The 115,343-nt window shown below is 46.3% G+C and carries 98 protein-coding genes, 3 rRNA genes and 2 riboswitches (2 of these 103 cut by a window edge); of the genes, 77 read left to right on the forward strand and 24 right to left on the reverse strand.

Annotated elements, in window-relative coordinates; all coding sequences use genetic code 11:
- A protein-coding gene (locus tag V6668_RS03745) for a DUF58 domain-containing protein (protein ID WP_338707737.1) crosses the window boundary here: on the forward strand, window positions 1-205 show its 3' end. 1,067 nt of this gene lie to the left of the window's left edge; the window shows 205 of its 1,272 coding nt (coding positions 1,068-1,272); its start codon lies beyond the left edge, outside the window; the stop codon is at window positions 203-205.
- Entirely contained in the window at window positions 192-2,555 is a 2,364-nt protein-coding gene (locus V6668_RS03750) for a transglutaminase-like domain-containing protein (RefSeq protein WP_338707738.1), read from the forward strand. Before V6668_RS03745 ends, V6668_RS03750 begins: the two co-directional genes overlap by 14 nt.
- Window positions 2,556-2,573: 18 nt before the next feature.
- On the opposite strand, the gene V6668_RS03755 is transcribed toward V6668_RS03750, so the two are convergent.
- A complete protein-coding gene (locus V6668_RS03755; RefSeq protein ID WP_338707739.1) occupies window positions 2,574-2,759 on the reverse strand; it encodes a hypothetical protein in 186 nt (61 codons plus the stop codon).
- Between the two features lie 174 nt (window positions 2,760-2,933).
- Between V6668_RS03755 and guaA the strand changes: the two genes are divergently transcribed.
- From guaA to rrf, 6 genes are all read left to right on the forward strand, one after another.
- Entirely contained in the window at window positions 2,934-4,472 is a 1,539-nt protein-coding gene (gene guaA, locus V6668_RS03760; RefSeq protein WP_076329825.1) for a glutamine-hydrolyzing GMP synthase, read from the forward strand.
- Between the two features lie 241 nt (window positions 4,473-4,713).
- Window positions 4,714-4,965, forward strand: coding sequence for a hypothetical protein (locus tag V6668_RS03765; protein ID WP_338707740.1), 252 nt, complete (start codon window positions 4,714-4,716; stop codon window positions 4,963-4,965).
- Window positions 4,966-5,366: 401 nt separating this feature from the next.
- A riboswitch (purine riboswitch) is annotated at window positions 5,367-5,466 on the forward strand.
- Window positions 5,467-5,637: 171 nt separating this feature from the next.
- The gene (locus V6668_RS03770; RefSeq protein ID WP_047841443.1) at window positions 5,638-7,014 is read left to right on the forward strand and encodes an NCS2 family permease; all 1,377 of its coding nucleotides are present in this window, start codon (window positions 5,638-5,640) and stop codon (window positions 7,012-7,014) included.
- A gap of 770 nt (window positions 7,015-7,784) precedes the next feature.
- A 16S ribosomal RNA gene (locus V6668_RS03775) occupies window positions 7,785-9,337 on the forward strand.
- 369 nt (window positions 9,338-9,706) lie between these two features.
- Window positions 9,707-12,632: ribosomal RNA gene (locus V6668_RS03780) — 23S ribosomal RNA — on the forward strand.
- Window positions 12,633-12,708: 76 nt separating this feature from the next.
- Window positions 12,709-12,825, forward strand: a 5S ribosomal RNA gene (rrf, locus tag V6668_RS03785).
- Together the 16S, 23S and 5S rRNA genes form the textbook arrangement of a ribosomal RNA operon.
- A 183-nt stretch (window positions 12,826-13,008) precedes the next feature.
- Here rrf and V6668_RS03790 read toward each other — a convergent pair.
- Window positions 13,009-13,563, reverse strand: a complete 555-nt coding sequence (locus tag V6668_RS03790; RefSeq protein ID WP_036668406.1) for an NADPH-dependent FMN reductase — start codon at window positions 13,561-13,563, stop codon at window positions 13,009-13,011.
- Between the two features lie 301 nt (window positions 13,564-13,864).
- On the opposite strand from V6668_RS03790, the gene V6668_RS03795 reads away from it, so the two are divergent.
- The gene (locus tag V6668_RS03795) at window positions 13,865-14,872 is read left to right on the forward strand and encodes a ketoacyl-ACP synthase III (protein ID WP_338707741.1); all 1,008 of its coding nucleotides are present in this window, start codon (window positions 13,865-13,867) and stop codon (window positions 14,870-14,872) included.
- Between the two features lie 174 nt (window positions 14,873-15,046).
- Here V6668_RS03795 and V6668_RS03800 read toward each other — a convergent pair whose 3' ends face one another.
- Window positions 15,047-16,981, reverse strand: a complete 1,935-nt coding sequence (locus V6668_RS03800) for an amidase family protein (RefSeq protein WP_338707742.1) — start codon at window positions 16,979-16,981, stop codon at window positions 15,047-15,049.
- 368 nt (window positions 16,982-17,349) lie between these two features.
- On the opposite strand from V6668_RS03800, the gene V6668_RS03805 reads away from it, so the two are divergent.
- The 25 genes from V6668_RS03805 (at window position 17,350) to V6668_RS03925 (ending at window position 47,011) form a co-directional block, all read left to right on the forward strand.
- A complete protein-coding gene (locus V6668_RS03805; RefSeq protein WP_338707743.1) occupies window positions 17,350-19,479 on the forward strand; it encodes a DNA topoisomerase III in 2,130 nt (709 codons plus the stop codon).
- 74 nt (window positions 19,480-19,553) lie between these two features.
- Window positions 19,554-19,691: a hypothetical protein gene (locus tag V6668_RS03810; protein ID WP_017690703.1), complete on the forward strand. Its 138-nt coding sequence runs from the start codon at window positions 19,554-19,556 to the stop codon at window positions 19,689-19,691.
- Window positions 19,692-19,817: 126 nt separating this feature from the next.
- The gene (locus tag V6668_RS03815) at window positions 19,818-20,081 is read left to right on the forward strand and encodes a DUF1294 domain-containing protein (protein ID WP_017690702.1); all 264 of its coding nucleotides are present in this window, start codon (window positions 19,818-19,820) and stop codon (window positions 20,079-20,081) included.
- Between the two features lie 169 nt (window positions 20,082-20,250).
- The gene (locus V6668_RS03820) at window positions 20,251-20,685 is read left to right on the forward strand and encodes a universal stress protein (RefSeq protein WP_017690701.1); all 435 of its coding nucleotides are present in this window, start codon (window positions 20,251-20,253) and stop codon (window positions 20,683-20,685) included.
- 270 nt (window positions 20,686-20,955) lie between these two features.
- A riboswitch (purine riboswitch) is annotated at window positions 20,956-21,057 on the forward strand.
- Between the two features lie 193 nt (window positions 21,058-21,250).
- Window positions 21,251-21,736: a 5-(carboxyamino)imidazole ribonucleotide mutase gene (gene purE / locus V6668_RS03825; RefSeq protein ID WP_017690699.1), complete on the forward strand. Its 486-nt coding sequence runs from the start codon at window positions 21,251-21,253 to the stop codon at window positions 21,734-21,736.
- Entirely contained in the window at window positions 21,733-22,935 is a 1,203-nt protein-coding gene (purK, locus tag V6668_RS03830) for a 5-(carboxyamino)imidazole ribonucleotide synthase (protein WP_338707744.1), read from the forward strand. Before purE ends, purK begins: the two co-directional genes overlap by 4 nt.
- Entirely contained in the window at window positions 22,932-24,230 is a 1,299-nt protein-coding gene (purB, locus tag V6668_RS03835) for an adenylosuccinate lyase (RefSeq protein ID WP_036668399.1), read from the forward strand. Before purK ends, purB begins: the two co-directional genes overlap by 4 nt.
- A 252-nt stretch (window positions 24,231-24,482) precedes the next feature.
- Entirely contained in the window at window positions 24,483-25,355 is an 873-nt protein-coding gene (locus V6668_RS03840; protein WP_076253839.1) for a phosphoribosylaminoimidazolesuccinocarboxamide synthase, read from the forward strand.
- 554 nt (window positions 25,356-25,909) lie between these two features.
- A complete protein-coding gene (gene purS / locus V6668_RS03845) occupies window positions 25,910-26,155 on the forward strand; it encodes a phosphoribosylformylglycinamidine synthase subunit PurS (RefSeq protein ID WP_017690695.1) in 246 nt (81 codons plus the stop codon).
- A gap of 4 nt (window positions 26,156-26,159) precedes the next feature.
- Window positions 26,160-26,849 (forward strand): phosphoribosylformylglycinamidine synthase subunit PurQ, encoded by a 690-nt coding sequence (purQ, locus tag V6668_RS03850; RefSeq protein ID WP_253505581.1) that lies wholly within the window; start codon window positions 26,160-26,162, stop codon window positions 26,847-26,849.
- The gene (purL, locus tag V6668_RS03855) at window positions 26,827-29,070 is read left to right on the forward strand and encodes a phosphoribosylformylglycinamidine synthase subunit PurL (RefSeq protein WP_127551762.1); all 2,244 of its coding nucleotides are present in this window, start codon (window positions 26,827-26,829) and stop codon (window positions 29,068-29,070) included. The genes purQ and purL overlap by 23 nt, the downstream gene beginning before the upstream one ends.
- Window positions 29,055-30,533, forward strand: a complete 1,479-nt coding sequence (purF, locus tag V6668_RS03860; RefSeq protein ID WP_036606069.1) for an amidophosphoribosyltransferase — start codon at window positions 29,055-29,057, stop codon at window positions 30,531-30,533. Before purL ends, purF begins: the two co-directional genes overlap by 16 nt.
- The gene (locus V6668_RS03865) at window positions 30,499-30,690 is read left to right on the forward strand and encodes a hypothetical protein (protein ID WP_338707745.1); all 192 of its coding nucleotides are present in this window, start codon (window positions 30,499-30,501) and stop codon (window positions 30,688-30,690) included. Before purF ends, V6668_RS03865 begins: the two co-directional genes overlap by 35 nt.
- A 283-nt stretch (window positions 30,691-30,973) precedes the next feature.
- Window positions 30,974-32,014, forward strand: a complete 1,041-nt coding sequence (gene purM / locus V6668_RS03870; RefSeq protein WP_100526313.1) for a phosphoribosylformylglycinamidine cyclo-ligase — start codon at window positions 30,974-30,976, stop codon at window positions 32,012-32,014.
- Window positions 32,014-32,631: a phosphoribosylglycinamide formyltransferase gene (gene purN / locus V6668_RS03875; RefSeq protein WP_036606067.1), complete on the forward strand. Its 618-nt coding sequence runs from the start codon at window positions 32,014-32,016 to the stop codon at window positions 32,629-32,631. The genes purM and purN overlap by 1 nt, the downstream gene beginning before the upstream one ends.
- Before the next feature lie 295 nt (window positions 32,632-32,926).
- The gene (gene purH / locus V6668_RS03880) at window positions 32,927-34,474 is read left to right on the forward strand and encodes a bifunctional phosphoribosylaminoimidazolecarboxamide formyltransferase/IMP cyclohydrolase (RefSeq protein ID WP_338707746.1); all 1,548 of its coding nucleotides are present in this window, start codon (window positions 32,927-32,929) and stop codon (window positions 34,472-34,474) included.
- Between the two features lie 130 nt (window positions 34,475-34,604).
- A complete protein-coding gene (purD, locus tag V6668_RS03885) occupies window positions 34,605-35,870 on the forward strand; it encodes a phosphoribosylamine--glycine ligase (RefSeq protein WP_338707747.1) in 1,266 nt (421 codons plus the stop codon).
- A 719-nt stretch (window positions 35,871-36,589) separates the two neighbouring features.
- The gene (locus tag V6668_RS03890; protein WP_338707748.1) at window positions 36,590-37,927 is read left to right on the forward strand and encodes a hemolysin family protein; all 1,338 of its coding nucleotides are present in this window, start codon (window positions 36,590-36,592) and stop codon (window positions 37,925-37,927) included.
- 231 nt (window positions 37,928-38,158) lie between these two features.
- Complete coding sequence (locus V6668_RS03895) at window positions 38,159-39,241, forward strand: hemolysin family protein (RefSeq protein ID WP_036606063.1); 1,083 nt, start codon at window positions 38,159-38,161, stop codon at window positions 39,239-39,241.
- 254 nt (window positions 39,242-39,495) lie between these two features.
- Window positions 39,496-40,446: a ring-cleaving dioxygenase gene (locus tag V6668_RS03900; RefSeq protein WP_036668391.1), complete on the forward strand. Its 951-nt coding sequence runs from the start codon at window positions 39,496-39,498 to the stop codon at window positions 40,444-40,446.
- A 14-nt stretch (window positions 40,447-40,460) separates the two neighbouring features.
- A complete protein-coding gene (locus tag V6668_RS03905) occupies window positions 40,461-41,066 on the forward strand; it encodes an alpha/beta hydrolase (RefSeq protein WP_036668429.1) in 606 nt (201 codons plus the stop codon).
- Between the two features lie 216 nt (window positions 41,067-41,282).
- On the forward strand, window positions 41,283-43,574 hold the full coding sequence (locus V6668_RS03910; protein ID WP_036668390.1) for a beta-glucosidase family protein: 2,292 nt from the start codon (window positions 41,283-41,285) through the stop codon (window positions 43,572-43,574).
- 358 nt (window positions 43,575-43,932) lie between these two features.
- A complete protein-coding gene (locus V6668_RS03915; RefSeq protein WP_076320038.1) occupies window positions 43,933-44,823 on the forward strand; it encodes an alpha/beta fold hydrolase in 891 nt (296 codons plus the stop codon).
- Between the two features lie 293 nt (window positions 44,824-45,116).
- On the forward strand, window positions 45,117-46,409 hold the full coding sequence (gene ilvA, locus V6668_RS03920) for a threonine ammonia-lyase IlvA (RefSeq protein ID WP_036606060.1): 1,293 nt from the start codon (window positions 45,117-45,119) through the stop codon (window positions 46,407-46,409).
- 14 nt (window positions 46,410-46,423) lie between these two features.
- On the forward strand, window positions 46,424-47,011 hold the full coding sequence (locus V6668_RS03925; RefSeq protein WP_036668426.1) for a GNAT family N-acetyltransferase: 588 nt from the start codon (window positions 46,424-46,426) through the stop codon (window positions 47,009-47,011).
- A 149-nt stretch (window positions 47,012-47,160) separates the two neighbouring features.
- Here the strand turns inward: V6668_RS03925 and V6668_RS03930 are convergent, their stop codons facing one another.
- The gene (locus tag V6668_RS03930) at window positions 47,161-48,129 is read right to left on the reverse strand and encodes a hypothetical protein (RefSeq protein WP_051449576.1); all 969 of its coding nucleotides are present in this window, start codon (window positions 48,127-48,129) and stop codon (window positions 47,161-47,163) included.
- A 316-nt stretch (window positions 48,130-48,445) separates the two neighbouring features.
- Here V6668_RS03930 and V6668_RS03935 point away from each other — a divergent pair, with 316 nt between their 5' ends.
- Entirely contained in the window at window positions 48,446-51,520 is a 3,075-nt protein-coding gene (locus tag V6668_RS03935) for a copper amine oxidase N-terminal domain-containing protein (protein ID WP_036668389.1), read from the forward strand.
- A gap of 405 nt (window positions 51,521-51,925) precedes the next feature.
- Window positions 51,926-52,831 (forward strand): AraC family transcriptional regulator, encoded by a 906-nt coding sequence (locus tag V6668_RS03940; protein WP_338707749.1) that lies wholly within the window; start codon window positions 51,926-51,928, stop codon window positions 52,829-52,831.
- 26 nt (window positions 52,832-52,857) lie between these two features.
- Here the strand turns inward: V6668_RS03940 and V6668_RS03945 are convergent, their stop codons facing one another.
- Window positions 52,858-53,670 carry a hypothetical protein gene (locus V6668_RS03945; RefSeq protein WP_338707750.1) on the reverse strand — a complete coding sequence of 271 codons (813 nt, stop codon included), beginning with the start codon at window positions 53,668-53,670 and terminating at the stop codon, window positions 52,858-52,860.
- Window positions 53,671-54,082: 412 nt separating this feature from the next.
- Here V6668_RS03945 and V6668_RS03950 point away from each other — a divergent pair, with 412 nt between their 5' ends.
- From V6668_RS03950 to V6668_RS03960, 3 genes are all read left to right on the forward strand, one after another.
- Window positions 54,083-54,316 (forward strand): hypothetical protein, encoded by a 234-nt coding sequence (locus V6668_RS03950; RefSeq protein WP_036606058.1) that lies wholly within the window; start codon window positions 54,083-54,085, stop codon window positions 54,314-54,316.
- Between the two features lie 254 nt (window positions 54,317-54,570).
- Window positions 54,571-55,401: an alpha/beta hydrolase gene (locus V6668_RS03955; RefSeq protein WP_036606057.1), complete on the forward strand. Its 831-nt coding sequence runs from the start codon at window positions 54,571-54,573 to the stop codon at window positions 55,399-55,401.
- Between the two features lie 103 nt (window positions 55,402-55,504).
- Entirely contained in the window at window positions 55,505-56,290 is a 786-nt protein-coding gene (locus tag V6668_RS03960; RefSeq protein WP_017690674.1) for a DODA-type extradiol aromatic ring-opening family dioxygenase, read from the forward strand.
- A gap of 173 nt (window positions 56,291-56,463) precedes the next feature.
- Here V6668_RS03960 and V6668_RS03965 read toward each other — a convergent pair whose 3' ends face one another.
- Both V6668_RS03965 and V6668_RS03970 read right to left on the reverse strand, forming a co-directional pair.
- The gene (locus V6668_RS03965) at window positions 56,464-56,676 is read right to left on the reverse strand and encodes a hypothetical protein (protein ID WP_017690673.1); all 213 of its coding nucleotides are present in this window, start codon (window positions 56,674-56,676) and stop codon (window positions 56,464-56,466) included.
- A gap of 161 nt (window positions 56,677-56,837) precedes the next feature.
- Window positions 56,838-57,380, reverse strand: a complete 543-nt coding sequence (locus V6668_RS03970) for a DoxX family protein (protein ID WP_036606056.1) — start codon at window positions 57,378-57,380, stop codon at window positions 56,838-56,840.
- 337 nt (window positions 57,381-57,717) lie between these two features.
- Between V6668_RS03970 and V6668_RS03975 the strand changes: the two genes are divergently transcribed.
- The 5 genes from V6668_RS03975 to V6668_RS03995 all read left to right on the forward strand — a co-directional run bounded on the left by V6668_RS03975 (window position 57,718) and on the right by V6668_RS03995 (window position 62,632).
- Entirely contained in the window at window positions 57,718-58,791 is a 1,074-nt protein-coding gene (locus tag V6668_RS03975; RefSeq protein ID WP_338707751.1) for a DUF3048 domain-containing protein, read from the forward strand.
- Window positions 58,792-59,108: 317 nt separating this feature from the next.
- Window positions 59,109-59,729, forward strand: coding sequence for a DUF47 domain-containing protein (locus V6668_RS03980; protein WP_017690670.1), 621 nt, complete (start codon window positions 59,109-59,111; stop codon window positions 59,727-59,729).
- A gap of 14 nt (window positions 59,730-59,743) precedes the next feature.
- Window positions 59,744-60,733 (forward strand): inorganic phosphate transporter, encoded by a 990-nt coding sequence (locus V6668_RS03985; protein ID WP_036668387.1) that lies wholly within the window; start codon window positions 59,744-59,746, stop codon window positions 60,731-60,733.
- A gap of 349 nt (window positions 60,734-61,082) precedes the next feature.
- Window positions 61,083-62,042 carry a magnesium/cobalt transporter CorA gene (corA, locus tag V6668_RS03990; RefSeq protein WP_036668386.1) on the forward strand — a complete coding sequence of 320 codons (960 nt, stop codon included), beginning with the start codon at window positions 61,083-61,085 and terminating at the stop codon, window positions 62,040-62,042.
- Window positions 62,043-62,170: 128 nt separating this feature from the next.
- Window positions 62,171-62,632 carry a DIP1984 family protein gene (locus tag V6668_RS03995; RefSeq protein ID WP_036668384.1) on the forward strand — a complete coding sequence of 154 codons (462 nt, stop codon included), beginning with the start codon at window positions 62,171-62,173 and terminating at the stop codon, window positions 62,630-62,632.
- Window positions 62,633-63,027: 395 nt separating this feature from the next.
- Here the strand turns inward: V6668_RS03995 and V6668_RS04000 are convergent, their stop codons facing one another.
- Window positions 63,028-64,116: a DNA alkylation repair protein gene (locus V6668_RS04000; RefSeq protein WP_338707752.1), complete on the reverse strand. Its 1,089-nt coding sequence runs from the start codon at window positions 64,114-64,116 to the stop codon at window positions 63,028-63,030.
- Between the two features lie 133 nt (window positions 64,117-64,249).
- Complete coding sequence (locus tag V6668_RS04005; protein WP_338707753.1) at window positions 64,250-64,885, reverse strand: hypothetical protein; 636 nt, start codon at window positions 64,883-64,885, stop codon at window positions 64,250-64,252.
- Window positions 64,886-65,337: 452 nt separating this feature from the next.
- Here V6668_RS04005 and V6668_RS04010 point away from each other — a divergent pair, with 452 nt between their 5' ends.
- Together V6668_RS04010 and V6668_RS04015 are read left to right on the forward strand one after the other, a co-directional pair.
- Complete coding sequence (locus V6668_RS04010; protein ID WP_017690665.1) at window positions 65,338-65,628, forward strand: YerC/YecD family TrpR-related protein; 291 nt, start codon at window positions 65,338-65,340, stop codon at window positions 65,626-65,628.
- Between the two features lies 1 nt (window position 65,629).
- Entirely contained in the window at window positions 65,630-66,415 is a 786-nt protein-coding gene (locus V6668_RS04015; RefSeq protein ID WP_036606050.1) for a sirohydrochlorin chelatase, read from the forward strand.
- 145 nt (window positions 66,416-66,560) lie between these two features.
- Here V6668_RS04015 and V6668_RS04020 read toward each other — a convergent pair whose 3' ends face one another.
- Window positions 66,561-67,130, reverse strand: a complete 570-nt coding sequence (locus V6668_RS04020) for a TetR/AcrR family transcriptional regulator (protein WP_036606049.1) — start codon at window positions 67,128-67,130, stop codon at window positions 66,561-66,563.
- Window positions 67,131-67,298: 168 nt separating this feature from the next.
- Here V6668_RS04020 and V6668_RS04025 point away from each other — a divergent pair, with 168 nt between their 5' ends.
- Together V6668_RS04025 and V6668_RS04030 are read left to right on the forward strand one after the other, a co-directional pair.
- Entirely contained in the window at window positions 67,299-68,225 is a 927-nt protein-coding gene (locus tag V6668_RS04025) for a ketopantoate reductase family protein (protein ID WP_076320031.1), read from the forward strand.
- A gap of 71 nt (window positions 68,226-68,296) precedes the next feature.
- Window positions 68,297-68,713: a DUF4395 domain-containing protein gene (locus V6668_RS04030; protein ID WP_017690661.1), complete on the forward strand. Its 417-nt coding sequence runs from the start codon at window positions 68,297-68,299 to the stop codon at window positions 68,711-68,713.
- Window positions 68,714-68,894: 181 nt separating this feature from the next.
- Here V6668_RS04030 and V6668_RS04035 read toward each other — a convergent pair whose 3' ends face one another.
- Complete coding sequence (locus tag V6668_RS04035; RefSeq protein WP_036668377.1) at window positions 68,895-69,611, reverse strand: NPP1 family protein; 717 nt, start codon at window positions 69,609-69,611, stop codon at window positions 68,895-68,897.
- A 525-nt stretch (window positions 69,612-70,136) separates the two neighbouring features.
- On the opposite strand from V6668_RS04035, the gene V6668_RS04040 reads away from it, so the two are divergent.
- The 17 genes from V6668_RS04040 (at window position 70,137) to V6668_RS04120 (ending at window position 89,483) form a co-directional block, all read left to right on the forward strand.
- Window positions 70,137-71,018, forward strand: a complete 882-nt coding sequence (locus tag V6668_RS04040; RefSeq protein ID WP_017690659.1) for a diacylglycerol kinase — start codon at window positions 70,137-70,139, stop codon at window positions 71,016-71,018.
- Window positions 71,019-71,541: 523 nt separating this feature from the next.
- On the forward strand, window positions 71,542-73,263 hold the full coding sequence (rlmD, locus tag V6668_RS04045; protein WP_338707754.1) for a 23S rRNA (uracil(1939)-C(5))-methyltransferase RlmD: 1,722 nt from the start codon (window positions 71,542-71,544) through the stop codon (window positions 73,261-73,263).
- A gap of 1,397 nt (window positions 73,264-74,660) precedes the next feature.
- Window positions 74,661-74,876, forward strand: a complete 216-nt coding sequence (locus V6668_RS04050; protein ID WP_164783195.1) for a phosphopantetheine-binding protein — start codon at window positions 74,661-74,663, stop codon at window positions 74,874-74,876.
- Window positions 74,873-76,366: a class I adenylate-forming enzyme family protein gene (locus V6668_RS04055; protein ID WP_338707755.1), complete on the forward strand. Its 1,494-nt coding sequence runs from the start codon at window positions 74,873-74,875 to the stop codon at window positions 76,364-76,366. The genes V6668_RS04050 and V6668_RS04055 overlap by 4 nt, the downstream gene beginning before the upstream one ends.
- 49 nt (window positions 76,367-76,415) lie before the next feature.
- Entirely contained in the window at window positions 76,416-77,471 is a 1,056-nt protein-coding gene (locus V6668_RS04060; protein ID WP_338707756.1) for a hypothetical protein, read from the forward strand.
- 389 nt (window positions 77,472-77,860) lie between these two features.
- Window positions 77,861-78,790 (forward strand): NAD-dependent epimerase/dehydratase family protein, encoded by a 930-nt coding sequence (locus V6668_RS04065; RefSeq protein ID WP_211083169.1) that lies wholly within the window; start codon window positions 77,861-77,863, stop codon window positions 78,788-78,790.
- Between the two features lie 13 nt (window positions 78,791-78,803).
- Window positions 78,804-79,055 (forward strand): acyl carrier protein, encoded by a 252-nt coding sequence (locus tag V6668_RS04070; RefSeq protein WP_036668367.1) that lies wholly within the window; start codon window positions 78,804-78,806, stop codon window positions 79,053-79,055.
- A gap of 182 nt (window positions 79,056-79,237) precedes the next feature.
- A complete protein-coding gene (locus tag V6668_RS04075) occupies window positions 79,238-80,410 on the forward strand; it encodes a hypothetical protein (RefSeq protein ID WP_338707757.1) in 1,173 nt (390 codons plus the stop codon).
- Window positions 80,411-80,454: 44 nt separating this feature from the next.
- Entirely contained in the window at window positions 80,455-81,570 is a 1,116-nt protein-coding gene (locus V6668_RS04080; protein ID WP_338707758.1) for a UDP-glucuronosyltransferase, read from the forward strand.
- A 27-nt stretch (window positions 81,571-81,597) separates the two neighbouring features.
- On the forward strand, window positions 81,598-82,692 hold the full coding sequence (locus tag V6668_RS04085; protein WP_338707759.1) for a radical SAM protein: 1,095 nt from the start codon (window positions 81,598-81,600) through the stop codon (window positions 82,690-82,692).
- Between the two features lie 42 nt (window positions 82,693-82,734).
- Window positions 82,735-83,913: a radical SAM/SPASM domain-containing protein gene (locus tag V6668_RS04090; RefSeq protein ID WP_338707760.1), complete on the forward strand. Its 1,179-nt coding sequence runs from the start codon at window positions 82,735-82,737 to the stop codon at window positions 83,911-83,913.
- 32 nt (window positions 83,914-83,945) lie between these two features.
- On the forward strand, window positions 83,946-84,950 hold the full coding sequence (locus V6668_RS04095) for an ABC transporter ATP-binding protein (protein ID WP_338707761.1): 1,005 nt from the start codon (window positions 83,946-83,948) through the stop codon (window positions 84,948-84,950).
- A gap of 55 nt (window positions 84,951-85,005) precedes the next feature.
- Window positions 85,006-85,737, forward strand: a complete 732-nt coding sequence (locus V6668_RS04100) for an ABC transporter permease (protein WP_338707762.1) — start codon at window positions 85,006-85,008, stop codon at window positions 85,735-85,737.
- Between the two features lie 4 nt (window positions 85,738-85,741).
- Entirely contained in the window at window positions 85,742-86,554 is an 813-nt protein-coding gene (locus tag V6668_RS04105) for an ABC transporter permease (RefSeq protein ID WP_017690645.1), read from the forward strand.
- Between the two features lie 40 nt (window positions 86,555-86,594).
- Window positions 86,595-87,443, forward strand: coding sequence for an FkbM family methyltransferase (locus V6668_RS04110; RefSeq protein ID WP_036606035.1), 849 nt, complete (start codon window positions 86,595-86,597; stop codon window positions 87,441-87,443).
- Window positions 87,444-87,448: 5 nt separating this feature from the next.
- A complete protein-coding gene (locus tag V6668_RS04115) occupies window positions 87,449-88,402 on the forward strand; it encodes a class I SAM-dependent methyltransferase (RefSeq protein ID WP_051446948.1) in 954 nt (317 codons plus the stop codon).
- A gap of 46 nt (window positions 88,403-88,448) precedes the next feature.
- Window positions 88,449-89,483 (forward strand): hypothetical protein, encoded by a 1,035-nt coding sequence (locus V6668_RS04120; RefSeq protein ID WP_036606034.1) that lies wholly within the window; start codon window positions 88,449-88,451, stop codon window positions 89,481-89,483.
- A 316-nt stretch (window positions 89,484-89,799) separates the two neighbouring features.
- Here the strand turns inward: V6668_RS04120 and V6668_RS04125 are convergent, their stop codons facing one another.
- Window positions 89,800-90,738 (reverse strand): ketopantoate reductase family protein, encoded by a 939-nt coding sequence (locus tag V6668_RS04125; protein ID WP_036606033.1) that lies wholly within the window; start codon window positions 90,736-90,738, stop codon window positions 89,800-89,802.
- A gap of 149 nt (window positions 90,739-90,887) precedes the next feature.
- On the opposite strand from V6668_RS04125, the gene V6668_RS04130 reads away from it, so the two are divergent.
- On the forward strand, window positions 90,888-91,469 hold the full coding sequence (locus V6668_RS04130; protein ID WP_017690637.1) for a TetR/AcrR family transcriptional regulator: 582 nt from the start codon (window positions 90,888-90,890) through the stop codon (window positions 91,467-91,469).
- A 138-nt stretch (window positions 91,470-91,607) separates the two neighbouring features.
- Here the strand turns inward: V6668_RS04130 and V6668_RS04135 are convergent, their stop codons facing one another.
- The 3 genes from V6668_RS04135 to V6668_RS04145 form a co-directional block, all read right to left on the reverse strand.
- Window positions 91,608-93,263, reverse strand: a complete 1,656-nt coding sequence (locus tag V6668_RS04135; RefSeq protein WP_235200700.1) for a leucine-rich repeat domain-containing protein — start codon at window positions 93,261-93,263, stop codon at window positions 91,608-91,610.
- Window positions 93,264-93,657: 394 nt separating this feature from the next.
- On the reverse strand, window positions 93,658-94,536 hold the full coding sequence (locus tag V6668_RS04140) for a GNAT family N-acetyltransferase (protein WP_338707763.1): 879 nt from the start codon (window positions 94,534-94,536) through the stop codon (window positions 93,658-93,660).
- Between the two features lie 260 nt (window positions 94,537-94,796).
- Window positions 94,797-95,003 carry a DUF2536 family protein gene (locus V6668_RS04145; RefSeq protein WP_076329555.1) on the reverse strand — a complete coding sequence of 69 codons (207 nt, stop codon included), beginning with the start codon at window positions 95,001-95,003 and terminating at the stop codon, window positions 94,797-94,799.
- 389 nt (window positions 95,004-95,392) lie between these two features.
- On the opposite strand from V6668_RS04145, the gene V6668_RS04150 reads away from it, so the two are divergent.
- Window positions 95,393-96,367 carry a tRNA dihydrouridine synthase gene (locus tag V6668_RS04150; RefSeq protein ID WP_076253803.1) on the forward strand — a complete coding sequence of 325 codons (975 nt, stop codon included), beginning with the start codon at window positions 95,393-95,395 and terminating at the stop codon, window positions 96,365-96,367.
- 95 nt (window positions 96,368-96,462) lie between these two features.
- On the opposite strand, the gene V6668_RS04155 is transcribed toward V6668_RS04150, so the two are convergent.
- Window positions 96,463-97,518: an ankyrin repeat domain-containing protein gene (locus tag V6668_RS04155; protein ID WP_338707764.1), complete on the reverse strand. Its 1,056-nt coding sequence runs from the start codon at window positions 97,516-97,518 to the stop codon at window positions 96,463-96,465.
- 252 nt (window positions 97,519-97,770) lie between these two features.
- Here V6668_RS04155 and V6668_RS04160 point away from each other — a divergent pair, with 252 nt between their 5' ends.
- Window positions 97,771-98,340 carry an SF0329 family protein gene (locus V6668_RS04160; RefSeq protein ID WP_338707765.1) on the forward strand — a complete coding sequence of 190 codons (570 nt, stop codon included), beginning with the start codon at window positions 97,771-97,773 and terminating at the stop codon, window positions 98,338-98,340.
- Window positions 98,341-98,510: 170 nt separating this feature from the next.
- The gene (locus tag V6668_RS04165; RefSeq protein WP_338707766.1) at window positions 98,511-99,677 is read left to right on the forward strand and encodes a cobalamin-independent methionine synthase II family protein; all 1,167 of its coding nucleotides are present in this window, start codon (window positions 98,511-98,513) and stop codon (window positions 99,675-99,677) included.
- 191 nt (window positions 99,678-99,868) lie between these two features.
- Here the strand turns inward: V6668_RS04165 and V6668_RS04170 are convergent, their stop codons facing one another.
- Window positions 99,869-100,447 (reverse strand): GNAT family N-acetyltransferase, encoded by a 579-nt coding sequence (locus V6668_RS04170; RefSeq protein WP_076329551.1) that lies wholly within the window; start codon window positions 100,445-100,447, stop codon window positions 99,869-99,871.
- Between the two features lie 44 nt (window positions 100,448-100,491).
- Complete coding sequence (locus V6668_RS04175; protein ID WP_076320008.1) at window positions 100,492-101,259, reverse strand: TVP38/TMEM64 family protein; 768 nt, start codon at window positions 101,257-101,259, stop codon at window positions 100,492-100,494.
- 159 nt (window positions 101,260-101,418) lie between these two features.
- On the opposite strand from V6668_RS04175, the gene V6668_RS04180 reads away from it, so the two are divergent.
- Entirely contained in the window at window positions 101,419-102,111 is a 693-nt protein-coding gene (locus tag V6668_RS04180; RefSeq protein WP_036668346.1) for a response regulator transcription factor, read from the forward strand.
- The gene (locus tag V6668_RS04185; RefSeq protein ID WP_338707767.1) at window positions 102,104-103,447 is read left to right on the forward strand and encodes a HAMP domain-containing sensor histidine kinase; all 1,344 of its coding nucleotides are present in this window, start codon (window positions 102,104-102,106) and stop codon (window positions 103,445-103,447) included. Before V6668_RS04180 ends, V6668_RS04185 begins: the two co-directional genes overlap by 8 nt.
- A gap of 199 nt (window positions 103,448-103,646) precedes the next feature.
- On the opposite strand, the gene V6668_RS04190 is transcribed toward V6668_RS04185, so the two are convergent.
- Window positions 103,647-105,182 carry a carboxylesterase/lipase family protein gene (locus tag V6668_RS04190; protein ID WP_338707768.1) on the reverse strand — a complete coding sequence of 512 codons (1,536 nt, stop codon included), beginning with the start codon at window positions 105,180-105,182 and terminating at the stop codon, window positions 103,647-103,649.
- 81 nt (window positions 105,183-105,263) lie between these two features.
- Between V6668_RS04190 and V6668_RS04195 the strand changes: the two genes are divergently transcribed.
- Window positions 105,264-106,073, forward strand: a complete 810-nt coding sequence (locus tag V6668_RS04195) for a helix-turn-helix transcriptional regulator (RefSeq protein WP_017690624.1) — start codon at window positions 105,264-105,266, stop codon at window positions 106,071-106,073.
- Window positions 106,074-106,075: 2 nt separating this feature from the next.
- On the opposite strand, the gene V6668_RS04200 is transcribed toward V6668_RS04195, so the two are convergent.
- Together V6668_RS04200 and V6668_RS04205 are read right to left on the reverse strand one after the other, a co-directional pair.
- Window positions 106,076-106,279, reverse strand: coding sequence for a hypothetical protein (locus tag V6668_RS04200; RefSeq protein WP_074093540.1), 204 nt, complete (start codon window positions 106,277-106,279; stop codon window positions 106,076-106,078).
- Window positions 106,280-107,443, reverse strand: coding sequence for a glycoside hydrolase family 27 protein (locus tag V6668_RS04205; protein ID WP_338707769.1), 1,164 nt, complete (start codon window positions 107,441-107,443; stop codon window positions 106,280-106,282).
- 517 nt (window positions 107,444-107,960) lie between these two features.
- Between V6668_RS04205 and V6668_RS04210 the strand changes: the two genes are divergently transcribed.
- The gene (locus V6668_RS04210) at window positions 107,961-108,668 is read left to right on the forward strand and encodes a DNA alkylation repair protein (protein ID WP_338707770.1); all 708 of its coding nucleotides are present in this window, start codon (window positions 107,961-107,963) and stop codon (window positions 108,666-108,668) included.
- Between the two features lie 219 nt (window positions 108,669-108,887).
- Here V6668_RS04210 and V6668_RS32195 read toward each other — a convergent pair whose 3' ends face one another.
- Entirely contained in the window at window positions 108,888-108,968 is an 81-nt protein-coding gene (locus V6668_RS32195) for a putative holin-like toxin (protein ID WP_370739116.1), read from the reverse strand.
- Window positions 108,969-109,245: 277 nt separating this feature from the next.
- On the reverse strand, window positions 109,246-109,821 hold the full coding sequence (locus V6668_RS04215; protein ID WP_100526358.1) for a TetR/AcrR family transcriptional regulator: 576 nt from the start codon (window positions 109,819-109,821) through the stop codon (window positions 109,246-109,248).
- Window positions 109,822-110,021: 200 nt separating this feature from the next.
- On the opposite strand from V6668_RS04215, the gene lpdA reads away from it, so the two are divergent.
- The 4 genes from lpdA to V6668_RS04235 all read left to right on the forward strand — a co-directional run bounded on the left by lpdA (window position 110,022) and on the right by V6668_RS04235 (window position 114,790).
- The gene (gene lpdA, locus V6668_RS04220) at window positions 110,022-111,407 is read left to right on the forward strand and encodes a dihydrolipoyl dehydrogenase (protein ID WP_338707771.1); all 1,386 of its coding nucleotides are present in this window, start codon (window positions 110,022-110,024) and stop codon (window positions 111,405-111,407) included.
- 49 nt (window positions 111,408-111,456) lie between these two features.
- Entirely contained in the window at window positions 111,457-112,089 is a 633-nt protein-coding gene (locus V6668_RS04225; protein WP_338707772.1) for an HlyD family efflux transporter periplasmic adaptor subunit, read from the forward strand.
- Window positions 112,073-113,245 carry an ABC transporter permease gene (locus tag V6668_RS04230; RefSeq protein WP_338707773.1) on the forward strand — a complete coding sequence of 391 codons (1,173 nt, stop codon included), beginning with the start codon at window positions 112,073-112,075 and terminating at the stop codon, window positions 113,243-113,245. Before V6668_RS04225 ends, V6668_RS04230 begins: the two co-directional genes overlap by 17 nt.
- A 363-nt stretch (window positions 113,246-113,608) precedes the next feature.
- Window positions 113,609-114,790: a DUF4317 domain-containing protein gene (locus tag V6668_RS04235; RefSeq protein WP_036668338.1), complete on the forward strand. Its 1,182-nt coding sequence runs from the start codon at window positions 113,609-113,611 to the stop codon at window positions 114,788-114,790.
- 174 nt (window positions 114,791-114,964) lie between these two features.
- On the opposite strand, the gene V6668_RS04240 is transcribed toward V6668_RS04235, so the two are convergent.
- Window positions 114,965-115,343: the final stretch of a response regulator gene (locus V6668_RS04240; RefSeq protein WP_053061355.1), read on the reverse strand. 743 nt of this gene lie beyond the right edge of the window; 379 of the gene's 1,122 nt are visible here — the last part of the coding sequence; its start codon lies off the right edge, out of view; its stop codon occupies window positions 114,965-114,967.

Consider the following 115,343-nt stretch of genomic DNA (forward strand, 5'->3'; position numbering starts at 1 on the left):
GTCGGGTTATCGTGTAGAGGTGCAATTGACTGAAGTAAACCAGAATCAAAACCAATTAGGATCAACGGATAGATTGATGAATGGATTGGGATATGACAGCTTAAGTTTGGAGCGGCTTCGTCACAGCGGGGTGCCGATCCACGCGGTTACAGACGTTGCGTTATCTTCATTGGGAAAGGTGGAGGTAACGGATGTGGGAGCGTAATGGTAACCAGCAACCCAATTCCACTGTGGCCGACTTAGAGTCAACGGACCGTACGAGAATAGAATCGGCCTATTCCGTCTATAAAGCTGTGAACCAGAATTCTGTGACGGACATAAAGGATGAGGGATATGTTAGCGTACCTGTCCTGTACAAAATTTTTATTTCGGCCATTTTACTTATACTGTCTCTGGAGTGGATATATCCGGTTACATCATCAGATCAGCAGGGCAGTGAACGGTTCTTGTCCGTAATGGCGGGATTAACGGGAGCATTGTTGCTTGCGGGGTTGATTCGTACAGGATGGATCACCGGAGTACTGATCCGATTATTCATTGCAGTCGCTGCTTTATGTCTGATGTACGGAGGAAGTGATCCTGTCCGTTGGGCCGTCGCGTATCCGGGAATATTTTCAGCGGATATGGACACGTTTATAAATAACTGGCGATTCCACTCGATTAGTACAGAAACGAGAGGATTGTTCATGATGTGCGGCTGGAGCATGCTCATGGCTTCTGTGCAATCCCTTGTATTGTTACGTCGAAGCGTTATGCTGTTTGGCAGTGCAACACTGCTCTATTTGCTTTTGCTTGAATCCTTTGCGGGGCTGGATGTGTATGCTTCTGTAATAAGGTCTGTCCTATGGACTTTTCTTATTCAGGCTCTGCTCCAGCTACTACGTCTCAATGGAGGAGTCACGACTCCGAGTTATCGCGGCAGCCCCTATGGCCGTTGGAGTGCAGTAACTATCGTTGCTTCCGCAGGTATGGTGTTTCTCTCAGCGTTACCTGGCCAGTTTGCTTCCATTCCTCAACCGGAACGCATATCTTTGGAGCAGATGGGTGAACGCCTAGCTCGCTGGGCAGGTTATACACAGCACAGTAGTATCCCTGCTGCAACGGCAGTCACGGGATATAGCACAGCGGACGCGCCTATGGGAGCACCGTTGGTGCAGGGCAACTCCATCTTTTTTATAGCAAAGAGTCCAAAAGTGACGTATTGGCGAGGGGAGACCCGTTCATATTATAACGGTAGTACTTGGAGTGACCCGGGTCAAAGCTTCGAAACGGCAAGTCCATCCGGAATGCTGCGTGCTGATGGTTGGGAGAATCCAACCTATTGGAGTCGCATTCGCCAAACTGTCACGATGCAGCGAGAGTGGAAAGGACCAAATCCACTCTTTACCGGGGGCATACCGGTTAATGTATCATTCCAGGATAAGAACAAGGATAATCAGGAAAACATGTTTTCTTTGCTGTCTAACCGCGATTCGGCAACATTGTGGCTCGCGAGCTCAGGGAACGATAAGATGGTTAAACATTATTCGGCAGACGTCATGGTTCCTGTCGCAACACCTGAACAGTTACGTCTGCTTAAGGAAACGAATAAAGGGAAAGATCCGGCAGCCATTCGGAGGGACTATCTGCAATTGCCTGCATCACTCCCTGGTAGAGTGCAGACGCTTGCCAAGGAAATCATTCAAGGCAGTGAGACCCGGTATGACGCTGTGCAAGCCGTCAAGACTTATCTGGCTGCTCATGCCGAGTATACGTTGGATACCCGTATGCCACCGCGAGGAACGGATTTTGTGGATGATTTTCTATTCGTCACCCGGCAGGGGTATTGCAATCATTTCTCTACAGCTATGATTGTGTTGCTGCGTGCAGAGGGCATCCCCGCACGCTGGGTTAAAGGTTTTGGCCCCGGAGTTGCTGACCCGGATGTGCCCAGTCAGTATGTGATTTCACAGGGAGATGCACATTCCTGGGTAGAGGTATATTTTCCGGGTGCAGGCTGGATGCCGTTTGAGGCCACGCCGGGCTTCACCATGGCGCAAGGCGCGGGCGAAGGTGTCGTAGCACTCGCCGGGCCGCAGCCTGTTGCGGAGAATCCGCCGTATATGAGCGGCGGATTGGGTTACGCGGGCGCATGGCTGCTCGCCCGCGCACGGGCCATTGCCGTGGAGCCATGGCTCGCGGCAGCCCTTGTGGCAGCGGCCCTGCTGGGCGCCGCTGCTCTGGTCCGCATGCGGCGGCTACGCCCCGCGCTGCGGTTAGGGCTGCTGCTGGCGTGGCCACGCAACAGCTTTCCAGACCGCGAGCGGTTGCTGCGCGCCGCCGCTCCGGTCTGGGCCGCGCTCGCGCGCCGGTACGGCCCGCGGCCGCCGGGTATGACGCTGCGTGAATATGCAGCGTCACCGGCTTTGGCCGCAGGCGCGGACGGCGCGGACATCGCGCGGTTTGCAGCCGACTGGGAACGGCTGCTGTACGGGCCAGACCGTCCGCTTCGCGCGGACAGTCTGAACTTCCTGCGCCGGGCACTGCGTTTGGCCCGGCGGTTGCAGGCGTTGTAACACAAGGATGTTACAACGTTACACCAAAGTTCGAAGCAGCTGCCATACAGTCGCTATCGCTTTCCAATAGAGCTTGGCCACTTGTGGGCAGATGAAGATCTCCATTGCTGGCGCATTGTTATCTAAATGAAGCGTTTGGTTCATCGCTGCATGCCATACATAAGACGCCTTTCGCGCTGCGCTGCGAACGAGGCGTCTTTCCACGATCATACACTTGAACCAGCATCTTGTTGCCAAGCTTTTCTGTTCGAAATTTCATATTTAGAGGCATTTGGTAATCCTGTTTTGAGATGTCGAAAAAAGGAGTTTCGCCTTTCCTTGACGGTATGTTTTGTCGTTGCGTATAATTAGTTTCATTGAATTGAGGGAGGCACGGTTATGAATAAACAGAATGAAATTGTAGTTGTCCTTGACTTCGGGGGTCAATACAATCAGTTAATCGCCAGAAGAATCCGGGATCTTGGCGTATACAGCGAGCTTTTGCCGTATAACACACCGGCGGAAAAGATCGCAGAAATGGCACCAAAAGGAATCGTATTTTCAGGTGGGCCGTCCAGCGTATACGCTGAGAATGCTCCACACGTGGACCCAGGTGTCTATGACCTAGGCTTGCCAATCTTCGGTATCTGCTACGGAATGCAGCTTATGGCCCAACAGCTCGAAGGTAAAGTAGAACGTTCCGAGAAGCGAGAGTACGGTAAAGCAGACCTTGAGTTTGCCGCTGGATCTACATTGGCAAAAGGCATTGAAGGCGAACATACGGTATGGATGAGTCACGGTGACCACGTGGTTACACTTCCTCCAGGTTTCAAATTGGATGCAGGTACGGAAAGTGCGCCAATCGCTGCCATGAGTGACGATGAGCGTAAATTGTATGCTGTTCAGTTCCATCCGGAGGTACGTCACTCTGTTCGCGGTAACGACATGATTCGTAACTTCCTGTTCGAAATCTGTGGTTGCGAAGGCAACTGGACGATGGAGACATTCATTGATGACACCATCAGAGACATTCGTGAAAAAGTGGGCGACAGTAAAGTACTGTGTGCACTGAGCGGCGGTGTAGATTCTTCCGTTGTAGCTGCATTGCTTCACAAAGCCATTGGTGATCAACTGACATGTATGTTTATCGACCACGGTCTGTTGCGTAAAGGTGAAGCAGAAAGTGTAATGGAGACGTTTGTCGGCAAATTCGACATGAAAGTTGTCAAAATTGATGCACAAGAGCGCTTCATGTCCAAACTGGCTGGCGTGGATGATCCAGAACAAAAACGTAAAATCATCGGTAACGAGTTTATTTACGTATTTGATGAAGAGTCCAAGCAGTTCGATGATTTTGCATTCCTGGCGCAAGGTACACTGTATACGGACATCGTAGAAAGTGGTACAGCGACTGCACAGACCATCAAATCCCACCACAACGTGGGCGGTCTGCCTGAGGACATGAACTTCAAACTGATCGAGCCACTGAGCACGTTGTTCAAGGATGAAGTACGTAAAGTCGGTACCGAGTGTGGCTTGCCGGACGAAATTGTACACCGTCAGCCGTTCCCTGGTCCAGGTCTTGCAATTCGTGTGCTTGGTGAGGTTACTGAAGAGAAACTTACTATCGTTCGTGATTCAGACTACATCCTGCGTGAAGAGATTGCCAAAGCCGGTCTCGACCGCGAAATCTGGCAGTACTTCACAGCCCTGCCTAACATGAAGAGTGTCGGCGTTATGGGTGATGCGCGTACGTATTCCTACACAGTAGGTATCCGTGCTGTAACATCCATCGACGGTATGACTGCGGACTGGGCACGTATCCCTTGGGATGTGCTGGAGAAAATCTCCGTACGGATCGTTAACGAAGTTGATAACGTAAACCGTATTGTGTATGACGTAACTTCCAAACCACCTGCAACAATCGAGTGGGAATAGGATATAGACTCTTAACGATAGGTTTAAAAAATGCTCTTTTATCTGCGGTATTTCGCAAATAAAAGGGCGTTTTTTTATTAAGAAGAATATTGTGATCAAATTTTCATTGGGTTACTTTTACAAATAATATACTCTCAAAATTAATCCCATTTTAAAGTTCACTTCATGATCCTTTCAGGTCGGGCCTGTACAATAAGTACATACTAAGAGCTATATGGCTACTGAAAGGAGAATTGAATGTATGCGTAAAACCGACTATATGAGCAAATGGAAGATGGGCATTGGAAGTGCGTTTCTGATGGTGATGCTGGCAGGATGCGGTTCAGGTATGCAAGATCTGGCCTCCGGTTCGGGGGACTTTCCATTTGTGAATTTAGAGGCAGCGGATGCTTCTTCCGACCAGTCCAGTAACCAGGAGTTATCCTCTGACTCAACAACAAACACAAATCAGGAACAACAAGATATACAGAATACTCCGCAGACAGAGATATAATTAACATAGGACTGATCCGGCAAAAAAATGCTCCGGAACATGTCGCAAATTGCTCCATATACCTAATGAGTATAAGTCTTCGGAATACGAGATATCGTTATTCCTAGATCATCATTCACCTGATTGCTAAAACGCATCAGAAATATAAGCTAGCCTGATTAGAGCGCTTCTGCTCTTTGATCAGGCTAGCTTTTTATGTTATCCTGCGGAACTTTCAGTCTGAAAGAATGGACATATCCCATTGAGATTACACCGAAAAAAGCGTATTCAATTGGGTTGTAAACCGCTGAACTGGTTCAATCTGTTAAATAATACGAACGATATTCTAAAAGCGTGATATTAATATTCGTTTTTCTCATTGACAAAAACATACTGCCCTCCTAAAATAGTGATGGGAAACAAACAAATAGCGCATACTTATTCGTATAATCCTGGGGATTGGCCCGGGAGTCTCTACGAGATCACCCTAATGATCTGGCTACGAAGAGGAGAAGGCTAAGCACATGAATTCTACATGATTGCGGGGACATCACGCACATTAGAATTTTTTTTGTTCTTAGTAAAGGCATCATGCCACTCCTTGTCAGCTGAACCCTGGGTGAAGAATCTTCATCAGGGTCATTTGTCGTTTTTCAATATGGCTTCAACATCTCTAAGGGGGAGTTAGTAATTATGGATCGTTTCTTTAAATTAAAAGAAAATGGAACAAACGTTAGAACGGAGATTGTTGCGGGTCTCACTACGTTTATGACAATGGCTTACATTCTTTTTGTAAATACGTTGTTCTTGGGACAAGCCGGTGCGGGGATGTCGGATAATGCAGTATTCTTTGCAACAGCCGTCGGCGCCGGATTAATGACTATTATTATGGGATTGTTCGTGAATATTCCGATCGCACTTGCACCAGGTATGGGGCTGAATGCGTACTTCATGACTGTCGTTCTAAGTTCGAATGGAGCGATTACTTGGCAAGCAGCTCTCGGAGCGGTATTCCTTTCCGGTATTGTGTTCATTATTTTGACCGTGACGAAGATTCGTCAAATGCTGCTTGTTGCAGTTCCGCAGTCAATCAAAATGGCCATTACGGTGGGTATCGGTCTCTTTATTACCATTATTGGTTTCAAACTTGCTAATCTCGTGGCTGTAACAGTTAATGTTGCACCAGACGCAGATCTGAGTCAGCCGATTCCGGGTAGCAGTTTTAACTTGTCATTGGGCAACTTTGTAACACATCACGATGCGTTGCTGGCCCTGATTGGTTTGCTCCTTATTGCTATTCTGATGGTTATGCGCGTCAAAGGCGCTCTGCTGATCGGGATCGTAGCAACAACGCTGATTGGTATTCCGATGGGAGTTACGAATCTGAGTGGTCTTTCAGGCGCAAGCTGGTTGCCTAACTTCAGTGATCTGGCGGTTGGACAGCTGGATTTGAAAGGTGCCATCAGTCTCGGATTGTTCGAGATCATCTTCATCTTTACCTTCGTTGAATTGTTCGACACGTTTGGTACGATGGTAGGTACTGCAACACGTATGGGGATTATGAAGGATAAGAAAAAAGGCGAGAAAACGATCGGTAAAGCGATGCTCGTCGATGCAGTTGGTGTCAGCGCAGGTGCTGCACTAGGTACAAGTACCATTACGGCATACGTTGAAAGTGCTTCAGGTGTTGAGGCAGGTGGACGTACAGGACTGACTTCGGTAACGACAGGTTTGTTGTTCATTTTAGCCCTGTTTATCGCACCGCTTGCGCTGGTTGTTCCATCCGCTGCGACGGCTCCGGCATTGATCATCGTGGGTGTACTTATGATGAGTCAAGTGCGCAGCATTGAGTGGGATGATTTCCTGCAAGCTTTCCCTGCATTCCTTACCATTGTATTGATGCCTTTCACAGGTGGAATCGCAAACGGGATCTCCGCAGGTATCGTATCTTATGTGATTCTGGCGGTGTTCAGTAACTTGGTTACAGAGCGTAAAGTGAAAATTCACTGGCTTATGTGGATCTTGGCGCTCATTGTAGTCTGCCGATACGTATTTATTGGCGGGGAGTAAGCGTACATTAGGTTTAATGAAGAATACGGAGATAAGTTTGATACCTTATATATGAAAGAAGCGGAAGCCACGGGATTAGACCCGGAGCTTTCGCTTTTTTTGTATTCTTTTCTTGAGCAAAATGAATTTCAAAAATGTTTTCCTTCTATATAGAAGGAATGAGTATAATGTTCTATGATCTGTTGGTTGTTTAACCGATGAAATCATCGGTTAATAGGTTCTATAACGCGATGAGTCTGTACTGTATACAACTTGATTTCTCTATAATTGGATTAGGAATCATATGAAAAACTTTTTTGGGTATGTGAGTTAATTACTTCGATCATTAAAGTTAATGCGCAGATGTATCATTTAGCTGGTTATAAGGAGATACTTGTTAAAAGGTCTACAGGGTACTCATTTCATAAGAATTTAATGTTTATCGAAAAAAGACTTGCGTTCCACAACTGTACATGGTATATTCTATTTCCGGCCAAAAAAACACGAGATACACGGTGCGGCAAGCGATTGAAATAAGCTTCGAAAGAAACTTAAAAAAAGAGCTTGCAAAGTTGGTTCGGACATGATATTATATAAGAGTTGCTGAAGAGAACAACATTCGGTAACGAAATAAGTTTGATCTTTGAAAACTGAACAACGAGTGAGTAAACATTCTGTTTGCAGAATGAATGCGAAAGTTTGAGACAAGCCTTGGCTTGGATCGACTGGAGCACAAATGAGATTTTTAATCTCGTCAGATTCAAAATGAGCTTATCGCTCTTTTCAATACTTTATTGGAGAGTTTGATCCTGGCTCAGGACGAACGCTGGCGGCATGCCTAATACATGCAAGTCGAGCGGACTTGAAGAGAAGCTTGCTTCTCTGATGGTTAGCGGCGGACGGGTGAGTAACACGTAGGCAACCTGCCCTCAAGTTTGGGACAACTACCGGAAACGGTAGCTAATACCGAATAATTGTTTTCTTCGCCTGAAGAGAACTGGAAAGACGGAGCAATCTGTCACTTGGGGATGGGCCTGCGGCGCATTAGCTAGTTGGTGAGGTAACGGCTCACCAAGGCGACGATGCGTAGCCGACCTGAGAGGGTGATCGGCCACACTGGGACTGAGACACGGCCCAGACTCCTACGGGAGGCAGCAGTAGGGAATCTTCCGCAATGGGCGAAAGCCTGACGGAGCAATGCCGCGTGAGTGATGAAGGTTTTCGGATCGTAAAGCTCTGTTGCCAGGGAAGAACGCTTGGGAGAGTAACTGCTCTCAAGGTGACGGTACCTGAGAAGAAAGCCCCGGCTAACTACGTGCCAGCAGCCGCGGTAATACGTAGGGGGCAAGCGTTGTCCGGAATTATTGGGCGTAAAGCGCGCGCAGGCGGTCATTTAAGTCTGGTGTTTAATCCCGGGGCTCAACCCCGGATCGCACTGGAAACTGGGTGACTTGAGTGCAGAAGAGGAGAGTGGAATTCCACGTGTAGCGGTGAAATGCGTAGATATGTGGAGGAACACCAGTGGCGAAGGCGACTCTCTGGGCTGTAACTGACGCTGAGGCGCGAAAGCGTGGGGAGCAAACAGGATTAGATACCCTGGTAGTCCACGCCGTAAACGATGAGTGCTAGGTGTTAGGGGTTTCGATACCCTTGGTGCCGAAGTTAACACATTAAGCACTCCGCCTGGGGAGTACGGTCGCAAGACTGAAACTCAAAGGAATTGACGGGGACCCGCACAAGCAGTGGAGTATGTGGTTTAATTCGAAGCAACGCGAAGAACCTTACCAGGTCTTGACATCCCTCTGATCGATGCAGAGATGTATCTTTCCTTCGGGACAGAGGAGACAGGTGGTGCATGGTTGTCGTCAGCTCGTGTCGTGAGATGTTGGGTTAAGTCCCGCAACGAGCGCAACCCTTATATTTAGTTGCCAGCATTTCGGATGGGCACTCTAGATAGACTGCCGGTGACAAACCGGAGGAAGGTGGGGATGACGTCAAATCATCATGCCCCTTATGACCTGGGCTACACACGTACTACAATGGCCGGTACAACGGGCTGCGAAATCGCGAGATGGAGCCAATCCCAACAAAGCCGGTCTCAGTTCGGATTGCAGGCTGCAACTCGCCTGCATGAAGTCGGAATTGCTAGTAATCGCGGATCAGCATGCCGCGGTGAATACGTTCCCGGGTCTTGTACACACCGCCCGTCACACCACGAGAGTTTATAACACCCGAAGTCGGTGGGGTAACCGCAAGGAGCCAGCCGCCGAAGGTGGGATAGATGATTGGGGTGAAGTCGTAACAAGGTAGCCGTATCGGAAGGTGCGGCTGGATCACCTCCTTTCTATGGAGAATCGTTTCCTGCAACGGAAACATTCAAATAAGCAGGTTCTTAGAACCTGCAACAGCGATTCATTTCGGTCCGTCACTTCGGTGTGGATGAAATGAAGAGCACAAAACACTCACTCGTTGTTCGGTTTTGAGAGCTCAAACTCTCAAACAGCTTGCTTTTGCATGGAGCTTGTTCTTTGAAAACTAGATATCGAAACGAAACAAACGCGAATTAGAACATTCCTTTAAGCTGATCTTGTGTAAACAAGTGAAGTGTTTATAAAGGTAGTTAAATTGCTTTTGTGATGGTATCGGGTGAGAGCGACTTTTGGCTTTGCGCAAGCAAAACAAGGGAAGCGAGCGACCGAAACCGGAACAAAATGGTTAAGCTACTAAGAGCACACGGAGGATGCCTAGGCGCTAGGAGCCGATGAAGGACGTGGCGAACAACGAAACTGCCTCGGGGAGCTGTAAGCAAGCTTTGATCCGGGGGTGTCCGAATGGGGAAACCCAGCTGGGGTAATTTCCAGTTACTCACAACTGAATACATAGGTTGTGTAGAGGCATACCAGGGGAACTGAAACATCTAAGTACCCTGAGGAAGAGAAAACAATAGTGATTCCGTCAGTAGCGGCGAGCGAACGCGGAGAAGCCCAAACCAGAGAGCTTGCTCTTTGGGGTTGTGGGACGTCTCACATGGAGTTACAAAGGAACCGGTTAAGCGAAGAGGTCTGGAAAGGCCCGCCAAAGAAGGTAAAAGCCCTGTAGTTGAAAGTCTGTTCCCTCCGAGACGGATCCCGAGTAGTGCGGGGCACGTGAAACCCCGTATGAATCCGGCAGGACCATCTGCCAAGGCTAAATACTTCCTAGCGACCGATAGTGAAGCAGTACCGTGAGGGAAAGGTGAAAAGCACCCCGGAAGGGGAGTGAAATAGAACCTGAAACCGTGTGCTTACAAAAAGTCAGAGCCCGTTTTAGGGGTGATGGCGTGCCTTTTGTAGAATGAACCGGCGAGTTACGTTCCCGTGCAAGGTTAAGGTGAAGAGCCGGAGCCGCAGCGAAAGCGAGTCTGAATAGGGCGATGTAGTACGTGGACGTAGACCCGAAACCGGGTGATCTACCCCTGTCCAGGGTGAAGGTGCGGTAACACGCACTGGAGGCCCGAACCCACGCATGTTGAAAAATGCGGGGATGAGGTGGGGGTAGCGGAGAAATTCCAATCGAACTCGGAGATAGCTGGTTCTCCCCGAAATAGCTTTAGGGCTAGCCTCGGAAAACAGAGTCGTGGAGGTAGAGCACTGATTGGGTGCGGGGCCCGCAAGGGTTACCAAGCTCAGTCAAACTCCGAATGCCATAGACTTACTTCCGGGAGTCAGACAGTGAGTGCTAAGATCCATTGTCAAAAGGGAAACAGCCCAGACCATCAGCTAAGGTCCCCAAGTGTGTGTTAAGTGGGAAAGGATGTGGAGTTGCACAGACAACCAGGATGTTGGCTTAGAAGCAGCCATCATTGAAAGAGTGCGTAATAGCTCACTGGTCGAGTGACTCTGCGCCGAAAATGTAACGGGGCTAAACACACCACCGAAGCTATGGCTTGATGCTTTGCATCAGGGGTAGGGGAGCGTTGTATAAGGGTTGAAGGTGTACCGTAAGGAGCGCTGGACATTATACAAGTGAGAATGCCGGTATGAGTAACGAAAAGATCAGTGAGAATCTGATCCGCCGAAAGCCTAAGGGTTCCTGAGGAAGGCTCGTCCGCTCAGGGTAAGTCGGGACCTAAGGCGAGGCCGAAAGGCGTAGTCGAAGGACAACAGGTCGAAATTCCTGTACCACCGTAAGCCGTTATGAGCAATGGGGGGACGCAGTAGGGTAGTGACGCGGACTGATGGATGTCCGTCTAAGCAGTGAGGCTGATGTGTAGGCAAATCCGCACATTGTAAGGCTGAGCTGTGATGGGGAGCGAAAATTGTAGTAGCGAAGGTCATGATCTCACACTGCCAAGAAAAGCCTCTAGCCAGGTGATGGTGCCCGTACCGCAAACCGACACAGGTAGGCGAGAAGAGTATTCTAAGGCGCGCGGAAGAACTCTCGTTAAGGAACTCGGCAAAATGACCCCGTAACTTCGGGAGAAGGGGTGCCCCGGTAGTGTGAATAGCACGAGGGGGCCGCAGTGAAAAGGCCCAAGCGACTGTTTAGCAAAAACACAGGTCTGTGCGAAGCCGTAAGGCGAAGTATACGGGCTGACGCCTGCCCGGTGCTGGAAGGTTAAGGGGAGTGGTTAGGAGCAATCCGAAGCTGTGAACCGAAGCCCCAGTAAACGGCGGCCGTAACTATAACGGTCCTAAGGTAGCGAAATTCCTTGTCAGGTAAATTCTGACCCGCACGAATGGCGTAACGACTTGGGCGCTGTCTCAACGAGAGATCCGGTGAAATTTTAATACCTGTGAAGATGCAGGTTACCCGCGACAAGACGGAAAGACCCCATGGAGCTTTACTGCAGCTTGATATTGAATTTGGGTACGATCTGTACAGGATAGGTGGGAGCCTTTGAAACGTGAGCGCCAGCTTGCGTGGAGGCAACGTTGGGATACCACCCTGATCGTATCTAGGTTCTAACCTGGTACCGTAATCCGGTGCGGGGACAGTGTCAGGTGGGCAGTTTGACTGGGGCGGTCGCCTCCTAAAGAGTAACGGAGGCGCCCAAAGGTTCCCTCAGAATGGTTGGAAATCATTCGAAGAGTGCAAAGGCATAAGGGAGCTTGACTGCGAGACCTACAAGTCGAGCAGGGACGAAAGTCGGGCTTAGTGATCCGGTGGTACCGCATGGAAGGGCCATCGCTCAACGGATAAAAGCTACCCTGGGGATAACAGGCTTATCTCCCCCAAGAGTCCACATCGACGGGGAGGTTTGGCACCTCGATGTCGGCTCATCGCATCCTGGGGCTGAAGTAGGTCCCAAGGGTTGGGCTGTTCGCCCATTAAAGCGGTACGCGAGCTGGGTTCAGAACGTCGTGAGACAGTTCGGTCCCTATCTGTCGTGGGCGTAGGAAATTTGAGAGGAGCTGTCCTTAGTACGAGAGGACCGGGATGGACGTACCGCTGGTGTACCAGTTGTTCCGCCAGGAGCACCGCTGGGTAGCTATGTACGGACGGGATAAACGCTGAAAGCATCTAAGCGTGAAGCCCCCCTCAAGATGAGATTTCCCAGTATGTAAGACCCCTTGAAGACGACGAGGTAGATAGGCTGGGGGTGGAAGTGCAGCAATGCATGGAGCTGACCAGTACTAATCGGTCGAGGGCTTATCCAATAGCAAGTTCTAAATCGCATGTTTCGTTTCGAATCTAGTTTTCAGAGAACAACAACTCTGAAATGTAAGCTACGCGTTTGGTGGCGATGGCGGAGGGGTTCCACACGTACCCATCCCGAACACGACCGTTAAGCCCTCTAGCGCCGATGGTACTTGGACCGCAGGGTCCTGGGAGAGTAGGACGCCGCCAAGCAATCTAAAGACACACTTGATGATATTGAGTGTGTCTTTTTTATTTTAATCTTAAATACTTGTATAAACCTTAACAGCCCTGGTAAATAACCAAGGCTGTTTACTATTTCAATATTTATGAGAATGTTAAATAACTTTAAAAGGATCATTTCTTCTCTATCATCGATTTAAGTACAACATCTGTCTATACTTTCATTTGGTTGCAAGCCTCCCCAAGGATTGTAAGGGAGTTCTGCAATGCATGCTGGGTTTCCGAATCAATGATGACGCCTTGTTTGTTCATTTTCAATGTAATATGAGGAATGGTTAAACAGCCCTCCTGTAGAACTTGTGCATTAATCATGTTTAGTGTGAGCAATAAGGAAGCATGGGCTTTGTCACCTCCCATGGGGCTTGGGGAAGCAGCAATGACAATGGTGGGTTTATTGAGCCATTCTCCAGAAGATACAACCCAATCTAGTGCGTTTTTTAAGACCCCAGGAACGCCGTTTCCATACTCTGGCGTGCAGATAAGGACACCGTCCGAATGCTTAAGTTGGGCTCTCAAGTTCTGTACGGACACTGGACCCTCCTCGACATCGAGGTCAGGGTTAAAATGCGGCAGATCATTTAATCCATCATATACTTCAAACTTAAGGTTAGTGTGAGCCAGTTTAATCATGGCGTGCATTAGTAACGTATTGGAGGACTGATTGCGCAGACTTCCGGAAATGGCAAGGATATTTAATTCTTTTTTCATGGATATAGATCATCTCTATTCTTTAGTAATGTAGGGCAATTTGTTTATTTTCCTCCTGTTGGAATGAGCTGTCTATAAAAAATGCATATAATTAAGGCATTCTTCATGTTAGTTAGGGGATATCCACAATTCTTCATCAAAAATGCATGCCATCGTTTGTATTGCTCTGGGTAATAGAATGAAGAGATCACTTTAAAATAAACAACTAACGAAAGAATCATAATAAAAATTTTATAAAATTAGTACCAAGTACTAAGACTTAGTGCTATAATGATAAAAAACAAGTGAGGTGACTACCGGTATGAATCATCAATCAAAGGCAACCATCACGGCAATGGGGACGTATGTACCGGATCGAATATTAACGAATGCTGATCTGGAGAAATTGGTCGAGACAAGTGACGAATGGATTGTACAGCGTACTGGTATGAGAGAACGGCGAATTGCAGCTGAAGATGAATTTGTATCTGACCTGGCTACGAAGGCTGTAGAAGATATGATACGTCGTTATGATGTAAGTGTAGAAGATGTGGATATGATCCTTGTGGCTACAAGTACACCTGAATATGCTTTCCCAAGTACGGCATCCAGAGTACAGGCTAATCTTAAGATCCCACACACAGGCGTACTCGATTTAAATGCTGCATGCGCAGGTTTTACCTACGGATTACAGCTAGCCGACAGTCTGGTGACCAGTGGAATGTACCGTAAAGTACTGGTTATAGGAGCAGAGACATTATCCAAAATTACGGATTACACAGACCGCACGACTTGTGTACTGTTTGGTGATGGAGCGGGGGCCTTCTTGGTGGAGAGATCATCGGGTGCTGAAGGTGACTTTATGGCAGCCATATCAGGTACACATGGAGAAGGCGGTGTACATCTCTATAAGAGTGGTCTGTCTTCGGAGATGAATGGTGTGCCTTTACAGGGCGAAGGTTGTTTAGTTCAGAATGGGCGAGAGATTTATAAGTGGGCTGTACGGACGATTCCAGAGCAATTGGGTAAACTTATAACGAAAGCTGAATTAAGCCCTGACCAGATTGACTGGTTTGTCCCGCATAGTGCCAACATGAGAATGATTGAAGCTGTTTGCGAACGTGGTCCGGTTCCTTTGGAACGTACTTTAACCAGTGTCGAGTATCGGGGGAACACATCTGCTGCTTCCATTCCGCTTGCTTTACAGCTTGCAGTGGATGAAGGGAAATTGAAAAAAGGACAGAACGTAGCTCTCTTTGGCTTTGGCGGTGGTCTGACGTACGCAGGTCTGGTGCTGAAATGGGGCGTGCCAGACAACGTTCAGGAATGAGTAACATCCGACGGTATGCAACATAAAAATAAATAGAGAACATAAAAGAGACCACCCAAACTTCATGCTGTCATGAAGAAGGTGGTCTCTTTAGTGGGTTAACTCGTTTCAAAAAAGTGATATGATTGCATCTATTTTTTGTGTTAACCGGAATTGCTTAATCCCATAAATATTTTACGGCGTAAGCTTAGGCGCTTGGCGGTGATGTGTACCTTGTTCGTAGCTGTAAGCCAGCTTGATCAAGGTTCCTTCATCAAAGGCACGACCAAGGAATTCCATGCCTACTGGCAAACCATCAGTTGTGAAACCAGCAGGGACCGTAATCGCCGGGAAGCCGGAGAAAGGACTCAATCGGTTGTTACCACCGGAGTTTTGTCCTTCGCCAATAACACCAGCGGCTTGTGTGGACGTAGGATAGATGATGGCATCCAGGTTGTTGTCTGCCATAACTTTCAGCAGGGACTCACGTGTAACTTGGGTGCGTTTCAGGACGATGTCCTTGTATTCGGTAGTCTCCAACGTTTGGCGTGCATCCCGAGTCTTCATGGATTGCTCCTGAGATTTGTCGAACTCTCCGGAAGCGATGATCTCGGACAGACTGTGATATGGAGCGTCTGCACCCAATGAGTCCAGATAGTCATTCAGTTGGAACTTGAATTCATATCCGCTGAGACTTGGGTATTTGTTGATCTCAGTCAAGTTCGGGATGGAAATGGGAACTGCGGTAGCGCCCAGTGACTTCAATTCTTCCACAGCGGTGTTGATGACGTCAGCAACGGCTTTTTCTTCAGCTTTGGTACTTGGGATGAGTTCTGTAGCCACACCGATGCGTGCACCTTTCAGTCCGTTTACATCCAGGAAGTCTGTATAGCTGGAAGGGATTTTTCCGACCGCGTAAGCTGTAGCGACATCTTTTTTATCATATCCGGCTGTAGCATCCAACATGATTGCAGCGTCACTAACCGTACGAGCCATAGGTCCACCTACATCCTGTGTCAAAGCCAATGGGATAATGCCTTCGCGGCTAGACAGTCCGATGGTTGGACGGATACCTACAAGGCTGTTGAAGCTGGATGGGATTCGGATCGAACCGCCAGTGTCTGTACCCATGCCGGCTGCAGCAAAGTTAGATGCAATGGCTGCACCTGTTCCACCGCTTGATCCACCTGGATAGTGATCCAGGGCGTAAGGGTTAAGCGTTTGTCCACCCAATGAGCTGGATGTCGTGATGCCAAATGCGAATTCATGCAGGTTTGTTTTGCCCAAAATAATGGCGCCAGCTGCTTTGAGTTTCTTCACTTGTTCAGCATCGTGAGCAGGGACCGAATCTTTCAGACAGATACAGCCTGCGGTTGTCGGCATGTCATTGGTATCAAAGTTATCTTTCACCAGAATCGGAACGCCATGCAGAGGCCCGCGAGCACCTTGAGCTGCACGTTCTTCATCCAGTTGCTCTGCAATTTGGAGTGCATCCGGGTTCAGGGTTAATACGGCGTTGATGCTTACACCTTGATCATCGTATTTTTCAATGCGGTCCAGATATTTCTGAACCAGCTCTTTTGATGTCAGTTTTCCTTGCGTCATTGCGGCCTGGAGATCCATAATGGTTGCTTCCTCCAGGACAAACGGTTTTATGTAGTTATAAATGCGGTCTTTCAGTATGGAGAGGTCATTCTCGGTAAGTACAGCGTTTGGAAGGAAGAGGGATTCCGTATAACCTTTCATCAACCCCGCAGTGTTCAATGCACCAACAGCACCTGCGAAAGTGGCTTCATCTGGAACATCCTTGAATGACTCGGAAGTCGAATCCAGCTTGAGCCATTGTTGCAAGGCGACCGCAGCATCTTTACGTTGTACGGTTGTGCCAGAGAGCTTGTCCATGGTAAAAGGAACACCTGCAAGTGTAGCCGCTTCTTCCATAGCCTGAACAAATGCTGCCGGAGTTGCTGGCGCTTTTCCTTTGGATACAGCTGCTACTGTTGTTTTACTCGTAGGCGTTGCCGTTGCGGCTGATGCCGAAGGTACCGTTCCTCCCCATGTTGTGGCAACAACAGCACCTGCCAGTAACAAAGCCCCACTTTTTTTCAATACAGATCCATGATAAGTCATGCATCCACGCTCCCTTCCTGTGTCTCATTGATGTGTTAGCAGCGATTCTGTTTCTATGCTTTGACACATTGTATAGTTATGTCAGGTAATCTTACAAGGTTTATACTTATCCAAAAAAACGTATACATCAATACTTTACAGTGTTAATACTTATTCATGCTTCTGTTTACATGTACTCAGAAAAACTATTACATATTATAATGTGAAGAAATATAACACGAACTCGATATATTGATTAAACATGAGGTTACATGATGCGATTAGTTAGGAAGTAGAGATGACAGAGCATACCTTTAGTGTGAAATGATATAATGAAAAGATAGGGATAAAAGAGACATAACGTTCTACCAGAGAGGAAGAGATATGAAGTGAAGACATTGGTACTCGCAGAAAAACCATCTGTAGCACGCGAAATAGCCAGAGTTATGGGTGCGCGTGATAAACATAAAAGTTATATGGAAGGTCCGAAATATATCGTTACCTGGGCGCTTGGACATCTGGTTGGATTAGCTGAACCGGAGGATTACGACAAAAAGTATGCAACATGGAATCTGGAGGACCTGCCCATTCTGCCAGATCGTACGAAATTGAAAGTACTTAAAGAGACCAATCATCAATATAAAGCCGTGCAGCAGTTAATGAAACGTCAGGATGTGGGTGAGCTTGTCATTGCGACGGATGCAGCCCGTGAGGGAGAATTGCTGGCCCGTTGGATCATGCAGATGGCAGGGTGGAAAAAACCTTTTAAACGCCTGTGGATTTCATCCCAGACAGATAAGGCGATCAAAGACGGATTTGCTTCGCTGAAACCAGGTAGTCAGTTCGACCGTCTTTATGAATCTGCACGCTGCCGGGCGGAAGCCGACTGGATGATTGGACTTAACGTGACCCGTGCACTAACCGTTCGTTTCAATGCACAGTTATCTGCTGGACGTGTACAAACCCCGACATTAGGCATGATTATGGATAGGGAAAATGAAATTACCGGTTTCCGCTCGCAGGAGTATGAGACGTTAACGGCAGATTTGGGAGATTTTCAGGCTGTGTGGCGGGCAACTGGGGGAGATTCGCGAATCTTTGACCCTCAGGAAACGCAGGAATTGAAGAAACGGGTAGATGGGCGCAAGGGCACGATTGCCCAAGTGAAGAAAAGCGAGAAAGTAGAGCCGCATCCACTGGCATATGACCTGACGGAACTGCAACGGGATGCCAACCGGAAATATGGTTTCTCTGCAAAGCAAACATCAAATGTCCTGCAACGTCTGTACGAACAGCATAAACTCGTCACGTACCCACGTACGGACAGTCGATACCTGACTTCGGACATGACAGCTACGTTGAAAGAACGGCTGGATAGTGTAGCCATTGGACCTTATGCGTCTTTGGCACGTCCTTTACTGCGCAAAAATCTGAATATGACCAAACGGATTGTGGATGACAGCAAAGTTACGGATCACCATGCGATTATCCCAACGGAGCAGACGGTGCTTCTGAATCAATTGAATCCAGAGGAACGCAAACTGTACGATCTGATCGTACGTCGTTTTATCAGCCTATTCTATCCGGCAGCGAAGTACGATTCGGTTGCGATCACGGTTCAGGTGGGGAATGACTCCTTCCATGTTAAAGGTACAACGGTGAAAGAAAGTGGATGGCGTGAAGTATACGGCGGCGATTACAGCGATGATGACGATGACCGTACTGATGATGCAGCAGACCATGAGCGTGCGCTTTTGCCAGATGTGCAGCAAGGGCAGTCCGTGACGGTTCAGCGTTGCCATATTAAAAGTGGACGGACGATGCCGCCCAAACGGTATACCGAAGCTGCTTTGCTTTCCCAGATGGAAAAGCATGGACTCGGCACTCCAGCTACACGTGCGGATATTATCGAGAAGCTGGTCAGTTCCGATACAATAGATCGTCAAGGCAGCAGCATGCATCCAACCGGTAAAGGGAAACAGTTGATTGAACTGGCTGCCCCGCAGCTTCGTTCACCGGATCTGACTGCCCGCTGGGAAGCTGAACTGGAACGCATCGCTCGTGGGCAAGGGAAACCGGGGCCGTTTCTGGATAGTATCCGATCCATGGCAAAAGAGTTGGTGTCTACGGTAAAAGGCAGCAAAGCAGAGTACAAGCCGCATAATGTGTCCAATAGCCATTGTCCGGACTGTAATGCACGTTTGCTGGAGAAGAAGGGCAAGCGCGGCAAGTTTCTTGTATGTCCTACCGAGGACTGCGGGTATCGTCGTTCGGCAGAAAAGAGACTCTCCAATCGTCGTTGTGCGCAGTGCCACAAAAAGATGGAAATCAAAGAAGGCAAGGCGGGGTTATACGTACAATGTCTACCTTGTGGTATTACAGAAACGTTGGATAAGGACAAACAGCATGTGAACAAACGCGATCAGCAAAAGCTGGTGAAACAATATGCTAAGCAGGAGTCCATCGGTTCCAATCTGGGTGAACTGCTGAAGGCGGCTATGGAGAAAAAGGGAGAGTAACACGCTTGAGGGTAGTTGAAGTCGTATAAGATCCTCCGTTTTCAGGCAACGTAAGCCAAGGAGGTGATACCTACATGCCGCATAACAAACCAGAGAAGATCCATAACCAGCAAAACAAAGACAGTATTCGGGAAGAGAGTATCGCTGTGCGCCCGGACAAAGCAGCCAAAAGAGCACCAAGCCTGAACGGTATTCCAAAGCAGGAGTCCTAGGTTAGAGCGAGGTTAGCGTTATTACACAAAATTGCGGTTCCCTATCCGGTGCGTTGAACATGTCTCTGATGAGGACTATAATGGAGACAGGGAGATGTCCCGGGACAGGGGGATCGCTAGAATTATATGCAAACCGGACTTATATTGTGGTTTTTATTTATTAATGTAGTTGGTTATCTGGTGATGTCGGATGATAAGAGGCGTGCACAACAGCGTCGTGACCGTACACCCGAACGGACGTTATTCTTATTAGCATTTATAGGCGGTGCTTTGGGAGTCTGGATCGCGATGTATCGGAAAAGGCATAAGACTAAACATCCCAGCTTCACCATTGGCATTCCGTTGTTGTTGTTCTTGAATGCGGTAATCTATGGTTACTTTATTCAATGAACACATGCGTAACCGTTCATACTGTGGTTTCATATGTAAATTCATTCGTATAAATGGTTCATTGTGGCTCTGGAACGTTTAAGGAGTTATATGGTTCTGTTAGTTTATTACATGTCAGACCGAAGCTTGCTTCGCGTGCTCTACATATAAAGGAAGGGACGGGATTCACATGTTATTTTCCAAAATATTAGTGGCTTATGATGGTTCCAAAGCTTCAAATAAAGCGCTTGATCGTGCGATTGAGCTAGCTAAAGTGTCCCCAAATGCAGTACTGGATGTCATTCATGCTTTTGATTTCCCGCGTGTATTCATCGGTGAGGGACTGGCTCCATTGCCACCTTCACTTAATAATGACTATTACAATCTGGCGGTACAGACGACAGATGAAGCAAAAGAGCGAATTCAGGCTGCGGGTGTAACGGCCAATGTGGACCTGATTCAAGGAGCAGCTGCGGAAGTATTGCTTGATTTTGCCAAAGAAAATGATTCTGATATCATTATTATTGGTAGCCGCGGCCTGGGTGGTATTCGGGAATTTGTCCTGGGTAGTGTCAGTCACAATGTGGTGCAGCATGCGCGGGTTCCAGTACTGATCGTAAAATAATGGATGAAGTGTGTACGCACTGAAAAGCAGGAAGCCGGTTGTCTTCGAGAGATTGAAGAGGAGCCGGCTTTCTTTTATGGGATGAAATGGATGGTTAAGCGAATTTAAAGAAGTAATTCCCGAACATTATATTTGTCAATATGTTAAATGTTCGTCTTTAAGTTGACATTAGCTGTAGGGGATTGTTAGAATGTTAGATGTGTCGATCAGGTAAGAATAAGGTCGAGTAGGAACGAAATATGTAATAAGAGATTACAAAAATGAACGATGATAGTTTGATAGATATTTGCTCGTATAACGCCGGGAATAGGGCCCGGAAGTATCTACCCGGGAACCGTAAATTTCCGGACTACGAGGAGATACGGCTGAGAGTCGCATGCAACCAGATGCGGACAGCAAGCCCCCTTTGGCATGCCCAAATGAGGGATACGTATTTCTTGGAGTCCGGTGTCCGGAGAAAATGTGATGTTTTCGCGGGTAGCGGATTTTTTCATTTCACACATAATAAGAGTCCCTTAATAGTCAGATGTAATCAAAAAAGCTCAGACGGGAGTTGGATGTATTCATGTCACTGCAAGTCGCTGTAATTATGGGCAGCAAGTCGGATTGGGAAACGATGAAACATGCGTGCGAGGTGCTGGACGAACTGGAGATTGGGTATGAGAAAAAGGTGGTCTCCGCCCATCGTACACCGGATCTGATGTTTGAATACGCAGAGCAAGCAATTGATCGAGGATTCAAGGTGATCATTGCAGGCGCAGGCGGGGCAGCACATCTACCCGGTATGGTTGCCGCCAAAACGATGCTTCCAGTCATTGGCGTACCGGTTCAATCCAAAGCGTTGAACGGTCTCGATTCCTTGTTGTCCATTGTTCAGATGCCTGGTGGTATTCCCGTCGCAACTGTGGCGATTGGCAAGGCAGGGGCAACGAATGCAGGATTGCTGGCAGCTCAAATGATCGGTGCTTTTGACCCGGATGTCCAACGTCGCTCTGAAGCTCGCCGAGAGCGCATCAAACAAGAAGTACTCGAAAGTAGTGAAGAACTATGAATAGAGCAGGGAACCAATCCGGTATAGCAGGAGAGCTAAAAAAAGTCCTGTTGCCCGGGAAAACAACCATCGGCATTCTTGGAGGCGGACAGCTCGGACGTATGATGACGCTCGCAGGAACGGCAATGGGGTATCGATTCGTTACTCTTGATCCCGCTGCGGATGCGCCTTGTGGTCAAGTTGCTCGTCAGATTGAAGCTGGTTATGGCGATGCCAAAGCTGCACTTGAACTGGCTCGGCAATGCGATGTCATTACGTATGAATTCGAAAATGTGGATGCAGAAGTCGCTGGGCTGCTCGAGCGTGAGTCTTACGTTCCGCAAGGAAGTGCGTTACTGTACACCACACAACATCGGTTGCGTGAAAAACGTGCGATCGAAGCTGCTGGAGTAAGAGTCGCGCCTTATCGTGAGATCACAAGTGTGGATACGATGCTTGCTGCTGTTAGCGAACTTGGAGTGCCGTGTGTACTGAAGACGGTGACTGGAGGCTACGATGGCAAAGGTCAACGGGTCATCCGGGAAGCAAGTCAGGCTGTTGCGGCATACGAAGAACTTGCGGCTACTGGTGCGGAACTGGTGTTGGAACAATTCATCAAGTTTGAATGCGAGATTTCGGTCGTAGTAGCGCGTAGTACAAATGGGGAGATCAAAACGTTCCCGCCAGCGGAGAACATTCATGTAAATAACATTTTGCATGCTTCAATTGTACCGGCTAGAGTTGCTGCAGACATCCAGATTGAAGCACAGAAACTGGCAGCAGCGGTGGCAGAATCGATGAAGGCTGTTGGGTTGCTGGCTGTGGAACTGTTTGTAGCGGCGGATGGAAGACTGTACGTCAACGAACTGGCACCAAGACCACATAATTCTGGTCACTATACGATGGAAGCTTGTGCGACTTCTCAGTTCGAACAACATATCCGTGCGATCTGCGGATTACCACTTGGGGACACTTCGTTATTGAGTCCGGTTGTTATGGTCAATGTGCTTGGAGAGCATCTGGAAGGTATTATCGTTAGAACAGGGCAACCTGATGCAGAAGCGATAGAGCTCGGTGTGATTCCCAAGCTTCATATATATGGTAAAACAGAAGCAAAAACAGGACGGAAGATGGGGCATGTGAATCTGCTCTGTCAGGATGTTGAAGAAGGATTGCAATGGATTGAACAAACTAACCTCTGGAGGAATACAAATTCATGATTGAACGTTATAGCAGACCCGAAATGAGAGCCATCTGGACCGAAGAAAACAAATTCCAATCGTGGCTGGAAGTTGAAATTTGTGCATGTGAGGCGTGGGCCGAACTGGGTGTAATCCCTAAGGAAGAAGCAGCATTGCTTCGTCAGAACGCATCTTTTGATATCGATCGCATCTATGAGATTGAAAAGGAAACACGTCATGACGTTATCGCATTTACACGTACGGTATCTGAAAGTCTGGGTGCAGAGCGGAAATGGGTGCACTACGGACTGACTTCCACAGATGTCGTGGATACGGCTCTAGGTTATGTATTGCGTCAAGCGAATGAGATTCTGGAAAAGGATATCGTGAATTTCATTGAAATTCTTCGTGAAAAAGCATTGGCTTATCAGCACACCCCAATGATGGGACGTACGCACGGTGTGCATGCGGAGCCAACGACATTTGGACTGAAAATGGCATTGTGGCATGAAGAGATGAAACGGAACCTGGAGCGTTTCCGCCATGCAGCAGACAATGTACAATACGGCAAAATCTCAGGCGCAGTAGGAACGTACGCGAACATCGATCCGTTTGTTGAAGAGTTTGTCTGCGAGAAGCTGGGCACGAAGCCTGCGCCGATCTCAACTCAAACATTGCAACGTGACCGTCACGCAGAATATATGGCTACACTGGCGTTGATCGCAACGTCCCTGGACAAGTTCGCTACAGAGGTACGTGCACTGCAGAAGAGTGAATTCCGTGAAGTGGAAGAAGCTTTTGCAAAAGGTCAAAAAGGATCTTCCGCGATGCCGCACAAGCGTAACCCGATCGGTAGTGAAAACATCTCCGGTCTGTCCCGCGTCATTCGCGGACATATGGTATCGGCATACGAGAACGTAACACTTTGGCATGAACGCGACATCTCACATTCTTCCGTAGAACGTATCATTCTGCCGGATGCAACGATGCTGCTGAACTACATGCTGAACCGTTTTGGTAACATCGTGAAGAACCTGACGGTATTCCCTGAGAACATGAAACGTAACATGGAGCGCACCTACGGGGTACCATTCTCCGGTCGTATCATGACAAAGCTGATCGACAAAGGTTTCAGCCGCGAGCAAGCGTACGATACCGTTCAACCACGTGCGATGCAAGCATGGGAAGAACAACGCCAGTTCCAGGATATCGTGAAATCCACACCGGAAATCACGGAAGTGCTGAACGAAGAAGAAATCGCAGATGCTTTCAACCCGTCATGGCACCTGAAGCACGTTGACACCATCTTCAAAAAGCTCGGCTTGAACGACTAATATATAAGGCTTTGGATTATTCTACTCCCTAAAAGTATAGGTTGATTATGTGTTCACGCTGGAACGGAGAAGGCAGAAAAAAACCTGAAGAAGCAAAGCGCTCGCCTTTATCACAGGATTTTCCCCTTGAGAAAGGGGATCAGAAAAATCAGGGGATAACAGCGATTGGAAGGTTGTTCTGCATTCGGAGTGGCCCCGCGTGAAGAGGGGAATTGGACGTATACTTTACATCTCCTGAAAGAAGGTGAGCCCATGGCACTGTCCACTGCGGCAGATCTCGTTAAAGCACCTCTGTTATATAAAGGAAAAGTACGTGAATTATACGATCTGGGTGAACATTTTCTGATCGTGGTTACGGACCGTATATCGGCATTTGATTACGTGCTGGACCCGGCGGTTCCCGAGAAAGGAAACGTACTGAATAAACTCAGCAGCTTTTGGTTCGAACTGACGGGTGACATGATGGAGAATCACGTCGTTCATACCGATGTGAATCAACTGGGTGATCTCATCACAGACCCTGAATTGCTCAAAGACCGCATCATGGTAACCCGCAAAGCAGAACGCATTGATATTGAATGTGTCGTGCGTGGATACATCACGGGTGGGGGATGGAGACAATACGAGACGAGTGGTGAAGTGAATGGCATTAAACTGCCTGATGGACTTCGCAAAAACGCCAAGCTCGAAGTTCCTATTTTCACACCGGCAGCCAAAAACGATGTTGGTCACGATGAGGACATCCCAATGGATCGCATGAAAGAACTGGTGGGAGACGCACTCGCAGTTGAGCTTCAGGAAAAAAGCTTGCGCCTGTACGAATTCGCCCGTGATTACTGTGATCAGCGTGGCATCATTCTGGCAGATTGCAAATTCGAGTTCGGCATCGTGGATGGCAAGGTCATCCTGATTGACGAAATCTTCACCCCAGATGCTTCACGCTTCTGGGCCAAAGAGAATTATGAACTCGACATCGAGATCGACAGCATGGATAAAGAGCCAGTGCGCACCTATCTCGCCGGAACCGATTGGGACAAGAACAGCAAACCTGATCCACTTCCACAAGAGGTAGTTGAAGCAACAACCGCAAGATACGTCGATATTTATAACCGTTTAACGAAATAATAAAGTTTTAACGTTTGAGCGGGCTACAGGAAAGTTTGGCTTTCAATCGCTGTTGCCCCCGGAATGTATTGATTTGAATCCTTTTTTCAAAAGGAAACATTCCGGTTGCAAAGGCGAACGCTCCGCTTCTCCAGCTCAAATCTTTCCCTCCGCCAGTGTTCAAACTGGTGGGTGAGGCAATTAAGACCAAAGACTTCTATTAAACAGGAAGTCTACAAATATAAAAATAATAAGGTTACTAAAGTAACTTAAAGACCATTAATTGTTTCAAGTAATGGTCAGGCTAGACCATTACACACCGTGCAACGTAAAAGGTTTAGGCCTTTAAAAAACGTCGCATGGACTAGCGGAGGGGCGGAATTGTTCTTAAAGGAGCGATAGCGTTCGCCTTTGTCCCCGGGTTTTGACCGCAGAGCGGGCCAAAACAATCCAAAAAACCTGGGGACAACAAGCGACCGGAAGAACAATCCGCCCCGGAGCAAGCGCCCCAAGCCCCACCTTTTAACAGCGTAAAGCATTTATCCCGTTCATTACTGAGGAGGAACATAAGGATCATGATCAAAGCAACCGTATATGTCACTATTAAGCAAAGCGTACTCGACCCGCAAGGCGTAGCTGTTCAAGGAGCCCTGCATTCTATGGGATTCAACGAAGTGGAAAGTGTACGGATCGGTAAAGTCATGGAATTGAACCTGGATACAACAGATCGTGCGGAAGCGGAGAAACGATTGAAAGTCATGTGTGAAAAGTTGCTGGCCAACACCGTTGTTGAAGATTACCGCTACGAATTGGAGGGTTAATCTCATGAAATTTGCAGTTCTTGTGTTCCCTGGCTCCAACTGCGACATCGACTGTTATAAGGCAGTGGAAGATGCCATTGGGCAAGAGGTTGATTATGTATGGCACACGGCTACAGATCTTTCGGCTTATGATTGTATTTTAGTTCCGGGTGGTTTCTCTTATGGTGACTACTTGCGTTGCGGAGCGATTTCCCGCTTTGCACCGGTAATGAACGAGGTAGCGAAGGCTGCTGAACAAGGTAAATATATTCTTGGTATTTGCAACGGATTCCAGATCCTGACGGAAGCGGGATTGCTTCCAGGTGCATTGATCCGTAACACTTCCCTGAAATTCCGTTGTCACGATACGGTATTGAAAGTGGCAAACGCAGATACACCATTTACACGTGACTATGCACCAGGTGAAGAGATTATCATCCCGATTGCTCACGGTGAAGGAAACTATTATTGCGACGAGGAGACGCTTGCGAGTCTGCAAGCGAACAACCAGATCGTATTTACGTACGGGACCAACCCGAACGGTTCCCTGGGTGATATTGCAGGAGTCTGTAACGAGGCTGGAAACGTGATCGGCATGATGCCGCATCCAGAGCGTGCAGTGGATTCACTGTTTGGTTCGGAAGACGGCAAACGTATGTTTACATCTATTTTGAAAGCATGGAGGGATCGGCATGACGCAGCAGCTATCCGCTAAGGAACCAACAGCAGAACAGGTCGCAGAACATAAACTTTACGCACAAATGGGCGTATCTGACAGCGAGTATAAGCTGATCTGTGAGTTCATGGGGCGAAAGCCAAACTACACGGAAATTGGTGTGTTCAGTGTAATGTGGTCCGAGCATTGTGCTTATAAAAACTCCAAGCCATTACTGCGCCGTTTCCCAACCACTGGACCACGTGTCCTGATGGGACCTGGTGAAGGTGCCGGTATCGTGGATATCGGTGATAATCAGGCCGTTGTATTCAAAATTGAAAGCCATAACCATCCTTCCGCAGTTGAGCCTTATCAAGGTGCGGCAACAGGTGTGGGCGGCATTATCCGTGATATTTTCTCCATGGGTGCAAGACCAGTAGCAATACTGAACTCCCTTCGTTTCGGTAAGCTGGAGAGTGATCGCGTTAAATATTTGTTCGAACATGTGGTAGCGGGTATTGCTGGATACGGTAACTGTATCGGTATTCCTACCGTTGGTGGCGAAGTGATGTTTGATGAGAGCTATGAAGGCAATCCACTGGTTAACGCCATGTGTGTGGGTCTGATTGATCATGACAAGATCCAGCGCGGTGTAGCTAAAGGTGTAGGTAACCCGGTTTACTATGTGGGCCCGCCAACAGGCCGTGATGGAATTCATGGAGCAACCTTTGCATCGGTTGAACTGACGGAAGAATCCGAGTCCCAACGGACAGCGGTTCAGGTTGGTGACCCGTTTATGGAAAAACTCGTCATGGAATCATGTCTGGAATTGATCGACACGGGCATCGTGCTCGGAATTCAGGATATGGGTGCTGCGGGTCTGACATGTTCGAGTGCAGAGATGGCAAGTAAAGCGGGTAACGGTCTGGAACTGTATCTGGATCAGGTGCCACAGCGTGAAGAAGGCATGACGCCTTACGAGATGATGTTGTCAGAGTCCCAGGAACGGATGTTGTTCGTTGTTGAGCCGAAGGATGAGGCGCAGGCGATGGAAATCTTTGAACGTTGGGGCGTAATCTGTGCCAAAGTTGGTAAAGTAACGGATGATGGTCGTCTGAAATTGATCCACCACGGCGAAGTGGTCGGAGATATGCCGGTAACGGCTTTGGTTGACGAATGTCCAGTGTATGACAAACCTTCTTCTGTACCTGCCTACTACGAGCAAAGTGCTTCCATCGACACGCTTCGTTATGACGAAGTGTCGGATCTCGGCGGAGCACTGAAACAAGTGCTGGCATCACCAACAGTAGCAAGTAAAAAATGGATTTATGATCAATACGACTACATGGTGCGTACAAGCACTGCCGTTCGCCCAGGTTCGGATGCAGCCGTAGTTACGATTCGTGGCACACGCAAAGGTCTCGCGATGACAACGGACTGTAATGGACGTTATGTGTACCTTGATCCTGAAGTTGGTGGACGGATTGCCGTAAGTGAAGCAGCGCGTAACATTGTATGTTCCGGTGCAGAGCCGCTGGCAATTACGGACAACCTGAACTTCGGTAACCCGGAGAAACCGGATATTTTCTGGCAAATGGAGAAAGCGGTAGACGGTATGGCGGAAGCTTGTCGTGTGCTGGATACACCGGTCATCGGTGGTAACGTAAGTCTGTATAATGAAAACGCCAAAGGCTCCATCTATCCAACGCCAGTTGTCGGTATGGTAGGTCTCGTTCATGATACGGATCATATCACGACACAAGCATTCAAGTCCGAAGGTGATGTTATCATCCTCCTGGGTGAAACAAAAGCTGAACTGGGTGGCAGCGAGCTGCAATACGCGGTTCATGGTCAGACGGAAGGTCGTCCACCAGAACTGAACTTGCAAACAGAAAAAGCGTTGCTCAGCACGGTGCTGGAAGCTATTCAATCCGGTCTCGTTCGCTCGGCACATGACTTGTCTGAAGGCGGCTTGGCTGTTGCACTCGCAGAGTCTTGCATCAGTGGTAACGTAGGAGCACAGGTGAATGTGGAGACTGCATTGCGTGCAGATCACGCCCTATTCAGTGAGAGCCAATCCCGTATCTTGTTGTCGGCTACGCCAGAGCAAGCGGGTAAACTTGAAGCATTTGTACGTGAGCGTGGTGTACCTGTAGCTGTGATTGGACGAGTAGAAGGAAGTAACCTGACGATTGAATTGAACGGAACATCAGCCGTGAGCGAACCTGTAGGAGGTTTGGCTCAGGTCTGGGAGGATGCGATTCCATGTCTCATGAACTGACGACAGGACCGTTGTGGACAGGCGATTATTATAATGAAGGGTCCGGCAAGGAAGGACTCGACAAATTGAAAGAAGAATGCGGTGTGTTCGGGGTGTTCAGACACCCTGACGCGGCTTCGCTCTCCTATTATGGACTGCATGCGCTGCAACATCGGGGCGAAGAAAGTGCAGGCATGTGTGTGAGTGATGGCAGCCAGTTTAACTATCATCGCGGCATGGGTCTGGTGAAGGAAGTATTCACCAAAGACCTGATGCAGACGCTGACCGGGGATATTTCCATTGGACATGTCCGTTATTCAACGAGTGGTGACAGTAAACTGACAAACGCACAGCCATTGGTATTTAAATACCGTGATGGCGATTTGGCGGTAGCGACCAACGGGAACATTGTGAATGCACCAACGATCCGGCGCGAGCTGGAGCAGAGCGGGTCCATTTTCCAAACAACAAGTGATACCGAGGTCATTGCGCATCTAATTGCACGATCCTCCAAAGGGCTTGTGGAAGCGGCAAAAGAGGCGTTCCAGCGCATTGTGGGTGGTTATGCATTTCTGATCATGACCAATGACAAACTGCTCGTGGCTTCCGATCCGCACGGACTTCGTCCGCTGACGATGGGTAAGCTGGGAGATGCATATCTGTTTGCATCCGAGACGTGTGCACTGGAAACAATTGGCGCAGAGTTAATCCGTGACATTGAACCGGGTGAACTGCTTGTGCTGGATGCAGATGGTCTGCACGAGGATCGCTTTGATCATCACAAACACCGCAAGGCATTATGCGCGATGGAATATATTTATTTTGCTCGTCCGGATAGTGATATGAATGGTACGAACCAGCATGCGGCCCGTAAACGGATGGGAAGCCGGATGGCGATTGAGTCGTTTGTGGATGCGGACTTGGTTACGGGGGTACCAGATTCCAGCATCTCGGCAGCAATTGGATACGCTGAACAGACAGGTATTCCGTATGAGATGGGTATGATCAAGAACAAATACACCGGACGTACGTTTATCCAGCCAAGCCAGGAATTGCGGGAGCAGGGCGTGAAGATGAAGCTGAGCGCTGTGCGTCGCGTTGTGGAAGGCAAGCGTGTGGTTATGATTGACGACTCCATCGTACGGGGAACAACTTCCCGACGGATCGTGAACATGCTACGTGATGCAGGAGCAACGGAAGTACATGTACGGATTACATCACCACCTTTCAAAAACCCGTGTTTCTACGGTATTGATACGCCTGACAGCCGTGAATTAATTGCTTCACAGTTGTCGGTGGAAGAAATCTGCCGTGAAATTAATGCGGACTCCCTGGAGTTCCTCAGTCCCGATGGACTGATTGCATCGATTCAGGGAGATAATCAGGATGATCCTAAAGGCGGACTATGTCTCGCATGTTTTGATCATGATTACCCAACCCGCCTCGATTTTGGCGGCGAGGAAAAATTCGGCTGTAGCTGTTAGCCCTCAAGCCCCGCCTTGCGGAGCAACAGGGGCTAGGCAGCCAGGCGAAGCAGCTGCCCCGGGCCAAGCCCGCGCCCTTAAGCCCCGCCTTGCGGAGCAACAGGGGCTAGGGCAGCCAGGCGAAGCAGCTGCCCCCGGGCCAAGCCCGCGCCCTTAAGCCCCGCCTTGCGGAGCAACAGGGGCTCAGGCAGCCAGGCGAAGCAGCTGCCCAGCGGGCTTGCCCGCAGCGTAGCTGAGCGGGGTTCGCTGACCGATGGCTTGCAGCCAACGGAATCGGCGAACAATCCCGCGAGATCACGCACGAACCAACCATAGCAAGATCACACCAGCCACCTCTGCACCGCTTTTTTGGCGGGTGTCCAGAGGGCCTGCCAAGGTCCTATGGGGTCCTCCCGGGCGGGAGGATTTAGGTGGGGCGAAAAAAAAGGAGATGATTCCACTTGTCTGAAGCATATAAAAAGGCCGGCGTTGATATCGCGGCAGGTAATGAAGCGGTTGAACGGATGAAAAAACACGTGAAGCGTACCTTCCGTCCGGAAGTGATGACAGATCTGGGAGGCTTTGGCGCCCTGTTCGGTTTGAACAAAGATAAATACGATGAGCCGGTGCTTGTATCTGGTACGGATGGCGTAGGCACCAAGCTGAAAATTGCATTTGCCATGGACCGTCACGATACCATCGGAATCGACGCGGTAGCGATGTGTGTGAACGACATTGTGGTACAGGGTGCAGAACCACTCTTCTTCCTCGACTATCTGGCATGTGACAAAGTCATTCCTGAGAAAATTGAAGCTATTGTCGCGGGTATCGCTGAAGGGTGTCATCAATCTGGTTGTGCGTTGATCGGTGGCGAGACGGCGGAGATGCCGGGCATGTACAGTGAAGGCGAATACGATATTGCCGGATTCACGGTGGGGATCGTGGACAAAGCGAAGATCATCAATGGTACAACCATTGCTCCTGGCGACACAGTGATTGGCCTGGCTTCCAGTGGTGTGCATAGTAACGGATTCTCGCTGGTACGCAGACTTTTGTTGGAAGATGCGGGTCTTGATCTGCATGATGAAGTAGCGGAACTGGGCGGTAAGCTGGGTGATTCCCTGCTGGAACCTACAAAGATCTATGTTAAACCTCTGTTGTCCCTGCTGGAAAAGGTAAAAGTAAAAGGCATGGCACACATTACAGGTGGTGGCTTCATCGAGAATATCCCACGTATGTTGCCGAGCAACGTGAATGTGGATATTGACTACGGTTCTTGGCCGATCCTGCCAATCTTCAACCTGTTACAGGAAAAGGGTGCTGTTTCGAACCGTGACATGTTCACCACATTTAACATGGGTGTCGGGCTTGTACTGGTCGTTAATGAAGCAGATGCATCGGAAGCGCTGCAACAACTGAAAACATCTGGTGAAGAAGCGTACATCATTGGCCGTGTTACTGAAGGAGATGCGCGAGTAACCTTCACGGGAGCGGATGTTTAATGGCGAACTACCGCATAGCTGTATTTGCCTCGGGTGAAGGGACTAACTTTCAGTCATTGGTCGATGCAGTACGGAATGGTGGGCTGAATGCATCCGTTGATCTGCTCGTGTGTGATAAACCATCTGCACGTGTTGTGCAGCGGGCACAGGACGCAGGCGTGGAATGTCATCTGTTTACTCCGAAAAATTATGCTTCCCGTGAAGCCTATGAGTCAGAGATCGTGGAAGTACTTGAATCCAAAAAGATCGACCTGGTCGTTCTTGCCGGATATATGAGATTGCTGACTTCCGTTGTGGTGGATCGTTACGCAGGGCGGTTGATTAACATTCATCCGTCCTTGCTACCGGCATTTGCAGGTAAGGATGCGATTGGACAGGCATTGGAATACGGTGTGAAAGTTACGGGTGTGACCGTGCACTTTGTGGACGGAGGCATGGATACCGGACCGATTATTGCCCAGCATCCGGTTCCCATTTTGCCAGAGGATACGCCTGAGTCAATCAGCCGTTCCATTCATGCGGCTGAACAGCAGTTATATCCTGAAGTTGTTTCATGGTTCGCGCAAGGTCTGGTTCAATTAGACGGACGTCACGTGACTGTTAACAAACCGGTTTAATATAGTTTTAAACTGTTTCACACATTAACGAAGAGGACAGAAATAAGCTGGAGAAGCAAAGGGCTCGCCTTTATTACTGGATTTTTACCATTGAGAAATTGTTCAAAAAAATCTAGGAATAACAGCGATCGAAAGATTATTCTGGACTCGTAGTGTTTTAGTGTGAAAATCCATTTATCAACTGTATAACAGAAGTCGAATATTGGTACGCATTTTGTGATATTTCTCGGGAAATAAATCGGCTGTGTTTCGTCAGGAAACGCGAAGCCATGGGACATTAAAGGAGGAGCATATTGTGAGTATCAAAAGAGCGCTGGTTAGCGTATCGGATAAAACGGGCATCGTGGACTTTTGCCGCGAGCTGTCGCAAATGGGTGTGGAGATTATTTCGACAGGAGGTACAAGCAGCCTGTTGTCGAAAGAAGGCGTACCTGTCATCGGAATTTCGGATGTGACCGGATTTCCGGAAATCATGGACGGACGTGTCAAAACATTGCATCCGGCAGTTCATAGTGGGTTGTTGGCTGTGCGTGATAACGAAGAGCACACACGCCAAATGGAAGAACTCGGTCTTGGCTATATCGATCTGGTTGTCGTGAACCTATATCCATTCCAAGAGACTATTGCGAAACCGGACGTAGCATACGAAGATGCCATCGAGAACATCGATATTGGCGGTCCAACGATGCTTCGCTCGGCAGCCAAAAACCATGCCTTTGTCAGTGTCATTGTAGACGCATCTGATTACAGCCAAGTGTTGGAGGAAGTGCGCAACGATGGAGATACCACTCTCGAAACTCGCAAACGGCTTGCGGCAAAAGTGTTCCGTCATACGGCGGCTTACGATGCACTCATCTCCGACTACCTGTCCAACGTAAATGGCGATCCACTGCCAGAGCGTCTAACGGTTACTTACGAAAAACTCCAGGATTTGCGTTACGGCGAAAATCCACACCAGCAGGCGGCATTCTACCGCAAACCGCTGGCTGCTCAAGATACGTTGACAACAGCCGAGCAATTGCATGGCAAAGAGTTGTCTTACAATAACATCAACGATGCGAACGCAGCATTGCAGATTGTCAAAGAATTTGAAGAACCGGCCGTTGTGGCGGTTAAACATATGAACCCATGCGGCGTAGGTATTGGCGCAAGTATCTATGAAGCTTACAGCAAGGCATATGCTGCAGATCCAACGTCTATTTTTGGTGGCATTGTGGCAGCGAACCGCATTATCGACAGCGACACAGCAGGCAAATTGAGCGAGATTTTCCTGGAAATCGTACTTGCTCCTGACTTTACAAAAGAGGCTCTCGATATCCTGACGAAGAAGAAAAACATTCGTTTGCTCAAAACGGGTGAGTTGAATGCTGCTCGTAAACGGGAGAGCCAATTCGTGGTAACGTCCATCGACGGCGGCATGATCGTGCAACAGTCCGATGTACACTCCATCGAAGCGAGTGAACTGAACGTGGTAACCGATCGTGCGCCATCGGAAGAAGAACTGAAACAGCTGTTGTTTGGCTGGAAAGTAGTTAAACACGTGAAATCCAATGCGATTGTACTTGCTGCGAATGATATGACGGTGGGTGTGGGCGCTGGACAAATGAATCGTGTGGGTGCAGCCAAAATTGCGATTGAGCAAGCGGGCGAGCAAGCAAAAGGTGCTATTCTGGCATCCGATGCGTTCTTCCCAATGGGTGATACGCTGGAACTGGCAGCAAAAGCCGGAATTACAGCGGTAATTCAACCTGGTGGTTCGATCAAAGATGAAGAGTCCATCAAAGTAGCCAATGAATACGGAATTGCCATGGTCTTCACAGGCGTTCGTCACTTCAAACACTAGAACGAAAAAGGTTTAAATAAGGGGTGTCGCCAGTCATACTTATGACTTATGGTACACCCCCTCTTTTTTAGGTTTTTTAACACGCATTAGCGTAACAAATCCAGTTATGCACGGAGGGGGAACAGAGCGAATGGATATTCTGGTAGTAGGCGGCGGTGGCCGGGAACATGCAATCATCTGGGCATTGGCAAAGAGTCCAAAGGTAGACAAGATTCACTGTGCACCGGGAAATGCAGGCATTGCTCAACTGGCTGAGTGTCATGCCATTGCAGTAAATGAATTCGATAAACTAACGGCTCTTGCTGTAGAGCTTAAAGTAGGTTTAGTGGTTATTGGTCCGGATGATCCGTTGGCGGATGGAATCGTGGATGCATTTGATTCGACAGGTATTCCGGTATTTGGACCTCGTCGCAATGCAGCAGAGATCGAGGGAAGTAAAACGTTCATGAAGGATCTGCTGCACAAATACAACATTCCAACTGCAGCCTATGAGAAATTCGACAATTACGAACAAGCTCAAGCATACCTGAATGAGCAAGCAATTCCGGTTGTCATCAAGGCAGATGGACTTGCAGCGGGCAAAGGTGTGACAGTAGCTTATTCCCGTGATGAGGCTGATCAGGCTCTGCGTAACATCATGGTGGAGAAGGTATTTGGTGAAGCGGGAGCCAAAGTCATCATCGAGGAATTCCTCGCAGGGCAGGAAATGTCCATTCTGGCTTTTGTCGATGGGGAGACGGTTCGTCCGATGGCCGCAGCACAGGATCACAAACCTGTATTCGACAATGATCAGGGTCCAAACACAGGCGGTATGGGTACATACTCACCATTGCCACATATCCCAGCATCGATTATTGAAGAAGCCGTGGAGACGATCATCAAACCAACTGCCAAAGCGATGGTGTCCGAGGGACGCCCATTCCAGGGTGTATTGTTTGCCGGGCTGATGATTTCACCAGATGGTAAACCAAAAACGATTGAGTTCAACGCGCGTTTTGGTGATCCCGAAACACAGGTTGTATTGCCACGTCTGAAGAGTGACTTGTTCGATATCTTCTGGGCAACCGTCCATGGCAAGCTGGCTGATATTGAGATTGAATGGAGTGATGAAGCCGCAGTATGTGTGGTGCTTGCTTCAGGAGGTTATCCGGGTCCTTATGCCAAAGGTGTAGTCATTGAAGGACTGAACCAAGTAGATGACGCCGTGGTATTCCACGCAGGTACAGCGCGTAGTGAAGCGGGAGACTGGGTTACGAATGGTGGACGGATCCTGGGTGTAGTTGGCCTTGGTACGGATATTGCTGAAGCTAGAAACAAAGCTTATCAACAGGCGGAGCGTATCCATTTTGATGGTAAACATCAGCGAACGGATATTGCTGCCAAAGCACTCGTATAGAATGAATATAAGATCCCGTAAAGATGTATACCGGAAAGGTATTTGCATCTTGCGGGCTCTTTGCTACGTATATAGATGTATCTTGTGCATACGGCCGGACTTGTTTTATACGGGAAAGAATATGGGGAAGATTTAAAACGGGATTAAATCAGGGAGATCCGGCATGTTTAATGCCCTAAAGTAAGGGGTAGTATTTTTATAAATTGGACTATACTAAACATGTGAAGATTATCACATTATGAGGTAATATCAATCATATTATATAAAGTATGTAACATACATAGAGACTAATTTGTGAACATTATACTGTAAGCTTGTGGCAAACCATTACGTGCAACTGGATGGTTGAGCGGGAAACATGGTATACTTTTCGGAAACAGGAATGAGTACGAGGGGAGGTGGATATCTATTGGGTAGGCGATATTGTAAATTGTCCAAATGGCGAATCTAGGTGGAGTTAAGCGAGGAACAATTGACAGCATGAGGGGTAACCCGATTTGAATGAAGAAGTTTCTGCAAGTCATTGACTTCATCTTGAATTCCTGTTTTGTAATTTTACAAGGTCAAACGTAAGACTTATACAAAAGATATCATTGAAATCAATTTTATATAAGGCAGACGTCGTGTTGAAAGACTAACAGTTGATGAATGGTTAACACAGTTAACGGATCACGCTGTAACTATCTCTGGAGGTGAATCCCTGAGAACCGGGGAAATCATTGGACATAATTACCATATTGAATATCGCTTTACTTATTATCTTGATTGCATTGACTGCATTTTTCGTAGCATCGGAGTTCGCTGTAGTCAAAATTCGTACATCAAGAGTGGATCAACTGGTCGCGGAGGGCAATAAAAAGGCTGTACTCGCCAAAAAAGTTGTCTCGGACCTGGATTATTATCTATCAGCCTGTCAGCTCGGTATTACGGTCACTGCACTGGGACTGGGAGCGCTCGGAAAACCGACGGTTGAGAGATTGTTATATCCGGTATTCAATTATTTAGATGTACCTGCTTCAATCTCGTCGATTGCTTCCTATGCGATCGCCTTTATCCTCGTCACGTTCTTGCACGTGGTTGTTGGTGAGATGGCACCGAAAACGTTAGCGATTCAATTCTCAGAAAAACTGACATTAATGCTCGCCCCATCGCTATACTGGTTTGGTAAAATCATGTATCCGTTCATCTGGGCGCTTAATGGAACTTCACGTGTTCTTCTGCGAGGATTCGGTGTAAAGCCTGCCAAACATGATCAAGCCTACTCGGAGGATGAGATCAAAATCATCATGAACCAGAGTTACGAAGGTGACGAGAACAACAAGACCAAGCTTTCATATCTGGAAAATGTATTTGTGTTCGATGAACGTGATGCCAAAGACATCATGGTACCTCGTACAGAACTGGTGACATTAGATCAGGATATGACCTATGACGATATTATTCCTATATTGGATGAACATAACTACTCACGTTACCCTGTCATCGAGGATGGGGACAAGGACCGCATTATCGGCGTTGTGAATGTGAAAAAGATTTTGCCTGACATGGTAGCCGCAAGATCATATCAGCTAAGCGAGTTCGTTCGTGAGATCCCATTTGTTTCCGAAGTTACAAGTATCCAGGATGCAATGATTAAAATGCAGCAGGAACGTGTACACATGGCCGTGGTCGTGGATGAATATGGGGGTACCTCGGGTATCATTACGATGGAGGATATTCTGGAGGAACTTGTCGGTGAGATTCGCGATGAATTCGATGCCGATGAGGTGGCTGATATCCAGGAGACCGGAGAGAATCAATATCTCATTAATGGTCGGGTACTTTTGGATGAAGTGGAGCGGCAGTTCGGACTTATCTTTGAAGGTAATGAAGAGATGGATACCGTGGCCGGATGGATTCAGTACCAGAAGGGTGTAGGTGTGGAAAAAGGAGACACGGTAGAACACGGTGATTATGTCTGGACCGTTGTGGATACCGAAAACTATCACATCAAACAAGTTCTTCTGGAACGAGTGAGCGGCGCACAGGTTGAGGAAGCTACTAGCGATCTGGCGTGATCTTGTCCGGAAATCTTTTAAAAATTTAAATATTTTTGCGATAACGGAGAGGACAGAATAGACTGAAGAAGCGAAGCGTCCGCCTTTATCACCGGATTTTCCCCTTTTATATAAGGAATAAAAAAATCTGGTGATAACAGCGGTCGGAAGGTTATTTTGTCATCGGAGTGGTCTGTGCAACCTTAATATAAATTTTATTTGGAGGTGAATCCCTCAACCTGAGGGAAATCATTGGACGGAATAATAGCCTTGAATTTATTTTTAGTAGCCGTATTTATAGGTCTGACAGCCTTTTTCGTTGGAGCCGAATTTGCAATTCTTAAAGTACGGATGTCCCGAATCGATCAATTGATCTCGGAAGGCAACAAAAAGGCAGTACTGGCCAAAAAAGTGGCGCACAACCTTGATTATTATCTGTCGGCATGTCAATTGGGGATCACCATTACGGCGCTGGTATTGGGAGCCTTGGGTGAACCTACTGTTGAGAAAATGCTGCATCCGCTCTTTGAGCGAATGGAAGTACCAGCGGCATTGTCTACCGTGCTTTCCTATGGTATTGCTCTGGCGATCATTACGTTCCTGCACGTGGTTATTGGTGAATTGGCACCGAAAACCCTGGCGATTCAGTTTGCAGAGAGAATGACGCTGTTGCTGGCACCACCACTGTATTGGTTCGGTAAAATCATGAATCCATTCATCTACGCGCTAAATGGAGCTGCTCGTCTGTTGCTTGGCATATTTGGTGTAAAACCTGCCGGGCATGATACCGTTCACTCCGAAGAAGAGCTGAAGCTGATTATGGCTCAGAGCTACGAGAGTGGCGAGATCAACCAGACGGAGCTGGACTATCTCAAAAACATTTTTGCTTTTGATGAGCGTCTGCTTCAGGAGATTATGATACCACGAGATAAAATTGTTACTCTGAATAAGGAAATGCCGATTGATCAGATCATTGAGACGCTGAATCGACACGAATACACGAGATACCCTGTTATTGCGAATGGGGATCAGGCTCATTTTGTTGGCTTCATTAACACGAAAGAAATGCTGACGAGTGTAGCAGCAGGCAGAGACTTCAATATGGAGACATTTGTTCACAATACACCGAGTTTCTCCGAGCGTTCTCCAATCAAGGATGTACTGATCCAGATGCAGCAAAGCCGTGTACACATTGCAACCGTGAAAAACGAGGCAGGTGCTACGGTAGGTATGGTTACGATGGAGGATATCCTTGAAGAGATTGTCGGAGATATCAAGGATGAATACGAGCATAAAGATTTGGTGAATCCACCAAAAAGAATGAAACTGGTTTAAGAAGCATTAATACAAAAGTAATACAGGAATACGAAACAAGCTAATCAATCGTTATAACGCTAAGCAGGTTCCCGGAGTGATCGGGGCCTGCTTTTTGTATTAAATCTTAATTTTAAAATAAAAGCTTGCATATTGAGGTCCAATGGATTAATATAAATTTAAAGAATCTTAATTTAAAGATAAATAACGAAAAGCAATAAATAAAAGAAGCAAAAACAACCTATGATACAACTAAAACCAAGGGAGTGGAGATTATGTTCAGAACTTCAGGAATTCATCATATTACAGCTTTTGTTGACGATGCGCAGAAAAACGTTGATTTTTATGCAGCTGTGTTGGCGCTCAGACTGGTGAAAAAAACAATAAACTTTGATGCACCGGACGTGTATCACTTGTATTACGGGAATGAGCAGGGTGCACCGGGCACAATCATTACCTTTTTCCCACAGCAGAATTCAAGAAGAGGTGTCATTGGGTCAGGTCAGACTGGAGTTACCGTATATGCGGTTCCTGTAGGAAGCCTGCCTTTCTGGAAAGAACGTCTTGCTTCCTTCGATATTCCATATGAAAATAAAACCAGATTTGGTGAGCAGTACATTCGTTTCTTCGACAAAGGCGGTCTGTTGCTTGAACTGGTTGAGCGTGAAGGCGGTCAGCCAAGCAACTGGAGTTTCAACGGTGTGACACCGGAGCATGCCATCAAAGGATTTGGCGGAGCCGTATTGTTCAGCCACGTTCCTGAGAAAACCATGGACGTCTTGGTGAGCAAACTGGGTCTGGAGCAAGTCGGTGAAGAGAACGGACTCCTTCGTCTTCAGGCAAGCGGCGATATTGGTCAGATCATTGATATTCAGTCCACAGGTATCCAACGCGGGATTGGTGGAGCCGGAACGGTTCACCATATTGCATGGCGTGCCAAAGATTACGTGGAACATGAACAAATTCAGCAGGATCTTGAACAATCCGGATATCATCCAACGCCAGTCATTGACCGTCAATACTTCAACGCTGTGTATTTCCGGGAGCCGGGTGGTATACTGTTCGAACTGGCTACGGATCCTCCGGGATTTGCACGGGATGAACCAGCAGAGAGCATGGGTGAGAAACTGATGTTGCCTGAATGGTATGAACCACAGCGTGAGCAGATTGAACAATTGTTGCCACGAATTGAAGTACGTGAATGGAAAGGAGAGTCCAAATCATGACCACAACCAATACAATGAAACATATCTATAAAGCAGGTGCTCAGCCGGATGCGCCAACAATCCTGTTGCTTCATGGCACAGGCGGAACCGAGAATGATCTGATCGGTCTGGCGGAGATGATCGCACCAGGAGCTGGCATACTTGGGGTGCGGGGTAATGTATCGGAGAACGGGATGCCCCGTTTCTTCCGCCGCCTGGCCGAAGGCATTTTTGATGAAGAAGATCTGATTGCTCGTACGGCAGAGCTGGGATCTTTTGTAGATGCAGCTGCGGTGGAATACGGTTTTGATCGGTCCAACGTGTATGCACTGGGTTACTCTAACGGTGCCAACATTGCGGCAAGCTTGATCTTCCATCAAGCAGACGTATTCAAAGGTGCAATTCTGCATCACCCGATGGTACCGTTGCGCGGACTCGAACTGCCGGATCTGAAAGGTCTGCCTGTGTTCATTGGTGCGGGCGAGAACGATCCGATTGTACCAAGACGTGAAACCGAGGAACTTGCTTCGCTGCTCAGCGGTGCAGGTGCCGATGTAAACACGCATTGGGAGCGTCAGGGTCATCAGTTGACTCGTACTGAGGCAGAAGCTGCGGCAGCTTGGTTTAAGACTCAGGCGTAAATTGGGTGGATAGACGGTTATGAAACGTATAGAGACAGCCTGATCGTGAAGATCGGGCTGTTTTTTCTTTTTATTTAGTCATCGTTAGGAAGAGGAAATGATTGACTGGTGTTATGTAACCGTTACTAACCGGGTAAACATTTGAATGTGTGGTAGATAACCTTGTATGCTTAGTGATATAGCTATGTATCAACATCATGAACTGGAGGGGTTAATGTGGAACGTAACATCAAGGAACTGGTACAGCGGATGACACTGGAAGAAAAAGCGGGTATGTGCTCGGGCCTGGACTTTTGGCATCTGAAAGGGGTGGAGCGTCTTGGCATTCCATCCATCATGGTGACGGACGGACCTCATGGGCTTCGCAAGCAGGATGGGAGTGCGGATCATCTTGGGCTAACGTCGAGTGTGCCTGCAACCTGTTTCCCGTCTGCGGCAGGATTGGCTAGTTCATGGGACAAGGAGCTGGCGCGTCAGGTCGGGGTGGCTTTGGGAGAGGAATGTCAGGCCGAGGATGTAGCGGTATTACTTGGACCGGGTGTAAATATTAAACGTTCCCCATTGGGTGGACGTAATTTTGAATACTTTTCCGAAGATCCGTTGTTATCTACGCAGATGGCTACCGGTCATATTCAGGGTGTGCAGAGCCAGGGTGTGGGTACGTCTCTCAAACACTTTGCAGTTAATAATCAGGAAGAACGGCGTATGTCGATTGATGCGGTGGTGGATGAACGGACGCTGCGTGAAATTTATCTGGCGAGCTTTGAAGGTGCAGTGAAGGATGGACAGCCGTGGACGGTGATGTGTTCTTACAATAAGGTGAACGGTACGTATGCAGGTGAGAATGAATGGTTGCTTACGGATATCCTGAAAGACGAATGGGGACACGAAGGTCTTGTGGTATCAGACTGGGGTGCGGTCAATGAACGTGCAGACGCTCTTGCAGCAGGACTGGAACTGGAGATGCCAACAAGTGGTGGAATCGGTGAGCGTAAATTGATCGATGCCGTAGAAAGCGGACAACTGCCGCTGGACAAGCTGGATCGGGCGGTGGAGCGTCTGCTTACGCTGATCTTTAATGCCGTTGATCAAAAGCAAGATGGGGCTACATATAACAAGGATGAGCATCACCAACTTGCGCGTAAGGTGGCAGCCGAGAGTATGGTTTTGCTGAAAAATGAAGAAGGTATCCTGCCGCTTGGGCGTGAAGGCGATGTGGCGATAATCGGGGCATTTGCGCGTAAACCTCGCTTCCAGGGCGGGGGAAGTTCCCACATTAATCCGACCAAAGTGGATGATATTGTGGAAGAGATGACACAGGTGGCTGGCGAAAGTGTAACCTTCTCGTATGCCCCAGGTTATCGGATTGAAGCGGATGATGTGGATGAGACATTGATGCATGAGGCTGTTCAGGCAGCACAGTCAGCGGATACCGCTGTTGTGTTTGTTGGATTGCCGGATCGTTATGAATCCGAAGGGTATGATCGTGCCCATTTGCGTCTGCCTGACAATCATATTCGTCTGATTGAAGAGATTGCGAAGGTTCAATCACGTGTCGTCGTTGTGCTGAGCAACGGATCTCCAGTAGAGATGCCTTGGTTACCGCAGGTGCAAGCCGTGCTCGAAGCTTATCTTGGTGGACAGGCTGTTGGTGGAGCGATAGCTGATCTGCTGTATGGTGAGGTGAATCCGTCCGGTAAACTGGCGGAGACGTTCCCTGCCAAGCTCAGCCATAATCCATCCTACTTGAATTTCCCGGGCGAAGGGGATCGTGTCGATTACCGGGAAGGCATCTTTGTTGGTTACCGCTATTATGACAAAAAAGAGCTGGAGCCACTGTTCCCGTTTGGTTATGGACTGAGTTATACGACATTTGAATATGCTGATCTGAAGGTAGATCGCACAGAACTGACCGATCAGGATGAGGTGAATGTGCAAGTAAGGGTCACCAATACCGGTGACAGAGCGGGCAAGGAGATTGTACAGTTGTATGTCAGCGATGTAGAGAGCACAGTTATTCGTCCGGTAAGAGAATTGAAAGGATTTGCGAAGGTGGCCCTTGAACCTGGAGAGTCCAAAGTGGTGAGCTTCACACTAAACAAACGTTCATTCGCCTATTACAACGTAGATATGAAGGACTGGCATGTGGAGACCGGAGAGTTCGAGATTCAGGTAGGCAGTTCCTCACGGGACATTCATGTGCACACACGTGTGAATGTAGAGTCTACAGCGACATTCCTTCCAACCTATACGCGTAATAGTACATTGGGTGATATCCAGCGTGATCCGGCCCATAAACAGCTACTGGACCAGGCTTTGCAACAATTCAAGGAAGCCAGTGGGTTCGGCGGTGATGATGCCGGGGATCATGCAGATATGATGGATGCGATGATGAAATATATGCCGCTACGAGCACTGGTTGCGTTTAGCGGTGGGGCCATGACGGAAGAAGCGATGAATGAACTTCTGGAGCAGCTGAACAACAAGGATCATGGTATTCGGGGATAAGGGGCAGCGGCCTTAAACCGAGATTTGTCCATCCTTGGATTAAACGAATGTGCAATCCGTGCAGGCACTGCGCACGAAGCAACAGGAAGGTGTATATGAGGGCCAGCCGTTTAGTAGCTGGTACATTTACCCGATCCGATCATGGATCGGGTTTTCTTTTTGTATAAGGAAAAAGGAGGGTTACCGAAACGGTGGGATAGGGATGATCCTTGCAACGTGACAGAGGAGACAGGACTGCTGTAACTTGATGAAGCAATATGGTTGTCGTATAGCATGGATTATTCTATAATGAAGTAATTGATAATCATTTTCAATTAGATTCGGTGAAAGATGACTATGCTTGTAATCAGGAGGGAACATGGATCCTAATCCTAGCTCACATACGTTTGGTTCAAGTGCGTTTGTTCAGACCCGTGATGGTCGCAAACTACATTATATGTCCAGGGGAACAGGAGAGCTGACGGTTGTATTTGAGTCCGGTATGGGCGCCTCCAGATCAAACTGGGGACTGGTTGCACCAGCCATTGCTGAGCATGCACGTGCTGTCGTGTATGACAGGGCAGGGGCGGGACGAAGTGATGTCGACTCGGCTCCCCGCAGCCTTGAACGCATTGCAGGGGATCTTGGAGAACTGCTGACAGCTCTGGGCCCGGGCCCATTCATTCTGGTTGGACATAGCTGGGGCGGTCCGATTGTACGGGCTGCGGCAGCTGCACATCTATCTCGATTACATGGCATTATCCTGGTAGATCCATCAGACGAGCATTGCGAAATGTATTTTTCCAAGCTTGCTAAAAAGAGCTTTGCCATCAATGGTTTCATTATTCCAATCATGGCGCGAACTGGCTTATATAAGATGCTTGGCAGCAAAGCTGGAAGTGTTCAGCCTGACGATGTGGCAGCGGATCACCTCAAGGAGGATTTCACTGTACGGGCAGCCAGCACGATGCTTGCGGAAGGCAAAACATTTCTGGATGACATGGCAGCGTTGCTGGAACATCCTCCGGCTCTGGGTAATCTGGAAGTTAGCGTGATCTCGGGTACGAACCCGGGCAAGGGAGAGGGGAAAATCAGACCTGCCCTCATCACGGCGCATCGCCAGACGGTGAGCCAGCTATCCAATGCGAGATGGATTGGGGCCGATCAATCGGGACATATGGTTATGTATACAGACCCTCAGGTCATTATTAATGAAATTGTACGAATGATAAATGATGTGAGCTCAGGCGCAAGAACAGAACAAAAGTGATACAATACAAAGAAAAGCAGTGCGCGACATTGCTAGATAAGTTGAATTTAATGATTTACACGATAACGGAGAGGACAGAAAGAACCTGAAAAAGCGAAGCGTTCGTCTAAAAGCTTTCTGAAAGAAAGCTGCATCGGAAGCATACGCTATCACCGGATTTTTCCCTTGAGAAAAGGGAATCGAAAAAATCTGGGGATAACAGCGATTGGAGGGTTATTCTGTCATCGTAGTGTCAGTGTAAATAAAATTTAGTTCAACATATATAGACCATAAAAGCGGAGTGTGGAGACAACATGAAACCAGTTGAACAAGAACCAACGGGAACCACAAGTCCCGGTCGTGCCAGTGTTGGCATGGAAGATATCGTACGCGCACATCATGTGCTGCGTGAGGTCATTGTTAGAACGCCGTTACAGCGGGATGCTGTATTGTCGGCCAAATATAACTGTAATGTGTATCTGAAAAGGGAAGACCTTCAAGTGGTGCGTTCGTTCAAAATTCGGGGCGCCTATAATATGATTCGCAGTCTGACACCAGCCGAGATGGAGAAGGGTATTGTCTGTGCAAGTGCGGGCAACCATGCTCAGGGTGTTGCTTTTAGCTGTAATGCCCTTGGAATTAACGGCAAAATCTTCATGCCGAGTACAACACCGAACCAGAAGGTGAAGCAGGTGCGTCGCTTTGGTGGAAACAACGTTGAAGTGGTGCTGATCGGGGATACGTATGATGACGCTTATGCTGAAGCGATGCGTGCATGTGACGAACAGGGCATGACGTTTATCCATCCTTTTGATCAACCGAAGATTATTGCAGGTAATGGTACGGTAGCGATGGAAATCATGGAAAGTCTCGATGAGAATGCCGACTATGTGTTCGTGACAATTGGTGGCGGAGGGTTGGCAGCCGGCGTGGGAACCTACATGAAGACCGTGAGTCCAGAGACACGCATCATTGGAGTTGAGCCACTTGGGGCAGCTTCCATGAGTGAGGCGATGTTCCGCAAACAGGTTGTGACGTTGGATGATATTGATAAATTCGTGGATGGTGCAGCGGTGAAACGGGTTGGCGATCTCACCTTTGATATCTGCAACAGTATACTTGATGACATTGTGAAAGTGCCAGAAGGCAAAGCCTGCACAACTATTCTGGAACTCTATAATGAAAATGCGATCGTTGTCGAGCCTGCCGGTTCCTTGGCTGTTGCGGCGCTTGAGCAATATCGTGAGCAAATCGTGGGCAAGACGGTGGTCTGTGTTATTAGTGGCGGGAACAACGATATCGACCGGATGCAGGAGATCAAGGAACGTTCCCTGATCTATGAAGGTCTGAAGTATTATTTCATGGTTAATTTCCCGCAGCGTGCAGGAGCTTTACGTGAATTCCTGGAGGAAGTTCTAGGGAAGAATGATGATATCACCCGGTTTGAATATACGAAAAAGCATGATAAGGAAAATGGCCCTGCCTTGGTGGGCATCGAGCTGATGTACAAGGAAGATTACCACCCGCTCATTGAACGCATGAACCGCAAAGGTATCGCCTATACCGAACTGAACAAAAATCTAAATCTGTTCAACATGTTAATCTGATGAATAATTCCAAAATGCAATTAGATCACCACGAAACATCTCCTCTGATCAGACCTGCGCGCATAGAAGATGCTGATCAGGTTATTCTTTTGCTGTATCAGGCGATCGGGGACATTGCTTACTCGCTAGCGGGTGAGGCGGATCATGAGAAGGCGATGCAGATTTTGCAGGAGTTCTATGTACAGGAAAACAACCGGATTAGCTATCGTCATGTGACAGTGATGGAGCAGGATGGGCTGATTGCGGGGATTCTGGTAGCCTATGATGGCGGAGAAGCAGATCGTCTGGACCAGCCGATTCTGGATCGACCTGGACGAAGCCGGGATGAGAAGTATACATTGGTCAAAGAGACCCGTCCGGGGGAGTATTATCTGGATACTCTTTCGGTAAGTGAAGCTTATCAGGGGCAGGGCATCGGCCGGGCACTGATGGCTGCTTTTGAGCAGCAGGGCAGAGATCTGGGTCACTCGCAGGTATCCTTGATTGTAGAACGAGACAACGGCCGTGCGCTAATGCTGTACGAACGGCAGGGATATGTCAAAGACGATGTGATTGTCATCGCAGGACATGAGTATAATCATATGGTCAAACCGATTCAATAGTGCAGGGAGCTGACCGGTTGAGTTAGTTCTGATGATAAAGCATGAAGAAAACCGCCACAGGAGCGAATCCTGTGGCGGTTTTTGTTGTGGTTATCTGTTGGGATTTAGCCTGAATTTGAACCGGGTGTTAACCGTGGGAGCAGATTAATTCAATAATTCGCGTAGTCGCTGACCGGCACATTCTGCTCTAGCCATTTCTCGACAGCAGCGGTTTTCTCGAATTTGGCTTCGGTTACGATGTCCATGAACTTTTCGAGTTTGGTCAGGAAGGCACTGTCTTCGGATGAGTTACGTTGTAAGACAGCTTTGTAACCTTTCTGGGCATTGGCTGTCATTTTGTTCGTTTCATAGTCAAATAAAGGCGTATTATTCAGGCCATAAAAGGTATACAAGGTATAGTTATTCATCAGGTTCTTCACCTGTTGTACCCGATTGGACTTCGGATATTCGTTCAGGAATCGTTCCTGATTCAAAGCGCGATTGAGAATCTCCTGATAGCCAATGACCAGTGCACCATCATCGGCGGCAAGGTTGCTGGTTTCAACTGCCATAATATTAATGTATTGTTTGATGTCTGGTTTCACGTACGAGATATATTTCTGAAAAGCCATATAATTCATGATCGGATAGAGGGAACCTTCCAGCATAACCAGGCGATAACCGCTATCCCGTGCCTGCTGGAGCAGCGCACGCAGACTGGTGTCGTTGGTGCGGCTCATCAGTTGGGTGAAGCTATCATTCCACTTGTAGGCTTTGATCATCTTGTCTTGAACATTAGGCACCAGTAGACGGTCCGTCATGGCTGTTAACGCCTTGTTGCGGGCATTCTCCAGTTGTAAGACCATCAGAGTTGCATGATAAGTGGTGACTTGATTGATATGAGATTCGAGATAAGTATCCGCGGCAGGCAAGCCGTTCTTTTTGTAGAGCATGGACTGAAATGTTTTATATATCGTTGTTGAACCGGCAGTTGTGACTTTGGTATCTGTACTGGAAGAAGCGGCAGCAGCGACTCCGGATAATGGAGCGACAGCCGTTTGGAGCAGCATGAGGATGGCGGTGGCTGTAATGAAGGTGCGCATGCCTTTACGTTTGGCAGATTGGAACGATGATGTCATAGATATGAACCTCCCGTAGTTGAGAAAATGATAGGTGTTGTTCACTAGTCACTATACATTAACCCAATTGGTGCAGGATGTGGTTGCGGAATGGTGACAAATTCTTCTGTTATTTTTAACTTTTGGAGGGTGGAAGATAGAGGAAGTTTTCTGAGAAAATATTTTTTGTACAACTGGAAACTTTTGAGCCGATCGGAACGTCTTAGTTGTGCATAGGAAAATACAGGAATTAATGAAAAGAACAGCGAATCTATTTCGATGTTAACTAAATGTGAGAATGGGGATATGGGATATGAGGAAAGCGGGAGGAAAACAAGTGAAGAAGGTAATGTCAGCGCTGGCTGTATCGGCCATGCTGATGTCCGCACTTCCAACGTCGGTTATGGATGCAGCCGCGAGAATCAGCATATACATCAATGATGCAGAGTTATCATCTGCTCAGGCACCTGTCATGAAAGGTGGACGCGTACTCGTTCCGCTTCGGTCGATTTTTGAAGGATTGGATGCGAAGGTACAATACACGAACAGAACCAAAACGATTGTTGCAACTCGCGATGATCAGGAAGTTAAATTGACACTTGGTTCCAAAACGGCATACATCAACGGGGAAGCGATATCGTTGGATGTACCTGCGAACACGATTAAGGGCAACACGATGGTTCCAATTCGTTTTGTCAGTGAAGCTTTTGGAGAAAAAGTATTCTGGAACTCACGCAATCAGCGTGTAGATATCAAGACAACGGCAACACCTCCAGTGGATGAGACACAATATGCTGCATGGAACATCTACGGGTCGGTATCTGGAAGTAACGGAGATGGTCGTGACCTGACCGTGAGCTTCACACGTCCAACTTCAGAGAAGGCGGTATCTGCTTACCGGATTATGCTGGTGAAAACTCGCGATGTGAATAGCTTTACGGAGTCCTCAGCAACTGCCGTACCTTCTGCAAACTATACATCTGTTACACCGAATGGCAGCAACCCGAAACTGACACTTAATGCACAGACGCGTGACGTGAACGGGGATTTGCTCAATAGTAATGAAACGTATCGTCTGTATGTACTGACTGTTGGTAACAGCAGCAATAATTATAAAAATGCATTGAACTGGTCTTCCCAAGCATTGAAGCTCAATAATGTGAAATCCACAGTACAGGCGGTTACAAGTCTGCGTGCCGCAGATATTAGTGACTATGGCGATGGCCGCGATCTGGAGATTAACTTCACGCAGCCGAGCACGACATCGAACATTACGTATTATCGTGCTTTTGTAGTCAAAGCGAAGGACTCTTCTGCGTTCAATCTGGCTGCAGCGAATAAAGTGTCCAGTGCAAACTCCACGATCATATACAAAGGAAACAGTACCGCAGTGAAAAGCCAGCTGACTTCTTCGACACGGGATACGTCTGGCGAAATGATTAAAAGTGGCACAGCGTATGTGGTCTACATCTTGTCGGTAAGCACTAATACAACAACAGACAGCAAGCTGTCCGCAGCATCATCTTCACTTACGTTGTCCGTGAACACAGCAACGTCTCCAGTAATTACGCAGGTGAAGGATAACTCGGATTATGGAGATGGTCGTGACATTCAGGTGAGCTTCAACCGTTCATCGGATGAGTCCAAGGTGGCGAATTATCGCGTCTTTGTGGTGCGTAACTCGGTTGCCAGCAACTTTAATCTGACAACGGCGAGTAACCTGTCCTCCAGTCTGTACTATACGGTCAATAAAACAGGCAACAACATTACAACGACATTACCTTCATCCATGAAGGACACAAGTGGTTATAATGTAACGAATCTGCAAGATTATCGCATCTTTGTGATGGCGGTGGGCAATCAGCAAAATGGATACACCAATGCGCTGTCAGCTTCCTCCACAGCTCTGAGACTGACAACGACCGGTAACGCGGGAGTCATTAGCAACCTGGCTGTTGCGGATATTGGTGACAACGGTGATGGGCGTGATCTACGGGTGTCTTTCAACAAGGCCGCGGATGAGTCCAGAATCTCTGGATATCGAGTATACGTTGTTCGCTCCGGTAATGCGGGCAACTTCACACTAAGTGCAGCTAATGCGTCGAACTACTATACGCAGGTGAACAAAACGGGTGGTAACTTGTCCGTTACGCTTCCGAATGCATATGATACAAGCGGTTCCCTTATTTCCAATAACGTTTCCTATCGTGTATTCGTTATGTCAGTAAGCAATAGCGGAAACTCAAGTCAAAATGCGTTGTCTTCATATTCTTCTCAGATCACACTGACTGCGAACACGGCTGTTACCGCTCCGACCAGTGTGACTGCAACGGACATCGCGGATAACGGAGATGGACGTGATTTGCGTGTGACATTTAATCGATCATCGAATGAGACGAACGTGTATCATTACCGTGTATTTGTAGTCAAAACTTCCAACTTGAGTGGATTTGATTTGGCGGAAGCTAATCGGAACTCCAACTTTAAGGTGGTAAATAAAGCTGGAGGAAGCGGAAATTACACGGTGACTTTAGACGATACCAAGGCAACAGATAGTACAACTATTCGCAATGATGAGAACTATCGCATATTTGTACTTGCGGTAAGTAATACAGGTAATTCATCCAATGTGCTGTCAACGGCCTATGCAGATGTTAAATTGTCCGTAACTAGTGCAGTAGGAGCAGTTACAATTACTAACGTTGAAGTTAAGAAAGAAGAGCAAGCTGCAGGTAATGCTACCGATGTAAAAGTGACATATACAAAACCAGTCCCTGATCAAGCCATTGGACGTTATGTGTTAATGGTAGTACCTGCATCTACAACTTTCGATCTAAATGCGGCCAAAAAAACTGCGAAATCCAGCAATTCACTCGATGTTTCTACAAGTACAGTTACAGAACTTCCTATTTCTTTATCCGATAGTAATGGTGACGAGATCAAAGCTGGAACATACAAGGTTGTTATTTTATCCGAATCATCTGACGGTAAAAGGGAATCAAATATAACTACGTCGACTCCTTTCATAATTAAAGCAAAAAAACAGGCACCAACGACTGTTGATAGTGTAATAGATCTAAAAACAACTGTAAGTGCTTCTTCCATTAATATAAGTTTCACTAAGCCAAATGAAGTAGGCATCGCTCGTTACGATGTGTATATCATTAAAGAAGAGAGCAGCTCAGGAACTACTGGGAGAGTTTTAACAGATGTTAGTGTAGGTGGTACTTCTTCAGGGACAGCAATAGTGGATATTGGAAATTCCGCCAATGATTCAAATAATATGGCTTTTGGAGCGGGTAAATACAAAGTTTTGGTAGTCTCAGTGGTGAGTGAGCCGACGAAATATACATCTGTCAGTGCAGAAGGCACATTTGAGATTTTGCCAGCTTCTTCTGGCAATGGTCAGTGAACTGACAATACGGGCGCGGGAACTTCAGGTGGTAATGGCACTCAATCAACTGCTGCAGACCCCTCTACGCCAGGTTCATGAATCCAGATAGACAAATGCGGTTGAAACGCATACTGGGTAATTAATTTTTAGGAATTTAAAGCCATTAACTCCCTTTCCAACCGGAAAGGGAGTTTTTAATATTCCCGCGTAGACACCGCTTAACATCCTCGCGGCAATTCACTTGATATAAAATTTGTCGCCAGAACGGTTCCTTAGACCAATGTTGCATTTGAACCAATTATTGGATAATAAAGGGAAGTTGGCTATATAGATTAAACTAACATTTACATGAAACGGAGTGGCTAGTGTAAAAATCTTTAGTTCACTTTATGTAGAAGCCTATGAGCCGAAAGGAATGATGGAATGCTTGCGTTTCGTTTGACGGGCCTGCCGGATTCCCGGTTGCCGCTGTACCTGTATTGTGTGGGGACGCAGGAAGAGAAAGTTCTGCATAGACCGGATGGATTTCCGGTGTATCAGTTGTTTTTGTCACGCGGTGGTGAAGGGCAGTTCAAGGTAACGGGAAAAGGGACATGGACGATGGGAGCAGGGCAGTTATTCATCGTGGAACCCGAAGTTGCGCATGAGTATGTGCCTCATTCCAAATCCAAAGGGGAACTGGGTTATATCGGTATTGGCGGTACATCGGCTGGATCGGTACTACAATCCACGGGTTTGCTTCAGAACGAGCCGTGCCATATCTCTGGTTTTGAAATCATCTGGTCACGGATGACCAATCTCTGGCATGGGCTGGATCGAGGAGCAACGGAGATGTGGAACACATCAGCCCTTATCTACCAGCTTATTTTAGATATAGCACAATCGAAAATTCCATCTGATGTCGGTATTGGAGGTGTTGGATCATCGATGGCCCGTGACGTAGCTGTAAAACACTCTAATCGGGAGACCGATCCGAGCAAGGATGCACTCATCCGAGCAGTAGCATTGATGCATACGCACTACCAGGATGACCTGTTATTGAAGCACATCGCTGACGCAGTGGGTTATTCGGTGCAGCATCTCAATCGATTATTTCACCAGCATTATGACGTGACAGGACATCAATATATGCAACGATTACGTTTGCAGAAGGCTTCGGAATGGCTGGACAAGCATCCAAGAGCAAGTGTACGAGAGGCGGCAGAGACCGTAGGGATGGAAGTGAACTATTTTATCCGGATGTTCAAGCGGGAGTTTGGAGAGACACCGGGCAAAGGAATCAAACATCGGAATCAGCTCCAAATGGAAAAAGACCTCACGAATTCGTGAAGCCCCTTAATCGATTATATAACGTGTTATGCAGTTTTCTTTTGTCCAAATAAAGGCCTTACCGTTGCAAGTCCCACAACTCCGATCACTGCACTCACCCACGGAGCCAGTGCAAATACCGGAAGTTTATCACGCAATGGATAGCCTACAAACAGCACAAGGACCACGATGACGATGTAAATGATGATTCCCTTAAGGTTAACCTTAGGTACGGTGTTCTTGTCCGCTCCTTCATCGTCCGGTCGCTCAGCAAGGCGGCGAAGCATCTCCACCAATGCGATAGCGCCAACTGCCGCAACGAGCAGAGAGAACAGACTGATGTGTTGGAACGGCTCCGTATCTCCGCCAGTCCAACCCACGAACAATCCCACACATCCTTGAATCAACATGACAAAAGACAAAGCCGCCCAAGCGATCATGGCATACCACTTTGGTGTCCGTTTCACAGGCTCTGGATTCTCAGTTGGCTGTGGTTCTACAGCGTTGGCATTCTTTTTCGATGAAGCTGTTGAACTATTACCACGAGTTGGGCTGGATTTACCCACCTCAACGGCAGCCGTCTTCTCCGGTGCTGTATTTGTAATCCCGAGCTGTGCATGGATGTCTTGTTCCAGATCAGGTCCGTATAACTCGCGAGCGGGTTTGTTATCCCGCTGAGCCTGTACGATTGCTTTTCCTGCGGAGAGTATCCACTCTTCCTGTGTTCTCTCGTCCGCTGGCGCATGACGCGCAATTGTGCTGATCTCGTCATACAGTTTCACATGTTCAGGTGTCATTCGACTCATCTCAGTTATTTGCCGATTCTGTATTTCTTTAAGCTTCTTATAGGAAATCCCCAATGATTGCTCCCCCTGTCTACACACGTTCTGATCTTCCAATGGACTGAAGACCCTGACGGTATTTTAGTATACGGGAAGGGCTCTCGTTTCGCAAAGTCATTCCTTATAAAAAAGTTGCTCATGGTGGACCCATATCCATACACAGGCCAGTATAACACAGGTGCATAACAGCACCAGTTTACCGTGATGTTGAATCCATTCCAGTAGATGTTCCATGAATTCATTCCTTTCGGCAGAAGGATTCCGAGGCATATGCTGCCTATGTTTGTTCGTTTATTTTCCCCTGTTCATGTGAAAAAATACCTTCACGCCTCCCAGATCTAACGATTGTGTGAAGTATGCATAAAGAGCAGCCGATTCCATCACAATAGTAGCATTTCCAACAGAAATCCAAGATTGGAGTGTGCTTGTTATGGATAAACAAACAGAATTGACCCGGAAGCTGCTACTGAACAGCAACTCCCGTGGAGTCGTGGACGAGGTTGTATCCTTTGAGGAGAATCTGGAGGATACGGAGTATGCAGAAGAACTGACAGATGGCAATTTGAAGGGGAGAAGTTTCTGGGACAATACTGATTCGGGTCATGAGCATGAGTGGAATGGACGGGTGGAGACTCACGAGATGTTCCGTAGAAGCTACGAATAACGATCCTGCAACACTTGGTTTGAATTCCAAATGATATCTGGGCCAGCTGTCATCAGCGTGGCTCATTTTTTTGCGCTTATTATCCGATAAAATGTAGATTGGTAGTCGACGTAGAAAGGGTTCTTACTTACGTTGACTTGAAGGTTACGGGATGATAATATATGAATAACATCTTAATACACACTAAACTTATCGGATTATATATATTTAATAAATGGAAGTTAACAGGCTAAGGGTGGAAAGGGGAAATCCGTATGGAACGTCAGATCAGTATCCGTCATGGACAGGAAGAATTAACAGCCACGATTCATTATCCGGTTGTGAAAGATATTAAGGAGGAGAAGAGTCAGCAACGGGTCCCTCTGGCGGTCATCTGCCACGGCTTCGTTGGTAGCCGAATCGGCGTGGATCGTTTGTTTGTAAAGACTGCACGGGAGCTGGCTGAAGACGGTTATCTGGTCTTGCGTTTCGATTATATCGGTTGCGGAGAGAGCAGTGGGGAGTATGGAGCGGAGGGACTGGAGTCCATGGTGCTGCAGACTCGCTCGGTGCTGGACTACGCGGTGAATTGCAGTGATGTAGATCCTACGCGTGTTACGCTGATTGGTCATAGTCTGGGTGGTGCCGTTGCATTACTCACTGCTGTACGTGACAAACGTGTCAAAAACCTGGTTATGTGGTCCTCCGTGGGTTATCCATTCAATGATATCGTGAAGATTACGGGACGGGAAGTATACGATGAAGGCGTGAAACTGGGTGCGGCTGATTATCTGGGGTACAAATTCACACCGACGTTCTTCGAGTCTCTTGCTGAACAACAGCCATTCCAGGAAGCAGTTAAGTTTAGCGGAGATGTACTCGTCGTGCATGGCACGTCAGATGAGATTATTCCTGTAGACTACGCATTCCTGTATCAAAAGGTATTCTGGATGCGCCAAGAGGGCCGCTGTGACAAGGAGATCATCTTCCAGGGCGATCACACCTTCTCTTCAGGTAAAGAGCGGGAACAGCTAATTACGCGTACCAGAGAGTGGCTTGGCGAACGTCAGAAGATCGAGCAGGATTGGCAACACTGGATGATATAAGTGGCAGGATTACAACTGTTTGGGGATGTCAGCTTGGAAAAGCGCCTTCTTAAGGGTAAAATAGAGGAGTAAGCATTCTATCCGTGTCTGGAGGTTGGCAGCAATGACATTACCCGCACTTTTCATTGCGCATGGTTCTCCCGCTCTGGCGGTGGAGAGCAATGACTACACTCACTTCTTGAACCAGCTTGGAGACAGGCTGCCGGCTCCGAAAGCCATTGTCGTATTTACGGCGCATTGGGATTGTCCTGAACCGTCCGTGACGATGGATGATACACATCAGACCTTGCATGATTTTTACGGATTTCCTTCTACAATGTATACGATGGAATACCCTGCATCTGGGCAGCCAGATTTAGCGAACGAGATATGTGCTTTGTTCACCCGCAGCAATCTGGCACATCAGCCGATTCGAGGCCGAGGGCTGGATCATGGCGTATGGGTACCGTTGCTCCATATGTATCCCGAGGCTAACATACCTGTGATTGCTGTATCTGTAGACTCGTTGCGTACGCCGCAGGAACAGTATGATATTGGCCGAATGCTGGAACAGTTACGTCATGATGATGTGTTAATCATTGGCAGCGGTGGAACGGTTCACAATTTGCGATTGCTGGGCAATACGGATGAACCGCAAGAGTGGGCGGTTGAATTTGATAACTGGATTGGGGAGCGCTTGCAGCAGTGGAACACAAGAGAACTGTTTCAATATGAGAAAAAAGCCCCTCATGCACGTACGGCGGTTCCGTCGTATGGTACAGAACACATTGCACCTTTGTTCTACGCCATGGGTACAGCGGATATGTCCCGATCAGCGAAGCGTCTATTCCAGTCTTACCCTTACGGAACGCTCAGTTTGAACTGCTGGCAGTTTGGAGACGGCGTGTAACTTGGAACAGACAACAGCCTGATTATGGTGTTTGAAGCCAGTTTCGTACGGATAACATAACGTGTATTAATGCATACAATTACAATATATAAACAAAAGAAGGTTACTCTACACCCTTGAAGGGCTACAGTAACCTTTTTTCAATATGAGGACTTTATTCATGCAATAGATCTTTATTTGCGGATTTCGAACAATTCACAGTCTGTACGCGAATGATAAGCGAGCTCACTGACACTGGATTGTACTACTACGGTGTTGCTGTCAAAACGGATAATGATGCCACCGGAGTCAATCTGGTGATTATCTTTAAAAACTCGAACCTTATACTTCATATTCATGGCTTCCTGGAAGTCCGCATCGGTCTCAAGACGTCGCTGGGTCGGCATATCGTGTACTCCTTTGAAATTCAACTTTATTTCATCATAATACGATTTTCTGTGGCTGAGCAAGTCAGACAGAGTATCCAGGCTATTTTTGAAAAGTAAAAAGCCCTGCTCTCCAGGGGGATTGGGAGCAGGGCCGAGAATTTTATGCTATGAATGATTGCTTAAGCTGTTTTTTGAGTTGGGCTAATCGTTGGTGTGTCTTTAGGAAGATTTCCTTTGTTGTTACGAGTGAACAATCCGCGAAGGTAAGGCAGTACCCAGTGATCCAGACCGATTTTACCTGCATTTGCACCAGCAACGACAAGGAAGATTTCCATTACAACCAGTTGAGCATTCGTGCTTACTGTTCCCGAGAAGAGGAACGCGAAGTTCATGACCATAGCCATCAGTGCTGCTAGTGTAGTGAAGCAACCGAGGATGAGACCCAAACCTACAAGGAATTCACCCAATGGGATAACGAAGTCGAACAGTCCTGCGTTTGGTACTGCGAATTTCTCAAGGAACGTTGCCCACCATGCTTGAACTGCTGGATGATCACCTGTTGCTTTTTCTACCGCACCGGCCAAGAACCCGCCAGCTTGGAATCCGCCAGTCAATTTGCTCCATCCGTGAGTCATCCAATCATAACCGATATACACCCGAAGTACTGTCAAAATCCACATTGCTACTTTGTTTTCTCTAAGCCATTGGTTTGTGCTGAACATATGAACCACTCCTTCATGGAATCTAGTGTGTGTTGTTTTTGTTTTTCTAAGTGATCACCTTTGATGTCTTTATTGTATAGTTCAAAAGTCGTTTTGTTTGTGATTAAAATCACAATCTAGTTCAAATTTTAAGTAAGGTTTGAGAAGTTCACATTTAGGACATATTTTTCTAGCTATATGCTGTTTCAAATGTGAATTTCAAGCTGTATCAAGGCCTTCTAGGCGCAGACAAATCGGATGGGGTGTGATTAAATGGAAAGAAATACGTGAAATGGTTGCCCACATGAGACATATATCACAACTTAGAACCAGGCCATATCGTTCAGGAGGTCCTATATTGAAGCTTTTTAAATGGAACAAAGCAGCATGGGCTGCATCTCTGTTTATTCTCTCATTAAGTCTTGTTGCCTGCCAAAACCAGGATGTGGCTCAGATGCCACTTCAGCCAGAACCGACACCTGCACCTGTACAAGAAGAACACGTGGAGGAAACCAACACGTCTCTCTATACAGCACCTCTGACGGGTCTGCCTGTAGATGAAGCGATTACGCGTCGACCACTCGCCGTAATGATTAATAATGCACCCGCAGCTCGGCCCCAATCGGGTCTAAGTTCAGCCGATATCATTCTTGAAGTTCTCGCTGAGGGAGGCATTACCCGTTTCATAGCCATCTTCCAGAGTGAAGGCGGTGCGGAGACGGTTGGACCCGTTCGCAGTATACGTCCATATCTAATTGAGCTCGGCGAGAGTTATGATGGGGTACTTGTTCACGCCGGAGGCAGTCCGGAGGCGTATTCCATTTTGCAAAGGCAGCAGAAACAGCATATGGATGAAATCTCGAATGGTGGACCTTACTTCTGGCGTTCCTCGGATCGTAAAGCCCCACATAATCTGTATACTTCAGCGGACAAGCTGAGAGAAGGGTCAGACATCAAGGGTTACAGCCATGATTTCAAGTCGCCGGTATACAATTATAACGAAGAAGGCGCGACATCCGTAGGAGAGGCAGTGAAGCAATTTGATATCCATTATTTATTGGATAGTTACCGGGTGACGTATGATTATGATGAAGTTAGCGGACGATATATGAGAATGGTGAATGGCAAGGCAGATCAGGATCTGGATAATGGGACTCAACTTGGTGCAGCAAACATCATTGTGGCAGGTGCAGATCACAAGGTGCTCGATAATGTAGGTCGGTTGTCCGTTAATTTGGAACAGGGCGGGGAAGCCATGCTTTTTCAGAAGGGCAAGATGATTCGTGGGCAGTGGGTGAAGAAGCAGGGGGATATTATACGGTTTGTTCAAGGTGGCAGTGAAGTTGCTCTTGTACCGGGTAAAACCTTTATCAGCATTGTTCCCAATCAACCGGAATTTTCCAGTCATGTGAAGCTGGCTGCGCAGCAATAAAAGGATGTAATGAAAGAAAACAATGAAACATGTATTCATTTTGTTGTCGAAAAGGCATTATATTTGTCCTTAGCGTGAAAAGTAGAATCGTGTCGATTTTGAATTTTGATGTCGAATTGTAAACGCAGTGTAAAATCTTGACTTGAATTTACCATTATTCCAAATAATTAAGATTCATTTCAGATTAATGTGATAAGAATATAAAAAAGGATCACACCTTTTGTACAAACCATGAAACAAATATGATAAGATATCAAAGGTTGTCATTTCATGTTTCATCGGTTGTCGGCAATTTTTCTCGTAAAGGGGATAGAGCTATGAAGCTTAAGAAGAAGAAGGATATATTTTTTGAGACACTGGAGAATATGGCAGATACGGTTGTTCAAGCGGCAGATTATTTCTCCCAGCATGTTTCCAACCTTCAGGATGTGACTCTTTTTGCTAATGAAATGAAGAAGTACGAGTCGAAATGTGATGATTACGTGCATACGATCATTACAGAACTCAACAAAACATTTATCACGCCGATCGAACGCGATGATATTATGGAGCTGACAACAACACTTGATGACGTATTGGACGGACTCGAAGCAACGGCTTCCCGTTTCTATATGTACCAACTGACAGATCCAGATGATGAGTTCGTCATACAGTTTGCTGAAATTTTGCGCCAATCGGCTTACGAAATTCAGAAGGCGATCCATCTGCTGTCCCAGAAAAAATTGCTCGCGATCCGTGAGTATACCATTCGTTTGAATGATCTGGAAAACCAAGGCGACGAAGTGCTGCGCATGTGTATCAAACATCTCTTCGCTACCGTGTCTGATCCGATTGAACTGATCAAGCGTAAGGAAATTTACGAACGTCTTGAGACAACAACGGATGCTTGTGAAGACGTGGCGAACGTGCTTGAATCCATCATTATGCGTAATTCTTAAGGAGCCAGAGAATAATGGAAACAACGATTTGGGTATTGGGTATAGTCGTCTTCCTTGCACTGGCGTTTGACTTCATCAACGGTTTTCACGACACGGCCAATGCCATTGCGACTTCGGTCTCAACCCGAGCACTGACGCCGCGTCGAGCTATTCTTATGGCAGCGGTGATGAACTTTGTCGGTGCGATGATGTTCACAGGCGTTGCGAAGACGATTGGGGGGAGTGTGACCGACCCCACCACGCTGGATAACGGGATAGAGGTCGTCATAGTCACCTTGATATCAGCGATTATCTGGAACCTGGTTACATGGTGGTTTGGTATTCCGTCTTCCTCATCACATGCACTTATTGGAGCCCTTGCAGGTGCCGTACTCGTTGGCGCAGGATCTGATAAAGTGAAATGGAGCGGATTCATTGATATCGTTGGAGGTTTGTTATTATCACCTCTGATCGCATTTGCCATCGGTTATGTGGTCATGACGATTCTCAAATATATTTTCGCCAAACGCAGTCCGCATAACGTGAACAAAGGTTTCCGTACGGTACAGATTTTCACGGCAGCACTGCAAGCATTCACGCATGGTACGAATGATGCACAGAAAGCGATGGGTATTATTACGTTTGCTTTGGTTGCAGCAGGTGTGCAGGATAATCTGGATGTTCCGCTGTGGGTTAAAATCTCAGCAGCAACTGCGATGGCTCTGGGTACATCCATTGGTGGTTGGAAAATCATCAAAACGATGGGTACCAAAATCTTTAAAATTGAACCGATCAACGGATTTGCCGCCGATCTGTCAGCTGCATCCGTTATTTTCACAGCAACGTTGCTTCACCTTCCAGTGAGTACAACGCACGCGATCACATCAGCAATTCTGGGTGTGGGTTCCGCGAAACGTTTCTCTGCTGTGAAATGGGGACTTGCTGGACGTATTATTATTACGTGGTTCATTACGATTCCGATTACTGGGGCACTGGCAGGGTTATTGTACTGGATTATTTTCTAAAAAGAGAAGTTATCCCGAACAAATTCGGAGTTACCAGACAATCTGTTCATAACTGTGTGAATATCGGGATATGTGGATAAATATACAACCAAAATCAAGAGACGCCTGTGCATGAACGTGTGGACAGGCTGGATATGTGGATAGCCATCCGTGGAATGATAAACCAAAAGAAGATATTCCTGTGGATACAGGGAACTGTGGATAGGGAAATGAGAGAAGCCAACAGGGTTGGCTTTTTTTGTTGTCGAGTTTAAATGCGTCTGTGGATATTTTGGACACGTGGGAGACGTACCTATGGTTAAAGTTGTACAATGACGTAAAGATACAGGACAAGGACGTGGTCTAATTTATGATTCGTACACTCGCCATTACACGAGAACATCAAGTCTCCGTTAACGTACCACTTACACAGCTGGATCTGAACGATTATGCCTGGGTATGGGCAGATTTTAACCAGCCTACGGAAGAGGAAAGCCGTTTGCTGGATACATATTTTCATTTTCACCCTTTAGCTATTGAGGACTGTCTGCATGTATTGCAGCGGCCTAAGCTCGATTATTATGATAATCTTCAGTTTCTTGTGCTCCATGCACTGAACCCGTCCACACTGGAAGCCGAGGAGGTTGACTTGTTTCTCGGATCAAACTTCCTAGTGTCTTTTCATCATGGCGTATTGGAGGAAGTGGATGAAGCGTGGGAACGCTTGTTGCACCATGCACATGAACGAACCATCTGGGCGCGAGGTCCGGTGGCAGCAGCCTATACGGTGATGGACAAGTTGGTCGATCATTATTTTCCGTCTCTATTTGCCATTGAGGATGAACTGGCCGAACTGGAGAACCGGGGTGGACAGGAGTCAGTTGAAGACTTGATGAACCAGGTGTTTGATCTGCGGACTCGATTGCTGAAGCTTAGAAGAACCGTAGTACCGATGCGGGATCTGCTCTATCGGGTGGTGAACTCCCAGCATGTGCAGCGAACAGGTGAACATACGGCTTATTTTACCGATATCTATGACCATTTATTGAAGCTGACGGACATGATTGAAGCCGATCGGGAGATGACTGCTGACCTGCGCGATAGTTATATTTCCCTGAACTCCAACCGGATGAATCAGATCATGAAGACACTCACGGTGATTACGACTGTATTTATGCCGCTCACACTGATCGCGGGTATTTATGGCATGAACTTTGCCTATATGCCTGAGCTTCAATGGAAGTTTGGGTATGGGGCTGTGTTGCTGTTGATGTTTGTGCTTGGTGGAAGCATGGTGGCCTGGTTTGTAAAACGGGGCTGGTTTAAGTGAGAACGAGTGTAATCAGATGTTAGTAACATAAACTTGTAATAACGTGTATCCACAGGTAAAATATAACGATATGTGAATAGATTCTGGATGAATTATCCATACATATCATTGTGGAAGGATGGGATACGATGAGATTGGCAGAGGCTCTTGTACTGCGTGCAGATGAGCAGAAGAAGATAGCTCAGCTCAAGCAACGTCTGGAACGCGTAGTTAAAGTTCAGGAAGGTGAACAGCCAGCAGAGGACCCACAGTTGCTTATGATTGACCTGGAGAATACGATCCGGAGCCTGACGGTATTGGTTAAGAAAATTAATAAGACCAATGCACAGACTGACTTCACAGCTGGAGTTACGCTTGCAGATGCCCTTGCAGAGCGGGATGGAATCATGCAAGAAAGAGCATCGTTTAACGAGGTTTTGCAGAATGCGTCCATTCGCCAGGATCGGTACAGTCGTTCTGAAGTGAAGTATGAGCGAACCGTGAACATAGCAGATATTCAACAAAAAGTGGATAGCCTTTCGAAATCCTACCGGGAACTGGATTTTAAAATTCAGGAGAAGAACTGGACCATAGACTTAATCGAGGAATAAAACTGCGTCGGTAACCCTATCCAAATGAAGCGAGCATAACCCACCAACGGGAAGTTGGAAACCTGGTAGACGCTGGGCCATGTCTAACCCATATCATCATTTAGCCCAATATTGTTACAAGAATGCGCAGCATGGATGTATCGTGTATCTTTCTAATTGTTACGACCATATGCAGGTCTTTGGATAGCGGTGAGGGTGGGTAAGGGGAATTGCAGTTTGAACTACATATGAAGAAGGCCACTGGGCCATGATCTCGGGCAGTAATAAATGTCGGGAGATGATGTTTGCCAGGTGGCCTTTCTGATTCTTCTATTAGAAGTTTTGAAAAAAATGTATCCACATGTGAATAACTATTCCGCTTCAACAAGCTGTGTATAACTTATGATGACTTCCTTTTACTCCATTTCAAGAACAAAAGAAGTTGTAGCTGCTTCTTTGCCATTCACAAGAATGGTAAGCGTATGCAGACCGGCATAATATTTTCTCGTTGTGATGACTTTGAACGATTGTTTAGTGGCTACCTTGGTTCTGCCTGTCGGGTACATTTTATCGGAGCATTTGAACCGTTTGGGGGCCTGCTTGCCATTTGCCTTCATATAACCCATCTCATATTCAATTCGCAGCATCTGGGACTCGCCGCTCTCGTTAACGACATCAAACGAAAAATGAAGATCCTCGCCAATGCTAATCGTATCCTGGACAAGCTGAAGCTGCTCAATGTGAATCGAATCCTGCTCGTTATAACCAAAAAGACTCAGTGCTTTGCGATGTCCTTTCTTCAGTAATGACCTGCTGGCATGCCGGACAATCCAGTCTGTGTGTGCATGTTGTCCGTACCAGGTCGTGGCCAGATCCATAACCAGTTCAGGGTGGTCCTTGGAGATGTCATTCAGATGATTGGCGACACTTTTGCGAACATAGAGGGACTCGTCCTGTTTCAATGCATGCAGAATCGGAAGTACAGGTGTTGGATCAGTGATAAAGTTCTGGAGTTTCGCACCCCATGGCAAACGTGGCCGGCTGCCCTCACTGGCAAGTCTGCGGATATGCTCGTTGTTGCTCTCTGCCCACGCCATCATATGTTTCATCGTTTGGATTGGATAATGTTCAATAAACGGGCGTACCGCGAACTCCGAGCTGGAATAAGGTGTGAAGAGGGTCAGATACTTCATGGATAACTCGTAATCCTCTGGGTCAAGTCCGTTCACTTCGATAAAATCCGGTACAAACAGATATTCAACGCCTCTCATCGTCGGGGCGGCTTGTTCGATAATATGTAATGCTTCCTCATAATTGTCCGGCAGTACCTGGGTCAAAGCCAGTGTGATTCTGCGAATGCGCGCTTTGAATTCCAACTGTTCCCAGCCTTCGGCGAAAACCAATTCATGAAATTGCTGTGTATCCAGCTTAGGGTAGAATTGACGCATCTGTTCGCCGGTCCGATCGATTAATGCGGGAGTGTATTTATCTTTGATAAGTTCCATGGTCCGCCTCCTTTAGTTACTATCCAGTATACCTCAAATTACAGAAATAAGAACGTAAGTTCCTGGAATTTATTTGTATACGGATGGACGGTGTTAAGGCACCCGCCTTCTGTAAGGGGGTGCCTGAATCTTCTTAACCTTTGTGACTTTTGGGACGGCGCTTCGTGGAATTGGATTTGCGACGGGTTGGAGTCGTATTACGGCGACGTGGAACATTCGTTGCTTTGTTCCGACGTTTGTTTTTGCGTTTGCGGGACGGCTTATATTCTTCATAGTCTGCATCGGCCGCGCTGCTATCCGTTTTTCCTTTTCCAAAAGGCAGAATGCCCATAACAAGTTTCATCATCGGAGCCATCTGCTGGATACCACCGACGACCTTTTGCATTTTGCCTATTCCAGTCATGATTCCATCAATACCGCCGAAGCGGTCGATCATTCCTTTTAACTCACCGATGTTGGCTAATGAAAAGCCGGAACTGCCAGTAGCAGGCGCCGGTACCGGAGCTGGGGGAAGAACCTGAGCTGCACCTCCATAAAAGTTCCCGCCAGCCACACCTTGCCCATAGGGTACGACTGCAGAAGCTTCGACTTCACCAAAGCCCGGGTAATGGGGCTCTACTCCAGGATACATCGGTTGAATCTGAGTTTCATTTAAAGACCTCGGAACCACACCGGGCGGCATATAGGCAGAAGTATGTGCCTGCCGATGAGCATGAGAAGACGGACGCTGCCCTGGTGCTGGCTGGCGGTGATAATAATGCTGTGGCATGAACAATCACGTTCCTTCTATTGGATTTCGGAATTGCGTTCCATGAGTTGCATGACAGATGTACATCATAGACCCTTGTGGAACTCCCTTTTGTTATACTGTATGTCATTCGCGGAGAGACGGCGTAGGCGGGTATCCCGGAAAACGGGATATTTGCGGATTTGGGCGCATGTAAGATGGCAGGTTCACGAAGAGTAAAATGAAGTTTAGACACAAAATTGTAACATTTAGGAGGATTGAAATCCTACATAAGTAATCGGATATATACAGGTGAAAACTGGGAAAAAGCGCGGAAATTTCGCCCGATGTACACGAGGGGAGGACAATAGTACCTTTTGTAAGCGGTAACATGTATTTTTATTCTGTAGTGCGTGAAATCGGTAACGCTTGAAATACCAACTCAGGGTGAGTACAATGTAGGTACACAGTAACCGCTAGGGGATGATGATGAAATGCAGCTGAAAAAGCTAAATGATAAAAGCATTGAACAACTATTCGAGGCTATTTTGACGCTAAAAGATATTGAAGAGTGTTATGTTTTCTTTGATGACCTCTGCACAGTTAACGAGATCCAATCCATGTCCCAGCGGCTGGAAGTGGCTCGTATGTTGGGTAAAGGCAATACGTATAACCAGATTGAAGCAGAGACAGGTGCGAGTACAGCTACAATTTCACGTGTGAAACGCTGCCTGAATTACGGTAATGATGGTTATAAAATGACGCTGGAACGCCTGGGACGCTAACATGAAGAAGCCGGGTGTACTCATCATCAGTCACGGTTCACAGGAGCAGACCTGGGTGGAATCCGTCGATGACGCGATCTCCCGGTTGAATCTGCCTGTTCCATTACCGGTTGAAGCCGGTTTTCTTGAACTTGTGGAAGGACGCCTGATCCAGGACGGTATCGACCGACTGGAAGCACAAGGCGTAACCGATATTCTGGTCGTACCTCTATTTGTTTCGTCCGGCAGTACACATGTGGATGAAATTGAATATGCCATTGGTGCAAAGGAAACACCTGATCGCGAAACGGATCTGGAACCGTTCGATGTGAAGGCTCGGGTTCACTTCGGTTATCCGGTGGATAACGATCCGGATATTGCCGTGATGGTGTGGGACAAAGTCCGAGTACTGTCGCAGCAACCGGAGGAAGAAACGATTCTGCTGGTTGGCCATGGGAGTATTCATGATGGTTTTCGCGAGCGTTGGGAAGCCGGAATTTCTTCCCTTGCAGAGCGTGTGCAGGAAGTTAGTGATGTAGCCCATACGGATTATGCATTGCTGAATCCGGAGAGTGTGTACGACAAAGTGAAGTATTGGAGCGAAGAGCGGGGGAACCGAGTCATTGTGGCGCCGCTGTTTTTGAGTGCCGGTTATTTCACGAGGAACGTTATCCCGGGTCGGTTGCAAGAACTGAACTATGTGTACAGCGGTGAGACACTGTTGCCACATCCATTGCTTGGGCAGTGGCTGGAGCGCCAGATCCAGATTTTGCTGGAGAGATGTAATGAAGTTAAAGCTTCTTCTTGAAGTGATCGCTTTGGCATAGGTGTGTGATCGCATCGCTCGTAGTAATGCAGTATCAATTGATTTGAACTCCATAGCTTCATAAACAATCAAACCACGTCGAAGGACGTGGTTTTTGTTTGTTGTAGATCACTTGAAAGAGATTGGGTTATCCATTAATGGGTGCGTGCAATTGCAGATGTAGCTCCAGTAAATTTATTAATTGGTCAACGATCTCCTCGGCCGGATAAGGCATGGAATTCATAATCCACCACTCCAGGAGGCCCACAGCAGCGGAAGCAAGAAACTGTATGGTGATCTCTTTTTTCATACCTTCCTGGATGCCACAGGCATCCATCTGTTCCTCCACTCCCTGGACCAACAATGTCATCAACTTACTACGGAACGCTGGAATACCTTTTTTAGTTAGAAGTGTGGTATAGGTAGAGGCATGCTGTTCCAGATAACTGAAGGTTCGGAGCAACGCATCCTTGGCCGTAACGGGTGTTGTAGTAGGGCTTTCGATCATACAGGCATCCAACAACCGCTGCAAATAGGTCTCAATGCATTGATCCAACAGGTCGAACTTGTCAGCGTAATGCAAATAGATGGTTCCTCGGTTTACATTAGCCCGATCAGCAATATCGTTTATCGTAATTTGCTCAAAATCCTGTTCCTCCAGTAACCCCACAAAAGCTTCAATTATTGCCTTTCGTGTCTTGAGTACTCGTCTGTCCATGGCCCCTCCTATGATGGTTTTCAACAATAAGGAATCATTCGTTGATTATTCAACAAAAACGGATATTTTAACGATTGAAGCACAGTAGGTGCTTTGTTACTCTTATTTTATCAACAAATGTTGATAAAACAACGATTATTTATAAACTATGAAATTGAGGGATAACCAATGAAGATATTAGTGTATGGTGCGGGGGTTTTGGGCAGTCAACTGGCGCATGTTCTGGTGCGCGGCGGCAATGAAGTCACCATTCTGGCCAGAGGGAAGCGGGCAGAGGAGCTGGAGAAGGATGGACTCGTCATCCGGCATTTTTTTCAATTCAAAACGACAGTTGATCAGGTTCGGGTAGCCAGAACGTTGGAAGTGGATGACCAATATGATCTGATTTTTGTTGTCATGAAGTATAACGATTTTCCTTCAGTGTTACCTATTCTGGCAGACAATCAGAGCAGCAATATTGTGATTGTGGGAAACAACGCAGATGCACGAAGCATGCAAAACTTTTTGGAGGAAAACAGCAGGGTAGCAAAACAGGTCGCGTTTGGATTTCATGTGAGTGCAGGGAAGCGGGAAAAGGACCGCATGTTATCGGTCGGTGGAGGCAGCGGACAAATGGTAATCGGCAGTCTGGACGGAGAGATAGGCTTTAAACCTTTGCTGGACCAAGCTTTCCAACATGTGAAATACAAGTTAAATGTTCTGAGCGATATTGATGCCTGGCTGAAAAGCCATATCATCCCCATTCTGATGCTTAATGCGGTGAGTTTTAATGAGGAGCGTGAGTTGATCAAGTTGGACGGGAATAGAAAGCAAATCCAACATATGATTGGGGCGATGGATGAAGGCTTTAGCGTACTTGAGGCTATGGGCATAACGATTATACCGGAGATTCAGGCTAAAATGATCCGCAAGCATCAACGGATGTTGTACCTTCTGTTGAAGATCTATAGCATGCTTCCGGTTCATAAGCTGGTCGCGGGTTCGTTTGGAGAGATTGAGGCGTTAAATAATGCATTTACCGATTGGAAAAAGACAACAGGCACCCCGACTCCCCATTGGGATGTGCTGAAAAGAGATTTTACTCCCCTAAAATGAAGTGTTGCTCATTAACCCAATACCGACTACAATAAAACCAACTAATAAAATGGGGATAAGGAGATATACAGATGCGGGAAGTGCCCATGCGTTATGTGAAAGCAAATCAGGTCGGTATTGTATTATTTGTTTTACTCTCGTTTGTGTTCAATCCAATTGTAGTTCTGGGAGCGCTGTGGGTCATTCAGGTGGTTGGTCTGGCTTCCAGTGGCAAGCTTAATCTGTTTGTGCAGATTGGGAAAGCTGTGTTGACTGGTAAAGGTACAGAGACGCAGGCGGTGGAGCTGCAGCGATTCAACAATATTCTGGCCGTGCTCTTCCTGTCTCTGGCACTCATCTCGTTCTCGCTTGGCTGGGTAGCCGCAGGTTATGTATTCTCCGTCATGCTTCTCGCGGCTGCAAGCGCGGCACTGCTGGGTTATTGTGTAGGCTGCACCGTCTATTTCTGGTATAAACAGCTGCGTGCAGGCAGAAAAATCGGATTTTGAGGTTATCTGATGAGCGATACGATGACAGAATAACTTATTCTTCGAGTAAGGATAAAGACGAGTCATGTTCCGAGGAGCTTTCTTGCGGCAAGCTTTTAGCTGGACCTATATGGCGATCGGGATACGATCGCATTATAATGAAATCCCCCTCAAGTGAGCTGCCACTTGAAGGGGATTTTTTTTATCTGAACCAGGCCTTATTTAAATTGTTGGTAAAATTGTTATCGTTGAAAGGCACGTTGGCGCTACCGAAGTTTGTCGTGTTGAGTGCATTTCGTGCCGCAGAAGTCAGATCGTCCCATCCGATTAAAGGCTGAGTTCCGCCAACAGCATTAGTAACGCCAAGCTCATGGTTCAGCGGCCAGGTACTATTGTAGGAAATCAACGGATGGTTACCTTGTGTATTGTTATTGCTCGGTGTAACTTTTGTAAACTGGCCGTGACCGGAATATGCGATAGAGAGGATTTTGGAATTGGGAGCTGCCGGATTATCGACCCACACGACGATTCCTTCCCAATCATGACGATGGCCGAGTCCAGAGGAAGGGGAGTCTTTGGGGAAATACCACGAATACATGATAGCCCACACCCCATTGTGCCATGCGGAGCGGGAGTAGATCTGCCCTGTGTTTGAGCTACAGTTCCCATTCGATGACCCGGACGTATTCAAGCCAGCGCTGGTATTGCCCTGTTGATCCACTGCGGGAAAAGGTACACAACCATGATAGACTTTTAGAAATGGCTGAAAACGCTTGGCTGCTTGTTGCATTACGGTGACTGGGGAGACTTCCTGAAATCCGACAACCTGATCATGATTAATTTCTGCTGCTTCAACAACGGTGACCCAAGGAATACATGCCATAAGAAAGACCAGGAGCATTAACACGATTTTTTTCATTTACAATTCTCCTTCAAGGGTATGATGTGGTGTTAAATTGAGGGTGCACTAAAACTATATTGGAAAAAGGTTTATGTTATTTATCTTTTCATCTTAAGATTTGTAAATTTGTAGCATATCTATGTCATAATCATATGTAGATCATCGAAATCGAAGACTAATTCCTGTCCAAGCGGGCAGAATGGTTGATTAATGAGACTATTTTACATAAAAGGTAGTGGGGAAGATTCAGGAGCAGTGCGTGAGGTTTATTGGGTAATAGGCAGATTAGTGGGTACGGATATGTTAAAATATACTTATGGATTACAGGCTAGGACATCTTTACATTTGATGATATGATAGGAGTTAAAGGCTTTGGAATGAGACGGAATTCCTGATGCATAGATATAGGTAAGACGAAAGATTAGAGCAACATTAACGGAAGTTCATTATTTTGTAAAAAATATGCCCTTTTGTGGACTGATGCAACGTAAGAATATGAGGTCGTTTAGACTCATGGATAATGTGGAATAGGTGGCGTATGAGATGAAAAAAGCTCGCTTAATATATAATCCGACCTCAGGCCGGGAAGAAATGAAGAAACGTCTGGCTGATATTTTGCAGCGTTTGGATCAAGGTGGTATTGAAGCTTCATGTCACGCAACAACGGGTGAAGGTGACGCAACCCGGGAAGCTGAACTGGCAATTGAACGCGGATATGACATGATTATTGCTGCTGGTGGCGATGGCACGTTGTATGAAGTTATCAATGGTATGGCTGAGCGGGAGAATCGTCCTCCGCTGGGTGTGTTCCCTTTGGGAACAACGAATGATTTTGCACGTGCACTCGGCATTCCGAGACAGTGGGAGGATTATGTGGATCTGGTCATTAACCAGCAACTTCGTCCGCTCGATCTGGGCAAAGCGAATGATAAATATTTTATCAACATTGCCGGTGGCGGCTCATTAACTGAACTGACCTATGAAGTGCCGAGTCGTCTGAAAACGATGATTGGGCAACTGGCCTATTATATGAAGGGTATTGAGAAAATGGCGAGTCTGTCTCCACAGGAGCTGATTATTCGTGCCGACGGTCAGGAAGAGATCCATGATGAATTCATGTTATTCCTCATCGCCAATACCAATTCGGTCGGGGGTTTTGAGAAGTTGGCTCCAGGAGCAACCATTGATGATGGTCTGTTCGATGTGATCGGTGTCCGCAAATGTAATCTGGCTGATATGATTCGCCTCGTAACGCTCGCGTTGCGTGGGGAGCATCTGAACGACAAGAAAGTGGTTCATTTCCAGACGAGTCATATGGAAGTTACGTCGCCAGGTTATGTGCAACTGAACCTCGATGGAGAGTTGGGCGGCACGCTACCTGCTACGTTTACGAATTTGCGTCATCATCTGATGTTGTATCGTTAAACTTGGCACTTAGCGGAGAATGTGGTTGCTTGCGGAAAGCGTTAATGCCGCAGTGGTTTTTGTAAAGCATCGCACAAGTGGTGAGGAGAGTTGGATACAGCTCTGCCGTAAGGTGAGATGGAAGTGCAATTTCCAGTTGCTGTGTACGGTGGGATCGCGTATAATCTCATGTGGTCACCATACGTTGAGCGGATACAGGGCACATTGTGGTGATTGAGTGAACATGAACAGTGAAAGTTAAGAGTGCTGGTCTAGTTCGACGTACTGCAATGTGATACACCGTGCTGAATGTAGCGTTTGGTTGATTGCCCGGGTGGCGGCTAACGAACTCAGAAAGCCTTAATGTGGCGAAATCGCCGGATCTGCGAATTTAACGAATCTCAGCGTCGTTATTTTGGAGAAATGACCGAAAAAGGTCGGAAAACACCATCCGATGATGATATAACGTTTCTGAAGTTCATTAGAAATTCGGAACGTTATTTTTTGATGTGATACTATATAAGAAGAAAGAAGTGAATGTACGTTGTCTAATACGAACCGCAGCGGTCGTGGAAAAAACCGCCGGAATTCGGCTGCCTCTCAGGGGCAAGGGAACGCTTCAGCGTCCCGTCAGCCAAGTCAATCATCTCGTCCATCTACACGTCAGCAGGGAAAAGAGGTGCGGCCACAAGGCGCATCTCTTTCTGCCGTTCGTCCAAAGGGGAGAGCGCGTGAATCTGCACCAATTGAAGGGCTGCCCGTTAGCAAAAATGAAGAGACCGTCATCGACATCATTGGCATGAACCATGACGGTGAGGGTGTAGGTCGTGCGAATGGATACACGCTCTTTGTGCAGGGTGCGCTTCCAGGTGAAACCGTGCGTGTGCGTGTGATGAAAACCAAGAAGCAGTATGGCTACGCCAAGTTACTGGAAATCGTGAAAGCAAGCCCGGATCGTGTGTCCGCGCCATGCCCGATCTACGATCAGTGCGGCGGCTGCCAGATCCAGCATATGAGCTATGCCGGACAGCTTGCGTGGAAACGCCAGTTGGTCGTAGATAATTTGCAACGGATTGGCAAATTGAACGTGATGGTGGAGGATGCGGAGACGTTGGCATCCAACGCGCAAGATGACGCCACAGTTGATGAGGCGAATGAAGCACAGATGATTGGAAGTAATCGTATTCGTTTTCGTCTCGAAGGTGTCATGAACGAAGAAGATACGGAGCAGGGCATTCGTGTACTGCCTACGATGGGTATGGACGAGCCATGGCGCTATCGGAATAAAGCACAGGTGCCCATTGGTGTGACCGAGGGTGGTCTGGTAGGTGGTTTTTACGCCAAAGGAAGCCATCGCATCATCGATATGGAGAGTTGCCTCATTCAGCATGAGCACAATGACGAAGTGGTCGCAAAGGTTAAAGAGATCGGCAGTCATTTTGGTATTAGCGCCTATAACGAAGAGACAGGTCGCGGATTGCTGCGTCACGTTGTCGTCAAGAAAGCGTTCCGTACAGGCGAGATGATGCTTGTTCTGGTTACGAATGGTCGAGACATTCCGTACAAAGACGAATGGATTGGCAGTATCCGTGAAGCCATTCCGCATGTGGCGAGTATCTGCCAGAACGTGAACAAAAAACAGACCAACGTCATCTTTGGCGATGAAACCCGCGTCCTGTGGGGCCGTGATGTAATCTATGATTATATCGGTGATGTGCAGTTTGCCATCTCGGCACGTTCGTTCTATCAGGTGAATCCGGTGCAAACGGAAGTACTGTATGGCAAAACGGTAGAGTACGCTGGACTGAGCGGCAAAGAGACGGTGATTGATGCCTATTGCGGCATAGGAACGATTTCTCTTTTCCTCGCGCAACATGCGGATCAGGTGTACGGGGTAGAGATCGTGCCTGAAGCGATCGAGGATGCGCGGAGCAATGCTCTATTGAACGAGATGCGCAACGTCAAGTTCGAAGTTGGTGCCTCTGAGGATGTCATCCCGCGCTGGAAAGAACAAGGCATCGAAGCTGACGTCATCGTTGTTGACCCACCACGAAAAGGCTGCGACCCGCGTTTGCTCGATACCATCCTGGAGATGAAGCCGGAACGTGTGGTGTACGTGAGCTGTAATCCGAGTACGCTGGCACGTGATCTTCGTGTGTTGGAAGATGGCGGCTATCGCACCGTGGAGGTAACGCCGGTGGATATGTTCCCGCATACGGTGCATGTGGAATCGGTGGCGATGTTAAAATGGAAGGGGCAGGATTAATTCCTACGCCTCTTGTTGTTCCAACTTCCTTATGGATTGCGGACGGGAAATATGTAATGTATGGCTTTGACTGAACCGTCTCTAATAACTTCAATTTTTGAATAATTCTTTGAAGTGCCTGCTTAAAGACTTGTTGACCTTCAATTTGAGGTACGGTGAAACGGGATAATTGCTTTATATAGGCACGGAGTTGTTCTTCCGTGTCTTTTTTTTACCTGTAATAATGAAGTAATTACTGATTTTGTACACACCCTAAACCTAATACAGATAGAGGTGAAATTTCTTGAACTATAGGGGCATAGATCTCATCAAGTAGAAGCTTCTTATCATCACGCTTGTAGCCAAATGTGGGTAGAGAAGCCTTGTAGGGCGGTTCGTGAAAATATCATCTTCATGTGGCTCGCCGCTGGCCAACAGCCAGACTTTCGTACCAGTAACCTCTTTCCGAACGGATGAAAGAGGTTACTGGAAACCGTGTTTACCCATGTGCTAGAGTTATAACTGATTTCGATTGGACGTCAAAGCGAGGCAAACTTCATTAACTCAGCTTTGGACGCTGATACACGTGATTCTGTATCGTGTTCATGAGCGATTCCAGTTTGAAGTCGAGCCGTTCTCCTTATCAATATCTCCGCTCGTCTGTTTCCTCGTAAGCTTAACAGTCCCTAGACAAAACACTTCGACATTGTGGTTATGAAGCATTCTGACAATGTTTATTGTATTGGGCGTATTCTTTATGACTGGAATGGTTGCGTTAACTATATTTTCCCTTTACCATACACATTTTGAAACAATCACAAATGAGAGAAACAACCAGATGACGAATGGAATTCCAGAGGGCATCAACGGGCTTTTTCAAAACTGTTGACAATTGGCATATATGTAATTATATTTAATATATCGGGCGTTTGGTGCCGTAAATCTACTAGTGTAAACGCTACCAAGTAAAACTTTACGCAATATAGTTCAATCCCGTCGAGGAAGAAAATGGAGAGTTGATGGTCTACTTAGTCCCGGTTTTGTACACGCACTGTCCATTTACGAGTGACATTCATCGTAGTTTTGTAGAGCATTTTCAGCAACGCTTCATTGCTTGGGAAAATGCTTTTTTCTTTAGGTTTTGCGATGTTGACGAGGGAACCCTCAAGTATTTCCGTCGTTGTACTCTTCGCGTCAAGCTTTTTATGACATGAACCGTGTCATATTCCACCTCCAGCATGAATTGCAGCATCTCTGCAAACAACTCTTTCAGTGCAAATTCACCTTTTCCATCGTTATGAACTTATTCTTCTTCAAAATCACTTTCACTTGCTCATCACGTATACTATCCTCTTTAATCAGCCTTTCTAAAGATTATCTAACGGGGGAATATGATGTCTAAATCAATAGAATCTATCTTGAGAGATGAAATTTTTGCTGAGCTGGACATCGAGTATCCGGAAGGCCACGATACCCGTTTGTTGGACCAAGGGATCGATTCAGTAGGCTTCATCAAGCTTATTGTTTTAATGGAATCGAAGTTTAACATCTCGATCCCTGATGAAGATCTGTTATTTGAGAAGTTCTCCACGGCTGGATTAATCCTTAATTATTTGACTGTGAAAACGCTATGATGACGATCATTCAGCGTCTATTTCTGGAGGCCTCTGATCGCCAAGATCATATTATCCTTGAAGATCTAAAGCAGCAATGGACTTACGCAGAGGTGATGACAGAAGCTTATTTGATTGCTCTATATATCCACAAGAATTTTGAGCTTGAGTCCGGAAGCCATCTTGCATTATACACAAATAATGAGCCCTTGTTCATTTTTGCGGCGCTGGGCATTCAATTCTGCGGTTATGTGTTAGTACCGGTTCCTTATTCGGCGTCCAATACTGAAATTGAAAATATTTTAATTGCCAGTGACGCCAAATTGGTTATCAGCAAATCTGCACAGCCAGCGCATTTAAATTGCGACATACCTTGGGTTACCGCTCAGGATTTATCGCAAGAACCAATGCCTTCGTTCGAATCGATCTCGTTAACCAATCAGTCCGATCCCAATCAATGTGCGATTCTCCTTCCTACATCGGGCACAACCGGAAAATCTAAAATCGTTATGTTATCCCATTGGAATGTATTAACGAATGCGTTGGCACATGGCGGAAAGGTGGGGTATACAGAACAAGATTCGTTTCTTGTAACGATGCCCGTTCATTTCAGTTCTACGATTGTCACGCAATTGATTTCTTGTATGTTATATGGAACCCGAATTAAACTTATCAGCTTGCCCTTTCTGCCGCGCACCGCGTTTAAACTGTTTCAGAATAAGGCGGTCACGGCATTCTCAGCGGTGCCTACGCAATTGATGCACTTTGTTTCCGATTTCCATCAGACAAAGAACTGGAGTGCCTTTGATTCCATTGAATTTATTGTAATTAGCGGTGCGGCGATTCCCGCGAAATTAGTAGACCATCTTCAGACTGTATTTCCTCACGCGGACATTATTCAAACCTATGGATTGACCGAAGCTTCTCCGCGGGTGACCATGATGGAACGGGGAGAGCGCTGCCTATCCTGTGGATCACCCATAAATGACGTTTCTATTCGTCTTGTTGACGAAGAAGAGAATGAGGTTGAAGGAGCGGCTATCGGAGAAATTTGGGTCAAGGGCCCGAATGTGATGCTCGGTTATTACAAAAACCCGGAGTTAACGAACGCTACCATTGTTGAGGGTTGGTTAAAGACAGGAGATTTGGGATATTGGAATGAATCAGGGTGTCTTATACTCACAGGCCGAAAGAAGAATATCATTATATCCGGCGGTATCAATATCTATCCGGAAGAAATCGAGGAATTTTTGTACGGCTTGAAAGAAGTGGAGGAGGTCATGGTTGTTGGTGTACACGATGATCTGTTAGGCGAAGTGCCTATCGCATTTCTGAAAGTTTTTAATGAATGCCTGATCGATATAGAGGCACTGACACGACATTGCAACTTGCATTTGTCAACGTATAAAGTGCCTAGAGAATGGAGGATTATCGATAACATTCCAAAAACAAAAACAGGAAAACTGGACAGGGCAAGCACGAAGCGCTTATTGCTAAATGAGATATACTGATTCGAAATCCTTAAGCTATTTAACCAGATAACGAGGGGTGAACGAAAGATTGAAGAATTCAACTCAAACGTTAGGCAGAAAAATATTGCCGGTCAGTTATCCGATGATTACAACCTATACGCAACATGCTCATCTCTTGTCCATACTTACCCATTACGAGTGCGCACACCCATGGATATTTAGCAATTATATTCAATTATTTATTAACAAAGATTATAAACATCATTGGGGAGATTTTTATTTCCCTCTGACTTATGAGCTGCGGCCTTCGGATGCGTGCAAATGGATTACTACTCAAAAGATACATAGAGATACTGTAACAACTAAATGGGACTCTGTTATTCATTTTATTATAGAAAATATTAATGCTAATAACTATGTCCACACCATGGTCAATTATTTCTACGTGCCCCTAAGCGATCGCTATAATAGACTTCAATTGCATCATGACATATTTGTTTACGGCTATGATTTGGATAGAGAGATGTTGTATGTTTCCGATTTTTTTAAGAACGGGGTGTATAGTCAGGCTGAGATATCATTTACTGATTTCAATCTTGCGTTCGACACAAATCATCTAACAACCAATCATGATTATCTTAGAAAAATGGTTTATCTGTATAGATTCAATGATCAATATCAGGATAAATTCAGTGCAGATACCCTAGTGAATTCTATAAGAAATTATTTCACTAAGCAAACGCCGGAGTATTGGCAGATGTTCAACTATGGGGGCGACAGGGATAATCTTGACTTCGGCATGCAAATATACACAACTCTATTTAATTATGCGAAAGAGACATTGGAAAATAAGGCTATGCTTGATATAAGACCCTTTCATTTAATTTATGATCATAAGAAGATAATGACGCTAAGATTCAAGTACTTGTACGATAATCAGCATTTAATTGAATTAAATCAAGAGCATATAGATGAATTCACAGCTATTGAACTTCAGGCAAAGATCCTTGTGAATCTAGCGATTAAATATAATTTGACAAAGGATACGAGTATTTCCGAAAGCTTACAAACGCTGATTACGAATATAGAAAATGAAGAATCCATATTCCTTGAACGATGGCTGAAGAAGGTAGTTATTCAGTAATGTTGAGGGAGCAGATGATGTCAGTTGTGGATATCTCTTCTTGCACCCGAATAGAAGCTTTAGCGCGAAGCCCGTGGTGATCCGGGCATATTTATGGAAGGAGTGATGCCGGGATTATAATCGTTGGGAGACAGCGTGTTGAGTAAGCCAAACCGTTGCTCTTGTATTAAAGATTCCGTTTGCTGACAGCCTATTGCCTTCTTGTCTTTCAACGATCCGCATTGCTTCAAGCGCTTTTTTCCGGCACAACCACAGCGAATCCACTCACCTCAAGAATCTCTCCTGGTATTTGACCCAACATCTTGTGATTCATGCATAGAACCATATCTGTTCGATTGAATTAATAGTGGTTTCACAAACCTTAAGCAAGGGGGGGGATCATAATATTCATTGTATTAACAGGAGTCGCAGGCTTCATCGGTTCCAACCTTGCCGAGAGGCTGCTGCGGGAAGGCCATACCGTTATCGGCGTCGATAATTTTCTGACCGGGTCTACTGTCAACATAGACAATCTCTTACGGTCGCCCAATTTCAAGTTTATCGAGCATGACGTCATTTATCCGCTCGCAATTGAAGGCCCTGTCGATTGGGTGATGCATTTTGCCAGTCCTGCCAGTCCGCCCAAATATTTGTCCTATCCGATCGAAACGATGAGGGTCAACAGCGAAGGGACGATGCATCTGCTGTATCTGGCCAAAGAAAAGCAGGCTGCTTTCTTCTTGGCTTCAACAAGCGAGATCTACGGTAACCCAACTGTTCACCCTCAGCCGGAAAGCTACTATGGCAACGTGAATTCGGTTGGAGCAAGAAGCTGCTACAACGAAGCGAAGCGGTATGCAGAGGCGATCACCTACTGGATGAACAGGAAATACGGTATACCGGTAAGGGTCATTCGGATCTTCAATACATTCGGCCCGAAGATGGATTTAAATGACGGACGCGTCATTACCAATTTCATTAATGAAATCATGTCCAAGCAAAACCTTACGATTTATGGCGACGGCAGACAGACGAGAAGCTTTCAGTATATCGACGATTTGCTGGAAGGGATTGTGAGACTGCTGAGCACCACGTATGAACAGCCAGTCAATTTGGGGAATCCGGAGGAAGTTACCATACTTGAAGTCGCCCAAATATTGAAGGAGCTAATGAAGTCCAACGCGCAGTTAGAGTTTCTCCCGCTGCCGGAAGACGATCCAAGGAGAAGGAAGCCGGACATTACCATTTCAAGGACGATTATGGACTGGGAACCGGCGATCAGTTTGCATGATGCACTCGCTAGAACGATCCATTATTACCAGGGTCAATATATTCATTAAACGGGAGGTACCTATGCAAGAACAGATCATAGCGATGATATGCGAAATCAAGGAAGACGCCCAACTGGCAAACAGTTTGAACGAGCATTCGAACATCATGGAAGACGGGGGATTGGACTCTTTACAGCTAATTACTTTTGTACTACAGGTGGAAGAGCGTTTCGGTATTGAAATCGATTTTGAACAATTCGACTTCAATCTTATGGAGTCGGTAACGACCTTCTGCAATTATATCTCGGAGCTGCAGAAAACAGCGCCTGTATGAACGATAGACGCAAGTTCGAGCTCATTATCGGGACATTTGACGCGGAACGCTTCTGGCGCGACCCTAATCTAGCCAAACTGCCGTCGTTTCACGATCCTGAAATGGAGAATATCGTGATGGCCATGGATGAGCTGCTCTTCCCATTTTGCGAGGCGCAGGATAAGCTCATTACTCGCTATCGAATGAACGTTTGCCATAAAGAGTATTTGCATGAGATCGGATTTAAATTTCTTTCCAATTCAACCGATCTCGAGAGTCCTGATGTAGGAAGCGTAGGCAGAACCGCCAATATATTCGACCTGCTCACATCAGCCGATCGAATGGGTGACATGGATCTCTACTTGCTGGACGGCGCCCGGTTGTCGCCCTTTGCCGTCATTCCGGGGGTAGATCGTACTGCAGCGCGTTACGGGCTGGAACAGGATTTTCCAGCTATCGAAACGGTTCAGACTGTCAATTCGAAGCTGTATTCAACCGAATTGAACCGTCGCCTTGATCTTCGGTGTGACAGCCAGACGGTCTATTCTCCCGAAGAGCTGCTGGCAAGCGGCTTGACTTTGCTGAATCAAGGACCCTTCCTGATCAAAGATGAGTTTGGGGTATCCGGGAAAGGGAATTTGCTGATCGAGTCGGAAGCGATTTTGCAGCGAGTCACATCCTATGTCGCCGATCAGTGCAGCAAGGGAAAAACGGTTCGGTTTATTATTGAGCCGTTCCTCCGCAAGGAATTGGATTTTTCTTGCCAATTCCACATCGATTCGGACGGTACTTACCGACATATCTCAGTGCAGCAGTTGGTTAATCGCAATTTCGCTTACCAAGGCTCCTATACAGCAGACGATAGGTTGCTTCATATGCTGCAGGAAGCGAAGTATTTTGATGTAATGAAACGGGCGGCTCGCGAGCTTTATCGGTCGGGTTATCACGGCGACGTATGCGTCGATTCTATGCTGTTGACAGACGGCCGCATCGTTCCGATTGTTGAGGTGAATGCAAGAAGATCGATGAGTCTGATCAAGCATTACGTTGACCGCTACCTGAAGAAGCACGACACGGCCGGGAGCATGACGCATGCGACTTTACAGTTTGCATGCGATGTATCATTCGATCAATTGCTTGAATCGCTGGACCGCGAGGGTGTTCTATATAAGCCTGATCGAGGATTCGGTATTTTACCGTTAAGCGCGAATACGCTCCTTATTAACAAAGTCGTCAGCGAGTGCAAGGGGATCCGGAATAAGCAGGTGAAAGGCAGATTATATTATTCGTTGATCCAGGGGGAATGGGATAACGAACGATTGACCGCTAAGGTTAAGGAGGTGCTGTCGTCGTTATCCTTCAAGATCGCCCGCTGATGCAGTCCGAAGCGCTTAAAGCCATGAATGGAGGAAGAAATTTTATGGGTAAGCGGAAAGTGACGATTCTATGCTCGGGTTTCGGTCTGGGTTTCTATATTCCCGGTCTGTTAGCTGCAAGTGATTTCGAGAGAAGGGATATCGCGACGGAAGTGCTCGTGTTCGAAAGCTATTTGGAGCAAGACAAGATGGATCATATTGTAGACAGCAGAAAGGCTTATCACAATAATTTCGCACTTGCCAATTTATCGGCCCGAATGCCGATGGATATCCGGGGCAGCATTGATTATGCCCAGGTCGAGCTATTGCTGGAGGCGTGGAAAGCGGAAGACCGGTACGAATTCATATCGTTATCCGGACACTGGATCTATATTCTGGATTTGTATAGGGAGAAGATGCTGCCGAATCAAATTCATGTAGACCTGCTCTACGTCGATTCAGATCTGGCCCCGTCTTGGAAGAGCTTGAAGAAGTTTCATTCTCGCTATGACGAGTATTATTACAATGCTTGTCTCTATGACACTGACAAGATGGAGATTCGATGCGAAATCCCAGTTCTTCATCGTACGGCACTGCCCTTCGACTCAAGGAAGCGGCGGCTTGTTGTTCATGGTGGCGGCTGGGGGATGGGCACTTATCAAAGTACAATTCCAGAGCTTGCCGGCCATAACTATGGGCTTGATATCGTAGCTTACGATTGGAAGGAAGCGAAGCCCGATCCCGATCACCGATATTGGATGAATGATCCGGAATGGTGTGCATGGGTGAAGAGTGCGAACGGCCTGCACGAGTTTCCGCCATACATCGAAATAACGGGAGAAGACACGAAGTCATACGCGGCTGAGGTTGATCATCATTGGTTATTCGATATCGCTTCGGAGGCGATGGCTATCGTGGCCAAGCCGGGAGCGGGCACATTAATCGACTCGCTTGCATCCGAAACACCTCTTATTCTGCTGGAGCCGTTCGGAAGTCACGAGCTTAGCAATTTGGAATTGTGGGAATCACTGGGGTTCGGAATACGCTACGAGAAGTGGCGGGAGATGGATTTTTCCGTAGAGGTCCTTAGGGAGATGCATCAAGCGATCATGAACAGACCCGGAGAACGGACGAATTATGTGGATCATTATTGTGCGAGAGTCGCGTTAACGAAGGGGTAAGATTTCAATGGCAGAAGGGGTTATGCGATGAGCGTAAACAAATTGAGTGTCGTCCAAGATAAGACAAAGACAAGCTATCCGAGATGGATCGTCATGCAGCTGTTGGAGGAGTGTAATTTACGATGCAAGATGTGCTATGAGTGGGGACTCGAAGGGCCCTACAAAAGCAAAAAAACGTTAGCGCATCTGGATCCGGATCTCATTAAAAAGATCATCGTCGAGTGCAGCCCGGGCAAGCCGTATTACGATTTCTTCGGCGGCGAGCCGCTGATGTACCCTTGGCTGAGCGACATTCTCGCCATGATCAATCACTATGGAAGTAAAGCGGACTTCCCCACGAATGGCACATTGCTTGAGCAGCATGCCGAGATGCTTGTCGAGACTGCTCCAAATAAGATCTGGATGTCGCTCGACGGCCCTGAGGAAATCAACGATAAGCAGAGAGGCAAAGGCGTATTCAAGAAAGTAATCAAGGGGATCGAGAAGCTTTATGAGCTTCGGGAAAGCAAGGGCAAGCAATTTCCGAAAATGGGTGTATCCTTTATCATTACGCCCTTGAACTATATGTACGTTGAGGAATTTTTCTTTAAGCATATCGACTTGTCGATGTTGGACCATATCAGCATGGAAGTGCAGCTCTATGCAACGGAAGAGCAGTATGCCCAATATGTGGAGGTTCTTAGTGACAAATTCGACGTGCATGAAGCTCCTTATGCCAAGGGGATGGTCTGGGGGGACACCAGTTCGTTCAGCCAGATCGATATTCCGGAATTGACGAGACAGCTCAATAATGTTAAAGCGTATTGCTTGAAAAACCGCATCCATGTGATCACCTATCCGAAGACGATAGATGAACAAAATTTGAGTAACTATTTCTCGGGGCAATTCCATCAGATGGCTGATAAACGAAATCGGTGCTCCCTTCCATGGGTTTATGCGGAGATTACGGCAAGGGGCGACGTTTCGCCCTGCCATGCCTTCTACGATTTGACCTTCGGCAACGTGAACGAAGAGAGTTTGCTAGATATCTGGAGTAGTGACAAGTACAAAGATTATCGCGCGTATATGAAAAAAAATATGCTTCCGATTTGTACGGCTTGTTCAAGGTATTATATCTATTGATTCATGTGAATGACCTAATAAGTTTAAGAAGGGTGTGTTGATATGAATCCAAAATCAGAGATTAAACATTCCCCAAAGGATTTGCAAATATTGAAACGTACTATCAAGAATACGGTGGAAACAAAGCGGAACATGGAGAAAATAGCGGGTTACGCGACACCGTTGCCAGAGTCGGTCGGGATTAAACTGACGAACCAATGCAACTTGCGCTGCAAGCATTGCTATCAATGGAACGACACCGGCTACCATCACTTTATGACACCGGAGCAGCAGCGGGAACAGCTCGACTACGGGCTGCTGGAGAAGCTGATCCTTGAGACGGAACCAGCCAAGTCGAGACTCTATATCTGGGGCGGCGAGCCGCTCGTATACAGCCATTTCGACCGTTTGGCCGATTTGCTTGAAGCCCATCCTCGCGAGACGACGATCTGCACGAACGCGATGCTGATCGAGCGAAAGCTGGACGCCTTGCTGAGAATCTCCGACAATCTGGAGCTGCTCATTGCACTTGATGGATTCGAAGAAGAGAATGATGCGCTTCGCGGCAAAGGGGTATTCAACAAGGCGATAGATGCTATTCGGATGCTAGTCGAGCTGCGCAAGGAAAACCGATTCAGGGGCAAAATTACGATCCATACCGTCGTTAACGATGCTATGACCGACAAGCTTTACGATCTGCTGGACTTTCTGGAGGACGTCGGTGTAGATATGGTCATGGTCTGCTTCCCGTGGTACATCTCGGACGAATGCACGCAGGGAATGGACGATTACTTTGACCAGAAGTTCGACTTCCTTCCGGCGAGCGAGCACAAGGGCGAACGAAGCTGGCACGCCTTTAACTACAAGCTCGATCCGGAGCGTATCCCTGCTTTGATGAGCGAGTTGGACCGGGTGAATAATCGGGTCTGGAAAATGCGTTTACGCTACCAGCCGAATCTGGATTATGACCAGATCGAAGATTTCGTGCTCGGCAAAGAGGTGAAGAGTAAAGGCACGATGAACAAGAAGTGCCTGGCTCTCTCGAACCGGATGGATATTACGCCCGATGGAACGATTGTTGCATGCAAATTTTTTAAGGAGTTCGAGATCGGCAAATTAAATGAAGCGTCCGTACAGGAATTATGGCACGGCATGACCTACAGAAGGATAAGGGAAATGATGGATGAACGACTGACACCGGCATGTTCCAAGTGCAGTGTCTTGCATTTGCACGGTGTTTAACTATTCTACATGAGCATAAATGAGGTGAACCAGTGAGCATTATCCAAGTGGAACGCTTATCCAAAAGCTTCAATTACTACGAAAAAGAATTGGGTTTCAAAAAATCGCTAAAAAATTTAGTGAAGCGGAAATCACTGATCAAAGAAGCGGTTAGCGAGATATCACTTGTAATCGAGCAAGGCGAGATGGTCGGATTCTTAGGCCCGAACGGTTCCGGCAAAACAACTACGCTTAAGATGTTGTCCGGCATCTTGTATCCGACAAGCGGGCAAGCGACGGTATTAGGCTATGTCCCTTGGGAGCGAAAAAAAGATTTCAAGATGCAGTTCTCGATCGTGATGGGGCAGAAATCGCAGTTGTGGTGGGATTTACCGGCGAACGAATCGTTGTACCTGAACAAATGCATTTATGAGGTCGAGGATAAGCCCTACAACCTTGTCCTGGATGAGCTTACGGAGATGCTTGATGTTAAAGATCTGCTCAATATTCAGGTACGTAGGCTTTCGCTGGGGGAACGGATGAAGATGGAGCTAATTGCGTCGCTCATCCACCGGCCTAAGGTGATTTTTCTGGATGAGCCTACAATCGGACTCGATCTGATTTCGCAGAAGCGCATTCGGGAGTTCCTGAAGTATTATAACCAGCAGACGAAAGCAACGGTCATTCTGACAAGCCACTATATGGCGGATATTGAGGATTTATGCAAACGAACAATCATCATCAATCAAGGGAAGATCGTATACGACGGCGATCTTCGGCGTGTGAACGAGCTGTTTCATGCAAAAAAGATCATCAAGCTGCAATTTACGGACGAAGTGCCGAGGCAAGCGCTAAGCGACTATGGCGCTATCATGCAACATGACGGCATGAATGCCGTCATGGAGATCGATAAGCATGACCTTCAGCGGCTTTCCAAGATGATGCTGGACCGGTTCCCGATCCTCGATTTCACAGTTGAAGATATACCTGTCGAGCGAGGCATCGAAAGCTTGTATCAGAAAGATGGGGTCAGACATGAAAGCCTTACAGAAGTATAAAAGGACGTACATCCTAGCGCTTCAGAATGCGATGGAGTATCGGACCGATTTCTTTATGAGTATCATCAGCGGCGGCTTCATCATTCTCGTCCAATGCTTCCTCTGGACGGCCGTGTTTCGCAGTTCGCCGCAAGAGATTATTAATGGCTATACTTATTCACAGATCATCATTTATTCCGTGTTGTCCGGCGTCGTCTCCAAGCTGGTTTCTGCCGGCTTCGAAGGGGAAATCGCGAATGATATCAAGACGGGTGGACTGAGCAAATTTATCGCTCAGCCCATTCATTATTTCAGCTATCGGATATGCAATTTTTTCGGTGGGAAAACGGTTCAGATCGGGGTCGTCCTTGTCTTATTCGTCATACTGATGATCGTTTTTACTCAGATTTGGGGGTTTCAGCTTAGAGGGGTGCAGATCGTTATGTTCCTGGTCAGCATTCTGTTCGGACTGCTCATCAACTTCCTGCTTTTTTATTCGATTAGTGCTCTCGCGTTCATCATTACCGAGGTGTGGGGCGTTTATATCGCGTTCAATCAAGGCGTCTATCTGCTAAGTGGTGCCATCTTTCCGCTTAATATTTTCGGAGATACGTTTGCCAGAATCTCCAGCTATTTACCGTTTCAATATGTCGTATTCTTCCCGGTTAACATCATCAATGGGAGCATGGCGATTCATGAAATCGTGCGCGGACTCCTCTTACAAGCGGTCTGGGTAATTGTGCTTATGATGATTTCGAAGTTGTCGTGGGATTCCGGGATGAGGAAATATGTAGCCGTTGGAGGTTAGATCTGTGAGTATCAGCTTGACGGAGTTTCGGAAGCATGTACGTATGTTCTTTATTTTCGCAAAGAACAGCTTGGTCGGTTACATGGAATACAAAGCGAATTTCTACTCCGGTTTGATCATGGAGACCGTATTTCTGTTTTCCAAGCTGATCTATATCTTGTTCGTTTTCCAGCTCGGGATCGAAATCAATGGCATTTCTCCTGACCAGATGTTGATCTTCACGGGGACCTATACGATTATGATCGCAATCTATACAGGACTGTTTATGGATAACTTTTATAGATTCGCCGGCCATATCCGCAACGGGACGCTGGACTTGTATATGACGAAGCCGCTTTCGCTGCAGTTCATGATTTCATTCCGGCACGTTAACTTCGCGTTTCCGATCCCGAACCTGATCGCCGGGATCACGATGATCGTACTGGCTTGGCGGCGTCTTGACATCGAGCCAAGCTTGATCCACGTGGCCGGATATATCGGCGTGATCTTGAGTAGCACGATCGTGACCTATTCGGTGCTTCTACTTCCGCAAATCCTTGCCTTCTGGACGGTGAAGTCCGGTTCGATCTTCGAAATACTCGACAAATGTTGGGATTTAAACAATATGCCGATGTACATATACCCCAAATGGCTGCGGAGAATAGGGCTGTATGTTGTGCCGATCTTGTTCATCACCAACATGCCGTCGGTTTATTTGATCGATCGATTGGACTTGTTCCTTGGGATATGGATTTTTGTAGCTCCCGTTATATCGCTTCTAGTGGTCAGGCTGTTCTGGAAGCTGGCCGTCAAACGCTATGAAAGCGCCAGCAGTTAGAGAAATGCCCTACAAACAAATTGTTGAGAAGGTGAATTGAATGAGCAAGACGGAGCATGAGCGTCATCCATTGCAGACAGAGGCCATTACAAAGAAACGGCTGCACAACGGGATTGAAATCTATCAAAACAACGAAGGAGAGACCGAGTTTCTCTACAACGAGATTTTCCACAAGGAGATGTATTTCAAGCACGGTATTACGCTTCCGGATCATGGCACGGTCCTGGACGTCGGGGCTAATATCGGCATGTTCAGCCTATATGTCAGCAGCAAGAGCGACTGCAGGGTGTATGCCTTTGAGCCACTGCCTCCGACGTTTAAACTCTTGAAGATGAATACGAGTTCGCTGCCTCGCGTAACGACGGTTAACGTCGGGCTTTCCAATGAGATCAAGGAAGCGGAGTTTGCCTATTTTCCTACGATGTCCACGGACTCTGTCCAGATCAAATACAGGGAGAACCACGATCAGGATCTCCGATACGGGTTAATCAACCATTACGAAGATAATTTCGCTGACCGGCGAATGCTAAACCGCTTTGTCGATCATCTTATGTCGCCGAAGCTTCTGAATGAACAAATCTATCGTTGCAAGCTAACTACGATCTCCGAAATGATCCGTTTTTATGATCTGAACCAAATTGATCTGCTCAAAATCGACGTGGAAAAAAGTGAGTTTGAGGTGCTGGAAGGAATCGAACCGGAAGATTGGGGCAAAATCAGGCAAATTGTAATGGAGGTACACGGACTGGATGGAGAGCAGATCAGCAGGCTCGAGAACATCTTCCAAACCAACGGCTTCTATGCCGTGATCGATTACTACGAAGATTTGAATATCCCAAATTACTATAATGTGTACGCGTTGAATCAAATGCATACGTCGGCTGGGTGATAGTCATGTTACAACATCTACATGCAAGGTTGGTATGCTCCAGCTGCAAGGGCGTGCTGGTCCAGTCGGAGGCATTGCTGCAATGCTGCAGCTGCGATGCGGTATATACGAACGATGACCGTTATGTATCGATGCTCGACCGGCGTGAGCAGTTTGTCCACCCTTCCGAATGGAATCGGAAAGAGGCTGAAATTCGGGATTATAGCGAGATTTCGCACTCTCTTGCGCTGTCCGGTATAGGCCGATTCGCCACCTTCTTAAATTATGGTTACGTCCCGCACGGGAATGAGCAACATGCGGTGATCGAGCCCGACGATGCATGGAATAGAAACTCGGTCAAGCTGCTGCTTGAGACAGTGGGCAGGACGGCGATTCGGGAGCGGCAGGTGATCGACATCGGATGCGGCAGGGGAGGGAACATAGCAGCTCTGTCTAAATATTTCAAGCCGCTGTCTATTGTCGGTCTCGACATCTGCCCGGCGAATATTGCCTATTGCAATGCCAAATCCCGAGGGGGTGAATCTTTGTATCTCGTCGGCGATGCGGAGAATATACCGTTTGCAGACGAGAGCTTCGATGTGGTGTTAAATATAGAATCCGCACATGCCTATCCGAACCGATCACGATTCTATGAAGAGGTGTACCGGATAATGAGAGTTGGCGGCGTATTTCTGTATACGGAGCTGATGCTGGGAGATCAGGTAGCGCAGAACATCAGGCTGTTAGAGGAAGCAGGCCTGTCTGTAATCCGCAATCAGGATGTGACTTCGAATGTTCTTCTATCATGTGATGAGAGTGCGAAGCAGCGTACTGGCACACAAGGGATTGCGAGCAACGCCAAAGCGAGCACGAATATTGGAGATATCAATGAATTCATCGCATTGCCCGGCTCGAAGAAATATGAAGAGATGAAGGCTGGAACGCGGCAATACCGTATGATGAACCTTGTTAAGAGGTAATATAGCCGTAATATCAACAATAATTTTAGTATAGGAGAAATATTTTATGGAAGAAATTATTTCCCTGGACACCTTTCAGCCCTTCGACGGCATGACAAAAATGTATCCTCATCATAATTTTCCTTATTTTAATTGCGGCTACAATTTGTTGTTAACGCTTGCCAGATATTTTAAAAAAGATGAGTTGCCGATTTTGAATAATGTTATTAGTATTTATAGATTTGATAAACAAAAAATACAAACAAGAGGATATTTCAAGTTAGAGGTGTTGGATCTTGAGGAGGGAGATCAGATCCTTGAGGAAATGGGGATCTCTATTCGTAAAAAATCCCCTGAACTAGATACGTTACAAGATGAGATCATAAACTCTATTTCAAGTGGTCATCCGATTTCCATATTTATTGATTTATTTTATCAACGCGGGAGAGACTTTTACTATAACAAAAAACATGGACTGCACCCTGTTTTTGTCTATGGCTTCAATCTTACGAACGAGGAAATATATACGGTTGATGATATTACAGAATACAGACAATATTCTCTGCCATTTTCAGAATTTAAATGGTCATGTATGACTTCGGAACACGTAAAGATGCCAGACTACTTTTGGGAATATGCGCTAGTGCCCCCCGGTAATCATGAGATCTTGAACAATAAGAATTTAGCACACACAACCATCAATACATTCGTAGAAAATATGTGCAGGTATCAAAATGAAATAACGGAAAGTTTGAATAATATACTGTTGTTGGCAGAAAATTACGAGCTCATTATAAAAAATGAAACGATTATAGAAACACTGAGCAGTACTATTTATAGAAAATGTTCTGAGAAATACAGGTTAAATACTCTCTATAAGTACAACATTGATCATATCAATGCAAAAAATACGCTTGACCCGTTATTGGACCAAATTATTCATGACTGGAAGACAGTAAGGATCTATTCGAATAAAGCCATCATGTCCCAAAAGTTCACTGGGGAAATCATAGACAAGTGCATTGGTTTAGTTACAAAAATATATACGAATGAAGTACATTTTCATAATCAATTATTTTTAATGTTAAAGGCTTTCAGGTAAAATCACATCTAATATTGCTAGAAATGAGCCGCATCAACAGGCATACTGTGCATGTGTCTTTTCATCTTATGAAAACCGCCGCTTTCTGCATCAACACTTTAAACACAAACGGCAGAGATGCCGTTTTTTTTGATTTTGTTACAGCACACTAGTCATGTGGAGTCAGTGTAGCGATGTTGGTTAGGGTGTAGTGTTTTGAAGCTACATTTACCTGTTTTAATAAATTACTTTGCCCGAAGCTTCTAAAGCTCGGGCTATAGTTGTTATAACCATTAGTAGAGTTGATGTTGGTCTGAACAATATCCAATTTTTCAGTTTATCCGTTTTTAATAGCTGTGTGTTGTTCAATGTTTTCTAATGCCAAGGTAAGGCGTGGCAAAGGTATACCTAACTTTTTGGCTTCTCTCACAACTTCAAGTACTGCAAAACCGGCTTTACTATTGTTGTATTCAATGAAAAGTCGCGGTAAGCTGCCCTTTGCAAAAATAACCTTGTTAAACAGCGTGCCGAGAAGTGCTGATGGAATTTTGGTCAACAGTAGAGTAATCGCGTCCATCTTTGCGCCTCTTGCTTTAAGTACAGGTGCCATTTCCCGCATATTCTTACCAACATTTGCGAATGAGTCACGATGATTCATAAGTGCTGGAAAACTTCCCCGTTTTAACACCTCGGTCTCCATCGCCGCATTCACGGCAAAGTGATTCCATAGCCAGCTTTGCATATCCTTTATCCAATTGATTTTAAAATGGGCGCTTTCAAATAGTTCTTTGACCTTGTTGTTTATCTGTTCCGTGCCTACACGTGGTTTTTCCAGAAATATCGTTTTTAAGAAGCCGCCCCTAAGCTTATTGTCCTCAATGCCGCCTCCTGCTCCTGGGAAACCAAAGACAACATTGTTCATAGACAAGGGCAAGATCGATGATTTTAAATCCTGCCAAATATTATTGAAAATAAGGATCGGGGTGTTACCCGCGGTAGTCGATAGTAATTGTGCTGCTTCGGGAAGTTGTTTCGTGTTGACACTCGCAATAATAAGATCGTAATTTGGGCTTATCTCCTCATGCAGCTTGACTTTCCAGTTTTCCTTGATTAACCGTTTCGCTCTTCGTGCGTCCCACATTTCAAGCGCTATATGACTTCCGAAGGTTTCTTTTCTCCTTTTTCTAACGTAAAACTCAACGGTGTGGCCTGCCTTTTCGAAAGCCCACGCGTATTGGGTCGATATTACACCTCTACCGAAAAATAAAATTCTCATCTTAGCCTCCTAATAATCAATATTCATCCTTGTTGATGATCCAACAACGTGTTGTATAATATTATTGTATTGATTCACTATACGGTCATCAACCATCAGATTTTTAATATCTGTCGGATAATTGATCGAACAGCAAACGGAGGCAAATAATGAAAAAGCAACCTGAAATTACGGACAAAACAAGGCAGACATTCATAAATGTATTCTGCGATTTATATAGCCAAAAACCCATCGAAAAAATATCTATTCAAGAGATTGCTAACCAATCAGGATATAATCGGAGTACATTTTATCAATACTTTACAGATATCTATGAGTTGTTGGACTGCGTTGAAGAGCGTATTTTGAAATCCATTAAGGAGGAAATGGCAGGCAGAGAGTTTTCTACACATACTATTCAAGATGCACTTCAATGCTTAGAAAATGCAGAGGAGATTTCAGTTCTTAAAGCTATATTGGGCGACTATGGTTCTGTTCATTTTGTGGAACGCTTGAAAAGAGAAATTCCCTTTGAGCGATTGATTGTGGATTTTCCAACAGATGATGTCTTGGCACCATATATCATCGAGTTTTACATTTCAACATTAATATCTATGTTTCGTCTTTGGATACGCAACGACAAAGATCTATCGTCGGAGGAATTGATCAAACTGATCGATAGTCTATTTTCAAAGGGGATAACACCGTATCATATCTTTGGCACGGTCAATCCGCAGCGTTCTGGAGTGTAGCGATGATGGTTAGAAAGCTAAACATAAACATAAGGGGTTCGAGAATTTATACATAATTCTCGAACCCCTTCTTGTCTTTGTTTCAATATCATCCATTAATTATAGTAGGTCTAAAACTCCCATCATCCCAGCCGGGAATTAATACACGTGCACACCCGTACCAAGCACGGATTTGTTTTGTACGGAATTACCGGATAGGTATACCTTTTGCAGATTAGGCAGCTGGCTTAGGGTCTCGATATTGGAAATCGCATTGTTCTCGAGATGAAGCTCTTCTATGGCCTGCCAGTTACTCATGAATTCTAAAGAATCCAAATTACTATCCTGCATGGTGAAGGAACGTAGAGCGGACATGTTGGCAAAGTAAGGCATCATTTGATCAATTTCAGTAACAGAGGTATTGTTCATGCTAAAATATGACTGGTTTAAGGTCAAATGTTCAAGTACGCTGTTCTTCGCGGCCGCCTTTTGTTCAAAGTTCAGCCTACACTCGGAGCACACCAGAGATTTCACCTGCTTCAAACGAAATAAGGCATCGCTTTCCTTGAACAGTGACGAGTCGTAAATTTTCAGAGTCTCTAGGCGGGACAAGCCGTCCAGGGCGGCAAGACGGGTTATTTCACTGATCTCCCAGAGGGAAAGCTGCTTCAGCTTCGGAAATTTCCCCAGCGCAGCCAAGTTCAATTCCCCACTTCCGCCACGGAGCGTCAGACTGGTTGTAACCGGGGCCTTTAGCCCGGGGAGAAAGGAGCTTGGAATTTCCACTCGCTCTACTTTAGGCAGTTTCAGCGCTTCTGCATTTTCGTAGTAGCCGGACAACGTTAATTCCCGCAAAGAGGGCAGACTGTTTATGGCCTTTACCGAGCCAAGCTCACTTAGAGAAGCCAGGCGTAGTGTGGTAATAGAGTTTTTGCCGGTCAAGCGCTCCAGACTGGAGAAGTTTACATTTTCGATATCTAACGTTTGTAGAGCAGGCATATTTTGCACAAAGTCGATGGACTTTACGTTCGTTAAATAGGACAACTGAAGCTCCTGAAGCTGGGTCAAGGCATACAGCGGCTGCAGGTCTGTGGTTTCACTGTACTGTATAGACAAGGATGATAACCCGGTCATGGACGACAACCATCCGAGTTCATCGACAAAGGTGAGCGACAGGGACTTGATTGGCAATTGGTTTAACAAGTGAAAATCTGTTACGGACTCATCCACATAGGTAATGGATAAAGAGTTCAGATTGGGGAATTCCAGTAACATAGCCAATTCCTGATTGCTGCGAAGCTGAGTGGTAAGCTCCGTAATTTTAGACTTGTCGCCAAAGTAGCCCAAAAATGTACTAAAGGATTCGTTAAAAGCGCCACCATAACTTTTTAATCCGGGCATATGGGCCAAAGTGGTTTGGTCCGTCTGGGATATTTCATAGGTATTCGTCAGGTCCAATGCCGTCAGTCCCTTAAAAGCTTCAAAATCTCGCTGATCAATCCGCTGGCTATTCAGTTTCTTGTCCTGAGTAATATAAGTGATCTTCTCGGCCTGTTCATCGCTGAAGGGATCGGAGAGGCTATATGTAAACTTCCACTGATCATTCTCCGAATGCTCTACGGTTAAATAGCGAATACGAGCCAATTCCTCCTCTGTTGGCAAGGCGGCCCCTTTATCAAAGATATCTCGCAAAAATGAGAGCAGAACCTCGCTTTCAGGCATCTTTCGTACAGGCAGATTGGCTTCTGTTTTTGGATAGGTGGAGCTGTTGCTATAATAAAAATATGTACCGATCGCGCCAGTTAGGATTAACATCAGTATCAGCATTACCTTTACGGAGGCAGTCTGCTTCGGTGGTACTTTAGGGGGCGTTCCATGGTAATGATTAATAGTCTGGTCTACGTAATAGACATGATTTTGCTTCAATAAAAGTTCTGTTTCACAATAGGGACACTTTAAAACCTCATCCTTCTTGTATTCAATTCTTCCGTTGCAATTGGGGCAGTTTAGCGGGATAAACGCCACGAATGTCCCCTCCTTCATTATGATGGTCATAAGATCATGCTGAACGGTCATCTGATTTCATTATACCTTGTGAATTTACGTTTGATGAGAGAAAGAAGTTTCACATAACGAAGGAGCAGGGAATCCTGCTCCTTTTTGATCTTTTTTAAGTATGGTCTGGTGGTAGGTCTTATTAAATAAATCATCAAGCAATAGATGTAATCGGATGTTTAACGTGCAGAGGATACAGATGTTCACCATGAGTTCTTACAAATAAACCTTCATTGGTGATCGAACTTTTTAGATCAAGACCGTGATCATCTGGAGTGAAATGAAAGGTTATTTTCTCCGTACCTTCATCTGCAATCTTATCCAAGATATATTTCATATTCATTTCGTTTAAGCTAACAACGTCGAAGAGCTCAATATGATTGTCTTCTTTCTGATAAATAACAATGACGTTTTCGTTTTCCAAGTAATAAATATCATCACTAAAGACATTGAGGCAATAAAACATGAGTATTCCTTGAGCATAATGGGTTGCGAAATGGTGAGAAACAGGCAATCTTTCCGATGCCAATTTTTGAATAAGACGTAAATCATCCGCGTTAGTTACATTTAGTTTTCGGATGTTCGCAGGCTCAGGTGATTTTTTTACCGTATAATTCATTGAAAAAAGATGTTCTTCCACAGGTTCAAACCCAAACTTGGGGTAAAAATCAAGCACCGATTCATTGGCAAAAAGGTACATGTAATCGTACTTGTTCTCGTATTCCTCTAAAACTTTATTCATTAAACGTGTAGAGAGTCCTTTCCCCCGATAATCAGGATGTGTCATCACCGTGCCGATTTGAATCGCTTTTTTCTTCTCACCGTGAATGATGAGCTCAAGGATGTTAACAGAAACGTTGGCAATAACCTGGTCTCCATCGACATATGAATAAGGGATGTAACGCTCGCCCCAGTATCCTTGTTGATACCAATCTTCAAAATTGATCTCAAACGTGTTGACAGCAAGCTCGAAAAAACTCTTGCGCAGCACTTCATTGTTTTTATAATTCTTCATAAATATTAATTCTTGCATGGTATTACCCCCTTAATCCTCAAAAATGACTGTTTGTAAAGTGGTACGATCCCGTATTTAACTATGTAAAGTATGATTACAGGTGAAATTCTGCTTATAAGTTGTTGTTGGTTAAGCAAGATTTGTAACAAGAGAAAGTGGAGTTTGATATGGAAAGAGACGCGAGCGAATTCGCGTCTTCTTTTTTGCATGCTTTATAGGATATGCTTAAATGCAATTGCGTCAGTGAACTGTTTTTCACTATTGAAAATCTTGGTCCATTAATTTACGGCAAAATGCACGATTGCACTATATAACATCTTGTTGCGAAAAGGGTCAAACGTTACTTGATGTTGAACTTGTTTCACGCGCAGCATTAATGCTTTGTTCATTCCGATTCGTTCTTCGATCGCTCGTTCCAGTTCACGGAAGTCATAAGCCTGTAAACATTCGACTTTGTCTTTGATCATATCCAGTGAAATTTCCATATATCATTCAGGCCTCCTTAAAATCTCGATTTGCAGGTTAAAAGCCTGTCGAGCTTCATTTTAGAGGAGCTTTTCCAGTTCGGCAAGAGCAATCGGGCTGAAAATCTAATAAAGACGTGATAAAATTGGGAAAGGGCAATTTTGAGATCATCGAACTTCCATTAATCTGAAGATCTAATGGAAGTAATAACAGATACTGCTGTTTGAACAAAGTTACATTTGCATGGTATAAGTGAAGAAGAAGCTAGGACACCATAATGTGAATCGTAACGAAACTGCGAATGATCATGTAAATGATAGGCAAGCAGATGCATGAGTTACGAGTTTTACTATTTTAACTATTAAATGAGGACAAAGACTGTCCTGGAAGGTATAGAGGAGCTTTTGAGATGACAAAGGAAAACTTTTGGCGTGAATTGCCACGACCATTTTTTATACTGGCACCCATGGAAGATGTGACGGATGTGGTGTTTCGGCATGTCGTAGGTGAAGCGGGAAGACCAGATGTGTTTTTTACGGAGTTTGCGAACACAGAGAGTTATTGTCACCCGGAGGGGCACCATAGTGTGCGCGGGCGTCTGACTTTTACAGCGGACGAACAGCCGATTGTGGCTCATATCTGGGGAGATAAACCGGAATTCTTTCGTGAGATGAGTATCGGTATGGCGAAAGAAGGATTTAAAGGCATCGATATCAATATGGGTTGTCCGGTAGCGAATGTGGCCGAGAATGGAAAAGGAAGCGGCTTGATCTGCCGGCCAGCCCTTGCGGCGGAGATTATTCAGGCGGCGAAAGCCGGGGGGCTGCCGGTCAGTGTAAAAACGCGTCTCGGATTTACTGAGGTCGATGAATGGCGCGACTGGTTAACCCATATTTTGCAACAAGACATCGTGAATCTGTCCATTCACTTGCGGACGAGAGAAGAAATGAGCAAAGTAGATGCTCACTGGGAATTGATTCCTGAGATTAAGAAGCTTCGTGATGAGATAGCTCCTAATACACTGCTGACGATTAACGGGGATATTCCTGACCGTGAGACAGGCCTGAGACTCGTGGAGCAATATGGTGTGGATGGTATTATGATTGGGCGCGGTATTTTCCAAAATCCATTTGCTTTTGAAAAGGAGCCAAAGGAACACAGCAGTAAGGAATTGCTTGATCTGCTAAGGCTGCATCTGGATCTCCATGATCAATATTCCGAGCTTGAACCACGTTCGTTCAGCCCGCTGGCCCGTTTTTTCAAAATCTATGTTCGTGGCTTCCGCGGTGCTAGTGAGCTGAGAAACAGCTTGATGAACGCCAAGACCACTTCTAAAGTACGCGAATTGCTCAATGAGTTTGAAAGTAATGAACAGGCGGAGTAGAGTAAGGCGTTAATCATGGATACGGAGTATAATTTAGATAGATTTAATAGAAAAAAAGAAGCGGTAACTTTTCCGCTTCTTTTTTGCTTTGCTGTTTAACGCGTATACGCAGGTTTCTCCATAGCGACCGGCTGAGGATTGGCAAGCACCCATAATACCGCTAACTCGGATAATCTGGCAGGCGCATCAAAATCGTATCCATTGTGAAGTCTGCTGACCAAGTCTGCTGCCTCTTGGAGAAGTGCGGGGGCGAGTGGCGCACCAGAGCCCAGGTGAAGAATCAGTGCATCCAGCATCTTGCGATACTCCGCATCCCAGTTTCCACCGCCATTATCCAATACTTCATGGGATACACGTCCTGTTATGCGGATGACCTCTCCCTGCACCGTTTGAGCGTGGCCTTGGGCCGGAATGAGATATTCCCACAGCTCTTGGTGCTGTTTGGTCCAAGTGGTTGCCTTTACCTGAATGGGGGAAGTCCCATCGTGCATGATCCGATTCGCTACCGGCTCAACATCAAATAACGGGTACAGTTTGATCAGCGCATCTGAAACTTCATCGACCTTGTCCTTATTGAACTTCTCACGGACGAATTCAAAATCCTTACCGATCCGCTTCACCGATTCTTTCATATCCGGGGTGACCGATGCTCCGGCATCCAGCAGAATTGCGGCAATCTCTGCCAGACTGACTATATCGCTATTCCTGCAATTGGCTAACCCCTTAGCTAATGGCGTATTTCCCTGTTTATTTTCAACGTTAATAGTAGCGCCTTGGTTTACCAACTCTTGAACCACTTTGGTTCGATACCCATTGACCGCTGCATGTAACGGAGTTTCATTTTGGTAATCCACAGCGTCCAGATCCGCACCTAATTCAAGGAACAGGGGTACATTTCCTGACCAGTGTGAGGCATGGGCATGTAAAGGCGTACGTTGATATTTGTCGCGTGCATTAATATCTGCCCCTTGCGCTACCAGCCAGCGGACCAATTCATCCGATATTTGACGAAAGCTGAGGGTCGTACCTTTGCTGTAGCCCCCGCGGGCATCCCATTCGCATTGTTCGAAAATTTCTTTTACGGTTGCAATATCATTATCTTTAACGAGTTTTTCCATATGAGCAGGTAAGGTTGCTTCCTTCGTAGCCATTACACTCTTCCTCTCCTTTGTGAATAACAACGTATGTTCCAATGGTAGGCTATGACGATTTAATAGTAAGTAGATAATTTTCTGCAATTTTATCACATAGGGGATTTTAAAACCAATAACTGGGTTTCTTCCATCATCCATTTGGTTTGCTATGTTATAATTTAGATGAATGTTGATACTGGAGACGGATTGAAAAATATTTGAAATGATCGCCGCAATTCATGCGGTAGGCTTTTGATAATAGGAGGATCTATGTCCTGGAGTAAATTGAAGCAACAACTGGAGAGTTTTCTTAGTCCTGCGTTAGTTGGAAGGGTGGAGTACCGTGCCACCAGCTATAGCTATTCACCTGATAAATCAGGCAATTGTTATATTACTGTAGATAAAAGGAATGTACTCAACATGAGTGATACTACAACCCCAATTCGATGGTATCAGTCAGAGCAGGAGATCAAGAGCGACCCGGAAATCATGATTCCTGTGAGCGATGAAGAGATTGAAGCTATCAGAAAAGATTCCAAAGGACCCATTCCCGAGGATCGTCTTCAAGTCATGGCAAGAAGTAGAAAAATCTCCGTACTTGCCAAAGAGCTTTTGTTGGCTCAGACCGCACTTAGTAAATCGAATTTTACCGTTGCAGCTACGACGTATTTATCCACTTCTATAGAGGATAATCTGGAGAGCAAGGATATCTTGTTTAATATTCTGGCTTTAATGGACAGACGAGTTGGCAAAAAGCGAATTCTAAATATGTCGGAGCAGGTCAAATTAAAGCATCCAGCCGTTCAGTATTTTTATGAACTGCGTCGTCGTACGGTGTGAAATTGAATAACGTTCACGGATAGAGGTACACTGTGTCGGTGACGGTTTCAATGAAATCTGTCTAATAAGTGGATATAGCTTTTAACTATAACCAGTTATGGTTTTTTAGTATCCCTTCTAACTGCTCTCAGCGTGATATGATCATTGTATACAACGAGGGGGTTTTTTACATGACTGATAAGTTCCAGATCGTAGGAAGTTTATTGCGGCCGGATGAGCTGCTGAAATATAAAACGCAAATTGAACATAATGATGATATCCAATATCCGTTCTATGAAAACTACGAAGGATATGAGAAGTGTGAGACAGAGGCAATCAAACAAGTTGTCGCAAAGGAAATCGAACATAACTTGTCCGTGGTTACCGATGGCGAATTCTCCAAATCGATGTGGCATCTGGACTTTGTATGGGGATTTGGCGGAGTGAAGCGTTACATCGCGGATCATGGCTATTTTTTCAGAGATGTGGACGGAACTTCGAAATATGAAACACGCAAAGATATTGGACTGCGCATCACTGATAAATTGAGTGGAAAGAACCATCATTTCATTCAACTGTTCCAACAACTGCAAGACATGGCTGGCGAGCAACAAACGAAACTTTGCGTACCGTCACCTTCCCATATTTTCGGTGAGCTTTCCTGGTCAGATAACATTGGCGGAACGGATGCTGTATATCAAAACATACAGGAGCTCAAAGAGGGTCTTGTGATCGCGTATAAGGAATTCGTGGAGGAATTCGCTGCAGTGGGTGGTAAAATTTTGCAATTCGATGATTGCTTGTGGGAACTGTTTGCAGACGACAACCCGAACTCTCCTTTTACAGGGGAAAATATTAATCAAGATGAAGTAAAGGGTCTCGCTACCGAATTCATTGATATTAATAATACCGTGATTGACTTTGGTCATAGCCTTGGCTTGAAAATGTGGACACATAACTGCCGCGGCAATTATGATTCCCGCAACATGGGTGGTGGATCGTATGCCAAAATTGCTAATCTGTTCCTGAAGCAATTGAAGTATGACCGTTTCTTCCTGGAGTGGGATGATGATCGTGCAGGTTCGATCGAAGCCCTGGAAGTGTTCAAGGACAGACCTGAAACGGAAATTGTATTAGGTTTGCTTTCATCCAAAACGAGTACACTCGATGATGAAGCACGTGTTGTCCGTTTGCTGGACGAAGCTTCCAAAATCATCGATAAGGATCGGCTGCTGTTGTCTCACCAATGCGGCTTTGCATCTTGTGATGGAGGTAACGAATTAAGCGAGGCTCAGCAATGGGCGAAGATTGATCAAGGGCAGAAGATTGCAAAGCAATATTGGGGCAGCACCGTCTAGAATTTAAGCTGAATGTATTGTGACCTTATAAATACATTGCTCGATCAATAGTGTTATGCACGATAATGAAACGGCGACTTTTCCTCTGGAATCTATCCAGGGAGAAGCCGCCGTATTTGTTGTGGAACGTACGTATGGGTACGTTCTCATTTCTATAACTTTTTTAAACTAATGATGGGGCTTGTCATTCTTTATTTCTGAGATTCACGCTGTGCCAGCCATTCCTTTTTCAACAAAGCATATTGATACGTATTCTCGTATTTCGGTGTGCCGTCCTCATTTTTGACAAATGAAACGAACTCCAAAAAAAGACCCTCCCGGCGCATGCCCAGCTTCTCACACAGTTTCTGAGAACGGAAGTTATCATCCTCGACATATGCGTACAATCTTCTTATTCCCTGTTCCATAAAGAGATTTTCGATGAAAGCATTGGCGCTCTCACTGGCGTACCCTTTCCCTTCAAATCTGCCATTAAAATTCCAACCTATACTATACGTATCTGAATTCGAATCTTTATCCGTATCGGAATCCCGATCTTCCCTCATACCAAACAGCTCACCGATCAACTCGTTACTGTCTTTCAGGCAAACCGCGATATGGGAATCGTCACTGCTTCTTTTTGCGACCTCTGCCGCCGCATCTTCCAATGTTGAAATTTGTTGATCCATAAAACAATTCACTCTGGGATTTGCTGTGTATTCCAACAGTCCGGCTGCGTCCGTTAAGGTGAAATTTCTCAGGATTAATCGATTGGTTTTAAGTATTTGCATAAGATGATATACCTCCGGTTTTCATATCAATAGATTGGCTTTGTTCATGTTGTATCTCTTTTTATTTTACGAGACTCCCTATTCGTACTATAACTGGGTATAGCCTTGGGTTTGGCTTTGGCTTTGGTACTGTCTGACCGGGAGAACAATCCCACCAATTTCTCCCTATAGATATAACCGAGTACAAACCCGATTACAGCGATAACAGAAATAATAATGGCGATGGTATATTGTTGCATATGAATCGTGGACCCTACAACGGTAGATGCGATGATCCACGGCAGACGACCGACGATAAGGATCGTGAAGAACCTAAACGAACTAATCGATGTAAGTGCGGCGACAAATACAAGCATGTCTTTGGGCAAGCCGGGAATTACGAAAAAGATGAATAAAAAGGCGGAGAACTTCTTCTCATCATGAATTAACGACATCCACTTATTATTTTTCTTTTGCATTAGCCGTGAAATATAAGCGCGACCGATAAAACGAGTAAAATAAAAAGCAATCGCTGAGCCTATAATCAAGCCTATTGTAGTATACAAGGACCCAAGTGTAACCCCATAGATATAACCGCCTGCGATCTGTACCACTTCTCCTGGAATGGGTGCAACCACGATCTGAAGAATCTGGAATAAAATAAACATGACCGGACCCCAATGGCCTGTTGAGTGAATATACGCTCTGAAGTTGTCCATGGAAGACATGATTTTAATAATGGCAGGAGAATAATACACCAGTAGACCAATGGACAACATGATGAACAGACCCAACAATATGTTAATCATTACTTTTTTCGAAGTTTGTGGCATTCCTGACGACCCCTTTGTGTAATAACTTCTACATATTTACAGTATAAGACGAAATTATTAAGAGATACCTACATAACTTCTGAAGAATTCTTAAGTCGATTGTATTTGCTGGTAGTCGCTAATAGCGCATATTATACTGAAATTAGACGGAGGGATCAGATGAGCAAGAAAATTCTAATTGCTGATGATAACAGTGAAATTCGTGAAATTGTAAGGATTTTGTTAGAGAGTGAGAATTATGAAGTGATTGAAGCGATAGATGGTCAAGATGCGATTGATAAAGTGAACGAAGAGACGGATCTCATTATTTTGGATATGATGATGCCCAATAAATCGGGGCTGAAGGCGTGTCTGGAGATTCGTGAAAAAACAAGCGCACCGATCCTGTTTCTCACGGCGAAAACGCAGGATTCTGACAAACAATTGGCCTTTTCCTCAGGCAGTGATGACTTTTTGTCCAAACCCTTTTCCTATACAGAACTTGTTTCGCGGGTGAAGGCTTTACTGCGGAGGTATTATGTATATCGGGGCAAGGAGAAGACCGAAGAAAAGGACCAGATTATCGTTAAGGATCTTACCGTCCATCAGGATTCAAAAGCCGTGTTTGTTGGGGAGAAGGAGATTGCTCTAACTGAAATTGAATACCAGATCTTGCTGCTGTTGGCTAAGAAGCGACGAAAGGTATTCTCGGCAGAAAATATATATGAGAGTGTTTGGGGGCAACCCTATTTTTATACGTGTAATAACACGGTGATGGTTCATATTCGTAATTTGAGAGGCAAACTGGAGGATGACCCGCAGAACCCTAAATATGTGAAGACTGTTTGGGGGAAGGGGTACAAAATTGAATAGATTATTAATCGGAAAAAAGCTGAAGATTAAACTGGTTCTGGCGGTTGTCATTTCTTTGGTCATTTCCATAAGTGCACTCGTTATTTTACAAGTTGTTGGCGAGACTGTATTGGATAGTTATTTAAGCAAATCCACTTTTGTAGAGAACAGGCAGCAAGATGCGCTTGATCGATTTGAAGCATTTGTGGATAACCAGAACGTGTCAACCCGTGATCATGAGGAATTGTCTGCTTGGATAAGACATGAGCGCTACTTAAATCTGTATATTTTTGCAAAAGACAAATTGATATTTTCCTCCAACACGGAGATTGATCCTGCCATTAATGAAGAGTTGTTAACTCAATTCGTGCCATCAAAAATACCCATCACCACCATCCATTTTGCGGATCAGGATGCCCAGATATACTTGGTTAGCTTTTATGAGTATCAATACTACAACCTCATTCTGATTATTGGTGTTTTCATAGCGGCCATTGTGTTTATTGTTTCCTTTCTACTGATGATTAATAAGAAAACATCTTATATTGGCGTGCTTGAACAAGAGATCAAAATACTCGAAGGTGGAAATTTGGATTATTCGATTACGATATCCGGAAAGGATGAACTGTCATCTCTGGCCCAGAGTATTGATGAGATGAGGAAATCATTTGTGGAGCGGCTGGACAGCGAGGAGAGGGTCAGGATGGCCAACCGTGAATTGATCACGGCGATTTCCCATGATTTGCGAACGCCACTCACGATTCTATTAGGATATATGGATATCATAGAGCTTAACAAATATAAGACACATGAGGATCTGTTGCAGTATATTCATAATAGCCGGGAGAAGGCCTATCAGATCAAAGTGCTGTCAGACAAACTATTCGAATATTTTACGGTATCCTCTGCCGCTGAAGAAGAGGAAGTAGAATTTGAAATGTATGAGGGCAGAGCACTTATCGATCAACTTATAGATGAGCAATTAGTGGTTTTGGACGATATAGATGTGCAGGTTCAGACAGATGCACATCATGAGGAGTTTTTGCTGGAAATCAATCTGGTCGCTATGCGTCGCGTAATGGATAACATATTTTCAAATATTCGAAAATACGCCGATCCAGGGCATCCCGTTCATATCCAGATTTCTTTGAAGCAACAATGGGTCATTCTTGGGGTGGAGAATAAGATTAAACGTGTTGGCAAAAAGAATGATAGCAACGAAATTGGGCTCGTTAGTAGTCAGAAAATGATCCAGCAGCATAACGGGACGTTGACGGTATCGCAGGAAAAGGATATCTTTTCACTACAGATTACGCTACCTGTCATCTTCAACAAACCAACACAGACTCATATATAACGAATCTCTTGGAATGATGCTGATTGTCTTACGTGGGATTTCTCTGGTTGTCTGATTTTGTTACCTTAGACTGCTGTAGTGGAGTAACTTGCTAAATAGGCATAGGCGAAAGAACATCGCTCTACCATTCACAATATACAAAAAGAGCCATGCGACAGCATGGCTCTTACATATATCCTGAGAGGAGAAGCCTTATGTTTTAAACAACAGGTGCATTCTGTTTCTTGAAATATTGTTCAATTAGAAACCCGAGCATTGGTCCGGACTCAGCCTTCTGTAATTGAGCCTGATCGCCAAATTCTATTAGATACGGCTGTTCCGAAGTACAAGGAGTCCAATGAGGCATCAGCTTTCCGGTGGAGTCCGAACCGTTTGGGTCACCTGTAGCAATAAAGTTGGATAAGTAATTACACATCTGGCGAGCCAGATCATAATGCTTGCCTGTGAAAGGCCGCCAGCATTTGGCAAGTGTTTCGAAGAAGAACCACAGATCAACGGAGTGAAAAGTACCTGGCTGATCCCAGCCCGGAATCTCGGCGTCGAAGTTATAATAGTAGAGAGGCGTTTCGGACAGATGACCGCTGTTCGCACGGATGGCGAGCAGAATGGCATGTTGGATCATGCGGACCGATGCTTGTTGCAGAGCATGTTCGATTTGGCCGGAATCAGCCTCACATAGCTGCAAAAAGGCAGGAGCATCCTCGCCAAATAGCTCCACAGCCATCTGCTTCAGTTCTTCCAGATTGGCTGCGGCGGGACGGGTCCAAAATTCGGAAGACGTATGCCCCAGCATTACGGGGATCGCCTCGCGCTCCTGCTGAACAAAACGAGTAAACGGATCGCCTGCGCAGAATTGTTCGTCGATGACGGTTCCCCAGAAGCTTTTGTATTCGAGTGCTTTGTCACGGAGATATTCAGCATCCAGTTGTCTCGCCTCAGCCAGGGAAGATACGCCCAGGAAGCCAAAAAATTCAACCCCTGCTTGCTCTGCATCCCTTAGTGTGGAGCGGACAGAAGGCACGCGGACCTTCGGGTACAACTCGGTAGCTATACCGCTCATGATGACGGCTCGCTGGAACAAGCCTTTATTTTGCGGAGAGGTCATCTGGCTGAGTACACTTCCTCCGCCTGCCGACTGTCCGCCGATGGTGATCTGGTCTGGATCACCGCCAAAGGCGGCAATGTTGCGTTTGACCCACTGGGTACCTGCTTGCTGATCAAGATGACCGAAGTTGGCGGGTGCATGGGGGGATTCGGCACTAATCTCAGGATGGCACAGGAAGCCAAAGGCATTCAGTCGATAATTAATCGTCACAACGACAATACCTCTACGAGCGATTCGCTCGCCATCAAATTCCATTTCGGCCGTATGGCCGACTTGCAGGCCTCCGCCAAAATACCAGACAAAAACAGGCAGCTTCTCGTCCGTGCGTTTGGCGGGTGTCCAGACATTCAGATACAGACAATCCTCGTTCATGGGCAGGTCGGGATCAACGGCCCATTCGCGGGTATAGATATTGTTATCATCGATGACTGTTGGGGCTTGCATGGAGATGGGGGCAAAATCAAAAGCTTGCAGTACACCTTCCCAGTTCGACTGCGGCTGCGGAGCGCGCCAGCGGTTTTCACCTACAGGAGGTGCGGCAAAAGGAATTCCCTTGAAGCTGGTAATCCGCGGGTCCGCCGCGGGCAGTCCTTGCACTTGTCCATGTTCTACCGTAACCATTCTAAGCATACAACATTCTCCTCTCTGGATTTAGCATGTAAGCGTTACCGAACATCTGATCAACGTGGCATTAGAAAGGGGGAATCAAGGTTGAATCCGATTTGGCATGAGAGCAGTAGAGCCAGTAATTTGTATTTTATCAGCGGTGGTCACAAGCCAGCTAACCCTCACCAATGGGGGCCAGGCGTGCGTGACGTTTATGCGCTGCACTATATTATCCGCGGCCAAGGGACGCTGGAGACGGGCGGTCGCGTTTTTCGGCTCGTTACGGGGGAAAGCTTTATCATATTTCCGCAAAAGGAGATTTACTATTATCCAGACCCGCAAGATCCATGGGAGTACGTCTGGGTGGAGTTTAGCGGTGAGGATGCCGGGCGGTTGCTGGGGCTGACACAGCTCTCAGAGGTACAACCCGTGGTGACGGTCTCGCCGGAGACATTGCAGCCTTTTTTCCACCTTGCCTGGAACGCGGGTGCATCATCTTATGAATTACTGCGGGCGGATGCACGTTTGCGTCTGCTGCTCTCCTACTATATGGAGCATTATCCGAAAGAGCCGCAGGTGGACGCCAAGGATTATGTCTGGCTTGCGAGAAAGTACATCGAGCAGAACTACTGGAAGCCAACATTGACCGTCACCGAGATCGTAAAGGCAGTTAATCTGGAGCGCAGTTATTTGTTTCGTCTGTTTAAGGCAGCAACCGGCAAGTCTGTTTTGGAGTATATTACATCCTGCCGAATCGAGCGCGCCTGTGAACTGTTGAAAACGTCGGGCCTGCCGATTCAATCGGTAGCTTATTCTGTTGGTTACAATGATCCGTTATATTTTTCCAAAGTATTTAAGAAAGCAACTTCACACACGCCAACATCGTACATGATGCTGCACGGGACCAAGGCATAACGTTAACGGAACAGGGCGCAGTTCCCGGACTCTCGAAAATAACGGATCAGCTTCTCAATAGGCTCACGTCCACAGTTCAGCTTCACTCCTATACAATCAATGCACAGAAATTGCTGGGCAGAGCGCGAGATCAATTTGAGGTAGATGCCCACATCGTCTGAAGAGAGCGGGACCTGACAGGAGGTGCACAGGCGATGTTGAGCCATCTATTTCACCAGTTTGGCCCGGACGACGAGGCAATCATGTGCTGCGACAACGGGAGCGAAGCGTTCACGGAATACGCCAAGCTCTTGATGTTCCCAGCAGTCATACAGGGAAAGGGCATAACCGGCAGCATAAGGCAGACCCATATCCCAAAATTGCAAAGACAATTCCCGCTGGCTGTCGCTCAGGTTGAAGAAACCAATAGCTAGATCACCATCTGTGAGTACCTTCACCAGCATAAATACATCGTCCGTGTGAAACCATTGCGGTTCTGGTTTAATGCGGTAAGCTCCGCGCGCTTCTACATCCTGATTGATAGCGATCAGGTCAGGATTCAGGAGAATATCTTTTGTGATCTGGTTAGCCTTGCGCACGTCACATCCGATCATTAATGGGGAACCCATCATGGACCAGAGTGAGAAGTGGGTTTTATATTCGATGTCGTTGCATCCGCCGATGCTGCCAATATAATCATTGTTGCTTCCACCGTACATACCAACAATCAGCATATCCATGTCGTTATGGCAGAAGGAGCCGGTGTAGCTTTGTTTGCCCAATTGAGACAGGGCAAGTTCCTTCACTGAATCCCAATTGTCACGGATATCGCCGGTGGAGCGGTACATATGAGCCCCCGATTCGCGAATCCAATCGTATACATCGTCAGCTCCCCAGTTGCAGGCGGAGAACAGGATATCGCGTCCGCAGTTTTTGAGCGCAAGGCTCATCCGTTTGTACAGCAGTTCTCCTGAGATATGGCGCGGCTTGAAGCAGTAATCATACTTCAAATAATCAACGCCCCATTCGGCAAAAAGGACAGCATCCTGGAATTCATGCTCGAAGCTGCCTGGATACCCGGCACATGTATGTGTACCCACGCATGAATACATGCCGAACTTTAGTCCTTTGCTATGGATATAATCAGAAAGCGCTCTCATTCCACTCGGGAATTTATCCGGGTCAGCCACCAGATTACCGCTCGCATCCCGTTCCTTCAGGCTCCAGCAATCATCAATGACAATATACTCGTAACCAGCGGCCAGATAACCTTCCGATACAAACACATCAGCGACATCCCGAATTAATTGTTCGTTAATATCCCACGTAAAGGTATTCCACGAATTCCAGCCCAGGGCAGGGGCGAAGCCTAACACTTGATTGTTGCTCATGCTCTCGCATCCTTCCTCATCTCGGTTTTGTTAACAACACTAAACTGAACATAAACGATGAGTGACGTATCCTGCCATAGCTTAACGTTGCTTGGACATGGACATATGTTGCTCTGCTTGTGCTGGGGGAATCAGCTCTTTCCAATCAGGCCCTCGGCAGGTATTCAGAAGTTGCCAGTAGAAGCATAAGAAAGGAAAAATGTCTGTCTGTGAAGAAGTTATATCTATCTTTTCAGGGATCTGTGCGAAACAAGGGTATAGATGTTATGATCGGTGATAATGCTCGAACAGGATGTCAGAGCAACAGGGAAATCTGAATAGTATTCAGTTCTTTCAGGAAAAATACCCCAGTGGGGAATCCCTCATACGAATGGTAACAATCCCGCCGGGACGATTATGCATATGGCAGAAGGGTTCCAATTGGATAATGTGCAATTTCCCATCGGTTTTTCGTTAAACATAAGTGTCTGTTTGATATGATCAGATATATAATTTATAGGATTGGGAGTGTCACGAAATGAATCTAGATGAAGTGATGCAGGAGCTTGAAGCGCTGGGCAAAGAACGAACGAAAAAAATCTATATCTCCAATGGTGCGCATGAACCGCTATTTGGCGTGGCAACCGGGGCGATGAAACCAATGGCGAAGCGGATCAAAAAGGATCAACCTTTGGTAGAGCAACTATATGCAACGGGGAATTATGATGCGATGTACTTTGCGGGCGTGATTGCCGATCCTCAAGCGATGACGGAAGCTGATTTTGACCGTTGGATTGACGCTGCTTATTTTTACATGATCTCTGACTTTATCGTTGCTGTGACGTTAGCCGAGACGGATATTGCTCAAGAAGTTTCGGATAAGTGGATCGCCAGCGGAGATGAGCTGAAAATGTCAGCAGGATGGAGCTGTTACTGTTGGTTACTCGGCAGTCGAAAGGATGCTGAGTTTTCGGAGAATAAACTGATGGAGATGCTGGAACAGGTGAAAAAGACGATTCACGAATCTCCGGAACGAACGAAATATTCGATGAACAATTTCCTGTATACCGTTGCAACATCCTATCAACCGTTGCACGATCAGGCAGTGGAGATAGCCAAGGCTGTGGGACCTGTCGAAGTGAACAAGGATAAGCCCAAGAGTAAGCTGCTGAATGCCTCTGAGAATATCCAAAAGGCAGTGGAAAAAGGGCGGACGGGGTTCAAGCGTAAATATGTAAGATGCTGAAATTTTCGCCGTAGCGTCAGTTTTAACATACGGAATATATGGTTATCGTAGGATTGAAATCCACAATCTCCATGTTATAATGAGGACAGAAACAGCTTATAATGCAAAGAGAGCCGTGCGCTAACACGACTCTCTGATGCAATAGCCGCTTTTAAGGGCGGTGGGCTTAACAAACAGGGTACCGACTAAATAGACCGCATCCCTTAGCCAGAGGGCGGTCTATTTGTCTTTATTGGACAGCAACGCTACAATCAGCAAACCGAAGGTAAGCATTAGCATAATTGCTTCAAATACTGTCACAAGGCATCACCTCCCTTCCGGGAGATTAGCCGACCGCCCATATAAGCCTTTCCATTGCTCTGTGAGTATACCATATTTTTCTTGGAGCTAATAGATGAACAATAATTCGTTTTTATAAAAGTTTGGGAATGTTAATGACCTCGTACTTTGAGTGCGAGAAGAGCGTTACGGTGGCTAGTATGGAAGTTATTTAGTTGCAAACAGATAAGAAAAACACGCCATTTATAGGCGTGTTTTTTGTTGACAGCTAGTTAATAAGCATATAGCAACATCGAGGCTACATATCGTTCCTTTTAACCATTTCTTTGGCTTGCTGCCTGCCCGCCGAGAGAAAGCTGTCGCTAAGCTCAGGATCACTAACAGAGCGTGCAAGTACAAGCGAACCAACCATTGTACTGAACAGTGCACGACCGCTGGACATATCGATCTCAGCCAGATTGGAGATAAAAGTGATCATCCGCTCCAATTCATGGGTGAACACCTGCCGAACCTCTTCGGACGAACGGGATATTTCGCTGGAAAGGGCGGGGAAAATACAGCTCATTTCTGTTTGGTCGCGGTGATACGGACTCAAATAATAATCGATTACTTTATTGATTTTGGGATTTTGCTCTTGCTGATCAGCCACGTTCTGTAGAAGTGCAATGGTATCACTGATGGCATATTCGCAGGCTTCGGCAACTAATTGTTCCTTGTTGTCAAAGTGTGAATAGAACCCTCCGTGAGTTAATCCAGCTCCCTTCATAATAAACGGGACACTCACCTCCTGGATACCATTGGTGCGAAAAGCTCGAGCCGCACTTTCAACAATCTTACCTCGTACTTTTATCTTATGTCCTTTGGGATAGGGCATGATCATTCACTCCATAGTTTCATCATTATGCTTTTTAAAATATTATAGTCATCATAATAAAGCCTGTCAATTTGGCGACTGAATATCAGTTGATTTAGAAAAGGGCCAAATACGGTTGTTGACGGTCTTAAAATATGATGGTTATAATATATTACGGTCATCATATTTTAAAATGACTTCAAATCGGGAGGTATCAGAATATGAGCAAGCTTGAATCTGTGGATACGTTAGTTATTGGATCAGGTCCAGGGGGATATGTGGCGGCGCTTCGTTCTTCGCAGTTGGGGATGAAGACGGCGATTGTTGAACGTAAACAGCTCGGCGGGGTCTGTACACATGTGGGTTGCATACCATCCAAAGCCTTAATTGCGGAATCGCATCGCTATGATTGGTTCAGACAGTTCAATCAAACTGACTCGGCAGCGACATTTAAGACTGCTCAGGATTTTAAACAGGGGGTTGTGAATAAACAGGCAGGTGGCGTCCACTATTTGTTAAAGACTGCGGGTGTGAACATTCTGGAAGGAGAGGCCCGTCTGGTGGATGAGCACACAGCCATGATCCAGCAAACTGGACAGGAGCAAATCATTTCTTTTAGAAATCTGATACTGGCAACGGGGTCTAGTCCAATTGAGCTGCCAGCATTTCCAGTTGGAGGTCGTATCTTGTCTTCCACAGAAGCACTGTCTTTGGGGGAGGTTCCGAGTAGTCTGATTGTTATCGGCGGAGGTTATATTGGTGTGGAGCTTGGACAGATGTATGCGAAATTCGGAACAAAGGTAACGATTCTTGAGGGTGGCGCACAAGTGTTGCCCGGATTCGAGGCGGAACTTGCAGCCCCTGTAGTCAAACAATTGAAGGCGGATGACATCAACATCGTAACCGGAGCGATTGCCGAAAAGGTGGAGCGGAATGCGGATTCCGTTACACTGCATTATTCAAAAAATCAGGAGCAACAACAAGTTACAGCAGAATATGTACTGGTTACAATCGGCAGGAAACCCAATACAGACGGCCAGTTAGGACTGGAACGCATAGGTGTGCCCGTAACGAACAAAGGACTGGTTGAGACGGATGAACAGTGCAGAACGGTTATCCCGCACATTTATGCCATTGGAGATATTACAGCCGGTCCGGCACTTGCTCACAAGGCATCCTATGAAGCCAAAGTAGCTGCAGAGGCCATTGCGGGTCTCACCTCCAAAGTGGATTACAAGGTGATTCCACTTGTTGTCTTTTCTGATCCGGAGCTATCCAGTGTTGGAGTAAGTGAGACGGAAGCCAAAACACAGGCCATTCCAGTGGTTATTGGAAAATCTTCTTTTGGAATCAACGGAAGAGCATTGGCGTTAAGGGAAACCGAAGGTTTTGTGAAAATAGTGGCTGACCCGACTTCAGGAATTGTCATTGGCGCGCAAATCGTCGGCGTGGAGGCATCTACACTGATATCGGAGCTCGCACTTGCGATCGAGATGGGAGCAACCGTGGAAGATCTGGCCATGACGATTCACCCTCATCCCACTTTGGGAGAAGTGATCATGGAGGCAGCCGAGAACGCGGTCACCAAAATGAAAAAGCAGAAATAGTCAGCAAATTTAACCATACACGAGGATTGGGAATGGGAGAGATAAAAAGATGAAGTTAAAAGCAGGTTTGTATATCGGAATTGCGATGGTGCTCATTGTTGGAGGTTCACTTTTGGCTGTTAAAGGAAAGGATGCTGTAAGTCAGGCCGAGAGCCGGAAACAAGGCATACTTGAGGCAGAGCAAACGACATTATTTTATCAGAATAGTCCCGGGACGATTGCAGAGGCGGGTGCGTCTGAAGGTGACTCTGTGAAAGAGGGAGAGGTACTTTTCAAAGTGAAATCAGCTGGGGAGGGAGATAAGGAGGTACTCGCACCGTATGACGGATTGGTTGACCGAGTTAATGTAGAGAAGGGGGATCAAGTCCAAGCAGGAGTCCCGCTAGCAGTTGTGCAAAAGAATACGTATTACACCGACCTTTACATACAGGAAAGTGAAATTCAACAGCTTGAAGTGAATCAAAGCATTGATGTTCATTTCCCTTATTTGGATCAGCCAACGCAGGTGAAGGGGAGCGTTATTTCTATCTCAACTGCTCCTCAGTTTGCGAACTTGCGTATGTCGCGGGAAAAAGGGCAAGCCGATTTAAGTATGTTTCTGGTCCGAATATCGATGGATTCGAATACCGATTTGCTTCCGGGGATGACAGCAGAGGTGAAAATTGATGAAATCACTGATTGACGAATGGAAGTACGTCGCGGACAGTAAGTATATACGGCTAATTTTTATTGGGCCAATGATTGCGGCCCTATTTTTTGGATTAATGTTCTCGCAGAATCAACTTAATAAATCACCAGTTGTGGTTATTGATGAGGATCATAGCGAATATTCACGGCAATTGATCTCCAAGATAAATGCGTCACAATATATGAGCGTCAAAAGCGTATATGCGAGCCGAATGAGTCCTGAAACATTGCTTGCCAACGAGCAGGCTGTAGCGGTCATTATGCTTCCCAATCAGTTGGGTTTGCGTCAACAACAAGGGAAATCGACAAATATCGGCATCTTGATGGATAACACGATGCCCTCGGGGTTAACCGGTATTCGCACTGCGATTCAGGAGATCATCCAGACAGAGAATATGACCCTTTCCATGACACGTCTGATCCAAAAGGGGATGGATGCCGAGACAGCTAAAGGAATCGTGTCACCGTTATCCCTTCAGCAACGGATGCTGTTTAATCCAACCTCCAGTTATGTCGGTTTTATGGTGCTTGGATTTGTAAATATCGTAGTATTGATGATTACGACAAGCGCAGCGGGCTCAATTGTACCCCGGCTTCGTCAGGAAGGGAAACTGTTTGTAAACGGAAGGTCACCTTTCCAGCTATGGGTTCGGAGTGTACCTTACACTGTGTTGAGTTCGCTTTCGCTACTTCTATCCTATGGATTATTAAAGCAGGTGGGGGGAATGCGGTTTGAAGCAGAGGCTTATCTTTTTATCATTCCGTTAGTTGTTTATGCTTTTGCCTTGTCACTCATGGGTATGCTGATTGGATACACTGCCAAAGATATGTCGAAAGTAAGCCTACGAACCAGTTTTGTATTGTATCCCTCCTTTTTGGCTACGGGAATTCAATTAACGCCGCTGGCGTTCCCAGAACCGTTCCAAATGTTCGCATGGGCATTACCCATGAACTGGCTTAACCGTCTGATTCGTGGAATGGCGTTTAGGGACGGGGCGCTGACAGCCTACAGTCAGGAGTTGGGGGCATTGCTGATTATTATTGGCGGAGTGTCCTTGTTTATGGGATTACTGTTTCTGCGGGAAACAAGGAAAGTTTCTTCCAGCAGAGCACCCCTGTTGAATATGGATATATTGCCGAGCAGTAATTAATTTTTTAAGAATCGTTAAACAACGAAAAAAGACGCACGGGAGTCATTCCTGTTGCGTCTTTCTGTTTTCTTTTAAATCTCATTCGTGCTCCCATACGGCGAGCTATTTTCCATATTCAAAAATGGATCGTGATAAAGAGGGAAATACCATAGATTGTTTCTCATTAATCGTCATCATTATATGATATAATTTCTCACTGAGAGTACAGAAATGGAGAGCAAGAACGGCTTGATCCAGCTACTCCATAGCTGCGCCCATTTGTGACCTACTGCTCAGATGAAAACTTCCAAGGGAGCACTGGCTTTTAGGATATAGAGCTGCACGCAGATAAAATTATATATTGTGGGAGTTGTCTAACGAATCATGAATAAAAAAGAAGTCGCGCATATACGCAAGCAGTTTAAACTCGATCACGATCTACTGAATATTTACGATATTCTCAACGTGTATATTACGAAGGAAACGAATGAGGTCTATCACTGGGAGCGTCACCCGTTCGAACTGGTGGACAGAGAGAAGCAGGAGCTGTACATGGGCAATTTCAAAAAATTGCTGACAGGTGATTTGGATCAGAAGTTGTTTGAGTTGAAGTTCCAGGAAGCGGCGGAGGACCCGGCCCAGGTGCTGCTTCACCAGGCGCTGGTAACAGGTGATCCGGATGAATGGCAGGATCTGATGCTGCTGCTCGTGGATCGGATGTTGGTGGATACGAAGTTTGAGCGAGATATGGTAGCTACGTTCGTGCGTGGACAGTATTATCTGCCGACCAAGGCTAGAAACGAAGCCACGGAAGAGAGTGAGAAGAACGAGGTGTTCGCCCATCCGTTCATTCTGTGCAGCGTGAATTCCACGGAGAAGCAGCGGAAGACGCTCTTGTTTGATTACGTGGAGAGAGAGTTCAAATACAACATTATTGTCGATCCGATTATCAAATTAAGCACGCCAGAGCAAGGATTCCTGTACCCTAGCGTAACGGACAACTACTCCGATGTGAATCGTGTTCTGTATTGTACAGGGAAATCCAATTTCCCGGATCCGCATTTTGTTGAAAATGTATTGAATGGAGAAAGATCCGTTACCGCACTGGAAGAACGGGCGATCTTCGAAGATATCGTCAAGGAAGTGGCCGGTGAACAGCTAGATTCAGCCACCATTGCACATGTATATGAGGAGATCAACCGAGTCATCGAGATTAACGAAGAGTCCCATGAGGAAGAACCTCCGAAGCTGGATTATAAAGATCTGGAACGTGTACTGACCGCAAGCGGTATAGAGGATCTGACAACAGAGAAAGTAGAACGTGCCTTCGAAACGATCGTAGACAACAAGAACTATGAGATGAAGGCAACTAGTGTTATGCCGAAGTTCACATCGAAGTCCATTAAGATTGAAACCAAGGTTGCTACAATTTCGGTTAGCCCGCAAGACCTGAGATATGTGAAACAGGTGAATTATCAAGGCAGACGTTGCATCATGATTGAAGTGGACGAAGATGTTGTGATTGAAGGCTTTACCCTTAATACAGAAAAACTTATAAATGAGTAATTGATTCTAGACATTGATGATGTAAAATCATCCTGCAAGGACGAATGAACGTCCATCTATGTTGAAAAAAAGCCCAAGCCTAAAGCAACACTGAACTGCTCCCTGTCATAGTAGACCGTAGAAGACTACGATAGGAGCAGTTCAGTATGCCAAGGCATGGGCTTTTTTGCTATTTCATGATTGTCGTAGCAGTTGTTTGATATCTGCTGCCGGACTGGAGCCAAGCTCCTCTTTGAGCAGTTCCTCCAGCACCAGATACTGTCGCTGCGCTTCGGTTCTTCGTCCAAGCGACAGATACAACAGGATGATCTCGCGATGAATATCTTCCCGAATCGAATCAATCTGGAGGATACGTTCAAAATAATACAGCGCCCGTAACGGCTCGCCTGCCTTCGCGTGATAGTGGGCCGCAGTTTCCATCGTCATGATGAAATCCAGTTCCAGCTGTCTGGACCACGCAAAAGCCCACTCATAATGCCTTCCTTTCAGAAGTTCACCCGTATACAACGTATCCATCCGCTCGAAGAGCTCGGGGCGATGTGCCGAGGCCTGA

This window comes from Paenibacillus amylolyticus (assembly GCF_036894225.1).
GTDB lineage: Bacteria > Bacillota > Bacilli > Paenibacillales > Paenibacillaceae > Paenibacillus > Paenibacillus amylolyticus.

Coding starts and splice junctions, on each gene's coding strand:
- V6668_RS03750 (WP_338707738.1), top strand. CDS start 192: ATGTGGGAGCGTAATGGTAACCAGCAACCCAATTCCACTGTGGCCGAC.
- guaA (WP_076329825.1), top strand. CDS start 2,934: ATGAATAAACAGAATGAAATTGTAGTTGTCCTTGACTTCGGGGGTCAA.
- V6668_RS03765 (WP_338707740.1), top strand. CDS start 4,714: ATGCGTAAAACCGACTATATGAGCAAATGGAAGATGGGCATTGGAAGT.
- V6668_RS03770 (WP_047841443.1), top strand. CDS start 5,638: ATGGATCGTTTCTTTAAATTAAAAGAAAATGGAACAAACGTTAGAACG.
- V6668_RS03790 (WP_036668406.1), bottom strand. CDS start 13,563: ATGAAAAAAGAATTAAATATCCTTGCCATTTCCGGAAGTCTGCGCAAT.
- V6668_RS03795 (WP_338707741.1), top strand. CDS start 13,865: ATGAATCATCAATCAAAGGCAACCATCACGGCAATGGGGACGTATGTA.
- V6668_RS03800 (WP_338707742.1), bottom strand. CDS start 16,981: ATGACTTATCATGGATCTGTATTGAAAAAAAGTGGGGCTTTGTTACTG.
- V6668_RS03810 (WP_017690703.1), top strand. CDS start 19,554: ATGCCGCATAACAAACCAGAGAAGATCCATAACCAGCAAAACAAAGAC.
- V6668_RS03815 (WP_017690702.1), top strand. CDS start 19,818: ATGCAAACCGGACTTATATTGTGGTTTTTATTTATTAATGTAGTTGGT.
- V6668_RS03820 (WP_017690701.1), top strand. CDS start 20,251: ATGTTATTTTCCAAAATATTAGTGGCTTATGATGGTTCCAAAGCTTCA.
- purE (WP_017690699.1), top strand. CDS start 21,251: ATGTCACTGCAAGTCGCTGTAATTATGGGCAGCAAGTCGGATTGGGAA.
- purK (WP_338707744.1), top strand. CDS start 21,733: ATGAATAGAGCAGGGAACCAATCCGGTATAGCAGGAGAGCTAAAAAAA.
- purB (WP_036668399.1), top strand. CDS start 22,932: ATGATTGAACGTTATAGCAGACCCGAAATGAGAGCCATCTGGACCGAA.
- V6668_RS03840 (WP_076253839.1), top strand. CDS start 24,483: ATGGCACTGTCCACTGCGGCAGATCTCGTTAAAGCACCTCTGTTATAT.
- purS (WP_017690695.1), top strand. CDS start 25,910: ATGATCAAAGCAACCGTATATGTCACTATTAAGCAAAGCGTACTCGAC.
- purQ (WP_253505581.1), top strand. CDS start 26,160: ATGAAATTTGCAGTTCTTGTGTTCCCTGGCTCCAACTGCGACATCGAC.
- purL (WP_127551762.1), top strand. CDS start 26,827: ATGACGCAGCAGCTATCCGCTAAGGAACCAACAGCAGAACAGGTCGCA.
- purF (WP_036606069.1), top strand. CDS start 29,055: ATGTCTCATGAACTGACGACAGGACCGTTGTGGACAGGCGATTATTAT.
- purN (WP_036606067.1), top strand. CDS start 32,014: ATGGCGAACTACCGCATAGCTGTATTTGCCTCGGGTGAAGGGACTAAC.
- purD (WP_338707747.1), top strand. CDS start 34,605: ATGGATATTCTGGTAGTAGGCGGCGGTGGCCGGGAACATGCAATCATC.
- V6668_RS03900 (WP_036668391.1), top strand. CDS start 39,496: ATGTTCAGAACTTCAGGAATTCATCATATTACAGCTTTTGTTGACGAT.
- V6668_RS03905 (WP_036668429.1), top strand. CDS start 40,461: ATGAAACATATCTATAAAGCAGGTGCTCAGCCGGATGCGCCAACAATC.
- V6668_RS03915 (WP_076320038.1), top strand. CDS start 43,933: ATGGATCCTAATCCTAGCTCACATACGTTTGGTTCAAGTGCGTTTGTT.
- ilvA (WP_036606060.1), top strand. CDS start 45,117: ATGAAACCAGTTGAACAAGAACCAACGGGAACCACAAGTCCCGGTCGT.
- V6668_RS03925 (WP_036668426.1), top strand. CDS start 46,424: ATGCAATTAGATCACCACGAAACATCTCCTCTGATCAGACCTGCGCGC.
- V6668_RS03930 (WP_051449576.1), bottom strand. CDS start 48,129: ATGACATCATCGTTCCAATCTGCCAAACGTAAAGGCATGCGCACCTTC.
- V6668_RS03940 (WP_338707749.1), top strand. CDS start 51,926: ATGCTTGCGTTTCGTTTGACGGGCCTGCCGGATTCCCGGTTGCCGCTG.
- V6668_RS03950 (WP_036606058.1), top strand. CDS start 54,083: ATGGATAAACAAACAGAATTGACCCGGAAGCTGCTACTGAACAGCAAC.
- V6668_RS03955 (WP_036606057.1), top strand. CDS start 54,571: ATGGAACGTCAGATCAGTATCCGTCATGGACAGGAAGAATTAACAGCC.
- V6668_RS03960 (WP_017690674.1), top strand. CDS start 55,505: ATGACATTACCCGCACTTTTCATTGCGCATGGTTCTCCCGCTCTGGCG.
- V6668_RS03965 (WP_017690673.1), bottom strand. CDS start 56,676: ATGCCGACCCAGCGACGTCTTGAGACCGATGCGGACTTCCAGGAAGCC.
- V6668_RS03970 (WP_036606056.1), bottom strand. CDS start 57,380: ATGTTCAGCACAAACCAATGGCTTAGAGAAAACAAAGTAGCAATGTGG.
- V6668_RS03980 (WP_017690670.1), top strand. CDS start 59,109: ATGAAGCTTAAGAAGAAGAAGGATATATTTTTTGAGACACTGGAGAAT.
- V6668_RS03985 (WP_036668387.1), top strand. CDS start 59,744: ATGGAAACAACGATTTGGGTATTGGGTATAGTCGTCTTCCTTGCACTG.
- corA (WP_036668386.1), top strand. CDS start 61,083: ATGATTCGTACACTCGCCATTACACGAGAACATCAAGTCTCCGTTAAC.
- V6668_RS03995 (WP_036668384.1), top strand. CDS start 62,171: ATGAGATTGGCAGAGGCTCTTGTACTGCGTGCAGATGAGCAGAAGAAG.
- V6668_RS04000 (WP_338707752.1), bottom strand. CDS start 64,116: ATGGAACTTATCAAAGATAAATACACTCCCGCATTAATCGATCGGACC.
- V6668_RS04005 (WP_338707753.1), bottom strand. CDS start 64,885: ATGCCACAGCATTATTATCACCGCCAGCCAGCACCAGGGCAGCGTCCG.
- V6668_RS04010 (WP_017690665.1), top strand. CDS start 65,338: ATGCAGCTGAAAAAGCTAAATGATAAAAGCATTGAACAACTATTCGAG.
- V6668_RS04015 (WP_036606050.1), top strand. CDS start 65,630: ATGAAGAAGCCGGGTGTACTCATCATCAGTCACGGTTCACAGGAGCAG.
- V6668_RS04020 (WP_036606049.1), bottom strand. CDS start 67,130: ATGGACAGACGAGTACTCAAGACACGAAAGGCAATAATTGAAGCTTTT.
- V6668_RS04025 (WP_076320031.1), top strand. CDS start 67,299: ATGAAGATATTAGTGTATGGTGCGGGGGTTTTGGGCAGTCAACTGGCG.
- V6668_RS04030 (WP_017690661.1), top strand. CDS start 68,297: ATGCGGGAAGTGCCCATGCGTTATGTGAAAGCAAATCAGGTCGGTATT.
- V6668_RS04035 (WP_036668377.1), bottom strand. CDS start 69,611: ATGAAAAAAATCGTGTTAATGCTCCTGGTCTTTCTTATGGCATGTATT.
- V6668_RS04040 (WP_017690659.1), top strand. CDS start 70,137: ATGAAAAAAGCTCGCTTAATATATAATCCGACCTCAGGCCGGGAAGAA.
- V6668_RS04055 (WP_338707755.1), top strand. CDS start 74,873: ATGATGACGATCATTCAGCGTCTATTTCTGGAGGCCTCTGATCGCCAA.
- V6668_RS04070 (WP_036668367.1), top strand. CDS start 78,804: ATGCAAGAACAGATCATAGCGATGATATGCGAAATCAAGGAAGACGCC.
- V6668_RS04075 (WP_338707757.1), top strand. CDS start 79,238: ATGAACGTTTGCCATAAAGAGTATTTGCATGAGATCGGATTTAAATTT.
- V6668_RS04080 (WP_338707758.1), top strand. CDS start 80,455: ATGGGTAAGCGGAAAGTGACGATTCTATGCTCGGGTTTCGGTCTGGGT.
- V6668_RS04085 (WP_338707759.1), top strand. CDS start 81,598: ATGAGCGTAAACAAATTGAGTGTCGTCCAAGATAAGACAAAGACAAGC.
- V6668_RS04090 (WP_338707760.1), top strand. CDS start 82,735: ATGAATCCAAAATCAGAGATTAAACATTCCCCAAAGGATTTGCAAATA.
- V6668_RS04100 (WP_338707762.1), top strand. CDS start 85,006: ATGAGTATCATCAGCGGCGGCTTCATCATTCTCGTCCAATGCTTCCTC.
- V6668_RS04110 (WP_036606035.1), top strand. CDS start 86,595: ATGAGCAAGACGGAGCATGAGCGTCATCCATTGCAGACAGAGGCCATT.
- V6668_RS04115 (WP_051446948.1), top strand. CDS start 87,449: ATGTTACAACATCTACATGCAAGGTTGGTATGCTCCAGCTGCAAGGGC.
- V6668_RS04120 (WP_036606034.1), top strand. CDS start 88,449: ATGGAAGAAATTATTTCCCTGGACACCTTTCAGCCCTTCGACGGCATG.
- V6668_RS04125 (WP_036606033.1), bottom strand. CDS start 90,738: ATGAGAATTTTATTTTTCGGTAGAGGTGTAATATCGACCCAATACGCG.
- V6668_RS04130 (WP_017690637.1), top strand. CDS start 90,888: ATGAAAAAGCAACCTGAAATTACGGACAAAACAAGGCAGACATTCATA.
- V6668_RS04135 (WP_235200700.1), bottom strand. CDS start 93,263: ATGTTAATCCTAACTGGCGCGATCGGTACATATTTTTATTATAGCAAC.
- V6668_RS04140 (WP_338707763.1), bottom strand. CDS start 94,536: ATGCAAGAATTAATATTTATGAAGAATTATAAAAACAATGAAGTGCTG.
- V6668_RS04145 (WP_076329555.1), bottom strand. CDS start 95,003: ATGGAAATTTCACTGGATATGATCAAAGACAAAGTCGAATGTTTACAG.
- V6668_RS04150 (WP_076253803.1), top strand. CDS start 95,393: ATGACAAAGGAAAACTTTTGGCGTGAATTGCCACGACCATTTTTTATA.
- V6668_RS04155 (WP_338707764.1), bottom strand. CDS start 97,518: ATGGCTACGAAGGAAGCAACCTTACCTGCTCATATGGAAAAACTCGTT.
- V6668_RS04160 (WP_338707765.1), top strand. CDS start 97,771: ATGTCCTGGAGTAAATTGAAGCAACAACTGGAGAGTTTTCTTAGTCCT.
- V6668_RS04165 (WP_338707766.1), top strand. CDS start 98,511: ATGACTGATAAGTTCCAGATCGTAGGAAGTTTATTGCGGCCGGATGAG.
- V6668_RS04170 (WP_076329551.1), bottom strand. CDS start 100,447: ATGCAAATACTTAAAACCAATCGATTAATCCTGAGAAATTTCACCTTA.
- V6668_RS04175 (WP_076320008.1), bottom strand. CDS start 101,259: ATGCCACAAACTTCGAAAAAAGTAATGATTAACATATTGTTGGGTCTG.
- V6668_RS04180 (WP_036668346.1), top strand. CDS start 101,419: ATGAGCAAGAAAATTCTAATTGCTGATGATAACAGTGAAATTCGTGAA.
- V6668_RS04190 (WP_338707768.1), bottom strand. CDS start 105,182: ATGCTTAGAATGGTTACGGTAGAACATGGACAAGTGCAAGGACTGCCC.
- V6668_RS04200 (WP_074093540.1), bottom strand. CDS start 106,279: ATGGCTCAACATCGCCTGTGCACCTCCTGTCAGGTCCCGCTCTCTTCA.
- V6668_RS04205 (WP_338707769.1), bottom strand. CDS start 107,443: ATGAGCAACAATCAAGTGTTAGGCTTCGCCCCTGCCCTGGGCTGGAAT.
- V6668_RS04210 (WP_338707770.1), top strand. CDS start 107,961: ATGAATCTAGATGAAGTGATGCAGGAGCTTGAAGCGCTGGGCAAAGAA.
- V6668_RS04215 (WP_100526358.1), bottom strand. CDS start 109,821: ATGCCCTATCCCAAAGGACATAAGATAAAAGTACGAGGTAAGATTGTT.
- lpdA (WP_338707771.1), top strand. CDS start 110,022: ATGAGCAAGCTTGAATCTGTGGATACGTTAGTTATTGGATCAGGTCCA.
- V6668_RS04225 (WP_338707772.1), top strand. CDS start 111,457: ATGAAGTTAAAAGCAGGTTTGTATATCGGAATTGCGATGGTGCTCATT.
- V6668_RS04230 (WP_338707773.1), top strand. CDS start 112,073: ATGAAATCACTGATTGACGAATGGAAGTACGTCGCGGACAGTAAGTAT.
- V6668_RS04235 (WP_036668338.1), top strand. CDS start 113,609: ATGAATAAAAAAGAAGTCGCGCATATACGCAAGCAGTTTAAACTCGAT.